The organism is Pseudomonas sp. 32_A (assembly GCF_017490905.1).
GTDB classification, from domain to species: domain Bacteria; phylum Pseudomonadota; class Gammaproteobacteria; order Pseudomonadales; family Pseudomonadaceae; genus Aquipseudomonas; species Aquipseudomonas inefficax.
The window spans coordinates 113,423-222,991 of sequence record NZ_JAFGYI010000003.1 but is presented as its reverse complement, the minus strand read 5'-3'; the positions used below and the strand labels follow the sequence as shown (position 1 = coordinate 222,991).

The window sequence follows — 109,569 nt, the reverse complement described above, 5'->3', positions numbered from 1 at the left end:
ACGGCCTTGATCTCGCCGAAGGTGCGGGAAACCTGGGTGAACTGGACGGCTAGGGGCATGCATAGGCTCCGGACAACACGGTTTCTCCTGTACCGGCCTCTTCGCGGGTAAACCCGCTCCCACAGGTTCATCACCGCCTGCAAGGGTGGCGCTTTACCTGTGGGAGCGGGTTTACCCGCGAAGAGGCCGGCACAGGCATTCAGGCAACCTCAGCGCCCACCCATGATCGCAATGTAATCCTGGGTCCAGCGGCTATATGGCACGAACTTGCCGCCCTGGGCCTGCGGGGTTTTCCAGAAGGCGATCTTGTCGAAGTTGTCGAAACCGTTGGTCTTGCAGCCCTCGGCCCCCAGCAGCTCGCTGCCGGTGCAGGCCGCCGGCACCGCCGGCAACGAACCGAACCAGGCCGCCACATCACCCTGTACCTTCGGCTGCAGCGACCAGTCCATCCATTTGTAGGCACAGTTGGGGTGCTTGGCTTCGCTGTGCAGCATGGTGGTGTCGGCCCAGCCGGTCGCGCCTTCCTTGGGGATGGTCGAGGCCACGGGCTGCTTCTCTGCCTTCAGGCCATTGACCATGTAGCCCCAGGAGCTGGAGGCGACCACGCCTTCGTTCTTCACATCGCTCATCTGCACCGTGGCGTCATGCCAGTAGCGGTGAATCAGCGGTTGCTGCTGGCGCAGCAGTTCCAGCACGGCCTTGTACTGCGCTTCGTTAAGCTCGTACGGGTCCTGGATGCCCAGCTCCGGCTTGGCCGTCTTCAGGTACAACGCCGCATCGGCGATGTAGATCGGCCCATCGTAGGCCTGCACGCGGCCCTTGTTCGGCTTGCCGTCGGGAAGGTTCTGCGGCTCGAACAGTACGCCCCAGCTGGTGGGCGCCTGCTTGAATACGTCGGTGTTGTACAGCAGTACGTTCGGCCCCCACTGGTACGGGGTGCCGTATACCTGCTTGTCGACTACGTACCAGCCACCGTTCTGCAGCCGTGGGTCGATGTTTTTCCAGTTGGGGATCAAGGTAGTGTTGATCGGCTGTACCCGCTTGCCCGCGATCAGTCGCAGCGACGCATCGCCCGAGGCGGTGACCAGGTCGTAGCCGCCCTTGGTCATCAGGCTGACCATCTCGTCCGAGGTGGCAGCGGTCTTTACGCTGACCTTGCAGCCGGTTTCCTTCTCGAAGCCGGTTACCCAGTCGTAGGCCTTGTCGCTTTCACCGCGCTCGATGTAGCCGGGCCAGGCGACGATGTCCAGGCGGCCCTCGCCGGGCCCCAGGGCCTTGGGCGGCTCGGCAGCCTGCAGGCTGGCGCTGGCCAGCACGGCGCAGGCGGTTGCGCCGAGCAATGCGGTCTTGTGCACTGACATGGTGTTCCCTCTTCTTGGAGATTTTGGTCGGGGCAGTCATCAAGCAAGCCGTGAAGCGATCGTTATAAACGTAGTGCGGTTACGCGCGGTATTGGCGATATCGAGTCTAGTTGGCTTTTTGCCAGCCAATGCAACATCCGGAAGCAAATCCCCCCATGGTGATAGCGCGGGCAGGGCTTAACCTGATGGTTCCCTTGGCCAATGTGGAGACCGTTTGATGAATACCCGGGGATTGCTCGACCAGTTGCTCAAGTCCGGCCAGGACCTGCTCGCCAGCCAGGCCGGCAAGGCCAGCTCTGGCAAGCCAGGTGCCAGTGCCGGCGGCCTTGGCAGCCTGCTTTCCGGTGCCGGTGGCGGCGCCCTGGCGGCGGGCGCCATGGGCTTGCTGCTGGGCAACAAGAAAGCCCGCAAATATGGTGGCAAGGCCCTGACCTATGGCGGCCTGGCCGCGCTCGGTGTGCTGGCTTACAAGGCCTACGGCAACTGGCAGGCGCGCCAGCAAGTGGCCGCCACCGAGCCACAGACGGTCGACCGCCTGCCGCCGGCCCAGGCCGAGCTGCACAGCCAGGCGGTACTGCGGGCGCTGGTGGCGGCGGCCAAGTCCGATGGCCATATCGACGAACGCGAGCGTGCGCTGATCGAGGGCGAATTCACCCGCCTGGATGACGACCGCGAGTTGCAGCACTGGCTGCATGCCGAGCTCAACAAGCCGCTGGACCCGGCCGAAGTGGCCCGAGCCGCGCAAACGCCGGAAATGGCCGCCGAGATGTACCTGGCCAGCGTGATGATGGTTGATCAGGAAAACTTCATGGAGCGCGCCTACCTGGACGAACTGGCCCGCCAGTTGCGCCTGGACCCTGCCTTGCGTCAGGAACTGGAAAGTCAGGCAAGGCTTGCCGCCGCCCAATAGACGGGGCCTTTGTGGGAGCGGCCTTGTGTCGCGAATGGGCCGCAGAGCGGCCCCCGTATATCAGCAGCAGGGAAACGATTGCCGGGGCCGCTTTGCGGCCCTTTCGCGACACAAGGCCGCTCCCACAAGAAAAGCGCCTTTCCAGAGAGAGAAAATGACCTGCCCATCAGGCAGGTTACCTGGTCACCCCACATTTCAGCCGCATGAGCGCTGGGCGCCTGGGCTATACTTCGGCGATTTTCCCGCTCGTTGTGAATTCCTGAGGGCTGAATGTGAAGAACTGGACCTTGCGCCAACGGATCCTGGCAAGTTTTGCCGTGATCATCGCCATCATGCTGCTGATGATCGTGGCAGCCTACTCGCGGTTGGTGACCATCGCCTCCGCCGAGCAGGCAGTGGGGACCGACAGCATTCCCGGCCTCTACTACAGCTCGATGATCCGCAGCGCCTGGGTCGACAGCTACGTCACCAGCCAGCAGCTGGTGGGGCTGTCCAACCACCGCGAATTCACCTCGGCCGACGCGGAGCTGTTCAAGAGCTTCGAGGACCGCCTGAAGGAGCACATGACCAGCTACCAGGGGACCATTCAGGATGATGACGACCAGGCGCGCTTCGACGCCTTCACCCAGATGGAAGCCGCCTACCTCAAGATCGTCGACCAGGTGCTGGAAGCCTATCGACAACGCAACTACGCCGAAGCCCAGCGGTTGATCACCGATGTGCTGACCCCGGCCTGGCTCGAGGGCCGCAAGCACCTCAACGAAGTGATCGAGCACAACCGCGCCGCCGCCGATACCGACACCAACGAGATTGTCGGTGCAGTGAGCACGGCCAAGGGCAGCATGATCATTTCGCTCCTGCTGGCGATCATCGCCGCAGGCGTGTGCGGCCTGTTGCTGATGCGCGCTATCACCGCGCCCATGCAGCGTATTGTCCACGCCCTCGACAAACTGCGCTCGGGCGACCTGAGCATGCGCCTGAGCCTGGACCGCAAGGACGAGTTCGGTGCCATCGAAAGCGGCTTCAACGAAATGGCCGAGGCCCTGGCCAACCTGGTGGCCCAGGCCCAGCGTTCGTCGGTGCAGGTGACCACCTCGGTGACCGAAATCGCCGCCACCTCCAAGCAACAGCAGGCCACCGCTACCGAAACGGCCGCCACCACCACCGAAATCGGCGCCACCTCGCGGGAAATCGCCGCCACCTCGCGTGACCTGGTGCGTACCATGACCGAAGTCACCTCGGCCGCCGATCAGGCCTCCAGCCTGGCCGGCTCCGGCCAGCAGGGCCTGGCGCGCATGGAGGAAACCATGCACCAGGTGATGGGCGCCGCCGACCTGGTCAATGCCAAGCTCGGCATCCTTAATGAAAAAGCCAGCAACATCACCCAGATGGTGGTGACCATCGTCAAGGTCGCCGACCAGACCAACTTGCTGTCGCTAAACGCAGCCATCGAAGCGGAAAAGGCCGGCGAGTACGGCCGCGGCTTTGCCGTGGTGGCCACCGAAGTGCGCCGCCTGGCCGACCAGACCGCCGTGGCCACCTACGATATCGAGCAGATGGTGCGCGAGATCCAGTCGGCGGTATCGGCCGGGGTCATGGGCATGGACAAGTTCTCCGAAGAAGTGCGCCGCGGCATGTTCGAGGTGCAGCAGGTGGGCGAGCAGCTCAGCCAGATCATCCACCAGGTGCAGGCCCTGGCGCCACGCGTGCTGATGGTCAACGAAGGCATGCAGGCCCAGGCCACCGGTGCCGAGCAGATCAACCAGGCACTGGCCCAGCTCAGCGATGCCAGTACCCAGACTGTCGAGTCGCTGCGCCAGGCCAGTTTCGCCATCGATGAGCTGAGCCAGGTGGCGGCAGGCCTGCGTGGCGGCGTGTCGCGCTTCAAAGTCTGACTGCGATGAACGACTTGCAGCCGCGCGCCGCGCGGGCGGGCAACGCCAAGGGGGCGTTGTACCTGCAGTTTCGCATCCGCGACCAACGCTTTGCCCTGAGCGTGCACGAGGTGATCGAGGTGCTGCCGCGCCAGCAGCTCAAGCCGATCGCCAAGGCGCCTGCCTGGGTCGCAGGCATTCTTGCGCACCGGGGCCTGCTGGTGCCGGTGGTCGACCTGGCGGCATTGAGCTTCGGCCAGCCGGCAGCGCAGCGTACCAGTACCCGCCTGGTGCTGGTGCACTATCGGGGCGGCCTGCAGCTTGGCCTGATCCTGGAGCAGGCCACCGAAACCCTGCGATGCCACCCCGACGAGTTCCAGCCGTATGGCGTGGATAGCGGTGAGGCCCCGTACCTGGGCCCGGTGCGTCAGGATGAACAGGGTTTGCTGCAGCGCATCGAAGTCAACGACCTGTTGCCCGATGCCGTGCACGCGTTGCTGTACGCGGATGATCCGACAGGGATGCCGACATGAACGAACAGCATTTTTTCCGCTTCCTGCGCGAACGCATCGGCCTGGATGTGGAGTCAGTAGGCGCTACCATGGTCGAGCGTGCGCTGCGCCAGCGTTGCGTGGCCGTGAACGCCGCAGACCTGGATGATTACTGGTTGCACCTGCAGCAGTCGATGGATGAACAGCAGGCACTGATCGAAGCGGTCATCGTCCCGGAAACCTGGTTCTTCCGTTACCCCGAATCCTTCACAGCCTTGGCCAGCCTGGCGCACAAGCGCCTGGCCGAGCTGGCCGGGGCGCGCCCGCTGCGCTTGCTCAGCCTGCCTTGCTCGACCGGCGAGGAGCCCTATTCGCTGGCCATGGCCTTGCTCGATGCGGGTATCGCGCCGGGGGCCTTCATGATCGACGGCATGGACATCAGCCCCAGTTCCGTGGCCAAGGCCGGGCAGGCCGTTTACGGGCGCAATGCCTTCCGTGGCAGCGACCTGGGCTTTCGCGAGCGTTACTTCGATGCCTTGGAGGAAGGCCACCAGTTGCATGAACGGGTGCGCGAGCAAGTCAGCCTGCAGGTGGGCAACGTGCTCGACCCGGCGCTGGCCAGCCGCGATGGCCTGTACGACTTCGTGTTCTGCCGTAACTTGCTGATCTATTTTGACGTGCCGACCCAGCAACGGGTGTTCGAAATGCTCAAGCGCTTGCTGCACCCCCAGGGCGTGCTGTTCATCGGCCCGGCAGAAGGCAGCTTGCTGGCGCGATTGGGCATGCGCCCGCTGGGGATTGCCCAGTCGTTCGCCTACGTGCGTCAGCAGGGCGATAGCGCAGCGCTGGCTACGCCCCCGGCCCAGCCCTTGCGGCGCATGTCGCCAGCACCTGCCAGGCCGGGCTATCCGTTACCGAGCGCAGCGTTGCCACGCCCGCTGCGGGTGCTGCCCGTGGCCGCCAAGCCAGCGCCGGCGCGCGAGCACAAGCGCGAGGAGCCAAGCGAGTTGCTGGCCAGCATTGCCCGGCTGGCCAATGCCGGCGCCAGTGAGCAGGCCCGTGCCGAATGCCAGCGCTATCTGGGGCAATTCGCGCCCTCGGCGCAGGTTTACTACTGGCTGGGGCTGCTCAGCGATACCGAAGGCGATGCGCAGCAGGCACTGACCCACTATCGCAAAGCCCTGTACCTGGAGCCGCAGCACCCCGAGGCGCTGGTGCACCTGGCGGCCTTGTTGGCGGCCCAGGGCGACCTGGCCGGTGCCCGGCGCCTGCAGGAGCGCGCCGCGCGGGTCGGCCGGGAGTCTGAACGATGAAGGAATCCGCGATGCAATTGCTCGCCGAGGAAGACGCGCACATCGACGACTGCTGGAACCGCATTGGCGTGCACGGCGACAAGCAGTGCCCGCTGTTGGAACGTCACGTTCACTGCCGCAACTGCGAGGTATATGCCGCTGCGGCCACACGCCTGCTCGACCGCTACGCGCTGATGCAGGACCACCAGGCTGCCGTGGCGCCGCCGGCCGAGGAAAACACCGGCCGCTCCATGCTGCTGTTCCGCCTTGGCGAAGAATGGCTGGCGCTGGCCACCGCCTGCCTGGCCGAAATTGCCCCGCTGCAGGCGGTGCATTCGCTGCCGCACCAGCGCTCGCGGGTGCTGCAGGGGGTGGCCAACGTGCGTGGTGCGCTGGTGCCGTGCCTGTCACTGGCCGACCTGCTGGGTGTGCGGGCCAGCGCTGCCGAGCAACGTACCGGCCGGGCGATGCCACGCATGCTGATATTGGCCGCGGAGGGTGGGCCGGTGGTGATGGCGGTCGAGGAAATCGACGGCATTCACCGGCTCGACCCGCTGCTGCTGGGCAGCGGCCAGGACGCCTCCCGCTTCACCGCAGCGGTCCTGCAATGGCGTGGCCGCAGCGTGCGGGTACTGGACGATCAACACCTACTGTCTGCCGTACAGCGGAGCCTGTCATGACCCCAGAGCAAATGCGCGACGCATCGTTGCTCGAGCTGTTCAGCCTGGAGGCCGAAGCGCAGACCCAGGTGCTCAGCGCCGGCCTGATGGCCCTGGAGCGTAATCCCACGCAGGCCGACCAGCTCGAGGCTTGCATGCGCGCGGCCCACTCGCTGAAGGGCGCCGCGCGGATCGTCGGGGTGGACGCTGGCGTCAGCGTCGCCCATGTCATGGAAGACTGCCTGGTGGCCGCCCAGGAGGGCCGCCTGCGGCTGAGCGCCGAGCATATCGACGCCCTGCTGCAGGGCACCGACCTGCTGATGCGCATCGCCACGCCTGGCGATGCTGGTGCCCAGGCGACGCTGCCGGTGTTCCTTGCGCAAATGGCCAGCCTGCTCGAGCCGGGGCCGGCAGCCATGCCCTCGGCGCCGCCAGCCGTGCCAGCGCTGCCGGAAACACCGGTGCCAATCGCACAGGACGAACCTGTGCCGCTGCCTGCCGAACCCTTGGAATCCGAGCTCGACCTGGCTCCCCGTCGCAAGGCCGGCAAGCGCACCGGCGAAGGCACTGAGCGGGTGCTGCGGGTTACCGCCGACCGCCTCAACAGCCTGCTCGACCTGTCCAGCAAGTCGCTGGTGGAAACCCAGCGGCTCAAGCCGTACCTGGCCACCCTGCAGCGCCTCAAGCGCATGCATGGCCAGGGTATGCAGGCGCTTGACGGCCTGCGCATGCAACTTGAGGACAGTGGCCAGAGCAGCGAGGTGCTCGAAGCCTTGGCTCAGACCCAGCGCCTGCTGGCGGAAACCCAGCAGATCCTGCAGCAGCAGGCTGCCGACCTGGACGAGTTCGGCTGGCAGGCCAGCCAGCGCGCACAACTGCTGTACGACACCGCGCTGGCTTGCCGGATGCGGCCGTTTGCCGATGTGCTGACCGGTCAGAGCCGCATGGTGCGCGACCTTGGCCGTTCGCTGGGCAAGCCGGTGCGGCTGCTGGTGGAAGGGGACAAGACCCAGGTCGACCGTGATGTGCTGGAAAAACTCGAAGCACCGCTGACCCACCTGTTGCGCAACGCAGTCGACCACGGCATCGAACTGCCCGAGCGGCGCCTGCTGGCGGGCAAGGCGGAGGAGGGCGTGATCCGCCTGCGGGCCTCGCACCAGGCCGGTATGCTCAGCCTGGAACTGATCGACGACGGTGCCGGCATCGACCTCGAGCGCCTGCGCAGCAGCATTGTCGAGCGTGCCCTGTCGCCCGCCGACACGGTGGCGCGGATGAGCGAGGAAGAGTTGCTGACATTCCTGTTCCTGCCCGGGTTCAGCCTGCGCGACAAGGTCACCGAGGTGTCCGGGCGCGGCGTGGGCCTGGATGCGGTGCAGCACATGATCCGTGAGCTGCGCGGTTCGATCGAGCTGACCCAGCTGGCCGGGCAGGGCTGCCGTTTCCACCTGCAGGTGCCGCTGACCCTGTCGGTGGTGCGCAGCCTGGTGGTCGAGGTGGGCGGCGAGGCCTATGCCTTCCCGCTCGCCCATATCGAACGCACGCTCGAAGTGGGCGCCGACGAGATCGTGCAGATCGAGGGGCGCCAGCACTTCTGGCACGAAGGCCGGCACATAGGCCTGGTCGCGGCCAGCCAGCTGCTCAACCGCCCGGCCGGGCAGACGCAGGAGAGCAGCCTGCGGGTGGTGGTGATCCGCGAGCGCGAGCAACTGTATGGCGTGGCCGTGGAGCGGCTGGTGGGTGAGCGGGTGCTGGTGGTGATGCCGCTCGACCCACGGCTGGGCAAGGTGCAGGACATTTCTTCCGGCGCCTTGCTCGACGATGGCTCGGTGGTGCTGATCGTCGATGTCGAGGACCTGCTGCGCTCGGTGGAAAAATTGCTCAGTACCGGCAGCCTGGAACGCATCGAACGCGGCAGCAGCGGCGCCCGCGGCGCGGCGCGCCAGCGCATCCTGGTGGTCGACGATTCGCTTACCGTGCGGGAACTGCAGCGCAAGCTGCTCGGCAACCGTGGCTACGATGTGGCCGTGGCTGTGGACGGTATGGACGGCTGGAACGCCTTGCGTGGCGAGGACTTCGACCTGCTGATCACCGACATCGACATGCCGCGCATGGACGGCATCGAGCTGGTCACCCTGGTACGCCGCGACCAGCGTCTGCAGTCATTGCCGGTAATGGTGGTGTCCTACAAGGACCGTGAGGAAGACCGACGGCGTGGCCTGGACGCTGGCGCCGACTACTATTTGGCAAAGGCCAGTTTCCATGACGATGCGTTGCTGGATGCTGTGGTTGAGCTGATCGGAGGTGCTCAGGGATGAAGATCGCCATCGTCAACGACATGCCCATGGCCGTCGAGGCGCTGCGCCGGGCGGTCGCCCTGGAGCCGGAGCACCAGGTGGTGTGGGTGGCCAGCAATGGTGCCGAGGCGGTGCAGCGCTGCACCGAGCTGCAGCCAGACCTGATCCTCATGGACCTGATCATGCCGGTCATGGATGGTGTCGAGGCCACCCGGCGGATCATGGCCGAAACCCCATGCGCCATCGTCATCGTCACGGTCGACCGCAAGCAGAACGTGCACCGGGTGTTCGAGGCCATGGGCCATGGTGCCCTCGATGTGGTCGACACGCCGGCACTGGGGGCGGGCGACCCGCGAGAGGCGGCAGCGCCCTTGTTGCGCAAGATTCTGAACATCAGCTGGCTGATCGGCCAGCAGCGAGCTCCGGCGGCACGCCCGGTCGCTGCGCCAGTACGGGTTGCAGCCCAGCGCCGCGGCCTGGTGGCGATCGGCTCGTCGGCCGGCGGCCCGGCGGCGCTGGAAGTATTGCTCCAGGGCCTGCCGGCGGCCTTTCCGGCAGCCATCGTGCTGGTCCAGCATGTGGACCAGGTGTTTGCCGCGGGCATGGCCGAATGGCTCAGCAGCGCAGCCGGGCTGCCGGTGCGTCTGGCCCGTGAAGGCGAGCCGCCGCAGCCGGGGCAGGTGTTGCTGGCCGGCACCAATCACCACATCCGCCTGCTACAGAATGGCCAACTGGCCTACACTGCCGAACCTGTCAATGAAATCTATCGGCCCTCGATCGATGTGTTCTTCGAGAGTGTGGCGCGCTATTGGAACGGCGATGCGGTGGGCGTGTTGCTTACCGGCATGGGCCGCGATGGTGCCCAGGGCCTGAAGCTGATGCGCCAGCAGGGCTTCCTGACCATTGCCCAGGACCAGGCCAGCAGTGCGGTGTACGGAATGCCCAAGGCCGCTGCGGCCATCGATGCCGCAGTGGAAATCCGCCCGCTGGAACGCATAGCCGGGCGCTTGATGGAATTTTTCGCAAAATGACGAAGTGTATTGAATCACGCCGCCAGGCCGGCAGTGATCGGGTGAACAGGTATGAATGATTTACCGATCGAAGGTTTCACGACCCCCAACGAGAACTCGGCGATGGTGTTGCTGGTCGATGACCAGGCCATGATCGGCGAGGCGGTGCGGCGTGGCCTGGCCAACGAAGAGAACATCGACTTCCACTTCTGTGCCGACCCGCACCAGGCGGTGGCCCAGGCCATGCGCATCAAGCCTACGGTGATTCTTCAGGACCTGATCATGCCTGGCCTGGACGGGCTGACTTTGGTGCGTGAATACCGCAACAACCCGGCGACCCAGGACATTCCGATCATCGTTCTGTCGACCAAGGAAGACCCGCTGGTCAAGAGCGCAGCCTTTGCCGCCGGGGCCAACGATTACCTGGTCAAGCTGCCGGATACCATCGAGCTGGTAGCGCGGATCCGCTATCACTCGCGTTCCTACCTGACCTTGCTGCAGCGCGACGAGGCCTACCGTGCCCTGCGCGTCAGCCAGCAGCAACTGCTCGATACCAACCTGATGCTGCAGCGGCTGATGAATTCCGATGGCCTGACCGGGTTGTCCAACCGCCGCCACTTCGACGAGTACCTGGAGCTGGAGTGGCGCCGGGCCATGCGTGAGCAGCAGCAGTTGTCGCTGCTGATGATCGACGTGGACTACTTCAAGGCCTACAACGACAGCTTTGGCCACCTGGCCGGTGACGAGGCCTTGCGCCAGGTAGCCGAGGCGCTCCGCGGCGCGTGCTCGCGGCCGACCGACCTGCCGGCGCGCTATGGCGGCGAGGAATTCGTCCTGGTATTGCCCAACACCTCGCCGGGTGGGGCACGCCTGGTGGCCGAAAAGCTGCGCCAGACCGTGCTCGGCCTGGGCATCCCGCACACCGCGCCGGTGCCCGACTCGAATCTGACCGTGAGCATCGGCCTGGCCACCCAGACTCCGGCCATCGGCAGCCATAGCCGGCAGCTGATTTCGGCGGCGGACAAAGGCCTGTACCAAGCCAAGAATGGCGGGCGCAACCAGGTTGGCATCGCCTGACAGGGCCTGCACCGTACCCTTGTAGGAGCGGCCTTGTGTCGCGATGGGGCGCGCAGCGGCCCCTTGCAGTATCTGCTGCGAAGCTGAATTCCGGGGCCGCTGCGCGCCCCATCGCGACACAAGGCCGCTCCTACACGGGTAATTGCGGCCATTCGGGCGCCCGGCGGGTCTGCCGCCCTGCGGCGGACTCGGTTATACTCGCAGGCTTTTCACCGAATTCGTACGAGAGCCGTCCGCCCATGGAAATCCAACCGATCCTGAACACCATCAAGGACCTTACCGAGCGTTCCCAGTCCATTCGGGGGTATCTTTGACTACGATCACAAGCATGACCGCCTGATCGAAGTCAACCGCGAGCTGGAAGACCCCAACGTCTGGAACAAGCCCGAGTACGCACAGGCCCTGGGCCGCGAGCGTGCCATGCTGGCACAGGTCGTCGAGACCCTGGACAAGCTGTCCGGCGGCCTGGCGGACTGCCAGGACCTGCTCGACATGGCCGTCGAGGAAAATGACGAAGGTGCCGTCGGCGACGTCGTGACCGAGCTGGAAGGCCTGGAAGAAAAACTGGCCCAGCTCGAGTTCCGTCGCATGTTCAGCGGCGAGATGGACATGAACAACGCCTACCTGGACATCCAGGCCGGCTCCGGTGGTACCGAGGCGCAGGACTGGGCCAACATCCTGCTGCGCATGTACCTGCGCTGGGCCGACAAGCGTGGTTTCGACGCCACCATCATCGAGCTTTCCGAAGGTGAAGTCGCCGGTATCAAGGGCGCCACCGTGCATATCAAGGGCGAGTACGCCTTCGGCTGGCTGCGCACCGAAATCGGCGTGCACCGCCTGGTGCGCAAGAGCCCGTTCGACTCCGGTGCCCGTCGCCACACCTCGTTCTCCGCGGTGTTCGTGTCGCCTGAGATCGACGACAAGGTCGAGATCGAGATCAACCCGGCCGACCTGCGTATCGACACCTACCGTTCCTCCGGTGCCGGTGGTCAGCACGTGAACACCACCGACTCGGCGGTGCGTATTACCCACGTACCGACCAACACCGTGGTGGCCTGCCAGAACGAACGCTCTCAGCACGCCAACAAGGACACCGCCATGAAAATGCTGCGGGCCAAGTTGTACGAGCTGGAAATGCAGAAGCGCAACGCCGCCTCGCAGGCGCTGGAGGACAGCAAGTCGGACATCGGCTGGGGCCACCAGATCCGCTCCTACGTGCTGGATGACTCGCGTATCAAGGACCTGCGTACCGGTGTCGAGCGCAGCGACTGCCAGAAGGTCCTGGACGGCGACCTCGACCAGTACCTGGAAGCGAGCCTCAAGCAGGGGCTGTAAAACGCACACAAACGCCGCGGTACCAGGCCTGGGCCGGTACCGCGTGCCCTGCCCGAAAGGGGCACCGAACACCTGATGGAAAGAATGACGAAATGAGCGACCTCAAGACCGAAGCGCAAGACCTGCAACAGGAAGAAAACGCCCTGATCGCCCTGCGCAAGGAAAAGCTTGCCGCCGAGCGCGCCAAGGGCAATGCCTTCCCCAATGACTTCCGTCGCGACAGCTACTGCAACGACCTGCAGAAGCAGTATGCGGACAAGACCAAGGAAGAACTGGAAGCTGCAGCGATTCCGGTCAAGGTTGCCGGCCGCATCATGCTCAACCGCGGCTCGTTCATGGTCATTCAGGACATGACCGGCCGTATTCAGGTCTACGTCAACCGCAAGACCCTGCCCGAAGAAACCCTGGCTGCGGTCAAGACCTGGGACCTGGGCGACATCATCAGCGCCGAAGGTACCCTGGCCCGTTCCGGCAAGGGCGACCTGTACGTCGAAATGACCAACGTGCGCCTGCTGACCAAGTCGCTGCGCCCGCTACCCGACAAGCACCACGGCCTGACCGACACCGAGCAGCGCTACCGCCAGCGTTACGTCGACCTGATGGTCAATGAAGAAACCCGCCACACCTTCCGTGTGCGTTCGCAGGTGATTTCGCACATCCGCAAGTTCCTCATCGAGCGCGACTTCCTCGAAGTCGAGACGCCGATGCTGCAAACCATCCCGGGTGGTGCCGCGGCCAAGCCGTTCGAAACCCACCACAACGCCCTGGACATGGCCATGTTCCTGCGTATTGCGCCGGAGCTGTACCTCAAGCGCCTGGTGGTTGGTGGCTTCGAGAAGGTGTTCGAGATCAACCGCAACTTCCGTAACGAAGGCGTTTCGACTCGTCACAACCCTGAATTCACCATGCTCGAGTTTTACCAGGCCTACGCTGACTACCGCGACAACATGGACCTCACCGAGGAACTGTTCCGCGAGCTGGCGCAGTTGGTGCTGGGCACTACCGACGTGCCGTACGGCGACAAGGTGTTCCACTTTGGCGAGCCGTTCGCCCGCCTGTCGGTATTCGACTCGATCCTCAAGTACAACCCCGAGCTGACCGCCGCCGACCTGCAGGACGTCGACCGCGCCCGCGAGATCGCCAAAAAGGCCGGCGCCAAGGTGCTGGGCCACGAAGGCCTGGGCAAGCTGCAGGTGATGATTTTCGAAGAGCTGGTCGAGCACAAGCTGGAGCAGCCGCACTTCATCACCGAGTACCCGTTCGAAGTGTCGCCGCTGGCCCGTCGCAACGACGACAACCCGGCTGTTACCGACCGTTTCGAGCTGTTCATCGGTGGCCGCGAGATTGCCAACGCCTACTCCGAGCTCAACGATGCCGAAGACCAGGCCGAGCGCTTCCTGGCCCAGGTGGCCGAGAAGGACGCCGGTGACGACGAAGCCATGCATTATGACGCCGACTTCGTTCGCGCCCTGGAGTACGGCATGCCGCCGACTGCTGGTGAAGGCATCGGCATCGACCGCCTGGTGATGCTGCTGACCAACTCGCCGTCGATCCGCGACGTGATCCTGTTCCCGCACATGCGTCCGCAGGCCTGAGTGAATTGAACGAGCCGCCTTTCGAGGCGGCTTTTTCTTGCCTGAAGCTTTATGTTGTCAGTACCGGCCTCTTCGCGGCTAAAGCCGCTCCCACAGGGGCCCCACTACCCTCAGGCTGGTGCGGTCCCCGTGGGAGCGGCTTTAGCCGCGAAGAGGCCGGTACTGACGAAACACTGTCCATGAGGTACCCCCCGTGACACCTGCAATGCCTCACCAGGGCGCCGCCGGCATCGCCACCGCCGTCGCCGAAAGCGTGCAATACCAAGGCCGCAAGACTGCCCGCCAGGGCAGCGAACAGCGTCGCCAACTGATCCTCGACGCCGCCATGCGCATTGTCGTGCGCGATGGCGTACGCGGCGTGCGCCACCGCGCCGTCGCTGCCGAGGCCGGTGTGCCACTGTCGGCCACCACCTATTACTTCAAGGACATCGAGGACCTGCTCACCGATACCTTCGCCCAGTACGTCGAACGCAGCGCCGCCTACATGGCCAAGCTGTGGGCCAATACCGAGGTGGTGTTGCGCCAGTTGCTGGCGCAGGGTGACGGCAGCCCGCAGGCACGGGCACGGTTGGCTGACGAAGTCGCACGCATGACTGCCGACTACGTGCAGCGGCAACTGCTGAACCGCCGCGACTTCCTGATGGCCGAGCAGGCCTTCCGCCAGGAGGCGCTGCTATGCCCGCGTCTGGCTCAACTGGTGTGCGCTCATGAGCAGATCCTGCTGCATGGCACCCGCCAATTGCTGCAGGTGGTGGGCTCGCAGCAACCGGAACAGGACGCCCAGATGTTGACGGCGATTATCGAGCAGATGGAATATCAGGGCCTGCTCAAGGATGCGAACGCGCAAGCCGATGGGCAGATGCTCGCTATGCTTAGCCGATACCTGCAGCTGGTGCTGGCATCGGCCTGAGCCGAGACCGACTTTTCAAGGAGAACCTGATGAAAGCCTGGCGTGTGGTGTTGTTGACTCTGTCATTCCTGCTGCTGGGCGGTTGTCTGGTGACCTTCCACGAGCCCTTGCCGAGCAACCAGGCGGCGCCCAAGGCCCTGCTCGGCAAGTGGAGCAGCAAGGACGCCTGGGGCGAACCGCTGAAGCTGGTGATCAGCCGTAGCGGCGGTGATGCCTACAAGGCGGTGGCTACGGCCAAGGGCAAGGCCCCGGAGGAATACGTGTTCACTGTGTCGCGCCACGGCAACCGCTGGTACCTGTCGGCTGGGGTGCCGAAGCGCCTGGGTGGCAACTTCCTGATCGGCGGTTTCGATATCGTCGATGGCAAGGAGCTGGTGGTCTACAACCTGGATGTCGAACAGGTGCAGCAGGCAGTGGACAAGAAGGAACTGACAGGGCGCAGCACCGAGGTGCCGGAGGACAACGGCGACGGCGTATTGATCGACAGCCCTTCGGCGCGGGTGCTGGCCTACCTGGACGACCCGGCCAACTCCGACCTGTTCGTTGAAGTGGCGCGGTTCCAGCGCTCCGGCAAATGACCGTGCTGGCTTCTTCGCGGCTGAAGCCGCTCCCACAGGGACCGCACCGGTTTTGAGCCTGATGCAGTACCTGTGGGAGCGGCTTTAGCCGCGAAGAGGCCGGTACAGGTTTCCTGTACTAGAAAGGAGTCCCCGGTGGACGAATACCAGCAAACCATCCGCGCCCTGTCCGACCGCATCGTTGCGGCACAGACCCCGATCCGGGTTCTGGACGCGGTGAAGTGGGACGACAACATCCGCCAGGGCTTCCTCAAGGCCAAGGGCAAGGAGCCGCCGGCCGTCGACCGTGCCTACTACCAGTCGCGCCCGCTGGCGTTCGATTCCAGCGCGGTCAAGGCCGAGTTCCAGGGCATCGAACGCGACATCATTCGCCAGCTCGGCCAGTTCAACCCGGTCGGGCAGATCATGAAGCGCATGTGCCGCGAATACCGCATGGTGGTGCGCATGCTCGAAGCGCGTGGCACCGAGGATTTCGGCCTGATCTCCCAGGAGCTGTACGGCGCTGCTTCCGATGCCTTCCACGCTGGTGACCCGACCCTGGCCGACCTCGGCCTGATGCTGTCGGACTACCTGAACAACATCGATGGCCGTGGCGACCTCAAGGACGAGCCGAAGAACCTTACCGCCAAGGAGGCCGTGGAAATCCTCCAGCACCGGCTGAACAAGGTGTTCGGCGAGGCCGAGGAAACCATCCGTGTATTCGAATCCGACGGCATCGTCGCCGATGCCGCGGCCGGGGCCGACTACATCAAGGTGCGTGCCGACGCCATGTTCAACTCCCGTGACGTGCGCGCGCTGGAGGTGCACGAAGGGCTGGTGCATGTCGGCACCACGCTCAACGGCCTGAACCAGCCGATCTGTACCTTCCTGGCCAAGGGCCCGCCCTCGTCGACGGTGACCCAGGAAGGCCTGGCCATCCTCATGGAGGTGATCGCCTTCGCCTCCTACCCCAGCCGCCTGCGCAAGCTCACCAACCGCACCCGCGCCATCCACATGGTCGAGGAGGGAGCCGATTTCATGCAGGTCTACAACTTCTTCCGCGAACAGGGGTTCGAGATGGCGCAGAGCTACAGCAACGCCAGCCGCGTGTTCCGCGGGTCGGTGCCCAATGGGCTGCCATTTACCAAGGACTTGTCCTACCTCAAAGGCTTCATCATGGTTTACAACTACATTCAGTTGGCCGTGAAGAAGGGCAAGCTCGAACAGATCCCGTTGCTGTTCTGTGGCAAGACCACTCTGGAAGACATGCGTACCCTGCGACAGTTGGTCGAGGAAGGCCTGGTCGAGCCGCCCAAGTACCTGCCCGAGCAGTTCCGCGACCTCAACGCGCTGTCGGCCTGGATGTGCTTCTCCAACTTCCTCAACCACCTGAGCCTGGATCGCATTGAAGCCGATTACGCGAACATTCTCTGAGTGCTGCCGCCTGCTGGCCCTGGGTTTGATCCTGCTGGGCCTGGGCGGTTGCAGCAGCCTGCTCTTCTACCCCGAGCGTGGCCAGGCGTTCACGCCCGAGCGGGCCAGGCTCGAGTACCGCGATGTCACCCTGACCACTGCTGATGGCATCCGCCTGCATGGCTGGTGGTTGCCGGCCAAGGCCGGGGTCGAGGTCAAGGGTACGGTGCTGCACCTGCACGGCAATGGCGGCAACCTGCCCGGGCACCTGGGCGGCAGCTACTGGCTGCCGGAGCAGGGCTACCAGGTGTTGATGATCGATTACCGCGGCTATGGCCTGTCGCAGGGCGAGCCGAGCCTGCCGGAGGTGTACCAGGACATCGCCGCGGCCATGGCCTGGCTGGACCAGGCGCCGGAGGTCAAGGGCAAGCCGCTGGTACTGCTGGGGCAGAGCCTTGGCGGGGCCATGGCCATTCACTACCTGGCGGCCCACCCGGAGCAGCGCCAGCGTTTCAGTGCCCTGGTGTTCGATGGGGTGCCGGCCAGTTACCGTGCGGTCGGGCGCTTTGCCCTCAGCACCTCGTGGATGACTTGGCCGCTGCAGGTGCCGCTGTCGTGGCTGGTGCCGGACGGCGATAGCGCGATCCGCTCGATCGAGCAACTGAGCAGCCCGCCCAAGCTGTTCTTCCACAGCATCGACGACACCCTGGTGCCGATGGACAACGGCATCCGCCTGTACCAGCACGCGCCAGCGCCGAGGGTGCTGCAACTTACCCGTGGCGGCCACGTGCAGACCTTCGCCGACCCGACCTGGCGCCAGGTGATGCTGCGCTTCCTCGACGACCCCAGCCATTTCAACGGCCTGCGGCGGCTGGCCGAAGTGCCCAATTACCCTGACGAGAAGAACAAGCAATGAGTGAAGAACGCAACGCCATCCCGCTGATCCTGACTGGTGTCGGTAGCATCATCGTGACGGTTGGGGCCTTGTGGTACTACGGTTACCTACATTTCGCCAAGCCCGAAGATGCCCTGTTGCTGCAGGACTTCACCATGCTCAAGACCCTCCCCGGCGAGGACTACAAGGTCTCGCTGGACCCGGCACCCCAAGTGGCCCAGTGCGTGGATGGTGTGCTGGTGCTGTTCGATACTCAGCAGAAAGGCCTGACAGGGGTGCTGGTGGACAACCGCAAGCGCGCGGTGCGTTGCATGGGTGAGGAAACCCCGCAGCAGGTGCAGTGAGCCTCGATCTTTGTTGCCTGTGCTGGCCCTTTCGCGGCTGAAGCCGCTCCCACAGGGTCGGGGCTGTACGCGGTCCCTGTGGGAGCGGCTTCAGCCGCGAAAGGGCCAGTACAGGCAAAAGAAAGCCCCGCTTCGATCGCGGGGCTTGTCAGTTCAGCTAGCCAGTCTTACTGCTGTACCTGGCTCACCGAGCGCGGCGCTACCGGCTGGTTGTCGTTGGAGATGGTCACCTCCACCCGACGGTTCTGCGCACGCCCCGAATTGCTCGAGTTGTCCGCTACCGGGTACTCCTTGCCATAGCCCTGGGCGACGATGCGTGCCGGGTCGACGCCGGCACGTACCAGTGCCATGCGCACGCTGTTGGCGCGACGTTCGGAGAGGGTCTGGTTGTAGTTGGCCGAGCCTACGCTGTCGGTATAACCCTCGACGATCACCTTGCGCTCCGGGTTTTCCTGGAGGAACTGCGCCAGCTTGGTGACGTTCGGGTAGGCGTTGCTCTTGAGTTCGGCCTTGTTGAAGTCGAACAGCACATCACCAAAGGTGACCAGCGTGCCGCGGTCGGTCTGCTTGGCGTTGAGGCTGTCCTGCAGCTTGGCGATCTGTGCGTCGCGGGCGTCCAGCTTGGCCTGGGCGCGCTGGGCCGACGCGTTTTTCAGTTCACCTTCGGCGGTGCGCAGGGCGATGGTCTGCTTGGCCACCTCGACGCGCTGGTTGGTCAGGTAGGCCAGCTGGTCGACCTTCTGCTCGTCTTCACGGTCCATGTAGGCCTTGTCGGCCTTGTTCAGCCAGTCCTGGGCGTCCTTGGTCTCCAGCGCCGCAACCTTGCTCGATTGCGGGTCGCTCTGCAGCGAGGAGAAATTGGTGCGGGCCGATTCGAGGTTGGCATTAGGGTCGTGCGAGCAGGCAGCAAGGCCGACGCTCAGGGCCAGCAGGGCGGGAATCATGACGTAGTTGCGCATAGTGTTCATCCTTTGATCGTTTGCGAAGGCCGAGGTGGGCGGGGCAGGGCTCACTGAGCGCTGCGCAGGCCTTCCTCACGTACGTCCTGAACGCCCTCGCGGGCATCCTGCACGGCCTTCTGGGCCTTGGCCGCCTGGGCCTTGCGTTCGGCGAGGCGGGCGTCCCATTCGGCCTGCTCGGCCAGGCGCTTGGCTTCGTCATACTTCTTGTCATGCATGGCGATCTCGGCCTGCTTGAACTTGTCCTGGGCCGCTTTCATTTCCACGGCGGCGAACTCGGTGCCGCCAGCGCTGACGGCGGAGTTCACGGCGGACTGGGTCACTGCATACTGCTCGGTGGGCGGGTTGCCGGCACAGCCGGCCAGGACCAAACTGCTGCCCAGGGCCAGTGCTGCCAGCTTGAACCCGCGCACATGAGTGGATGAGGGTTTGTAGATGCGGGTGTTCTTGGTGGTCAGTTCCATTGGTTCACTCCTGTTTACGACATTGTCCGTAGCAGTCCATCGCTCGTTCCCTGACACGTGCGCGCGCTTCAGCTCAACGGTGCACAACGGCAGGTGTGCAGGGTTTTAGCGTGATGGCTATTGGCTGTGACTGACGCGTTTTTCGGATAGTTCAGAAAAAATCATCCCGAGCGGACAACTATTTCTGACTGATCGGTCAGTGCGATTGGCCTGGAACTTTTGTGGGATGCAGCGGTATTCCGGGCCTTATCAGGCCCGGAACGCTGGGGTGGCGGGTTACTTCTCGCTGTCGGCTGCAGGGTTGCTCAGAGTTTGCAGATGCTGTCGCGACAGTGACAAAAAGCGCGGGGTAGGGCCGATGTCCTCGTACAGCGGGTCGCCTTCCTCGTCGGTGGCGATGACCTGGCGGCCCTGCACATAGGGGAAGCTGGCTTCCAGTTCCTCGAGGGCTGCCGCGACCAGTTCACCGAGCAGTTCCTCGGCGGTGCGCTTGGGGTACATGTCGATCAGCGCGGCCAGGCGCGCTTCGGACTCAAGGTCCAGGTGCAGGACATGGCCCGTGGGGCTGAGGGTACCGGCGGCATTCTGTTCCCAGTGCTGGGCGAGTTCACGGATTTTCATGATGACCTCTGTTGACGCCTTGAAGGGCTGCATTGCATGGGAGTGTCGTGCTTTCACTTTAGTTTGCTTTGGCCGATCACGGCTTGCCATCGGCGCCTGGCTGTGGGCACTCTTGGAGCGAATACCGCACTCCCCTGTGGGAGCGGGTTCACCCGCGAACACTGGCGCAGCCGGTGCCAGGCGCCGCGCTGGATGCTTCGCGGGTGAACCCGCTCTCACAGGGGATCGCGTAAAGGCTGTAAAGGGATGCAATGCGCCAGAGCCGCGCCGGAGAGAGGGCCAATGACCGATATCGATGTGCGTTTGCGTGAAGATGTCCATGTGTTGGGTGAGCTGCTCGGCGATACCATTCGCCAGCAGCATGGCGAGGCGTTCCTGCAGAAGATCGAGGACATCCGCCACAGTGCCAAGGCCGACCGCCGCGGTGCCGGCGAGCAACTGAGCTCGACCCTGGCGGACCTGGCCGATGAAGACTTGCTGCCCGTGGCCAGGGCCTTCAACCAGTTCCTCAACCTGGCCAACATGGCCGAGCAGTACCAGTTGATCCGCCGCCGCGACGCCGACCAGCCCGAGCCGTTCGAGGCCCGGGTGCTGCCCGAGCTGCTGGCGCGCCTGAAACAGGCCGGGCACAGTAATGATGCCCTGGCCCGGCAATTGGCCAAGCTCGACATCCAGCTGGTGCTCACTGCGCACCCCACCGAGGTGGCCCGCCGCACCCTGATCCAGAAGTACGACGCCATCGCCGGCCAACTGGCAGCCCAGGACCACCGCGACCTGACCGTGGCCGAACGCGAGCAGGTGCGCGAGCGCCTGCGCCGGCTGATCGCCGAGGCCTGGCACACCGAAGAAATCCGCCGCACCCGACCCACGCCGGTGGACGAAGCCAAGTGGGGCTTCGCGGTGATCGAGCATTCGCTGTGGCACGCCATCCCCAACCACTTGCGCAAGGTCGACAAGGCCCTGCTGGAGGCTACCGGCCTGCGCCTGCCATTGGAGGCGGCGCCGATCCGCTTCGCCTCGTGGATGGGCGGTGATCGTGATGGCAACCCCAACGTGACCGCAGCGGTCACCCGCGAAGTGCTGCTGCTGGCACGTTGGATGGCTGCCGACCTGTTCCTGCGCGACATCGATGCGCTGGCTTCCGAGTTGTCCATGCAGCAGGCCGACGAAGCCCTGCGCGAGCGGGTCGGCGACAGTGCCGAACCCTACCGTTCCCTGCTCAAGCAACTGCGCGATCGCCTGCGCGCAACGCGCGCCTGGGCGCATTCGGCATTGACCAGCAGCCAGCCGGCCAGCGCCGAGGTGCTGGTGGACAACCGCGACCTGATCGCGCCGCTGGAGCTGTGCTACCAGTCCCTGCACGCCTGCGGCATGGGTGTGATCGCCGAAGGCCCGTTGCTTGACTGCCTGCGCCGCGCCGTGACCTTCGGCCTGTTCCTCGGCCGCCTGGACGTACGCCAGGACGCCGCCCGCCACTGTGATGCATTGAGCGAGATTACCGACTACCTGGGCCTGGGGCGTTATGCCGACTGGGATGAAGAGCAGCGCATCGAGTTCCTCCAGGCCGAGCTGAAAAACCGCCGGCCACTGCTGCCCGCGCACTTCAAGCCGCAGGCTGATACCGCCGAGGTGCTGGCCACCTGCCGGGAAATTGCCGCCGCACCAGCCGCATCGCTGGGCTCTTACGTCATCTCCATGGCCGGTGCTGCCTCGGATGTGCTGGCGGTGCAGCTGCTGCTGAAGGAGGCCGGCCTGACTCGGCCCATGCGCGTGGTGCCGCTGTTCGAGACCCTGGCCGACCTCGACAATGCCGGCCCGGTAATGCAACGCCTGCTCGGCCTGCCAGGCTACCGCGCCAACCTGCGCGGCCCGCAGGAAGTGATGATCGGCTACTCCGATTCGGCCAAGGATGCCGGTACCACGGCTGCGGCCTGGGCGCAGTACCGGGCCCAGGAAAACCTGGTGCGTATCTGCTCCGAGCACCAGGTCGAGTTGCTGCTGTTCCACGGCCGTGGCGGCACGGTAGGCCGTGGCGGTGGCCCGGCCCACGCAGCGATCCTGTCGCAGCCGCCGGGTTCGGTTGCGGGGCGTTTCCGCACCACCGAGCAGGGCGAGATGATTCGCTTCAAGTTCGGTTTGCCGGGCATCGCTGAGCAGAACCTCAACCTGTACCTGGCCGCCGTGCTCGAAGCCACCTTGTTGCCACCGCCACCACCGCAGCCGGCCTGGCGCGAGGTGATGGACCAGCTTGCCGCCGATGGCGTCAAGGCCTACCGCGGCGTGGTGCGGGAGAACCCCGATTTTGTCGAGTACTTCCGCCAGTCGACCCCGGAGCAGGAACTGGGGCGCCTGCCGCTGGGCAGCCGCCCGGCCAAGCGCCGCGCCGGTGGCATCGAAAGCCTGCGGGCCATCCCGTGGATCTTCGGCTGGACCCAGACCCGCCTGATGCTGCCAGCCTGGCTTGGCTGGGAAACGGCATTGAACAATGCCCTGGCCCGTGGCCAGGGTGAACTGCTGGCGCAGATGCGCGAGCAATGGCCGTTCTTCCGCACCCGCATCGACATGCTCGAGATGGTACTGGCCAAGGCCGATGCGCAGATCGCCGAGGCCTACGACGAACGTCTGGTGCAACCGCACCTGCTGCCTTTGGGGGCGCACCTGCGCGACCTATTGTCGCAGTCGTGCCAGGTGGTGCTGGGCCTTACCGGGCAGCCGGTGCTACTGGCGCACAGCCCCGAGACGCTGGAATTCATCAGCCTGCGCAACACCTACCTGGACCCGTTGCACCGCCTGCAGGCCGAGTTGCTGGCCCGTTCGCGCAGCCGCGAAGCCGCTCTGGACAGCCCGTTGGAGCAGGCCTTGCTGGTCACTGTGGCGGGTATTGCCGCCGGCCTGCGCAACACTGGGTGAGGGTAGGCCCGAAGCGTCCCGGGCGAGTGCTGTGCCGGGCATGCAGGTGGACGAAGAGGGTGGTTGCGCCTGGCGCAACCACCTGCCAGGCCAGCCTTAGGTGGCGCATTCCTGCAACTTTGGGACGCTTGTCTGGCTGCCGGGCGCTGTGTATCTTGAGCAGCCTTCTGACCGATTTATGGTCATACCCGATTTTTCCGGACTTGGCCCTGGTTGCCGAATCCATTGAATTTCATAAAAAAATTTGAGGAGCACGAGATGCGCGTAATTCTGCTGGGAGCTCCCGGGGCCGGTAAAGGTACTCAGGCAAAGTTCATCACCGAAAAGTTCGGTATCCCCCAGATTTCCACCGGTGACATGCTGCGTGCCGCCGTCAAGGCCGGTACCCCGCTGGGCCTGGAACTGAAAAAAGTCATGGATGCCGGCCAGCTGGTCTCCGACGAGTTGATCATCAGCCTGGTCAAGGAGCGCATCGCCCAGCCTGATTGCGCCAAGGGCTGCCTGTTCGACGGCTTCCCACGCACCATCCCGCAAGCCGAAGCCATGGTCGCGGCCGGTGTCGACATCGACGCCGTCGTGGAAATCGCCGTGGACGACGAGGAAATCGTCGGTCGCATGGCTGGCCGCCGCGTGCACCTGGCCTCGGGCCGCACCTACCACGTTCAGTACAACCCGCCGAAAGTGGAAGGCAAGGACGACGAGACAGGTGAAGACCTGATCCAGCGTGATGACGACAAGGAAGAAACCGTTCGCCATCGCCTGTCGGTCTACCACAGCCAGACCAAGCCGCTGGTGGACTTCTACCAGAAGCTGTCGGCTGCCAATGGCGGCAAGCCGAAGTACAGCCACATCGAAGGCGTCGGCTCGGTCGAAGCCATCACCGCCAAGGTCCTGGCAGCCCTGAGCTGATCCAGCGCCTGACGCACCTCGACAACGGCCCGCTTGCGGGCCGTTGTCGTTTGTGGGGCGCGGTCCCTGTGGGAGCGGCCTTGCGTCGCGAAAGGGCTGCGGAGCAGCCCCGGCAATCTTCGCGGCGAAGCTGAAAATGTGGGGCCGCTGCGCGCCCCATCGCGACACAAGGCCGCTCCCACAGAGACCGCGTCAAGGGGCCGTACAGCTGCCCCTTAGGGACACAACGCCGCAGCTGCTCTATACTGTCGCTCTTTTCCCCCTAGTACCTGGATACCCGTTAGATGACCACCCTCCTGGCCCTGGATACCGCCACCGAAGCCTGTTCCGTCGCACTGCTGCATGACGGCAAGGTAACCAGCCATTACGAGGTGATCCCGCGCATGCATGCCCAGAAGCTGCTGCCGATGATCAAGCAGCTGCTGGCCGAGTCCGGCGTGGCGCTGAATGCGCTGGATGCCATCGCCTTTGGCCGTGGCCCGGGCGCGTTCACCGGCGTGCGCATTGCCATCGGTGTGGTCCAGGGCCTGGCCTTCGCCCTGGAGCGCCCGGTTTTGCCGGTGTCCAACCTGGCCGCACTGGCACAGGGCGCGCTGCGCGAACAGGGTGTGCAGCAAGTGGCGGCTGCCATTGATGCGCGCATGGATGAAGTCTATTGGGGCTGCTACCAGGCCACCGAAGGTGAAATGCGCCTGGTCGGCCAGGAGGCAGTGCTGCCGCCCGAGCAGGTGGCGCTGCCGGCGGGTAGCACTGGCGAGTGGTTCGGTGCCGGTACCGGTTGGGGCTATGCCGAGCGCTTGGCGGTGCAGGTGGCCGCCAGTAATGCCAGTGCCTTGCCCAACGCTCTGGACATTCTCGCCCTGGCCAGCTTTGCCTGGGCACGCGGCGAGGCAATCGTTGCCGAACAGGCGCAACCGGTGTACCTGCGCGATAATGTAGCCACACCCAAGAAGCGCTGAGTGCTGCTTGTCGGTTATCGCCGATGACACTAAAACCTTTTGCGCGATCTGTGGTCCAGTTATCACTCGAGCATTAGCGATGGACTCCTGATGCTGCTAAATTGCCATCATTGGTCCTGAGTGCTCATTCCATGCGTATCGACGGTTTCTCATCGCAGTCCTATCCGATCAAGCGCACGCCGCGCAAGGCAGCGGTGCGTGACGAGGCCATCGATGATGCCGAGGTGATCGAGGAGGTCGAGAGCGCCCCTCAGGAAGCCACCGCCCGCCGTCGCAGCGGTGGCTTGCCAGCCCGCCAGCAGGACATGATCTTCCCCCGCGCCCGTGACCGCCGCACCGCTACCGCATTAGCCAGCTACCTGAGCACCGCCGGTTTTACCGACTGGGACATGGAAGTACTGGGGCTCGACCTGTACATTTAGTGGATGAGTCCATCACCACTGCCTTATTTTCTCGGTTGTCCGTCATGGAGCGAAAACGCCTGGCGCGGCTACCTGTATCCCGCCGACGCCAACAGCAGTGAAATGCTCGGCTACTACAGCCAGGTGTTCAACGCTGTCGAGGGCAATACCACTTTCTATGCACGTCCCGCACCCGGTACCATTGCGCGCTGGGCGCATACCATGCCCGAACACTTTCGCTTCACTGCCAAGTTCCCGCGAGACATCAGCCATGAAGGCGACCTGCGCGATCAGCTGGAGCCGGCCTTTGAATTCATCCGCCTGATGGCCCCGCTGGGCCAGCGCGTAGCGCCGTACTGGCTGCAGTTGCCGGCCCAGTTCAGCCCCGCACGGCTGGGCGAGCTTTGCCACTTCCTTGACGAAGTCGGAGTGCCGGTAGCTGTGGAGGTGCGTAACCAGGCCTTCTTCGCCAAGGGAGAAGAGGAGCGGTTGCTCAACCGCCTGCTGCATGAGCGCGGCGTGGAACGTATCTGCCTCGACCCGCGCGCCTTGTTCAGCTGTACCTCTCGTGACGCCGCCGTGCTGCATGCGCAAGCGAAGAAGCCCAAGGTACCGCCACGCCCGGCAGCCTTCAGCCAGCACCCGCAGGTGCGTTTCATCGGCCACCCGCAGCTGGAGGCCAACGAGGCCTTTCTTACCCCTTGGGTGGACAAGATCGCCGCCTGGATCGAGGAAGGCCGCAACCCCTACATCTTCCTGCACACCTCGGACAACCGTCTGGCCGCGGCGTTGGCCCAGCGCTTTCACCAACGCCTGATGCAGCGGCTGCCGGGCCTTGCCGCGTTGCCGGAATTGCCGCGCACCCCCGAGGTCGAACAACTGGGGCTACTCTGACCTTTCCCTGACTGCCGGAGGTTTAACCATGGATGTGCAAACCCTGCGAGCCGAAGCCTTCAAGGCCCTGCACGAGCGCGACAGCGCCTTCGTCATCCCCAACCCGTGGGATGCCGGCTCGGCCAAGTTGCTGGCCAGCCTGGGCTTCGAGGCGCTGGCTACCACCAGTGCAGGCCTGGCCTTCAGCCTGGGCCGGCCGGACGCCGAAGGCGCCTTGAGCCTGGAGGATACCCTTGATAATGCCGGCGAGATCGTCGATGCCACCCCGTTGCCGGTGGCCGCCGACCTGGAAAACGGCTTTGGCGACCTGCCCGAAGATTGCGGACAGACCATTCTGCGGGCCGCCGAAGCCGGCTTGGTGGGGGGCTCTATCGAGGATGCCAGTGGTCGCAGCGATACGCCGATCTATGATTTCGGGCTGGCAGTAGAGCGTGTGCGCGCAGCCGTGCAAGCGGCGCGCAGCCTGCCGTTCCCGTTCACCCTGTGCGCCCGGGCAGAGAACCTGTTGCATGGGCGCATGGACCTGGACGACACCATCCGGCGCCTGCAGGCCTATGCCGAAGCCGGTGCCGATGTGCTCTACGCGCCCGGGCTGCGTACTGTCGAGGAAATCCGCGCGGTGGTGCAGGCCGTCGCGCCACGGCCGGTGAATGTGCTGATGGGCATGGCGGGCGTGCCGTTGAGCGTCAACCAGTTGCAGGACCTGGGCGTGCGCCGCATCAGTGTCGGCTCATCGCTTGCCCGTGCCGCATTGGGGGCCTTCCACCGGGCTGCGCTGGAGATTCGCGATGAGGGCACCTTCGGCTACGGTGAGCAGGCGCTGCCGTTCGCCCAACTCAACGACCTGTACCGCCGCTGATGAGGGCCGTGCTGGCGTTGCTGGCCGGCCTGTCGTTGATTGCCGGGCTGGCCTGGCAGCTGGGTTGGCGTCTGCCCGCCGCGTGGAACCCATGGGCGCCGCTGGACGTGCGTCAGCCCCCCAATCTGTTGACCCCTTACAAGCTGTCCCGCCTTCGCGATGACCCGGCGCTGTGTCGCCTGGCACTTCAAACCAGTCAGTTGCGCTACCGGGCGCAAGCCGACAGTTCGGCTTCTGCCGACTGCCCATTGCGCAACGTATGGCGCATCGACGGTGGTCATGCTCGGCTTGGCAGCAGCTTCCTGGCCAGTTGTCCGTTGGCAGTGGCGTATGCACTGTTCGAAAACCATGGCCTGCAGCCTGTGGCGCAACGGGTGTTGGGGCAGCCGGTGACGCAGGTCGACCACCTGGGCAGTTTTGCCTGCCGCAATGTCTACCATCGCAAGCAGGGGCGCCTGAGCCAGCACGCCACGGCCGATGCCCTGGACATCAGCGGCTTTCGCCTGCAAGACGGCCAGCGTATCGTCCTTGCGCAGGACTGGCAGGCGGGTGGGCAGAAGGCGGAGTTCCTTCGTCAGGTGCAGCAGGCGGCCTGCGACAGTTTCAGCACGGTACTGGGGCCAGACTACAACGCTGCACATCACAACCACTTTCATGTGGACATGGGCCGCTGGCAGATCTGTCGCTGAGCGTGGGCGCGGTCAGGCGTGGGCGCGCACGTTGTTCAGCACCACCGGGCGTGCCCAGTGAATGTCGAACTCCAGCTCGTTCTGTTGCTTGGCCAAAGTAGGGGTGTCGAACGGCTCGGGGGCCGGCTCCAGCAGGTTGGTCTCGAACTCGGCGATCGGCAGGAACAGCGAGCGCGGGGTAGGGCCGGGGCCGGGTTCGGCAATGGGGTGACCCTGGCTCATCACCACCGGGCGAAGCCAGCTGTTGCTGATATCGAGTTGGCGCTGCTGCTCGATCAGCTCGATTGCGCTGAACGGCTCGGGGGCGGGCGGCAGCAGATTGGCTTCGAGTTCTGCCTTGGGCAGGAACAGGGGCTCGGGCGGTGCCACCTCGGTGTCGTGTACCGGGCAGGCACGCTGGGCGTCGATCAGGGCCAGCGCACGGGCGCCGCCGATCGGCTCGCCGCTGCTCTGGTCGTATTGCACGAACGACTGGCTGACGCTGTCTACCGGCTCTTCCTGCTGCTCGGCCATGGCCCGGGCAAAGAAATCCTGCCACAGGTGGCTGACGCCCCCGAGTGCCTGGGTGTTGTGCTGACTGTAGTTGCCGACAGGCGACAGGTAGGTCAAGCCGATGGGAAGAGTATCTGACATGGCAGTCGCGCGCGTTGTGCTCTGGCAGAATAGCGGGATATTGCCTGTATCGGCTGCGAGGGCCGATACATTAGTGGCTGGGTTCAATTTCTAGGTGTGAATGATGGAAGAGCAGGGCACAGGTATCCGGGTCGAGGCGCTGTCGGCTGAATTCGAGGCGCAAGCCGCTGCGTGGGCACAGCGCCTTGAGTTGCCGCTGCAGGACGACGCTGCCGGGTTTGCCGTGCAGGTGGGCGTTGATGGTTTGCAGATCCAGCAACTGGGCCCGCAGGCACCGGGGCCGGTGCGGGTGGACTTCGTCGAAGGCCAGGCCGCGCACCGGCGCCAGTTTGGCGGCGGCAACGGGCAGATGATTGCCAAGGCGGTGGGCATCGCTCAGGGGGTGCGACCGCAGGTGCTGGATGCCACGGCGGGGCTGGGCAAGGATGCGTTCGTGCTGGCCAGCCTGGGCTGCCAGATGACCCTCATCGAGCGCCAGCCGCTGATTGCCGCGTTGCTGGAAGATGGCCTGGCGCGGGCCCGCGTGGATGAAGAAGTGGGGCCGATTGTCGGGCGCATGCGCTTGCTGACCGGCAACGCCATCGAGCGTATGCGTGCCTGGGAAGGCGAAGCCCCGCAGGTCATTTACCTCGACCCGATGTTCCCGCACCGCGACAAGAGCGCGCTGGTGAAAAAGGAAATGCGTGTGTTCCGGCCCTTGGTCGGTGATGACCTGGACGCCCCGGCGTTGCTCGAAGCTGCGCTGGCGTTGGCCAGCCACCGGGTGGTGGTGAAGCGACCGCGCAAGGCGCCGATCATCGATGGGCCCAAGCCGAGTCACAGCCTGGAGGGCAAATCGAGCCGGTATGACATTTATCCGAAGAAGGCGCTCAAGGCCTGATTTGGCTATGCCTGTGCGGGCCTCTTCGCGGGTAAACCCGCTCCCACAGGATCGATGTGATCCTGAAGTTTGTGCAGCACTTGTGGGAGCGGGTTTACCCGCGAAGAGGCCCGCACAGGCATCCAGATATCAAGGCTGGAACGCCCGCATGAACACCCTGACCACCTCGCGCACATGGGCCTCGGCCTCATCCCCCTCCAGCGGCCCCGCACACCCCAGCAGCAAGCGGTAATCCGGCGCACCCTTGACCAGGCAGAAGAAGTGCTCCGCCGCACGCAGCGGGTTGTCGATGCGCAGTAACCCACGCTCATGCGCCCCACGCAGCAATGCTTCCATCCCCGCCAGCACGCGCTTGGGCCCGGCTTCGTAGAAGTACTCGCCAAAGCTCGGGTCCAGGCTGCCCTGGGCCATGATCAGGCGGCTGAGCTTGACCGCTTCGTCGCTGCTGACCAAAGCCTGGAAGCCACGGGCAATGGTCAGCAGCACCTCTTCCACCGGCGCCCCTTCGGGGTACTCGAACAGCAGGTCGGGCAGCTGGATCCGGCAGGTCGCCATGACCGCCGAGCCGAACAGTGTCTGCTTGTCGGTGAAGTGGCTGTATACGGTGAGCTTTGAAACACCTGCCGCCGCAGCGACCGCATCCATGCTGGTGTTGGCGTAGCCAAGGCTGAGGAACAGGGCCTTGGCCGCTTCGAGAATCGCCTCGCGCTTGGCCAGATCCTTGGGCCGGCCCGGGCCGATGGGTGCGTCGTTAGACATTGGAATCCGCATCTTTTCAAAAGGACGACCATCTTACCGGCTCGAACAGCTTCCGGCTGCAGATCGCGTCCTGCATTGATATTGATTTTCTTCCGGGCCTGGCTTCCCGGCTCCGGTTCGCTGATTTAATATACTAGCCAGTATAAATATTCAGTCGTGCCCTTCGCGAAAGGATTCATCATGTTGCGCCATGCCTTGTCCATCGTTCTGTCCGCCGCTGCCGTGCTGTTGCTGGCGGCGTGCGGCCAGGAAGCCGCCCCACCTGCTGCGCCGCGCCCGGCGCTGGTGGTGCAGCCGCAGCCGGCCGAAGCCGCTGCCGACAGTTACCCCGGCGAAGTGCGGGCGCGCTTCGAGCCGGAGCTGGCTTTCCGCATCGGCGGCAAGGTCAGCAAACGCCTGGTCGAGGAGGGGCAGCGGGTCAAGGCCGAGCAGCCGCTGGCCGAACTTGACCCGCAGGATGTGCGCCTGCAACTGGAAGCCAACCGTGCCCAGTTGGCGGCCGCCGAAGCCAACCTGTCGCTGGTGCGCGCCGAGCGTGATCGTTACCAGAAGCTGCTGGACCGGCAGATGGTCAGTCATTCCCAGTTCGATAACGCCGAAAACCTCTATCGCGCCGGCCTAGCCCGGCTGAAACAGGCCAAGGCCGAGTTCGACGTGGCCGGCAATCAGGCTGAATATGCCGTGCTGCGCGCACCCCAGGCCGGGGTGATCGCCAAGCGCCAGGTGGAAGTGGGCCAGGTGGTCGCCGCAGGGCAGACCGTGTTCACCCTGGCCGCCGATGGCGAGCGGGAAGTGGCCATCGGCCTGCCGGAGCAGCAGTTCGCCCGCTTCGCCGTGGGCCAGCCGGTGAGCGTGGAGCTGTGGTCGCACCCGCAAGAGCGCTTCCAGGGGCGCATCCGCGAGCTGTCACCGGCCGCCGACCCGCGTTCGCGCACCTTCGCTGCCCGCATCGCCTTTACCTCGGCCGCCACACCGGCGGAGCTGGGCCAGAGCGCCCGGGTATTCATCGCCCACGAAGGGCTGATCCCGCTGGCGGTGCCCCTGTCGGCAGTCACTGCGGAAAACGGCCAGGCCTACGTCTGGCGGGTCACCAAGGACAGCCGCCTGGAGCGGGCAGTGGTACGCCTGGGGGCTTATGGTGCCGACAGCGTACCCGTGCTCGAAGGCCTCGCCCCCGGCGACTGGGTAGTCGCCGCGGGTGGCCATGTATTGCGCGAGGGCCAGGAGATACGCCCCGTGGATCGTACCAATCGCGTAGTGAACCTGACGGCCAAGGAGTAAGTCCCGATGGGTTTCAACCTTTCTGCCTGGGCGCTGCGCAACCGCCAGATCGTCCTGTTCCTGATGGTCCTGCTGGCGGCCATTGGCGCCATGTCCTACACCAAGCTCGGCCAGAGCGAGGACCCACCGTTCACCTTCAAGGCCATGGTCATTCGTACCCTGTGGCCTGGTGCCACTGCCGAGGAAGTGTCGCGGCAGGTTACCGAGCGCATCGAGAAGAAGCTGATGGAAACCGGCGAGTACGAGCGGATCGTCTCGTTTTCCCGCCCCGGCGAATCGCAGGTCACCTTCATGGCCCGCGACTCGCTGCATTCCAAGGACATCCCCGAGCTGTGGTACCAGATCCGCAAGAAGGTCGCGGACATCCGCCACACTTTGCCGCCGGAAATCCAGGGCCCGTTTTTCAATGACGAGTTCGGCACCACCTTCGGCAACATCTATGCGCTGACCGGTGAGGGCTTCGACTACGCGGTGCTCAAGGACTATGCCGACCGTATCCAGATCCAGCTGCAGCGGGTCAAGGACGTGGGCAAGGTCGAGCTGATCGGCCTGCAGGACGAGAAAATCTGGATCGAGCTGTCCAACCTCAAGCTGGCCACCCTCGGCGTGCCACTGGAGGCCGTGCAGCAGGCCCTGCAGGAACAGAATGCGGTCAGCACCGCCGGCTTCTTCGAAATGCCCAGCGAGCGCCTGCAACTGAGGGTGAGCGGGCGCTTTGACAGCGTCGAGCAGATTCGCCAGTTCCCCATCCGCGTGGGCGATCGCACCTTCCGTATTGGCGATGTGGCCGAAGTGCACCGCGGCTTCAACGACCCGCCCGCACCGCGCATGCGCTTCATGGGCGAGGATGCCATTGGCCTGGCGGTGTCGATGAAGGACGGCGGCGACATCCTGGTGCTGGGCAAGGCATTGGAAAGCGAGTTCGAGCGCCTGGCCCGCAGCCTCCCGGCCGGCATGGAGCTGCGCAAGGTTTCGGACCAGCCGGCGGCGGTCAAGGCCGGCGTGGGCGAGTTTGTCCAGGTGCTGGTCGAGGCGCTGGTCATCGTGCTGCTGGTGAGCTTCTTCTCGCTGGGCCTGCGCACGGGGCTGGTGGTGGCGCTGGCTATCCCGCTGGTGTTGGCCATGACCTTCGCCGCCATGCACTACTTCGGCATCGGCCTGCACAAGATCTCCCTTGGCGCGCTGGTGCTGGCCCTGGGCTTGTTGGTCGATGATGCGATCATTGCCGTGGAGATGATGGCGATCAAGATGGAGCAGGGCTACGACCGCCTCAAGGCGGCCAGCTACGCCTGGAGCAGCACCGCCTTCCCGATGCTCACCGGCACCCTGATAACGGCGGCGGGCTTCCTGCCCATTGCCACGGCAGCCTCCAGTACGGGCGAATACACCCGTTCGATCTTCCAGGTGGTGACCATCGCCTTGCTGACCTCCTGGGTGGCCGCCGTGGTATTCGTGCCTTACCTGGGCGAGCGCCTGCTGCCAGATCTGGCCAAGCTGCATGCCGCGCGCCATGGCAAGGACGGCCACGCGCCAGACCCTTACGCCACACCGTTCTACCAGCGTGTACGGCGTGTGGTGGAGTGGTGCGTGCGGCGGCGCAAGACGGTGATCCTGCTGACCATTGCCGCCTTTGTCGGCAGTATCCTGCTGTTCCGCTTCGTGCCCCAGCAGTTCTTCCCGGCCTCCGGGCGCCCGGAGTTGATGGTCGACCTGAAACTGGCCGAGGGTGCCTCGCTGGCCAACACCGCCGAGCGGGTCAAGCAACTGGAGGCGTTGCTCAAGCAGCAGGAGGGTATCGACAACTACGTGGCCTATGTGGGCACCGGTTCGCCGCGTTTCTACCTGCCGCTGGACCAGCAGCTGCCGGCGGCCAGCTTCGCCCAGTTCGTGGTACTGGCCAAGTCGATGGAGGACCGCGAGCGCCTGCGCAGCTGGCTGATCACCACCGTGGACCAGCAGTTCCCCGACCTGCGTGCCCGGGTCACCCGCCTGGAAAACGGCCCGCCCGTGGGTTACCCGGTGCAGTTCCGGGTAACTGGCGAGCACATCGAGAAGGCCCGTGCGCTGGCCCGCGAAGTGGCCGACAAGGTGCGCCAGAACCCGCATGTGGTCAACGTTCATCTGGACTGGGAAGAGCCGAGCAAGGCGGTGTTCCTCGAGATCGACCAGGACCGCGCCCGCGCCCTGGGCGTGAGCACCGCGCACCTGTCGAGCTTCCTGCAAAGCTCGCTGACCGGCACCACGGTCAGCCAGTACCGCGAGGACAACGAGCTGATCGAGATCCTGCTGCGCGGCACCCGCCAGGAACGCAGCGAGCTGGGCAACCTCGGCAGCCTGGCATTGCCGACCGACAATGGCCAGAGCGTGGCGCTGTCGCAGGTCGCGACCCTGGAGTACGGCTTCGAGGAAGGCATCATCTGGCACCGTAACCGCCTGCCGACGGTGACCGTGCGCGCCGATATCTACGACAAGGAGCAGCCGGCGACGCTGGTGAAGCAGATAGAGCCGACCCTGCATGACATCCGCGCCAAGCTGCCGGATGGCTATTTGCTGGAAGTGGGCGGCACGGTCGAGGACTCCGAGCGCGGGCAAAAGTCCGTGAATGCCGGCATGCCGCTGTTCGTGGTGGTGGTGCTGAGCTTGCTGATGATCCAGCTGCGCAGCTTCTCGCGCACGGTGATGGTGTTCCTCACTGCGCCTCTGGGGCTGATTGGCGTGACCTTGTTCCTGCTGGTGTTCCGCCAGCCGTTCGGCTTTGTCGCCATGCTCGGCACCATTGCCCTGGCGGGGATGATCATGCGCAACTCGGTGATCCTGGTGGACCAGATCGAGCAGGACATTGCGGCGGGTATGGAGCGCTGGCAGGCGATCATCGAAGCCACGGTGCGGCGGTTCCGCCCGATCGTGCTGACTGCACTGGCGGCGGTGCTGGCGATGATTCCGTTGTCGCGTAGCGTGTTCTACGGGCCGATGGCGGTGGCGATCATGGGCGGGTTGATCGTGGCCACCGTGCTTACCCTGCTGTTCTTGCCGGCGTTGTATGCGGCTTGGTTCAGGGTGAAGAAGGGCTGAAGGCCGCTCCCACAAAGGTCCTGCATTCGCCGATCAATGTGGGAGCGGCCTTGTGTCGCGATGGGCTGCAAAGCAGCCCCCGGGGCCATCAGAGGGCGCCGAAGACCTTCTTGGCCAGGCTGGTAGCCGCTTCAGCCGGGTTCTGGCGGATGCTCTGCTCCTGCTTGGCAATCATCTCGAACAGGCCATCCAGTGCCTTTTCAGTCACGTAGTTCTCGATGCTGGCGCTTTTGGCGTCGACCACACCCAACGCCACGGCCTGCCCGGCAAAGTTGTTGTACTGCTGAGCCAGGCCAACCTTGTCGGTAGCCTGCTTGACGATCGGCAGGAACCTGGCGCGGATCTGTTCGCGGCTGCTCTTGTTCAGGTACTGGGTGGCCGAGTCGTCACCGCCGCTGAGGATGCCTTTGGCATCTGTCACGCTCATGTTCTTCACGGCATCCACCAGAATCGCCTGGGCCTGCGGCACGGCAGCCTCGGCGGCCTTGTTCATGCTGGTTTCCAGGGCTTCGACCTGTTCACCCTTGCCGAACATCTTCATCGCCTTGGCGGCCTTGCCCAGGTTGCCTGGCAGTTCGATGCGCACATCCGGGTTGTTGCTGAAGCCGCCCGGCGTGCTCAGCTGCTTGACGGCCAGTTGTGCGCCTTGAGTCAGGGCATCCTTCAGGCCGCCGGTGGCGTCTTTCTGGGTCAGGTCGCCGAGCGACAGGGCCAGGGCACTGGCCGACAGCAGCAGGCCGGCACACAGGGTGGTGAAGCGCAGGGAAGTGCGGATCATGAAGCTTTCCTTGTAAACAGATGAGTACGGGTATCAGCGAACCGGGTCGACCTTCACCCGCACGGGCTGTGGGTCACTGCCGTCGAGCATGACGCCGTGGTGTTCGGTGTTGATGAACAGCAGCTTGCCGTCCAGTTCGATGCGCGCGCTTACCGCATAGCGGTGGCCGGGCTTGACCTGGGCCGGGTCGTAGGTGAGGTGGAACGGCAGCGGTACGTTGCCTTTGACCGGGCCGGCCTGGCGGGCCAGGGTAACCGCCGGGGCATCCATCAGCGAGACATCCTGCAGTTCCACGCTGAGGGTGGCGGCAGATGGCAGGGCGCTGCGCTGCAGGTAGAAGACTTCGCCATCCAGGCTGGCCTGGTTGGACGGGGTGTGGCTGGAACAGGCTGCGAGCAAGGATGCGCAACACAGCATAAAAAGCTTTTTCATGGTATCTCCGAAGTCCTAGGCGTTGGCTTGTGGCCAACCCCAGGGACTTTAGCGGATTTCTTCTGACGGGTCCTTGATGTAGATGTGATTGAGGGAATTGAGCGGACGAAGAGGAACGCAGATATTCAGTTGCGGCGCGGCTACCGTAAGGTGATTGCGTCCGTTAGTCGCTGGTGCGGACGGGGTCAGAGGGAAAGCTGGCCTGGGCCGCTAGCAATCTGGTCGACCGTCACACGTTGGGTACCGGACACTGTGCCTGGCTCGATCGAGTGACGGCTGGTGTTGATGTAGTGCAGTCGATCATCTTTTTCGATGCGCACGGCGAGGGCATAACTACGGCGTGGATCGATCAGGCTGCTGTCAAAAGTCAACGGCAGATTGATCGGCATCAGGCCGCCACAGCGCAGGCGCAGCTCGGCAAGGCTGATGGCCGGTGCGTCCGCCATGGAGACATCGATCAGGCTCAACTTGACCAGCCCGGACGGTGGAAGGGTGTTATCGCCAGAAGAAACGATTTCAACGTTGAATGATTTCATTAGCGTCATTTCAGAACTCCTTGACAGGGGGGCAGATGCAGCACATCGATACTCCCCCCTCTCAAGGGGCGTGAGCAGACTGAAAGCCTACCCTTGCACCAGATCCACCGGCTCATCACGGTGCAACGCCACCTGGCGGATCGACAGGCGCAGTTCCGCCGACAGCACACGCTTGGCCACGCCTTCTGCCAATTCGCCGAGCTTGTCGTGATAACCCAGCTTGCCTTGCGCGTCAGCGTGCAGCACTCCTTGCTCGACCAAGGTCTGGATGAAGTGGCGGAACAGGGTCTTGTCGAAGAACTCCGGGGCGTTCAGGCCATGCAAGATCGACAGACGCTGGGCCATCATCACGCACAGGTCTTCCAGTTCTTCGGCGCTGAGGCTGTTCTGTCCGCTGTTGAGCAGCAGCGAAGTTGCCATGTAGAAGCGCTGCAGGGTCTGGGTGATGGTGCGGGCGAGCAGGGTGAGCAATACGAACTGCCGCGAGCTGGGTGCCGGGCGAATGTAAGTATCGTTGTCCTGGCGCAGCAGCCCTTGCTCGACCAGTGCGGCCAGCCACTGGTCGATCACCGCATCCAGTTGCTCCGGCGTCCAGCGCAGGAACAGTTCGGCCTGCAGGTAAGGGTACAGCGCATGCACATACTGGCCCAGCAGTTCGCGGCTCATGCGCGAGCTGCTGAGGAAGAAGCTGGCCAGCAGCGCCGGCAAGGCGAAAATGTGCAGCACGTTGTTGCGGTAATAGGTCATCAGCACCGCGTTGCCTTCATCCAGGTACAGGATGCGGCCAAGGGCGTCCTTCTGCTCGGCGACCAGGTTCATGCCGCGCACGTGTTCGATCAGCGCCAGGCCATCGCCCTCGGGCAGGGTGGTGTGCGGCGAATAGGGCACCTGGCGCAGCAAGGCCAGGTACAGGTCGAGCACGCGGGTCAGGGCGCGCTCGTCCAGGGCCAGGCGGCTGGTGGACAGCAGCGCCAGGGCCACCAGGTTGACCGGGTTGATCGCGGCCGCCTCGTTGAGGTGGCGGGCCACGGTTTCGCCCAGGCGGGTGGTGGCGGCGTTGAGCCAGGCAGGGCGGTATTGCGGGCCGTGGTCCTGTTCACGCCAGCCGGGCTGTTGCTGGTCGAGGAAGCCGGCCAGGCGGATCGGTTCGCCAAAGTTCACATACACCTGGCCAAAGCGCTGCTTTAGCGCACCGAATACCTTGAAGATGTCGAAGATCGACTCTTTCTTCTTGCTGGCACCGCGCAATTCGCCCAGGTAGGTGCGCCCTTCGAGCACGCGTTCGTAGCCGATGTACACCGGCACGAACACGATCGGTGTGCGCGACGAGCGCAGGAAGCTGCGCAAGGTAATGGCCAGCATCCCGGTGCGTGGCTGCAGCATGCGCCCGGTGCGCGAGCGGCCGCCTTCGACGAAGTATTCGACCGGGAACCCCTTGGTGTAGAGGGTGTGCAGGTATTCATTGAATACTGCGGTGTACAGCGGGTTGCCCTTGAACGTACGGCGCATGAAGAAGGCACCGCCACGGCGCAGCAGGTTGCCCACCAGCGGCATGTTGAGGTTGATGCCCGCAGCCACGTGCGGCGGTGTCAGGCCGTTGCGGAACAACAGGTACGACAGCAGCAGGTAATCGATGTGGCTGCGATGGCACGGTACGTAGATCACTTCGTGGCCAGGGGCGATGCCCTGCACCTGGTCGATGTGGTTGACCTTGATGCCGTCGTAAATCTTGTTCCAGAACCAGCTCAGCACCACTTCGAGAAAGCGGATGGCGGTGTAGGTGTAGTCCGAGGCGATCTCGTTGCCATAGCGCAGAGCCTGGGCTTCGGCCTTGGCCAGCGGCAGGTTCTCGCGCTGCGCCTCATCGACGATGGCCTGGCGCACCTGGGGGGCGTGGATCAGGCCCTTGACCAGGTTGCGCCGGTGCGAGATGTCCGGGCCGATGACGGCGGTCTTGAGGTTGCGAAAGTGCACGCGCATCAGGCGCTGGGCCATGCGCACGGTGCGCTCGTGGCCCTTGTTGTGCTGTACCAGTTCGCGCAGGTGGATGGGTGCGGAGAACTGCACCCGGGTCTTGCGCCCGAGGATCAGTACGGTCAGCAGCCGGCGCAGGCGCCCGGTAACTGCCCAGCTGTCGGCGAACAGCAACTTCCACGGGCTGGACTCACTCGCCGGGGTCTGGCCCCAGAACACACTGACCGGAATGATCTGCGCATCCTCTTCGGCATGCTGGCTGACGGCGGCGACCAGGCGCTCCAGGGTGGGCGGGGCGCCGCGCTTGTCATGGCGGCCGAGCCAGTCCGGGTCCGGGGTCAGGTAGAAGAATGCCGCCGGTTCCTGCAGCGGGCCAACCGCTACTGGCAGCACCGGGCGCGGCAGGCCTGCCTTGGTGCATTCATGGTCGAGCACGGCCAGGTCGGTGAGTGCGGGCGAGGGCAAGGCGTAGAACACCGGGCGGCTGCGGTCGAGCTTGAGGGTGAGGGAGGACTGGTTGATGGTCTCGGAGCGCACCCACAGGTACAACAGGCGACGCAGGGCGCCGAAGATCAGGCGGCGCAGGGGGGAACGGGTCATGGGGTGTGTGCCCTGGGTGTGATTTTCAGGTGGGTATCCAGCCATTTAGTCTGCCGTATCCGCGCAAGTTCAGCAAAAATCGCCGAACGGCGCGACGGTCATCAAATTTTTTTGTTCTGTGTCATATACTCGGCCTGCCACTTGCAAGATATTTGCGCAAGCGGCGTCGACACAGGGAGCAGACCCTGTGTCTGCAAGGCGATCTTCACAATAAAAATCCGGAGTAGTTCAGATGTCGTCTCGTGAGACTGGGAATGTAAAGTGGTTCAACGATGCCAAGGGTTATGGCTTCATTCAGCGCGAAGGTGGTGCGGATGTCTTCGTCCACTATCGGGCGATCCGCGGTGAGGGGCATCGTACCCTGGTCGAAGGGCAACGGGTGGAATACGCCTGCGTGCAGGGCCAGAAAGGCCTGCAAGCCGAAGACGTAGTGGGCCTCTGAGCCTCAAGCTGTAACGGTTTGTGTGGGAGCCGGCGAAGCCGGTGCCAGGCACCGTGTTGCCTGCATCGCCGGCAAGCCGGCTCCCACAAAAAATACCGCTCAAGCGGTGCGCCAGGTGATTTCCTCTTCACCGTCGGCGCTGATGCGGACCCAGCGGTCGGCATCTTCTTCCCCATCTTCTTCCACCCAGCCACCTGGCGCGCAACGCACTTCCACACCCAGTGCAGCAAATGCAGCGCGGGCGCAGGCGACGTCATCGGCCCACGGCGTCTGGTCGCTTTCCAGGTACAGGCTGTTCCATTTCCCTACAGCCTTGGGTAGCCAGGTGACCGGAATGTTACCGGCCAGGCATTTGAAGGTATGGCCTTTCTGCTTCCATTCGCTGCATGGGCCGATTGCCTGGGCGAGCCACTCGGCAATCTGCTTGTGGTCGACGTCGGCGTCCTTCAGGTAGATCTCGATATCAGGTTGGCGCATAAGGGCTCCGGGTGTGCTCAGTCTTGGCGCACGAAATAGTCATAACGCATGGAAACCGTGACTTCGAACGGCTCGGGCTGGTCGATGACCCGGGCACGCTTTTCGGCACTGGCGCGCCAGCCGTGCGGGGTCATGGCCAGCAGGTCGGCGCGGGCCTTGGGTGCGGCCAGGCTCAGGCGGAACTCCAGGGTTTCGCTGTGGGCATGGGCCATGCCTTCGGGGACCAGGGCCAGGTGTTTGTCGTCGGCATACGGGCGCACTTCATCGTAGAGCACTTCGCGCAGTTCCATCAGGTGGCCGCTGGTGGGGCCGACCCGCATCAGGCCGCCGCCGGGGCCGAGCAGGCGCTTGGCCTCGGCCCAGTCCAGCGGGCTGAACACGCTGGCGATGAACTGGCAGCTGGCGTCGGCAAGCGGCACGCGGGCCATGCTGGCGACCATCCAGGTAACCTCGGGCGCGCGGCGGCAGGCACGCTTGACTGCCTCGCGGGAAATGTCCAGTGCGTAGCCGTCGGCAGCCGGCAGAGCCTGGGCGATCTGCGCAGTGTAGTAACCCTCGCCACAGCCGATGTCCAGCCAGGCCCCGGGCTGGCGCTCGGCGGCCAGCTCGGCCAGGCGGCGCGCCACCGGCGCGTAGTGGCCGGCGTCGAGAAAATTGCGGCGGGCTTCGACCATGGCCTGGTTGTCACCGGGGTCGCGGCTGTTCTTGTGCTGCACCGGCAGCAGGTTCAGGTAACCCTGGCGGGCCCGGTCGAAGCGGTGGCCGGCCGGGCACACCACACCGTTGTCGAGCCGGCTCAGTGGCGCCTGGCAAAGAGGGCAGGCGAGCATCAGGCGAGCAACCGGACCAGGGTCTGGTAGTAGATTTCGGTCAGCAGGTCGAGGTCGCTGGCCAGAATCCGTTCATCCACCTGGTGGATGGTGGCGTTGACCGGGCCGAGTTCGACCACCTGGGTGCCCATGGTGGCGATGAAGCGGCCATCGGAGGTACCGCCGCTGGTCGACGGCTGGGTGTCGCGGCCGGTGACGCCCTTGATGCTGGCCGAAACGGCGTCCAGCAATTCGCCCGGTTCGGTAAGGAACGGCAGGCCCGACAGCGCCCAGTCGATCGACCAGTCCAGCTCATGCTTGTCGAGGATTGCCGACACCCGCGCCTGCAGGTCTTCGACAGTCGACTCGGTGGAGAAGCGGAAGTTGAACAGTGCGGTCAGGTCGCCCGGGACCACATTGGTGGCACCGGTGCCGGAGTTGAGGTTGGAGATCTGGAAGCTGGTCGGCGGGAAGAACGCATTGCCTTCGTCCCAGTGCTCCGCCGCCAGTTCTGCCAGGGCCGGTGCGGCCAGGTGGATCGGGTTGCGTGCCAGGTGCGGGTAGGCCACATGGCCCTGCTTGCCACGCACTGTGAGCTTGGCGCCCAACGAGCCTCGGCGGCCGTTCTTGACCACGTCACCCAGCAGGGTGGTGCTGGAGGGCTCGCCAACGATGCACCAGTCCAGGCGCTCGTTGCGTGCTTTCAGGCGCTCGACCACGGCCTTGGTGCCATGGTGGGCCGGGCCTTCCTCGTCGCTGGTGATCAGGAACGCCACCTTGCCGCGGTGGTTCGGGTAGTCCTGCACGAAGCGCTCGCTGGCAATCACCATGGAGGCCAGGCTGCCTTTCATGTCGGCGGCGCCACGGCCGCAGAGCATGCCATCGGCGTCGATCAGCGCTTCGAACGGCTCATGCTGCCATTGCTGTACCGGGCCGGTGGGTACCACATCGGTGTGGCCGGCGAAGCACAGCACCGGGCCGTCCTGGTTGCCGTGAGTGGCCCAGAAGTTGTCGACGTCCTCGATACGCATCGGTTCCAGCTGGAAGCCCACGGCGCCCAGGCGATTCATCATCTGCGCCTGGCAGTCAGCGTCGACGGGGGTGACCGAGGGGCGACGGATCAGGTCGCAGGCCAGTTGTAGGGTGGGCGAGAGCTCGGCAGGGGCCGTCATGGGGGACTCCGGGGCAAGGCGGGGAAATCTGAGGGGCGTTATCTTATATCAAACCGTCAGGCCAATGGGGCCGCTTTGCGGCCCATCGCGACACAAGGCCGCTCCTACAAGCGATCGCGCCGCATCTGACAGGATGCGATCCACTGTAGGAGCGGCCTTGTGTCGCGAAAGGGGCGCAAAGCGCCCCCGGCATTCTCAAGCCTGCTGCGGCTCAGCGGCCTTCTCCCCAGGCTTGGGCAGCGAAGACAGGAACGCCATCACCAACGCCGCCACATAAGGCAACGACTGCACCAGCAACATCGCCACCCAGAAGCGCATGTCCGAACTCGGCAGGCCCTGCACCAGGTAGATACCCAGCGCCGCGCCCCACAACAGCAACATGATGAACAGCTCTTCCCGCGCTTCGGAAATCGCCACCAGCAACCCATGGCTGTCGGCGTTTTTCGGCGTGCGGAAGAACGGCATGCTGCTGGTGAAGAACCCGTACAGCACCGCCTTGGCGATGGTATGCGACAGTGCCAGCCCCGCCAGCGCCGCTGCAAAGGCATCTTTCAGGTTCACCCCTACGGCGCGGCGGTAAAGGAAGATGATCTTGCCGACCTTGAAGAAGAACAGTGCCAGCGGTGGAATGGCAAAGATCATCAATGGTGGGTCGACCCGGTGCGGCACGATGATCATTGCCGCCGACCACAGCAGTGCACCGATGGTGAAGAAGATGTTCATGCCATCAGCGATCCACGGCAGCCAGCCGGCCAGGAAGTGGTAGCGCTGGCCGCGGGTCAGCTCGCTACCCTTGCCGCGCAACAGGGCGCTGGCATGGTGCTTGATGATCTGGATGGCACCATACGCCCAGCGGAAGCGTTGCTTCTTGAAGTCGATGAAGGTGTCTGGCATCAGGCCTTTGCCGTAGCTGTTGTGGGCATACGCTGCCGACAGGCCCTTCTCGAACACTCGCAAGCCCAGTTCGGCGTCCTCGCAGATGCACCACTCGGCCCAGCCCAGCTCTTCCAGCACGCTGCGCCGGGTCATGGTCATGGTGCCGTGCTGGATGATCGCGTCACGGTCGTTGCGGGTGACCATGCCGATGTGGAAAAAACCCTTGTACTCGCTGTAGCACAGCTTCTTGAAAGCGCTTTCGTGCTGGTCGCGGTAGTCCTGCGGCGACTGCACCACGGCAATCTTCGGGTCGGCGAAGTGCGGCACCATGTGCTTGAGCCAGTTGCGGTCGACGCAGTAGTCCGAGTCGATCACCGCGATCACTTCTGCGTCCTTGGCGGTATGCGGGATCAGGTAGTTCAGCGCGCCGCCCTTGAAGCCGGCCAGGGGCGCGACATGGAAGAACCTGAAGCGCTCGCCGAGCTTCTCGCAATGGGCCTTTAGCGGCTCCCACACGGCTGGGTCCTTGGTGTTGTTGTCGATCACCAGCACTTCGTAGTCGGGGTAGTCCAGCGCGGCCAGGGCATCGAGGGTCTGTTTGACCATCTCTGGCGGCTCGTTGTAGCACGGCACATGCACCGACACCTTGGGCCGGTAGGCGCTGTCGGCCTGCACCGGCAGGAACTCGCGCCGGCGCTTGTGTATCCACACCGCCTCGGCCAGTTCGTGGGCCTCGGTGAGCAAAACGATGAACACGCCCAGCGCGCCGAGGGCCAGCAACACGCCCACGGTAAGGCTGAACCAGGTGCTGTATTGCTGACTGTAGTCGTAGGCGATCCATACCAGCACCGACCCGCACAGGAAGGTGATGAAGGTCAGGAAGGTGCGGCCTCGCTGGCGCAGGGCCGAACCGTCGATGAACAGCACCATCAGGGCAATCATCGCCAGCACCACCGAGGCCACCGCCAGGGCACGCCATTGCGGGATCGCCACCACCGGGCCGTCGAAGTTGAATTTTTGCTGGCGTTCGGCGTTGTACACGCCCCAGTACGCACCCACCGAGCCTTCGTCGCTGGCCTTCCACGGCTGGTCATAGGCTTCGATGACGAAGTAGTTGTAGCCACGCCGGTTGAGGGTGTTGACCAGGGTGCGCAGGTAGATGGCCTGGTCGGCCTGGGTGGCATCGGCGCCGCCGCGCATGCGGCCGTTGCTCGGCCAGCCAACTTCCGACAACAGCAGGGGTTTGCGCGGGAACTGGTGCTTCAGCTCGCGGGCGCGGTCGAGCACGAACTCGACCGAATCCTTCATCGGCACGAACTCCCAGTACGGCAGGATGTGCGCGGCAATCAGGTCGACGTGCTTGGCCAGCTGCGGGTTTTCCTTCCAGATGTGCCATTGCTCACTGGTGGTCACCGGCACCTTGACGGCTGCGCGTACCCGATCGAGGTACTTGATCAGGTTTTCCGGGGTGACTTCTTCACGGAACAGCGCTTCGTTGCCGACCACTACCCGAACCACGCTGCGCGAGTTGTTGGCCAGCTGGATGGCCGTGGCGATTTCGCGTTCGTTGCGCTCCAGGTCCGGGCTGATCCAGATGCCCAGCGTCACCCGCAGGCCGAACTCCTCGGCCAGGCGCGGGATATCCGCCTGGGTGCCCTCCACGGTGTAGATCCGGATGCTGTCGGTCAGTTTGCTCAACTGCTCCAGGTCCTGGCGCATCTCGTTGTCACTGGGGTACTGGCCCTTCTGCGGGCTTTCGCCCAGACGGAACGGTGAATACGAGAAACCAGAGATCTGCTCTGGCCAGGCGGGGGCGGAGACCGGGCGGTTGATCAGTGCCCAGAACCCGGTGAACAACGCGGCGATGGCCAGGACCACGACCAGGTTCAGGCCGAATTTACGTGAAGACATTGTCGTCCATATGTGTCGAAGTGATAGGACATTAAAGCAGGGTTGGTAGTCTCTTTCCTAACGATGCAGGCCATGGGCCCGCTGGCATATAATGCGCGCCGGTTTTTTGGGGTATGAACATGAGCACAGAAGATCCACGCTTCGCCGGCGTTGCCCGGCTGTATGGCGACCAGGGGCTGCACCGTCTGAGCCAGGCCCATGTGGCCGTGGTCGGTATAGGCGGGGTAGGCTCGTGGGCGGCGGAAGCGCTGGCACGCAGTGGCGTGGGCGAGATCACCCTGTTCGACCTCGACGATGTGTGCGTCAGCAACACCAACCGCCAGGCCCATGCCCTGGAAGGGCAGGTGGGGCGGCCCAAGGTCGAGGTCATGGCCGAGCGCCTGCGGGCTATCAACCCGGCGTGCACGGTGCATGCAGTGGCCGACTTCGTCACCCGCGACACCATGGTCGAATACATCACCGAGAACCTCGACTGTGTGATCGACTGTATCGACAGCGTCATGGCCAAGGCGGCGCTGATCGCCTGGTGCCGGCGGCGCAAGATCGCCATCGTCACTACCGGTGGCGCCGGTGGGCAGATCGACCCGACCCAAATCCAGATCGCCGACCTGAACAAGACCTTCAACGACCCGCTGGCCTCGCGGGTGCGTTCCACCCTGCGCCGCGACTACAACTTCTCGCGCAATGTCAGCCGCAACTATGGCGTGCCATGTGTGTTCTCCAGCGAACAGCTGCGCTACCCCAAGGGCGATGGCAGCGTTTGCTTGCAGAAAAGCTTCGTGGGCGAGGGTGTGCGGCTGGACTGCTCGGGTGGCTTTGGCGCGGTGATGATGGTGACCGCGACCTTTGGCATGGTGGCGGCGAGCAAGGCGGTGGAAAAACTGGTGGCCGGGGCGCGACGGCCTTCGGAGCGGGTCAAGCCTGAATAGACCGCATGGGCTTCTTCGCGGGTAAACCCGCTCCCACAGGGGCCTCATCTTTCCTGAGAGAGATGCAATACTTGTGGGAGCGGGTTTACCCGCGAAGAAGCCAGCACCGATTCAACGGTTGGAAGCCAACTCCGCCATCCGCTGCAACACCGCATGCAGCCCATTGCTGCGCGACGGCGAAAGCTGACGCTCCAGGCCCAGCTGAGTGAACCACTCACGCAGATCGAGCCCGGCGAGCTCTTCGCTGGCCAACCCCTGCACCCGCACCAGCAACAACGCCAGCAGCCCGCGCAACAGGCGTGCATCGCTGCTGGCCTTGAACCGCCACAGGCCCTCGACCTGCTCGGCCACCAGCCATACCAGGCTTTCGCAGCCATGCACGCGGTTAGCCTCGGTCTTTTCGCTGTCAGCCAGCGGCTCCAGCCGGTCGCCCCACTGCATCAGCAGCCGCGCACGCTGTTCCCAACCCTTGCCCTGCTCGAAAGCTTCCAGCGCCTGGCGCGCCTGATCGGGCAGCGTCATCGCAACAGCTCCAGGCCTTGATCCAGCGCCGCGAAGAAACGCTGCAAGTCATCGCTGTCGTTATACAGCCCCAATGACACGCGGATCGCGCCCTCCAGGCCCAAACCCTTCAGCAGCGGCATGGCACAGTGGTGGCCGGCACGCACGGCAATGCCTTGCTCGGTCAGCAGGTGAGCGATGTCGGCGTTGTGTACGCCTTCAATGACGAAACTGGCAAGGGCCGCCTGTGGGTTGCCCAGGATACGCACCCCATCACGGTCCGCCAGGCCGCGCAGCAGATGCTGGTGCAGGCTGGTTTCATGGGCTTCGAGTGCCTGGGCATCGAGGCTTGCCAGGTAGTCCAGGGTCGCGCCCAGGCCGATCACTCCGGCGATCGGCGGCGTACCTGCCTCGAACCCCAGCGGTGCCGGGCGAAAGCTGGCGCTTTGGTACTCGGCCAGTTGCACCATTTCGCCACCGAACTGCCAGTGGTGCAGCAGGTCCAGCGCCTCGCTGCGGCCGTACAGCACGCCAACACCTTCCGGACCGTACAGCTTGTGGCTGGAGAATACATAGAAGTCGCAGCCAAGCTGCTGCACATCATGGCGGCCATGCACCACGCCCTGGGCACCGTCGACCACGGTCAACGCGCCTTGGGCGCGGGCATGAGCCAGCAGCGCCGGTAGCGGCTGCCATGTGCCCAGCACGTTGGACAGCTGGCTCACCGCCAGCACCCGGGTGCGCGGGCCGATCAGTTGCAGCGCCTGGTCCAGGTCGATGCGGCCATGGGCATCCAGCGGCAGCACCACCAGGCGCAAGTTGCGCCGGCGCGCCAACTGTTGCCAGGGCAGCAGGTTGGCATGGTGCTCCAGGGCGCTGACGGCAATTTCGTCACCGGCCTCGAAGCGGTGTTCCAGGCCGTAGGCCAGCAAGTTCAGCGCCGAGGTAGCACCGTGGGTGAAGATGATCTGCCGCGAGTCTGCAGCATTGAGCCAGGCGGCAACCTTGTCACGACTGGTTTCGAAGGCCTGGGTCGCCAGTGCGCCGGGCAAGTGCTGGGCACGGTGCACGTTGGCCGCGCCATGGCCGTAGTAATGGCTCAGGGCATCGAGCAAGGCTTGCGGCTTCTGGGTGGTGGCGGCGCTGTCCAGGTAGGTCTGGTGCTGCCGTTGCAGGGCGGCGATGGCGGGAAAATCGGCACGCCAGGGGGAGGGCTGGAACATGGTCGCGGGGCCTGGAATGAAAATCGGGTCTGGCACCTTGGCGCCAGACCCGATCTTAACACTTCAAACCGCCGAGGGTTCTCAGTTGTGCGCGTGCAGCGCCTCGTTCAGCTCGATGGCCGACTTGTGGGTCTTGCACTCCACCGCGCCATTCAGCGAGTTGCGGCGGAACAGCAGGTCGGTCTGGCCGGCCAGGTCGCGGGCCTTGACCACCTTGACCAGCTGGTTGTTCTCGTCCAGCAGGTTCACCTTGGTACCGGCGGTGATGTACAGGCCGGCTTCGACGGTGTTGCGGTCGCCCAGCGGAATGCCGATACCGGCGTTGGCGCCGATCAGGCAGCCTTCGCCAACCTTGATGACGATGTTGCCGCCACCGGACAGGGTGCCCATGGTCGAGCAGCCGCCGCCCAGGTCCGAGCCCTTGCCGACGAATACGCCCGCGGAAACGCGGCCTTCGATCATGCCCGGGCCTTCGGTGCCGGCGTTAAAGTTGACGAAGCCTTCGTGCATGATGGTGGTGCCTTCGCCGATGTAGGCGCCCAGGCGCACGCGGGCGGTGTCGGCGATACGTACGCCGGCCGGGACCACGTAGTCGGTCATCTTCGGGAACTTGTCCACCGAGAACACTTCCAGCAGCTCGCCCTTCAGGCGCGCTTCCAGTTGCAGTTCGGCGAGTTCGGCCAGGTCGACCGCGCCCTGGTTGGTCCAGGCCACGTTCGGCAGCAGCGGGAAGATGCCGGCCAGGCTCACGCCGTGCGGCTTGACCAGGCGGTGCGACAGCAGGTGCAGCTTGAGGTAGGCCTCTGGGGTCGAGGTCAGCGCGGCGTCTTCGGCCAGCAGGGTGGCGACCAGCGGCTTGTGGCTTTCAGCCAGGCGGGTCAGCAGGGCGGCCTGGGCGGCATCCACGCCTTTCACGGCTTCGGCCAGTTGCGCGGCCTGGGCGTTGCTGAAGGCGATGGCCTGGTTGCCACCTTGGTAACCGAGAACCGGGGCTACTGCAGCGACCAGTTCGGCGCTCGGGTTGAGCAGCGGTTGTGCGTAGAACACTTCCAGCCAGGCGCCCTGGCGGTTCTGGGAGCCGACACCGAAGGCCAGGCTGAACAGGGTATTGGACATGTGATTACCTCGTGCGAAATAGGGTAGCGGCTCAGGCCAGGGCAGCGGCATACAGGTCGGGCTTGAAGCCGACCAGGGTACGCGCGCCAAGGTCGAGCACCGGGCGCTTGATCATCGACGGCTGGGCCAGCATCAGCTCGACGGCCTTGGCCTGGTCGAGGTCGGCCTTGCTGGCGTCGTCCAGCTTGCGGAAGGTGGTGCCGGCACGGTTGAGGATGACTTCCCAGCCGTGTTCGTCGCACCAGCGATTCAGGCTGTCACGATCGATGCCTTGGGCCTTGTAGTCGTGGAATTCGTAGGCGATGGCCTGGTCTTCGAGCCAGGTACGCGCCTTTTTCATGGTGTCACAGGCTTTGATGCCGTAGAGCGTGTAGGTCATTGTGTGCATTGGGGTCACAGGCTGCCCCAATCTCTCCGTTTTCCAATTTCAGTCGCGGGATTATGCGGGAACGATCCTCGCGGCGCCACGCCCGTGGTGCCCACGTTTATTGATCAAGGTATGTCTCAAGCGACCAGGCGCTGTACCGAACCGATGATCTCATCACCGTGTTGCTGTTCGGCGGTGCGCAGATCGAAGGCGGTCTGCAGGTTGAGCCAGAACTCGGGGGTGGTGTCCAGGCAGATGGACAGGCGCAGCGCCATGTCGGCGGAAACACCGCCCCGTTCACGCAGGATGTTGTTGACGGTTGGCGTGGCAACGCCTAGCGCCCGGGCCAGTGCCGCGGCGCTGAAACCCATTTCTTTCTGAAAGTCCTCACGCAGGACTTCTCCGGGATGAATCGGACGCATACCGTTCTTGAGCATGATGCACCTCAGTGGTAATCGACAATTTCAACGTTAATCGGCCCGTTGTCGGTCCAGGTAAAGCACAGGCGCCATTGGTCATTGACACGGATACTGTGCTGGCCGGCACGGTTGCCGCTCAATGCCTCGAGACGGTTGCCAGGTGGCGACCGAAGGTCTCGCAGCTCTGTTGCGGCATCGAGCATGGCCAGTTTGCGTTCCGCAACTGACTTGATATCTGACCAACGCCGTGTCTTTCCATGAATAAAAAGTGCTTCCGTGTCGGCACAGCTAAAGCTTCGAATCATGAGGCTGAATGCTTAACGTTATTCGTTAAGCATGATTATACGACGGGTTTTCAGCAGTTCAAGCGCTGACTAGCGCACGATGCTCGCCAACCTCAGTCACGATTGCTGGGTATCATCATGTTACATATTCATCTGCCACCTGCGACTATCGTGCAGCGGCCCCGAATCGCCCATCGCCGCTAACATATTGTTTCAATGGCGATGTTTCGCCCTGTTGTCGTCTCTGGTTCACAAAGGAAGCTTTCCCGGATGCAGTCCGCCTATACCGTTCTCATCCTGCTGACGCTGGTCAGCGTGTCGAAGCTGGTCGGCCGCATGATTCCGCTGCCCTTGCCGCTGGTGCAGATCGCCGCCGGTGCCTTGCTCGCCTGGCCGACACTGGGCCTGCATGTGGCACTGGACCCCGAGCTGTTCCTGTTCCTGTTCCTGCCGCCGCTGTTGTTCGCCGACGGCTGGCGCATTCCCAAGCGCGAGTTGTGGCGCATTCGTGGGCCGGTGGTGGCGCTGGCCGTGGGCCTTGTGCTGTTTACCGTGGTCGGTGCCGGTTACTTCATTCACTGGTTGCTGCCAAGCATCCCGCTGCCCGTGGCCTTCGCCCTGGCCGCAGTGCTGTCGCCGACCGACGCCGTGGCGGTTTCGGCCATTACCCAGGACCGGCTGCCCACCCCGCTGATGCACATGCTCCAGGGCGAGGCCCTGATGAACGATGCCTCGGGCCTGGTGACCTTCAAGTTTGCCCTGGCGGCGGCGATCACCGGGGTGTTCTCGCTGACGGATGCAAGCTTCAGCTTCGTTCTGGTCGCCCTGGGCGGCCTGGCGGTGGGCGTGGCCCTGAGCTGGCTGATCGGCCGCCTGCGGGCATGGATGATCGCCCGCGGCTGGGACGACCCGGCCACCCACGTGGTGTTCATGTTGCTGCTGCCTTTCGCCGCCTACGTGCTGGCCGAGCGCCTGGGCGTGTCGGGCATCCTTTCGGCGGTGGCGGCCGGCATGATGCAGAGCTGGCTCGACCTGCTGCCAAGGCAGACCAGCACGCGCCTGCTCAACCGCAGCGTGTGGTCGCTGTTGGAGTTCGCTTTCAATGGCCTGATTTTCCTGCTGTTGGGCCTGCAGCTGCCAGACATCATCAAGGCGGTGGTCAGCCACGAAGCGACTGTATGGCCGACCCTGGCCTACCGCTGTCTGGACGTGGTGGCGATCTTTGCCGCGCTGATCTTGTTGCGGTTCATCTGGGTGCAGAGCATCTGGCGCTCGATCGGTGTGGTACGCCGCTGGCGCGGCAAGCCCGCGCTGGTGCTGATGCCCACGGCGCGTTCCTGCTGGTTGCTGACCCTGGGTGGTGTGCGCGGTGCGGTCACCCTGGCCGGCGTGATGTCGATCCCGCTGCTGATAGGGGCGGGCAAAGCCTTCCCGGAGCGTGACCTGCTGATTTTCATTGCGGCGGGGGTGATCCTGCTGTCATTGATCAGTGCCTGTATCGCGTTGCCGATTTTACTGCGCGGTATTACCAAAAGCCCGGACGAGCGGCTGCATCAGGAGGTGCAGGAAGCGTGGCGACGCACGGCCGAGGCGGCGATCCATGCGCTGGAGGCCGAGGAAGTGATCGACAGCAATGCGCCGCAGGATGCCGCGCAGGCGACTCTGGCGACCGAGTTGAAGGCGCGCTTGATGGCGGAATACCGTGATGAGCTGGACAGCTATAACGACAGCGCCGAGGCCAAGGCCCTGGCCGAGCAGATGGACCTGCTGGAGCGGCGTTTGCGCTTGCGGGCGCTGCGGGCGCAGCGGTTGGAACTGTACAACCTGCATCGCCAGCATCTGGTGGGGGATGAGGTGGTGCGGCAGGTGCTGGGGGAGCTGGATATGAGTGAGGCAAACCTGGGGGCAGTCAGGTAGATCGTGGGGCTTCCCTCTTAGGGCTCCTGTGGGAGCGGGTTCACCCGCGAACACCGGCAAAGCCGGTGCCATGCACCGCGTTGCATTCTTCGCGGGTAAACCCGCTCCCACAGGTCTTGCGAAATCAGCGGTTCTGCAGAAACGCGCGAATTCGCTCCGCCGCCTCGATGCACTCGGCCAGCGGTGCAACCAGTGCCATGCGCACACGCCCGGCACCCGGGTTCACGCCATCCACTTCACGCGACAGGTACGACCCCGGCACCACCGTCACATGCTGGGCCTCGAACAGGTCGCGGGTGAATTCGGCATCGCCGCCGGGTACCTTGGCCCACAAGTAAAAGCTGCCATCCGGGCGCTGCACATCCAGCACCGGCTGCAGGATATCCAGCACGGCATCGTACTTGGCGCGGTACTGGTCGCGATTCTCGCGCACATGCGCCTCGTCCTGCCAGGCAGCAATGCTGGCCAGCTGGGTTTGTACCGGCATGGCGCAGCCGTGGTAGGTACGGTACAGCAGGAACGGCTTGATGATCTCGGCGTCACCGGCGACGAAGCCGGAGCGCAGGCCCGGCAGGTTGGAGCGCTTGGACAGGCTGTGGAATACCACGCAGCGCTTGAAGTCGCTGCGGCCCAGTTCCGCACAGGCAGTCAGCAGGCCTGGTGGTGGGGCATCCTCGTCGAAGTACAGCTCGCTGTAGCACTCGTCGGCGGCAATCACGAAGTCGTGCTCGTCGGCCAGGGCAATCAGCTTCTTCAGGGTGGCCATCGGCACCAGTGCGCCGGTGGGGTTGCCCGGCGAGCACAGGAACAGGATCTGGCAACGCTTCCACACTTCAGCCGGCACGGCATCGAAGTCGGGGTTGAAACCGTTGCTTTCCAGGCAGGGCAGGTAGTGCGGGGTGGCACCGGCCAGCAGCGCTGCGCCTTCGTAGATCTGGTAGAACGGGTTGGGGCTGACCACCAGCCCGTCATCGGCGCGGTTGACCACGGCCTGGGTGAAGGCGAACAACGCTTCGCGGGTGCCGTTGACCGGCAGGATGTGGCGGTCAGCGTCCAGCCAGCCGGCCGGTACGCCGAAGCGCCGCTCGCACCACTGGCCGATGGCCTGGCGCAGGGCCGGCAGGCCGATGGTGCTTGGGTACACTGCCAGCTTGTCGAGGTTGTCGGCCATGGCCTGGGCAACGAACGCCGGCGATTCGTGCTTCGGCTCACCGATCGACAGGGCGATGGCGCGCTTGTCCGCCGCAGGTGCAACGCTACCCAGCAGGGCGCGAAGTTTCTCGAACGGGTAGGGCTGAAGCTGGGTCAAGGCATGGTTCATCGGCGCAAGGTCTCGTCAATCGTCTAGTCGTTAAAAGGTTACGCGGGTAGGGCTGGCATCGCTGGCCTGGCCGGCCTGCAGCTGCTGGACGATGGCCTCCTGCAGCCGGCTGCACAGCTGTGGGTCGGACAGCGGCTGGTTGTCGGCATCGGTGATGAAGAACACGTCTTCCACCCGCTCGCCAAGGGTGGCGATCTTGGCGTTCTGCAGCGACAGGTCGAACTCCAGGAAGATCCGCCCCAGCCGGGCCAGCAGGCCTGGGCGGTCGGGTGCGGTGATTTCGAGGATGGTCACCGGTCGCTGGGCATCGTTGAGAATGGTCACCTGTGGCGGGAAGTCGAAGTGCTTGAGCTGGCGCGGTACCCGGCGCTGGATGATGGTCGGGTAGTCCTCGGGGTTGCGCAGCGCTTCGGTCAGGCCATCGCGAATCTGCTTGACCCGCTGCGGGTTGTCGCCGATCGAGCCGCCGTCGTTGTCCAGCACGATATAGGTATCGAGAGTGAACTGGCTGCTCGAAGTGATGATCCGCGCGTCATGAATGTTCAGGTTCAGCTGCGACATGGCCGCCACCGTCACGGCGAAGAAGTCGTGCTGGTCGGGGGCATAGATGAAGATCTGCGTGCCACCCTCGAATTCGCGCTGGGTGGTTTCCTTGATCAGCACCAGCGGCCCGCCATCGGCCGGCTGCTGGAGAATCGCGTCACTGTGCCATGCCACGTCGGCGGCGGTGTGCTTGAGGAAGTAGTCATCGCCCAGCTGCGACCACAGTTGCTCGACGTCGTCCGGGTCGGTGCCTTCGCGCACCAGGATATCCAGCGCCGCCGATTGGGTCTGGCGAATCTGCTCTTCGCGGTCCAGCGGGTTTTCCAGGCCACGGCGCAGGGCGCGCTTGGTCTCGGTGTACAGCTGGCGCAGCAGGCTGGCCCGCCACGAATTCCACAGGCTGGGGTTGGTGGCGTTGATATCGGCCACGGTCAGCACGTACAGGTAGTCCAGGCGTGTCTCGTCGCCCACGTGCAGGGCAAAATCGTTGATCACCTGAGGGTCGGACAAGTCCTTGCGCTGGGCGGTGGTCGACATTACCAGGTGGTTCTGCACCAGCCAGACGATCAACCGGCTGTCCCAGGCCGGCAACTGGTGGCGTTCGCAGAACTTCTGCGCGTCCACCGCGCCCAGCTCCGAATGGTCGCCCTGGCGGCCCTTGCCGATGTCGTGGTACAGGCCGGCCAGGTAGATCAGCTCGGGCTTGGGCAGGCGCCCCATGAGCTTGCTGGCCAGCGGGAATTTCTCGGACACCGGCGTGTATTGCAGCTTGCGCAGGTGCTTGATGAGGTTGAGGGTGTGCGCATCGACCGTGTAGATGTGGAACAGGTCGTGCTGCATTTGCCCGACAATCAGGCCGAACTCGGGCAAATAGCGGCCGAGGATACCGTAGCGGTTCATCCGCCGCAGGTTGCGGTGGATGCCGATTTCGCACTTGAACAGCTCGATGAACAGGCTGGTGTTGCGGATATCGGTGCGGAAGGTGTCGTCGATCAGGTGCCGGTGCTCACGCAGCAGCCGCACCGTATCGGCACGTACGCCCTTGATCTCGGGGTGCTGGGCCATCAGCACGAAGATTTCCAGCATGGCGAACGGCGTGCGCCTGAACACGTTCGGCCTGGCCGCTTCTATATAGCCGTCATGCAGGCGGAAGCGCGCATTCAGGGGCTGGGTGGTGCCGCTGTCGTCATCGGCGAGGATGACTTCCTCGAAGTGCTGGATGATCAGGTCGCACAACTGGCTGATGCTCATCACCACCCGGTAGTACTGCTGCATGAACTGCTCGATCGCCCGCTTGGGGTTGTCGTCGCTGTAGCCCAGCAGCGCGGCGATGCTGCGCTGGTGGTCGAACAGCAGGCGGTCCTCGGCGCGCCCGGCCAGCATGTGCAGAGCGTAGCGCACCCTCCACAGGAAGTCCTGGGACGAGGCCAGCAGCTCGTTCTCGCTTTCCAGCAGGAAACCTTCGCCGGCCAGTGCGTGCAGGTTGAGGGTGCCGTACTGGCGGCGGGCCACCCACAGCACTGTCTGGATGTCGCGCAGGCCACCGGGTGAACCTTTCACATTGGGTTCGAGGTTGTACTCGGTGTCGTTGTACTTGTGGTGGCGGGCCTTGAGTTCAGCCCGCTTGGCCAGGAAGAAGTCCTTGCTCGGCCACATGTGCGCAGTGCTGGTCACTTCCAGCATGCGCTGGCGCAGCGCTTCGGGACCGGCAATGGTGCGGCTTTCCATCAGGTTGGTGATAACCGTCAGGTCGGCTCGGGCCTGCTCTGCGCATTCGTCGACGGTGCGCACGCTCTGGCCAACTTCCAGGCCGATGTCCCACAGCAGGGTGAGAAACCGTTCGATGGCATCGCGGTACTGCTCGTGTTCGGCGGCACCCAGCAGGATCAGCAGGTCGATGTCCGAATGCGGATGCAGCTCACCGCGTCCGTAACCGCCCACCGCGACCAGGGCGATGCCGCTCTGATCGCCCCAGTCGAACTGGTTCCAGGCCTGTTGCAGGATGTTGTCGACCAGCCAGGCGCGGGCCTCGATCAGCGGGCGAATTTCGTTGCCACTGCGGAAACGCTTGTCGAGCACCTCGCCGGCCTGGCGGATGGCTTTCTTGAAGGCGGCGATGGGGCTCGCCTTGAGGGCCAGTTCCGCCTGGAACTGGCCGCGGTCGAACAGCTCGGGGTCCACCTGGGGCATCGCGTCACGTTCCTGTCGTGGGGGTGGCCTGTGGGAGTGCGGTCAGGCCGAGGTGCGCGGGATGGTGTCGTCCTTGCGCAGGGTGAAGATCTCGTAGCCGGTCGCAGTCACCACCAGGGTGTGCTCCCACTGGGCCGAGAGCTTGCGGTCCTTGGTGATGGCGGTCCAGCCGTCGCCCAGCACCTTGGTGTCGGCCTTGCCCTGGTTGATCATCGGCTCGATGGTGAAGGTCATGCCTTCCTTCAGCTCCATGCCGGTGCCGGCGCGGCCGTAGTGCAGAATCTGCGGCTCTTCGTGGAACACCTTGCCGATGCCATGGCCGCAGAACTCGCGCACCACCGAGAAGCCGTTCTTTTCAGCGTGCTTCTGGATCACTTCGCCGATGTCGCCCAGGCGGCAGCCTGGCTTGACCAGTTCGATGGCCTTGTACATGCATTCCTGGGTGACCTTGGACAGGCGCTCGGCCCATACCGGCACGGTGCCGACATGGAACATGCGGCTGGTGTCGCCGTGGTAGCCGTCCTTGATCACGGTGACGTCGATGTTCAGCGTGTCACCATCCTTGAGCGGCTTGTCGTTGGGGATGCCGTGGCAGACCACATGGTTGATCGAGGTGCAGATCGACTTCGGGTAGCCCTTGTAGTTGAGCGGTGCCGGGATGGCCTGCTGGACGTTGACGATATAGTCGTGGCACAGGCGGTCCAGCTCTTCGGTGGTGACACCGGGCTTGACGTGTTCCTCGATCATTTCCAGCACCTCGGCGGCCAGGCGGCCGGCGATGCGCATCTTCTCGATGTCTTCTGCAGTCTTGATGGTGACGGTCATTACAGGCTCTCTACGGCGCCGTGCACGGCGCGAACAAACGGGAAAGGCCGGATTCTAGCAGAGCAGGGCGCCGATCGGTCGGCATGCGGATGGAGAATTGGGGCTGCTGCGCAGTCCATCGCCGGCAAGCCCGCGCCCACACGAATCGGTTACCCTTGTTGAAGCTGTCATCTATGGAAAGCATTCTCGCCTGTTTGGCGGGGTGCTGCAAAAGCCGCTGACGGACGCAATGGTATCCGGGTTCCGTTCGGCCGCGGTCTGTGGTATAAAATGCGCCGCTTTCGGGGATGACCCCGTCAGCATTAACCCACACACGTGTCGACACGATGACCTGGGTGCCCCGAGTTGCAGAATTCGCGGGTTGGTCATTGGGATACGTGGAGGCCCAACCCGACTTATCAAGGAACTATCATGTCCCAAGTCAACATGCGCGATATGCTGAAGGCCGGTGTGCACTTCGGCCACCAGACCCGTTACTGGAACCCGAAAATGGGCAAGTACATTTTCGGCGCGCGTAACAAGATCCATATCGTCAACCTGGAAAAAACCCTGCCAATGTTCAACGACGCTCTGTCGTTCGTAGAACGCCTGGCCCAGGGCAAGAACAAGATCCTGTTCGTCGGCACCAAGCGTTCCGCCGGCAAGATCGTCGCCGAGCAAGCTGCTCGTTGCGGTTCGCCGTACGTTGACCACCGTTGGTTGGGCGGCATGCTGACCAACTACAAGACCATCCGCGCTTCGATCAAGCGTCTGCGCGACCTGGAAACCCAGGCCGAAGACGGCACTTTCGCCAAGCTGACCAAGAAAGAAGCTCTGATGCGCTCCCGCGACCTGGAAAAACTGGATCGCAGCCTGGGCGGCATCAAGGACATGGGTGGTCTGCCAGACGCTCTGTTCGTTATCGACGTTGATCACGAGCGCATCGCGATCACCGAAGCCAACAAGCTGGGCATCCCGGTTATCGGCGTTGTCGATACCAACAGCAGCCCGGAAGGTGTTGACTACATCATCCCAGGTAACGATGACGCCATCCGCGCTATCGAGCTGTACATGACTTCGATGGCTGACGCAGTCATCCGCGGCCGCAACAACGTTGCCGGCGGCACCGAAGTTTACGCTGAAGAAGCGGCTGCACCTGCTGCCGAGTAATTAGACGCTAGCGTCGACTTGGCACGCAAAAAGGGGGCTCTGCCCCCTTTTTGCCACCTTGAAATCCTGCTGTCAGCATCGCCCCCGCATCATGGGCTAGCTGAGATAAACACAGCGGATTCGCAGAATTGAACGCCCGTGACGAACGGGTGGAATGGTTGAAAAACTTTCCAAGAGGATTTTGAAATGGCAGCAATTACTGCAGCGCTGGTCAAAGAACTGCGCGAGCGTACCGGCGAAGGCATGATGGATTGCAAGAAGGCTCTGGAAAAGGCCGACGGCGACATCGAAAAAGCCATTGACGACATGCGTGCCTCGGGCGCCATCAAGGCCGCCAAAAAGGCTGGCAACGTCGCTGCTGAAGGCGCTATCGCGGTCAAGACCGACGGTAAATCCGCCGTCCTGCTGGAAGTGAACTCGCAGACCGACTTCCTGGCCCTGCAAGATGACTTCAAGAGCTTCGTTGCCGAAAGCATCGAAGAAGCTTTCGCCCAGAAGCTGACCGACGCCGCTCCGCTGATCGCCTCGCGCGAAGCTGCTCGTGAAGCCCTGGTTGCCAAGTGCGGCGAGAACGTCAACATCCGTCGCCTGGTGCGCGTTGAAGGTGACGTTGTCGGTGCCTACCTGCACGGCAACAAGATCGGCGCTGCCGTTGTCCTGAAAGGTGGCGACGTCGATCTGGCCAAGAACATCGCCATGCACGTTGCAGCTTCGAACCCAGAGTTCCTGCTGCCGTCGGAAGTATCGGCCGAAGCCATCGAGCGCGAGAAGGGCGTCTTCCTGCAGCTGAACGCTGACAAGATCGCCGGCAAGCCGGAAAACATCGTCGAGAACATGATCAAAGGTCGTATCTCGAAGTTCCTGGCCGAAGCCTCGCTGGTCGAGCAAGCCTTCGTCATGAACCCGGAAGTCAAGGTTGGCGAGCTGGCCAAGAAAGCCGGTGCTGAAATCGTTTCCTTCACCTACTTCAAGGTAGGCGAAGGCATCGAGAAGCCAGTCGACGACTTCGCTGCTGAAGTTGCCGCTCAGGTCGCTGCTGCCAAGCAGTAAGACAGCCCCGTCTGTCGCCCCAAAGAGGCTGCCCGCTCACGCGCGCAGCCTCTTTGTCAAAACGGCGAAGGGTTTATAAGGCCCATCGCCGCTGGCACCGAAGCGGTGCCACGCTACAGTTAGCTGGCTGCAAACAGCCCGCACGAATTTTCTAAAAGTACGCCGCAGGAGAGACTCGCAATGGCTCAGCAGGTGAGTGGTCGCCAACCTCGCTATAAACGCATTTTGCTCAAACTTAGCGGCGAGGCCCTGATGGGCTCGGAAGACTTCGGGATCGACCCGAAAGTGCTGGATCGCATGGCCCTCGAAGTTGGCCAGCTGGTAGGGATCGGTGTCCAGGTCGGCCTGGTGATCGGCGGTGGTAACCTGTTCCGCGGCGCCGCGCTCAGCGCAGCCGGCATGGACCGTGTCACTGGTGACCACATGGGCATGCTGGCCACCGTGATGAACGCCCTGGCCATGCGCGACGCGCTCGAGCGCTCGAACATCCCGGCCCTGGTCATGTCGGCCATTTCCATGGTCGGTGTCACCGATCATTACGATCGTCGCAAAGCTATTCGTCACCTCAACTCCGGGGATGTGGTAATTTTCTCCGCCGGTACCGGCAACCCGTTCTTCACCACCGACTCCGCGGCCTGCCTGCGCGCCATCGAAATCGATGCCGACGTGGTGCTGAAAGCGACCAAGGTCGATGGTGTGTACACTGCCGATCCATTCAAGGACCCACATGCCGAGAAGTTCGATCACCTGACCTACGACGAGGTCCTGGATCGCAAGCTGGGCGTGATGGACCTGACCGCAATCTGCCTGTGCCGTGACCACAAGATGCCATTGCGGGTATTCAACATGAACAAGCCTGGCGCCCTGCTGAACATCGTGGTGGGTGGCGCTGAAGGCACTCTGATCGAGGAAGGCCAAGCATGATCAACGACATCAAGAAAGACGCGCAGGAGCGCATGACCAAGTCCCTCGAGGCCCTGGCTCGCAACCTGGCGGCAATCCGCACCGGTCGCGCCCACCCGAGCATCCTGGACAGCGTCAAGGTCACGGCCTGGGGCAGCGAGATGCCGCTTAACCAGGTGGCCGCGATCACCGTCGAAGATGCCCGCACCCTGAAGATCGTCGCTCACGACAAGAACCTCAGCGCCGCCATCGAGAAGGCCATTCTCACCTCCGACCTGGGCCTGAACCCGTCCAGCGCCGGTACCACCATCCGTGTGCCGATGCCGGCCCTGACCGAGGAAACCCGCAAGGGCTACACCAAACAGGCCAGCGGCGTTGCCGAGGATGCCAAGGTGGCCGTGCGCAACGTGCGCCGTGACGCCCTGGCCGACTTGAAGAAGCTGACCAAGGACAAGGAAATCAGCGAAGACGAAGAGCGTCGCGCCGCTGACGAAATCCAGAAGCTGACGGACAAGTATGTTGCCGAGGTCGATGCCGCCTTCAAAGCCAAGGAAAAGGACCTGATGGCCGTCTAAGGCCGGGGTTTTTTAATGGAAAAGACCAAGCCAGCGGCGCCGTCCTCGGTGCCGCGTCATGTCGCGATCATCATGGATGGCAACAACCGCTGGGCGAAAAAACGCCTGTTGCCCGGCGTTGCCGGGCACAAGGCGGGTGTCGACGCCGTTCGCGCGGTCATCGAAGTCTGTGCCGAGTCCGGGGTCGAGGTACTGACCCTGTTCGCTTTCTCCAGCGAGAACTGGCAGCGTCCCGCCGAAGAGGTCGGTGCGCTGATGGAGCTGTTCTTCTCGGCCCTGCGGCGCGAGGCCAAGCGCCTCAACGAGAACAACATCAGCCTGCGTATCATCGGTGACCGTTCGCGTTTCCATCCCGAGCTGCAGGCCGCCATGCGCGAAGCCGAGGCGCTGACCGCCGGCAACAACCGTTTCATCCTGCAGATCGCGGCCAACTACGGTGGCCAGTGGGACATCGCCCAAGCCGCCCAGCGGCTGGCGCGGGAAGTGCAAGCCGGGCACCTGCGCCCGGAAGATATCACTCCGGGCCTGCTGCAGACCTGCCTGGCAACCGGCGAGCTGCCGCTGCCGGACCTGTGTATCCGCACCGGTGGCGAGCACCGCATCAGCAACTTCCTGTTGTGGCAGCTGGCCTACGCCGAGCTGTATTTCTCCGACCTGTACTGGCCGGACTTCAAACACGAGGCCATGCGCAACGCCCTGGCCGATTTCGCTTCGCGCCAGCGCCGCTTCGGTAAGACCAGCGAGCAGGTCGAGGCTGGAGCTCGTGCTTAATGCTTAAACAACGCATCATTACCGCGCTGATCCTGCTGCCGATCGCGCTGGGTGGCTTCTTCCTGCTAAACGGTGGGGATTTCGCCCTGTTCATCGGCTTCGTGGTGACCCTCGGCGCCTGGGAGTGGGCGCGTCTGGCCGGGCTCATGGCCCAGCCGCTGCGCATCGCCTATGCCGTGGTCGTCGCCGGAGCGCTGATGCTGCTGTACATCCTTCCGGAGCTGGCGCCCTGGGTGCTGGGTGCTGCGGTGATCTGGTGGGGGTTGGCCACCTGGCTGGTGCTTACCTATCCGCGCAGCAGCGAGCTGTGGGCCAGTGCCGCCTGCCGGTTGCTGATCGGCCTGCTGGTCTTGCTGCCGGCCTGGCAGGGGCTGGTGCTGCTCAAGCACTGGCCGTTGGGTAACTGGCTGATCTTGTCAGTCATGGTGCTGGTGTGGGCTGCCGATATTGGCGCGTACTTCTCTGGCCGTGCCTTCGGCAAGCGCAAGCTGGCGCCTCAGGTCAGCCCGGGCAAGAGCTGGGAAGGCGTGTATGGCGGCCTGGCGGTCAGCCTGGTGATTACCCTGGTGGTCGGCATCAGTCGCGACTGGGGCTTCGGCCAGATCCTCCTGGGCCTGCTGAGTGCCGCGCTGGTGGTCATGTCTTCGGTGGTCGGTGACCTGACCGAAAGCATGTTCAAGCGCCGTTCCGGCATCAAGGACAGCAGCAACCTGTTGCCTGGCCATGGTGGGGTGCTCGACCGCATCGACAGCCTGACTGCGGCGATCCCGATTTTCGCCGTGCTGCTGTGGGCTGCCGAATGGGGTGTGATGTGAGTCGTGCGCAGCGTATTACCGTGCTCGGGGCCACCGGTTCCATTGGCCTGAGCACGCTGGACGTCATCGCCCGCCATCCTGACCGCTATCAGGTGTTCGCCCTGAGTGGCTATTCGCGTATCGACGAGTTGCAGGCCCTGTGCGTGCGCCATCGCCCGGCGTTCGCCGTGGTACCGAGCGCCGAGGCGGCCACCCGACTGCGCCAGAGCCTGGCTGCGGCGGGTTGCGCCACCGAGGTGCTGGAAGGCGAGGCCGGGTTGTGCCAGGTGGCTTCTGCGTCGGAAGTGGACGCGGTGATGGCGGCAATCGTCGGCGCCGCCGGCCTGCGCCCGACCCTGGCGGCGGTCGAGGCGGGCAAGAAGGTGTTGCTGGCCAACAAGGAGGCGCTGGTGATGTCCGGCGCGCTGTTCATGGAAGCGGTGCGGCGCAGTGGTGCCGTGCTGCTGCCGATCGACAGCGAGCACAATGCGATCTTCCAGTGCATGCCCGGCGACTATGCGCGCGGCCTGAGTGCCGTCGGCGTACGCCGGATCCTGCTCACCGCCTCTGGCGGCCCGTTCCGCGAGACCCCCGTCGAGGCGCTGCTGGACGTTACCCCGGAACAGGCCTGCGCGCACCCCAACTGGTCCATGGGGCGCAAGATTTCCGTGGATTCGGCCAGCATGATGAACAAGGGCCTGGAACTGATCGAGGCCTGCTGGCTGTTCGATGCCGCACCGGCCAAGGTCGAAGTGGTGGTGCACCCGCAGAGCGTGATCCACTCCCTGGTGGACTACGTGGACGGTTCGGTGCTGGCGCAGCTGGGTAACCCGGACATGCGCACGCCCATTGCCAGCGCCCTGGCCTGGCCCGAGCGGATCGATTCCGGGGTGGCTCCGCTGGACCTGTTCGCCATCGCCCGTCTGGATTTCCAGGCGCCCGACGAACAGCGCTTCCCTTGCCTGCGCCTGGCGCGGCAGGCTGCCGAGGCCGGCAACAGCGCACCGGCCGTGCTCAATGCGGCCAACGAGGTCGCGGTCGAGGCATTTCTCCAGCGGCGTATCCGCTTCCCGGAGATCGCGGGTATGATCGAACAGGTGCTCGATCAGGAGCCCGTCGTACCGCTGCCATCGCTGGACGCGGTGTTCGCCGCCGACCAGCGTGCCCGGGAGCTTTCCCGTGAGTGGCTGAGGCGTCACGGTCGTTGATGCTGGCCCACCACGGTTCGCGAGGGGGGCTGGGCATGATGCCAGCCCGCTGAACATCATTCGGAGATGGATATGACAGCGCTCTACATGATTATCGGCACCCTCGTAGCCTTGGGTGTACTGGTCACTTTCCATGAATTCGGCCACTTCTGGGTGGCGCGCCGCTGCGGTGTCAAGGTGCTGCGCTTCTCGGTGGGCTTTGGCACGCCACTGTTGCGCTGGCATGACCGCCACGGCACCGAGTTCGTGATCGCGGCGATCCCGTTGGGTGGCTACGTCAAGATGCTCGACGAGCGTGAAGGCGATGTGCCGCCTGCACTCGTCGAGCAATCGTTCAACCGCAAGTCCGTGCGCCAGCGCATCGCGATCGTCGCGGCGGGCCCGGTTGCCAATTTCCTGCTGGCCATCCTGTTCTTCTGGGTGCTGGCGATGCTGGGCACCCAGCAGATCCGCCCGGTGATCGGTGCGGTCGATGCTGGCAGCCTGGCAGCATCGGCAGGCCTGACCGCAGGTCAGGAAATCGTCTCCATCGACGGCAAGCCGACCAATGGTTGGTCTGCGGTCAACCTTCAGCTGGTTCGCCGCCTGGGTGAGAGCGGCACCCTGCAAGTTGGCGTGCGCGAAGAGGGTGCCAGCGCCGAGCGCCAATTGCAGGTGAAGCTGGACAGCTGGCTCAAGGGCGCCGACGAACCGGACCCGATCCAGTCCCTGGGGCTGCACCCTTGGCGCCCGGCAATCGTGCCGGTGTTGGCCGAGATCGATCCGAAGGGGCCGGCTGCCGCTGCGGGCCTGAAAACCGGTGACAAGCTGCTGGCCCTCGATGGCGTGGCAGTGAGCGAATGGCAGCAGGTGGTCGATGCCGTGCGGGCTCGTCCACAGGCCAAGGTCATGGTGCGTGTCGAACGCGATGGTGCTGCGCTGGAGGTCCCGGTCACCCTGGCTCGCAAGGGCGAGGGCAAGGCGGCCGGCGGCTATCTTGGCGCCGGGGTAAAAGGTGGCGAATGGCCCGCCAACATGCTCCGCGAAGTCAGCTACGGCCCGCTGGATGCGGTGGGCGAGGGCTTGTCACGCACCTGGAACATGAGTGTCCTGACCCTTGAATCGCTGAAGAAAATGCTGTTCGGAGAGCTCTCGGTAAAAAACTTGAGTGGACCGATAACCATTGCTAAAGTGGCGGGCGCTTCAGCCCAGTCCGGCGTGGGGGATTTCCTGAATTTCCTGGCCTATCTGAGCATAAGCCTGGGGGTTCTTAACCTGCTGCCCATCCCGGTTCTGGATGGGGGGCATTTGCTGTTTTACCTGGTCGAGTGGGCGCGCGGTCGTCCGCTGTCGGATCGGGTGCAAGGTTGGGGGGTCCAGATCGGTATCAGTTTGGTCATAGGGGTGATGTTGCTCGCCCTGATCAACGATCTGGGTCGACTATAAAGCTTCGCTCAATTGCGAAACCTGCCGTTTTGTCGCGGCGGGCTGTTTATTGCCAGTTGGAATAAAAGGACTTCATGAAACGTCTGCTGCTAACTGCGGTCATGTCCGCACTGATGATCGCTGAAGTTCACGCCGAGTCCTTCACCATCTCCGATATCCGCGTCAACGGCCTGCAGCGGGTTTCCGCCGGCAGTGTCTTCGGTGCCTTGCCGCTGAACGTCGGCGACCAGGCCGACGACCGCCGCCTGGTGGAGTCGACCCGTTCCCTGTTCAAGACCGGTTTCTTCCAGGACATTCAGCTGAACCGCGATGGCAATGTCCTGATCATCAACGTGGTCGAGCGCCCGTCGGTGTCGAGCATCGAGATCGAAGGCAACAAGGCGATCAGCACCGAAGACCTGATGAAGGGCCTGAAGCAATCCGGCCTGGCCGAAGGCGAGATCTTCCAGCGTGCCACCCTCGAAGGCGTGCGTAACGAGTTGCAGCGCCAGTACGTGGCCCAGGGCCGCTACTCGGCCGAGGTCGACGCCGAGGTGGTGCCGCAACCGCGCAACCGCGTGGCGTTGAAGATCAAGATCAACGAAGGCACCGTCGCCGCCATCCAGCACATCAACGTCGTTGGCAACAACGTGTTCGACGACGAGACCCTGGCGCAGCTGTTCGAGCTGAAGACCACCAACTGGTTGTCGTTCTTCAAGAACGACGACAAGTACGCCCGCGAAAAGCTTTCCGGTGACCTGGAGCGCCTGCGTTCCTACTACCTGGACCGCGGCTACATCAACATGGACATCGCCTCCACCCAGGTGTCCATCACGCCGGACAAGAAACACGTCTACATCACCGTCAACATCAACGAAGGCGAGAAGTACACCGTCCGTGACGTGAAGCTGTCCGGTGACCTGAAGGTGCCGGAAGACCAGGTCAAGTCGCTGCTGCTGGTGCAGCCTGGCCAGGTGTTCTCGCGCAAGGTGATGACCAGCACCTCCGAGCTGATCACCCGCCGCCTGGGTAACGAAGGCTACACTTTCGCCAACGTCAACGGCGTGCCGCAGCCGAACGATGAAGACCACACCGTCGACATCATGTTCGTGGTCGATCCGGGCAAGCGTGCCTACGTCAACCGCATCAACTACCGCGGCAACACCAAGACCGAAGACGAAGTGCTGCGTCGCGAAATGCGCCAGATGGAAGGCGGCTGGGCCTCGACCTACCTGATCGACCAGTCCAAGACCCGTCTGGAACGCCTGGGCTTCTTCAAGGAAGTGAACGTCGAGACCCCGCCGGTGCCGGGCACCGACGACCAGGTCGACGTCAACTACAGCGTCGAGGAGCAGGCCTCCGGCTCGATCACCGCCAGCGTCGGTTTCGCCCAGAGCGCCGGCCTGATCCTCGGTGGTTCGATCAGCCAGAGCAACTTCCTCGGTACTGGTAACAAGGTTTCCATCGGCCTGACCCGTTCGGAATACCAGACCCGCTACAACTTCGGCTTCGTTGACCCCTACTTCACTGCCGATGGCGTGAGCCTGGGCTACAACGCCTTCTACCGCAGCACCGACTACGACGACCTCGACGTCGATGTGGCCAGCTACGCGGTGGACAGCTACGGTGCGGGCGTCAGCCTGGGCTACCCGATCAGCGAGACCTCGCGCCTTACCTACGGCCTGAGCGTGCAGCAGGACAAGATCAAGACCGGCAAGTACACCGTTGACGAGATCTTCGATTTCCTCGAAGAGGAAGGCGACAACTTCCTGAACTTCAAGGCCTCGATCGGCTGGTCGGAATCGACCCTGAACAAGGGCGTGCTGGCAACCCGCGGTCACTCGCAGAGCCTGACCCTGGAATCCACCATCCCGGGCAGCGATCTGTCGTTCTTCAAGCTCGACTACCGCGGCCAGCTGTTCAAGCCGATCACCAACGACTACACCCTGCGCCTGCATACCGAGCTGGGTTATGGTGACGGTTATGGCAGCACCTCGGGCCTGCCGTTCTACGAGAACTACTTCGCGGGTGGCTTCAACTCCGTCCGTGGCTTCAAGGACAGCAGCCTGGGCCCACGCAGTACCCCAAGCCGCGGCGAGGCCAACGGTGGCAAGCCAGGCACCATCGCCGACCCGGACCAGGATCCGTTGCCGTTTGGTGGCAACGTGCTGGTACAAGGCGGTGTCGAGCTGCTGTTCCCGCTGCCGTTCGTCAAGGACCAGCGTTCGCTGCGCACCTCCGTGTTCTGGGACGTGGGTAACGTGTTCGACACCAATTGCGGCAACCAGCCTGATTGCGAGAAGGTCGGTTTCTCGGGCATGGCCAGTTCGGTCGGCCTGGGCGTGACCTGGATCACCGCACTGGGCCCGCTGAGCTTCAGCCTGGCAATGCCGGTCAAGAAGCCGGACGATGCCGACACCCAGGTGTTCCAATTCTCTCTGGGCCAGACCTTCTGAGGTCGGCCCTCGCTTAATGACAACGGTTTATCCAGGAGTGCATCGTGCGTAAGTTGACCCAACTGGCCGTAATGGCCGCGGCGCTGGTCGCCACCCCGGCTTTCGCCGAAATGAAGGTTGCCGTCCTGAACTATCAGATGGCCCTGCTGGAATCTGACGCGGCCAAGAAATACGCCGTGGATGCCGAGAAGAAGTTCGGCCCGCAACTGACCAAGCTGAAAAGCCTGGAAAGCAGCGCCAAGGGCATTCAGGACCGTCTGATCAAGGGCGGCGACAAGATGCAGCAGCAGGAGCGTGAGCGTCTTGAGCTCGAATTCAAGCAGAAAGCCCGTGACTTCCAGTTCCAGTCCAAGGAACTGAACGAAGCCAAGGCTGTTGCCGACCGCGACATGCTCAAGCAACTGAAGCCGAAGCTGGATGGCGCTGTCGAGGAAGTGATCAAGAAAGGCGGTTACGACCTGGTCCTCGAGCGTGGCGCGGTCATCGATGTCAAACCGCAGTACGACATCACCCGCCAAGTCATCGAGCGCATGAACCAAGCCCGTTGATATGACCGTGACCATGACGCTAGGCCAGCTGGCCGAGGCCCTCGGCGCCACCCTCAAGGGCCCCGAGGCGCTGCAGATTACCGGGCTGGCCACTTTGCAGGAGGCTGGCCCAGGTCAGTTGAGCTTCCTCGCCAATCCGCAGTACCGCAAATTCCTGGATAGCAGCCAGGCGGCTGCGGTGCTGCTGAAGGCGGCGGACGCCGAAGGCTTTGCCGGCAATGCGCTGATCGTCGCCGACCCGTACCTGGCCTACGCGCGCATTTCCCACCTGTTCGATCCCAAACCTAAGGCTGTGGCGGGTATTCATCCCAGCGCCGTGGTGGCGGAGGACGCGCAGGTGGACGCCAGTGCCAGCATCGGGCCGTTCGCGGTCATCGAAAGCGGTGCGCGCATCGCGGCCAATGTCAGTGTGGGTGCACACTGCGTGGTCGGTGCCCGTTGCGTGATCGGTGAGGGTGGCTGGCTGGCCCCACGGGTCACCCTGTACCATGATGTGACCATCGGCAAGCGTGTGGTCATCCAGTCGGGTGCGGTGATCGGCGGTGAAGGCTTCGGCTTTGCCAACGAGAAGGGCGTGTGGCGCAAGATCGCTCAGATCGGTGGCGTGACCATCGGCGACGACGTGGAAATCGGTGTCAACACTGCGGTCGATCGCGGTGCGCTGTCGGATACGCGGATCGCTGACGGGGTCAAGCTCGACAACCAGATCCAGATCGCCCACAACGTGCAGATCGGTGAGCACACGGCCATGGCCGCCTGCGTCGGAATTTCCGGCAGCACGCGCATCGGCAAGCATTGCACCATTGCCGGAGGTGTCGGCATGGTGGGTCATATCGATGTCTGTGATAACGTTTTCGTGTCCGGGATGACCATGGTGACCCGTTCGATCACCGAACCGGGTGCCTATTCTTCCGGCACTGCCATGCAGCCACTGGCTGAATGGCGCAAGAGCGCCGCGCGTATCCGGCACCTGGACGACATGGCCAAGCGTCTCCAGCAGCTGGAAAAACGCGTCGATACCGTGACCTCAGGTGGCCAGCCGACATCAGAAGGCTGATACCATTCCCTGAGCAAGAGTGAACAGTCGCTAGCTGGCTCCTCTTTGGACTGCAAAAGGAGCGTGTGGTCAGCACCTGCGCTCCCTATTCTTATTACAGGCTTCCCCCCCGAAATGATGGACATCAACGAGATTCGCGAATACCTGCCTCACCGTTACCCGTTCCTGTTGGTGGACCGCGTGACGGATCTGGACTACGAGGCCCAGAGCATTCGTGCCTACAAGAATGTCAGCATCAACGAGCCGTTCTTCAATGGCCACTTCCCGGCGCACCCGATCATGCCGGGCGTTCTGATCATCGAAGCCATGGCCCAGGCGGCCGGCATCCTTGGCTTCAAGATGCTTGATGCCAAGCCGGCCGATGGCACCCTGTACTACTTTGTCGGCTCCGACAAACTGCGCTTCCGTCAGCCGGTGCTGCCGGGTGATCAGCTGGTGCTGGAAGCCAAATTTCTCAGCCGCAAGAGCATGATCTGGAAGTTCGAATGCCGCGCCCTGGTCGACGGCAAGCCGGTTTGCTCGGCAGAAATCACCTGCGCGGAACGCTCCCTATGAATTCGATTGATCCTCGGGCCATTATCGATCCCTCGGCCAAACTGGCCGATGGCGTCGAGGTCGGCCCTTGGTCGATCGTTGGCCCTGATGTAGAGATCGGGGAGGGCACCGTTATCGGCCCGCATGTTGTGCTCAAAGGCCCTACCCGCATCGGCAAGCACAACCGTATCTTTCAGTTTTCCTCGATCGGCGAAGACACCCCGGACCTCAAGTACAAGGGTGAGCCAACGCGTCTGGTCATCGGTGACCACAATGTGTTCCGCGAAGGGGTGACCATTCACCGCGGTACCGTTCAGGACCGTGCGGAAACTACTGTGGGCGACCACAACCTGATCATGGCCTATGCCCACATCGGCCACGACAGCGTCATCGGCAACCACTGCATCCTGGTCAACAACACCGCTCTGGCCGGCCATGTGCATGTGGGTGACTGGGCGATCCTGTCCGGTTATACCCTGGTGCACCAGTACTGCCATATCGGTGCCCATGCGTTTTCCGGCATGGGCACGGCTATCGGCAAGGACGTCCCGGCCTTCGTCACCGTGTTCGGCAGCCCGGCCGAGGCCCGCAGCATGAACTTCGAAGGCATGCGCCGTCGGGGTTTCAGCGATGAGGTCATTCACGTGCTGCGCCGTTGCTACAAGATTGTCTATCGCCAGGGCCTGACCGTCGAAGACGCGCTCAAGGAACTGACCGAACTGGCCGCGCAACACCCTGAGGTCGAGCTGTTCCGTCAGTCGATCGTGAACTCCGCCCGCGGCATTACGCGCTGACATGGCCCAGCTTTGCGTAGCCTTGGTCGCAGGTGAGGCCAGCGGCGACATTCTGGGTTCAGGCTTGATGCGTGCCATCAAGGCGCGCCACCCGGACGTTCGGTTCATCGGCGTTGGCGGCCCCTTGATGGAAGCCGAAGGCCTGCAATCCTATTTCCCCATGGAACGCCTGGCCGTCATGGGCCTGGTTGAAGTGCTGGGGCGCCTGCGTGAGCTGCTCAAGCGCCGCAAGCTGCTGATCGAGACCCTGATCGGCGAAAAGCCCGACGTGTTCATCGGCATCGATGCCCCCGACTTCAACCTCAACATCGAACTGAAACTGCGTCAGGCCGGGATCAAGACCGTGCACTACGTCAGCCCGTCGGTCTGGGCCTGGCGGCAGAAGCGTGTGCTGAAGATTCGCGAAGGCTGCGACCTGATGCTGACGCTGTTGCCATTCGAGGCGCGGTTCTATGAAGAGCAGGGCGTGCCTGTACGTTTCGTCGGCCACCCGTTGGCCGACACCATCCCGCTCGAAGCCGACCGCCCGGCGGCGCGTGCCGCGCTTGGCCTGGGTGAAGGGCCGGTGGTGGCGCTGATGCCGGGTAGTCGTGGCGGCGAAGTCGGGCGCCTGGGGGCGCTGTTCCTGGATGCGGCCGAACGGCTGCGCCAGCAGGTGCCAGGCGTGCGTTTCGTGCTGCCTTGTGCCAACGCCGCACGGCGCGCCCAGGTCGAGCAGATGCTTGAAGGGCGCGAGCTGCCGCTGACCCTGCTCGATGGCCAGTCGCACCAGGCCCTGGCGGCCTGTGACGCGGTGTTGATCGCCTCGGGTACCGCCACCCTCGAAGCGCTGCTGTACAAGCGGCCGATGGTTGTGGCCTATCGCCTGGCGCCTCTTACCTACTGGATTCTCAAACGGCTGGTAAAGAGCCCCTACGTTTCGTTGCCGAACCTGCTGGCCCAGCGGGCGTTGGTACCCGAACTGCTGCAGGACGACGCCACCAGCGAAGCCCTGGCCAGCACCCTGGCGCCTCTGGTAGCCGATGGCAGCCAGCAGACCGAACGTTTCGACGAAATTCACCGCACCCTTCGCCGTGACGCCTCCAACCAGGCTGCCGAGGCGGTACTGGCGTTGCTCAAGGACCGCTGACATGCAAATTGGACTGGACTTCAACCTGGTCGAGGACCTGGTCGCCGGTGTCGACGAAGTGGGCCGTGGCCCGCTGTGCGGCGCGGTGGTGACTGCAGCGGTGATCCTCGACCCGGCGCGCCCGATCCTCGGCCTGAACGATTCGAAGAAACTCACCGAAGCCAGGCGCGAGGCGCTGTTCGATGAAATCTGCGAAAAGGCCCTGAGCTTCTGCATCGCCCGCGCCGAGGTCGAAGAAATCGACCGCCTGAACATCCTGCATGCCACCATGTTGGCGATGCAGCGAGCGGTGGAAGGCTTGCACATTACACCGAAGCTTGCCCTGATCGACGGTAACCGCTGCCCGAAACTGGCCGTACCGGCGTCGCCGGTAGTCAAGGGGGATAGCCAGGTGCCGGCCATTGCGGCGGCGTCGATCCTGGCCAAGGTGACCCGCGACCGAGAGATGAGCGCGTTCGAGCTGATCTACCCGGGTTATGGCATTGGCGGGCACAAGGGGTACCCGACCCCGGTGCACCTCGAGGCGCTGGCACGGCTTGGGCCGACGCCCATTCATCGGCGTTCCTTTGCTCCGGTGAGGGCAGCTTGGGAAGCGCTTGAAGGCGTCACCGACGCCCTGATCTGATTTTTGGGGGCCGCTTTGCGGCCCATCGCCGGCAAGCCAGCTCCCACATGGATCGTACAATCCCTGACAGCTACGCGGTCCCTGTGGGAGCTGGCTTGCCGGCGATGGGCTGCAAAGCAGCCCCAAAACCCCCTCGCATTTAAGCTACAATCCCGCCCTTGTCGTTCAGCACTGCTACAGGATCTTCCATGTCGGTTCCCTTCGTTCATCTGCGCGTCCACTCCGAATTCTCGCTGGTCGACGGCCTGGTGCGGATCAAGCCGCTGGCCAAGGCACTGGCCGGGATGAACATGCCGGCGGTGGCGATCACCGACCAGAGCAACATGTGCTCGCTGGTAAAGTTCTACAAGACCGCCATGGGCGCCGGCATCAAGCCGATCTGCGGCGCCGACCTGTGGCTGGCCGCTGCCGATCCGGAAGCACCGCTGTCGCGTATCTGCTTCCTGGCCATGAACCCCAAGGGCTACCGCAACCTCACCGAGCTGATCTCGCGCGGCTGGACCGACGGCCAGCGCAACGGCCTGGTCATCCTCCAGCGTGACTGGATCGCCCCCGCCAGCGAGGGCCTGATCGCCCTGTCCGCAGGCAAGGAAGGGGACATCGGCATGGCCTTGCTGGCCGGCAAGGGCGATGAGGCCGAGGCCCTGCTGCGAGACTGGATGGGCATGTTCCCCGAGCGCTTCTATGTCGAAGTGCAGCGCACCAACCGCGCCCGCGACGAGGAGTACGTGCACGCCGCCGTGGCGTTGGCCGACAAGCTCGGCGCTCCGCTGGTGGCAACCAACGATGTGCGCTTCATCAAGCAGTCGGACTTCGATGCTCACGAAACCCGCGTGTGCATCGGTGAGGGCTGGACCCTCGACGACCCGCGCCGGCCAAGGATGTACAGCGACCAGCAGTATCTGAAGTCGGCCGAGGAAATGACCGAGCTGTTCAGCGACCTGCCCGACGCCATCGCCAACACCGTCGAGATCGCCAAGCGCTGCAACATCCAGGTGCAGCTGGGCAAGTATTTCCTGCCCGACTTCCCCACGCCCAACGGCATGGGCATTGATGATTACCTGCGGCATGTGTCCCACGAAGGCCTGGAAGAGCGCCTGGCAGTGCTGTGGCCGAAAGAGACCACGCCCGATTACGAAGAGAAGCGCCAGGTCTATCTCGACCGCCTGAAGTTCGAGCTGGACATCATCATCCAGATGGGTTTCCCCGGTTACTTCCTGATCGTCATGGACTTCATCAAGTGGGCCAAGAACAACGGCGTGCCGGTCGGCCCGGGCCGAGGGTCGGGTGCCGGCTCGCTGGTGGCCTACGTGCTGAAGATTACCGACCTCGACCCGCTGGCCTACGACCTGCTGTTCGAGCGTTTCCTCAACCCTGAACGTATTTCCATGCCCGACTTCGACGTCGACTTCTGCATGGATGGCCGGGACCGGGTGATCGACTATGTGGCCGAAGCCTATGGCCGTAACGCGGTCAGCCAGATCATCACCTTCGGTACCATGGCGGCGAAGGCGGTGGTGCGAGACGTGGCGCGGGTGCAGGGCAAATCCTACGGCCTGGCCGACCGTCTGTCGAAGATGATCCCGTTCGAAGTGGGCATGACCCTGGAGAAGGCCTACGAGCAGGAAGAGATCCTGCGCGACTTCCTCAAGGGTGACGAAGACGCCCGCGAAATCTGGGACATGGCCCTGAAGCTCGAGGGCGTGACCCGCGGTACCGGCAAGCACGCCGGTGGCGTGGTCATCGCCCCGACCAAGCTCACCGACTTTTCGCCGATCGCCTGTGACGAAGAGGGCGGCGGCCTGGTAACCCAGTTCGACAAGGATGACGTCGAGGCTGCCGGCCTGGTGAAGTTCGACTTCCTCGGCCTGCGCACCCTGACCATCATCAAGTGGGCGATGGAGATCATCAACCGCGAGCAGGCCAAGAAGAACCTGCCCGATGTAAACATCGACTTCATCCCGCTGGACGACCGCAAGACCTACGAGCTGTTGCAGAAGGCCGAAACCACGGCGGTGTTCCAGCTTGAATCGCGGGGCATGAAAGAGCTGATCAAGAAGCTCAAGCCCGACTGCCTGGAAGACCTTATCGCACTGGTGGCGCTGTTCCGCCCAGGCCCGCTGCAGTCGGGCATGGTGGACGACTTCATCAACCGCAAGCACGGCCGCGCCGAGCTCGCCTACCCTCACCCTGACTACCAGTACGAAGGCCTGAAGCCGGTGCTGGCACCGACCTACGGCATCATCCTGTACCAGGAACAGGTGATGCAGATCGCCCAGGTAATGGCTGGCTACACCCTCGGTGGCGCTGACATGCTGCGCCGTGCGATGGGTAAGAAGAAGCCCGAGGAGATGGCCAAGCAGCGGGGTGGTTTCATCGAAGGTTGTGCCAACAACAATATCGATGCAGAGCTGGCCGGTAACATCTTCGACCTGGTAGAAAAGTTCGCCGGTTACGGCTTCAACAAATCCCACTCCGCCGCCTATGGCCTGGTGTCGTACCAGACTGCCTGGCTGAAAACCCACCACCCGGCGGCGTTCATGGCTGCTGTGTTGTCGGCGGATATGCACAACACCGACAAGGTGGTGGTGCTGGTCGAAGAAGTGCGCAACATGAAGCTGCGCCTCGACGCGCCGGACGTGAACTTCTCCGACTTCAAGTTCACCGTGAACAATGACGGGCGCATCGTCTATGGCCTGGGCGCCATCAAGGGCGTCGGCGAAGGCCCGGTGGAGGCCATCGTCGAGGCCCGCGCGCAGGGTGGCCCGTTCAAGGACCTGTTCGATTTCTGTGAGCGCATCGACCTCAAGCGGGTCAACAAGCGTACCCTCGACGCACTGATCCGCAGCGGCGCGCTGGATCGTCTGGGCCCGCACTTCCATGACGAGATCAAGGCCTACCAGGCCAACATCGACATCAACCGGGCAACCTTGCTCTCGGCGCTGGGCGAGGCCATCAAGTCTGCCGAGCAGGCTGCCCACACCGCTGACAGTGGCCACGTCGACCTGTTCGGCGGCATGTTCGAAGAGGCGGATGCCGACGTCTACGCCAACCACCGCAAGGTGCGCGAACTCACCCTCAAGGAACGCCTGAAGGGCGAGAAGGACACCCTTGGCCTGTACCTCACCGGCCACCCGATCGACGAGTACGAGACCGAGATTCGCCGCTTTGCCCGCCAGCGCATCATCGACCTCAAGCCGTCACGCGAGACCCAGACCATCGCCGGCATGATCATTGCCCTGCGGGTGATGAAGAACAAGAAGGGCGACAAGATGGGCTTCGTCACCCTGGACGACCGTTCCGGGCGCATCGAGGCGTCGCTGTTTGCCGATGCCTTCTTGGCGGCACAGTCCTTGCTGCAGACCGATGCCATGGTGGTTGTCGAAGGCGAGGTCAGCAACGATGATTTCTCCGGTGGCCTGCGCCTGCGGGTGAAGCAGGTGATGACCATGGAGGATGCGCGCACCAAGCTGGCCGAAAGCCTGCGCCTGAAGGTGGCACACGAAGCGCTCAAGGGCGACCGGCTGAAGTGGCTGGGCGAGCTGATTACCCGCCACCGCGGCGCCTGCCCGATCACCCTCGAGTACACCGGCAGCGACGCCAAGGCCATGTTGCAGTTCGGCGAGCAGTGGGCGATCGACCCGGCCGATGGGCTGATTCAGGCGCTGCGTGACCAGTTCGGGCGTGAGAACGTCTTCCTGCAATATCGTTGAACCGACAAAAAATTTAATCTCGACCTGAATGCGCCTGATCCCTTAAGGTAGGGCGCCAAACGGATCAACCGGCCGGCCGCCTGGCCGTAGACCCAAGACGGATGACTATGAACCCGAATTTTCTCGATTTCGAACAGCCGATTGCCGACCTGCAAGCCAAGATCGAAGGCCTGCGCCTGGTAGGTAACGACAACTCGCTGAACATCAGCGATGAAATTGCCCGTCTGCAAGACAAGAGCAACACCCTGACCGAAAGCATCTTCGGCAACCTGACCAGCTGGCAGATCGCCCGCCTGGCTCGTCACCCGCGTCGTCCTTACACCCTGGACTACCTGGAGCACATCTTCACCGAGTTCGAAGAGCTGCATGGTGACCGTCACTTCTCCGACGACGCTGCCATCGTCGGTGGTACCGCGCGCCTGGACGGCAAGCCGGTCATGGTCATCGGCCACCAGAAGGGCCGTGAAGTGCGCGAGAAGGTACGCCGCAACTTCGGCATGCCGCGCCCAGAGGGCTACCGCAAGGCCTGCCGCCTGATGGAAATGGCCGAGCGCTTCAAGATGCCGATCCTGACCTTCATCGACACCCCGGGCGCCTACCCGGGCATCGACGCCGAAGAACGCAACCAGAGCGAGGCCATCGCCTGGAACCTGCGCGTGATGGCGCGTCTGAAAACCCCGATCATCGCCACCGTCATCGGTGAGGGTGGTTCCGGCGGTGCGCTGGCCATCGGCGTGTGCGACCAGTTGAACATGCTGCAGTACTCCACCTACTCGGTGATCTCGCCGGAAGGCTGCGCCTCGATCCTGTGGAAGACTGCCGACAAGGCAGCCGACGCAGCCGAGGCCATGGGCATCACTGCCGAGCGCCTGAAGAGCCTGAACATTGTCGACAAGGTCATCCAGGAGCCGCTGGGCGGCGCCCACCGTGACCCGGCGAAGATGTCGGAAAGCATCCGTGCCGACCTGGTGCAGCAGCTGGACATGCTCGGCAAGCTCGACCATGACGCGCTGCTGGCCCGCCGTTACGATCGCCTGATGAGCTACGGCCTCTGATAGCGAGATGAATGGCACCGGCTTCGCCGGTGTTCGCGGGTGAACCCGCTCCCACAGGTACTGCGCAGCCCTCTGGAACGGCGCGATCCCTGTGGGAGCGGGTTCACCCGCGAACGCATTCTCGAATGGAGTGCGGGTTCGATGATCAACCTCACCCCCTGGCTCAACGCCCCAGCCTGGTACATCGCCTTTTCCGGCGGTCTCGACTCCACCGTCCTCCTGCACCTGCTGGCCGACCGCGCCCGCAATCACGCATCCCCTCCATTGCGCGCCATCCACATCCACCATGGCCTGCAATCCGCCGCTGACGCGTGGCCCGCCCACTGCCAGACCGTCTGCGACAATCTCGGCATCGAACTTCAGGTCATCCATGTCCAGGTCAGCACCGGCGCCAGCCTCGAGCAGGCCGCCCGCGACGCCCGCTATGCCGCCTTCCGCCAGCTGTTGGGCCCAGGCGACATCCTGTTCACCGGCCAGCACGGCGACGACCAGGCCGAAACCTTGCTGTTCCGCCTGCTGCGCGGTGCAGGCCTGCGTGGCCTGGCAGCGATGCCGGGGCAGCGGGCGCTAGGGCAGGGCAGCCTGGTCAGGCCGTTGCTGGGCTGCTCTCGCCAGCAACTGCAGGACCACGCCCAGGCCAACGGGCTGGCCTGGATCGAAGATCCGTCAAACGCTGACACACAATTTGCCCGCAACTACCTGCGCAGCGAGGTGTTTCCGCTACTTCGGCAACGTTGGCCGCAGGCCAGCCAGAACCTGGCCCGCGCCGCCGAGCATCTGGGCGAAGCCCAGGGCCTGCTGGACGAGCTGGCCGAGGATGACCTGGCGCTCGCGGAGGAGGGCGGGCCGGTTGCCTGGCCGGGGCTGGACTCCCTCGACCTGGCTACCCTGGTGGCGCTGTCGCCGGCCCGTCAGCGCAATGCCCTGCAATACTGGCTGAGCCGCCGGGCCCGCCTGCCCGATGCCCGGCACTGGGCCGGCTGGGCGGACCTGCGCGATGCTGCAGCCGATGCCCAGCCCGCCTGGCGCCTTGCCGATGGGCAACTGCTGCGCAGTCATGGGCGTATCTGGTGGTTGAGCGGAGACTGGCTGCAACTGCCCGTCGGCGAACTGGCCTGGGCCGATCCCGCCGAGCCTTTGTTGTTGCCGGGTAACGGCAGTGTGCGTCTTGTTGGCGCAGCGCCGCTGGACGGCTTGCGCATTGCCTACCGCCAGGGCGGCGAAGTGCTCGATGTCCCCGGCCGCGGCCGACGCGACCTCAAGCGCCTGCTCAACGAACAGCAGGTACCGCATTTCCTGCGCCCGCGCCTGCCATTGCTGTACCAGGGCGAGCGCCTGCTGGCGGTGGCCAACCTGCCCGGGCTGGTGCAGGCTGATTGCCAGCTGTGCTGGCAGTTGCCGACGAACGCGCAAGGTTTGAGCTGAAGTGTACATTCGGGTAGACTACCCTCCCTTCTTGATACAGCTTCTGTGGGTTCCGCGAAAACACAGGAGTTGCCGATTACCAAGCAGTTTTTTGCTGGGCTGATTCTGAAAATGACGAGCGAGCTCCATGCCGGGGATACCCCTGGTCTGTACAGACGCGGCAGTTTTTCGAGATGCACTGTGATTGACGCAGGTGATCGGGGGCTTCGGCCTTCCTTCGCTTTCTCCGGCGGCGCTGGCCGCCTTAACGCAGACTTCTAGGGTTTTTCATGACGCGCTACATATTCGTCACGGGCGGTGTTGTTTCTTCATTGGGGAAAGGCATTGCCTCGGCTTCCCTGGCGGCCATCCTGGAAGCGCGGGGCCTGAAGGTCACCATGCTCAAGCTGGATCCGTACATCAACGTCGATCCGGGCACCATGAGCCCGTTCCAGCACGGTGAAGTGTTCGTCACCCACGATGGCGCCGAGACCGACCTCGACCTGGGCCACTACGAGCGGTTCATCCGCACCACCATGACCCAGAACAACAACTTCACCACCGGCCGCATCTACGAGCACGTGCTGCGTAAAGAGCGCCGTGGTGATTACCTGGGTGCGACCATCCAGGTCATCCCGCACATCACCGACGAGATCAAGCGTCGCATCATCAAGGGCGCCGGCGATGCCGACGTGGCCCTGGTGGAAATCGGCGGTACCGTGGGTGACATCGAGTCGCAGCCGTTCCTCGAGGCCATCCGCCAGCTGCGCGTCGAAGTGGGCTCCAAGCGCGCCATGCTGATGCACCTGACCCTGGTCCCGTACATCGCCACCGCTGGCGAGACCAAGACCAAGCCGACCCAGCATTCGGTGAAGGAACTGCGTTCCATCGGTCTGCAGCCTGACGTGCTGATCTGCCGCTCCGACCACCCGGTCGATGCCTCGTCGCGTCGCAAGATCGCGCTGTTCACCAACGTTGAAGAGCGTGCGGTGATTTCGCTGGAAGACGTCGACACCATCTACAAGATCCCGGGCGTGCTGCACGCACAGGGCCTGGACGACTTCGTCGTCGAGCGTTTCGGCCTGCAGTGCAATGGCGCCGACCTGTCCGAGTGGGACAAGGTGGTCGATGCCAAGCTCAACCCCGAGCACGAAGTGACCATCGCCATGGTCGGCAAGTACATGGAGCTGCTGGATGCGTACAAGTCGCTGATCGAAGCGATGAGCCACGCCGGCATTACTAACCGCACCAAGGTCAACCTGCGCTACATCGACTCGGAAGACATCGAGAACCAGGGCACCAGCCTGCTCGAAGGCGCCGATGCCATCCTGGTGCCGGGCGGTTTCGGCCTGCGCGGCGTGGAAGGCAAGATCACCGCGGTGCAATACGCCCGTGAGAACAAGGTGCCATACCTGGGTATCTGCCTGGGCATGCAGGTGGCCGTGATCGAATTCGCCCGTAACGTGATGGGCTGGAAAGACGCCAACTCCACCGAGTTCGACCGCAACAGCGGCCACCCGGTAGTCGGCCTGATCACCGAGTGGGCCGATGCCACCGGTGCCGTCGAAACCCGCAACGAAGCCTCCGACCTGGGTGGCACCATGCGCCTGGGCGCCCAGGACTGCCAGCTGGCCGCCGGTTCCAAGGTGCACGACTGCTATGGCAAGGACGTGATCACCGAGCGTCACCGTCACCGCTACGAAGTGAACAACAACCTGCTGCCGCAACTGGTCGACGCCGGCCTGGTGGTTTCTGGCCGTTCCGAAGACGGTGCGCTGGTGGAAGTGGTCGAGTCCAAGGACCACCCATGGTTCGTCGCCTGCCAGTTCCACCCGGAATTCACCTCGACCCCGCGTGACGGCCACCCGCTGTTCAGCGGCTTCGTCAAGGCAGCCCTGGCTCAGAAGAACAAGGCCTGATCAATGACCCAGAAGATCATTCGCGTCGGTAACATCGAGATCGCCAACGACAAGCCGTTCGTCCTGTTCGGCGGCATGAACGTCCTGGAGTCCCGTGACCTGGCAATGAAGGTCTGCGAGGAGTACGTGCGGGTGACCGAGAAGCTCGGTATCCCGTACGTGTTCAAGGCCAGCTTCGACAAGGCCAACCGTTCGTCGGTAACCTCGTACCGTGGCCCGGGCATGGAAGAGGGGCTGAAGATCTTCGAAGAGATCAAGCGCACCTTCAACGTGCCGGTCATCACCGACGTGCACGAGCCCTACCAGGCCGAGCCTGTAGCCAAGGTGTGCGACATCATCCAGCTGCCGGCCTTCCTGTCGCGACAGACCGACCTGGTGGTGGCCATGGCCAAGACCGGCGCGGTGATCAACATCAAGAAGGCCCAGTTCCTCGCACCCCAGGAAATGAAGCACATCCTGACCAAGTGCGAGGAGGCCGGTAACGACCAGTTGATCCTCTGCGAGCGTGGTTCGAGCTTCGGCTACAACAACCTGGTGGTGGACATGCTCGGCTTCGGCATCATGAAGCAGTTCGAGTACCCGGTGTTCTTCGACGTGACCCACGCCCTGCAGATGCCGGGTGGTCGCGCCGATTCCGCCGGTGGCCGCCGCGCCCAGGTTACCGACCTGGCCAAGGCCGGCATGAGCCAGGGCCTGGCCGGGCTGTTCCTCGAAGCCCACCCCGATCCGGACAATGCCAAGTGCGATGGCCCATGTGCCTTGCGCCTGGACAAACTGGAGCCGTTCCTGGCCCAGCTCAAGCAACTGGACGACCTGGTGAAAAGTTTTCCGACGGTAGAAACCGCGTAAAGCTCGATTCTCGGGTAAAGTACCGTCCGATCCACCCCTGACCAGCCGGTCAGGGGTTCCCTTCACCCGGCCTGCCCACTGCATGTCCGCCCGGTGAACGGCAAGAATTTCCTAAGCTAAGTTGTTTTCGTCAATTCTGGAGTGCTTACAACAATGGCAAAAATCGTCGACATCAAAGGTCGTGAAGTTCTCGATTCGCGTGGCAACCCCACCGTGGAAGCCGATGTACTGCTCGACAACGGCATCATCGGCAGCGCTTGCGCGCCGTCCGGTGCTTCCACTGGCTCGCGCGAAGCGCTGGAGCTGCGTGATGGCGACAAGAGCCGTTACCTGGGCAAGGGCGTGCTGAAGGCCGTCGCCAACATCAACGGCCCGATCCGTGACCTGCTGCTGGGCAAGGACCCTGCCGACCAGAAGGGCCTGGACCGCGCCATGATCGAACTGGACGGTACCGAGAACAAGGCCAAGCTGGGCGCCAACGCCATCCTCGCCGTCTCCCTGGCTGCCGCCAAGGCCGCTGCTCAGGACCAGGACCTGCCGCTGTACGCGCACATCGCCAACCTGAACGGCACCCCGGGCCAGTACTCGATGCCGGTACCGATGATGAACATCATCAACGGTGGCGAGCACGCCGACAACAACGTCGACATCCAGGAGTTCATGGTTCAGCCAGTTGGCGCCAAGACCTTCTCCGACGGCCTGCGCATGGGTACTGAAATCTTCCACCACCTCAAAGCCGTGCTGAAGGCCCGTGGCCTGAACACCGCCGTTGGTGACGAAGGTGGTTTCGCCCCTAACCTGGCTTCCAACGAAGACGCCCTGGGCGCCATCGCCGAAGCCGTCGAGAAAGCCGGCTACAAGCTGGGCACCGACGTGACCCTGGCCCTGGACTGCGCGGCTTCCGAGTTCTACGAAGACGGCAAGTACAACCTGTCTGGCGAAGGCAAGTCGTTCGACGCCGAAGGCTTCGCCGAGTACCTGAAAGGCCTGACCGAGCGCTTCCCGATCATCTCGATCGAAGACGGCCTGGACGAGTCCGACTGGGCTGGCTGGAAGATCCTCACCGACAAGATCGGCACCAAGGTGCAGCTGGTTGGCGATGACCTGTTCGTGACCAACACCAAGATCCTCAAGGAAGGCATCGAGAAGGGCATCGGTAACTCGATCCTGATCAAGTTCAACCAGATCGGCTCGCTGACCGAAACCCTGGAGGCCATCCAGATGGCCAAGGCTGCTGGTTACACCGCGGTGATTTCGCACCGTTCCGGTGAAACCGAAGACTCGACCATTGCCGACCTGGCCGTGGGTACCGCTGCTGGCCAGATCAAGACTGGCTCGCTGTGCCGTTCCGACCGCGTTTCCAAGTACAACCAGCTGCTGCGCATCGAAGAGCAACTGGGTGCCAAAGCGGTTTACCGCGGTCGTGCCGAGTTTCGCGGCTAAGCAAGAGATGGTAAAAAGACAGCAGCCGGAGTTGTAGGAACGTTCGTACTGTTCTTTCCTACATTCCAACGGGTTTCTGTCGACGAAGCCTGGCCTCGGCCAGGCTTCGTGCTATTCGAGGCCCCGAAGTAAAAATACCCGGGCAGCCTTTTTAATCTGGATAACGTGATGCGCAGTCCCTATTGGTTGTTCCTCGTCCTGCTCCTGCTACTGGGTGGCCTGCAGTACCGCCTGTGGGTGGGTAACGGCAGCCTGGCGCAAGTGACCGAGCTGAAGCAGCAGATTGCCGAGCAGCATGCCGAAAACGAGCGCTTGCTCGAGCGCAATCGCGTGCTCGATGCCGAAGTGCTGGAACTGAAAAAAGGCATGGAGACCGTTGAAGAGCGGGCTCGCCACGAATTGGGAATGGTCAAAGAGGGCGAAACCCTCTTCCAGTTGCCACAGAAATGATCGAAACGTTACCCGCCTTCTGGGCCGTGATTCCTGCTGCGGGCGTAGGCGCCCGCATGGCTGCCGACCGCCCCAAGCAGTACCTGGAGCTGGCTGGGCAGACCATTCTCGAGCACAGCCTCGACTGTTTTCTCGGCCACCCGATGCTCAAGGGTGTGGTGGTCAGCATTGCCGAAGATGACCCGTACTGGCCTCGCCTGCGCTGCGCCAGCGACCCACGCATCCAGCGCGCAGCGGGTGGCCGCGAACGTGCCGACTCGGTGCTCAATGCCTTGCTGATGCTGCATGCCCAAGGGGCGGCGGACAGCGACTGGGTACTGGTGCATGATGCCGCGCGACCAAACCTGACGCGCAGCGACCTGGACAAGCTGTTGTCGGAGCTGGCGGACGACCCGGTGGGTGGCCTGCTGGCGGTGCCGGCGCGCGATACCCTCAAACGTGCCGATGCCGATGGCCGGGTGGGTGCCACCGTGGACCGCAGCACCATTTGGCAGGCCTATACGCCGCAGATGTTCCGCCTGGGGGCCTTGCATCGGGCGCTGGCCGAGTGCCTGGTGTCGGATGTGCTGGTGACCGACGAGTCCTCCGCCATCGAGTGGTCTGGCCAGGCGCCACGGCTGGTCGAAGGGCGCAGCGACAACATCAAGGTGACCCGGCCGGAAGACCTGGAGTGGTTGCGCCAGCGCTGGGCAGGGCGCCGCTGAATTTCTTGCTCCTGTGCCGGCCTTTTCGCGGGTAAACCCGCTCCCACAGGTATCGCACATCCCTTCAGGTTTGCGCTGTACCTGTGGGAGCGGGTTTACCCGCGAAGAGGTCAGACCAGGCAGCACGAGGTTTCAGTTCAAGCGATACTCCGGCAACCCCGCCAACCCTTCCTTCAGGTAATCCACCAGCCGCCGCACCTTCGGCGACAGGTGCCGCTGTTGTGGATACAGTGCCCACACCGCCGTATTCGGTGGCTGGTGCGCCTCCAGCAACGACACCAGCGCGCCACTGTTCAAGTGCTCCAGCACGTAATAATCCGGCAGCTGGCACAACCCCATGCCCTGCAGCGCCGCGTCCAGCACCGCCTGCCCGCTGTTGCAACGCCAGTTGCCCTGCACTCGCTGGCTGATCTCGCGGCCGTCTTGCTGCAGCGCCCACAAGTCCGAACTGCCCACCAGGCAATTGTGCCGCGCCAGCTCCGACAGGCTGTGCGGCCGGCCATAACGTTCCAGGTAAGCCGGCGAGGCGCACAGGTACATGCGCCGTGGCGCCAGGCGGGTTGCCACCAGTCGCGAGTCGGCCAAGCGGCCCAGGCGGATGGCCAGGTCCATGCCTTCGTGCACCAGGTCGAGGGTGTGGTTGCTCAGTTCCACATCCACCCGCAGCTGCGGGTACAGCGCCATGAACCGTGTCACCAGCGGCACGATGAAGCGCTCGCCATAGGCCACCGCGCAGGTCATGCGCAGCAACCCCTTGGGCTCGCTGGCCAGGTCGCCCATGGCGCGCAGGGCTTCCTCGCGGCCATCCTGCAGGCGCTGGCAGTGCTGCAGGAATGTCTGCCCGGCCTCGCTCAGGGTCACCCGCCGGGTGCTGCGATACAGCAGGCGCGTCTGCAACCGTTCCTCCAGGCGGGCAATCTGCCGGCTGATATGCGACGAGGAAACCCCCAGGCGCTCGGCGGCCGCGGTGAACTGGCCCGACTCGGCCACGGCGACGAATTCGTCGATGCCTTCCCAGCGGCTACTCATTGATTATCCCTGCATGGCAATAATGTTTTGTCTTTGCCATGATTATTCATCAAAAGACGGTGAATTACACTGCCAGACTGAATCGACCCTCTGTCTGGAGACCTTTGATGATCAAGTCCCGTGCTGCCGTAGCCTTCGAAGCCAAGAAACCCCTGGAAATCGTCGAAGTCGACGTGGCCATGCCCAAGGCCGGTGAAGTGCTGCTGCGCGTGGTCGCCAGCGGTGTCTGCCACACCGACGCCTATACCCTGTCGGGCGCCGACCCGGAGGGCATTTTCCCGTCGATCCTCGGCCACGAAGGTGGCGCGATCGTCGAGGCGATAGGCGAGGGCGTCACCTCGGTCGCCGTCGGTGACCACGTCATTCCGCTGTACACCCCGGAATGCGGTAAGTGCAAGTTCTGCCTCTCGGGCAAGACCAACCTGTGCCAGGCTATCCGCGCCACCCAGGGCAAGGGCCTGATGCCGGACGGCACCACGCGCTTCTCCTACAAGGGCCAGCAGCTGTTCCACTACATGGGTACCTCGACTTTCTCCGAGTACACCGTGCTGCCGGAAATCTCCGTGGCCAAGATCCAGAAAGAAGCGCCGCTGGAAAAGGTCTGCCTGCTGGGTTGTGGCGTCACCACTGGTATTGGCGCAGTGCTCAACACCGCCAAGGTCAAGCCGGGTGACACCGTGGCCATCTTCGGCCTGGGTGGCATCGGCCTGTCTGCGGTAATCGGTGCGGTCAAGGCCAAGGCGTCGCGCATCATTGCCATCGACATCAACCCGGCCAAGTTCGAAATCGCCCGTCAGCTGGGTGCCACCGACTGCATCAACCCGAAAGACTACGACCGCCCAATCCAGGAAGTGATCGTCGACCTCACCGACGGCGGTGTGGACTTCTCCTTCGAGTGCATCGGCAACGTGCAACTGATGCGTGCCGCGCTGGAGTGCTGCCACAAGGGCTGGGGTGAGTCGGTGATCATCGGCGTGGCCGGTGCCGGCCAGGAAATCGCCACTCGTCCGTTCCAGCTGGTCACCGGCCGCGTATGGCGTGGTTCGGCGTTTGGTGGCGTACGTGGCCGCAGCGAGCTGCCAAGCTACGTGGAAATGTCCGAGAAGGGCGAAATCCCGCTGGATACCTTCATCACCCACACCATGGGCCTGGAAGACATCAACAAGGCCTTCGACCTGATGCACGAAGGCAAGAGCATTCGCAGCGTGATCCACTTCTGAGGTTTGCCATGAGCCTGGATAACATCTCCTGCCAGAAGAGCTTCGGCGGCTGGCACAAGCGTTACCGGCATCACTCCAAGGTGCTGGGCTGCGACATGGTGTTCGCCGTCTACCTGCCGCCGCAGGCTGAACAGGGCGAGAAGCTGCCGGTGCTGTACTGGCTCAGCGGCCTCACCTGCACCGACGAGAACTTCATGCAGAAGGCCGGCGCCCAGCGCCTGGCCGCGGAGCTTGGGTTGATCATCGTCGCCCCCGACACCAGCCCGCGTGGCGAGCAGGTGCCGGGCGACCCGGACGGCGCCTGGGACTTCGGCCTGGGTGCCGGCTTCTATCTCAATGCCACTCAGCAGCCCTGGGCCCAGCACTACCGCATGCACGACTATGTGGTGGAGGAGTTGCCTGCGTTGATCGAAGCGCACTTCCCGGCTTCGGGCGAGCGCAGCATCAGCGGCCACTCCATGGGCGGGCATGGCGCGCTGGTGTGCGCCTTGCGCAATCCGGGGCGCTACCGTTCGGTGTCGGCGTTCTCGCCGATCAGCAACCCGATGGATTGCCCTTGGGGCGAGAAAGCCTTCAGCCGCTACCTGGGTGAAGACCGTGCGCGCTGGCGCGAGTGGGATGCCAGTGTGCTGCTGGCCGAGACCCCGGCCGGCGAATGTCCGCCGTTGCTGGTGGACCAGGGGGACCGCGACGACTTCCTCGAGAAGCAGCTCAAGCCTGAAGCCCTGGAGCAGGCGGCACGCAAAGGGGGGCATGAACTGACCCTGCGTCTGCAGCCTGGCTATGACCACAGCTACTACTTCATCGCCAGCTTTATCGAGGAACACCTGCGTCATCATGCGGTGGCGCTGGGGCGGGTGTAAGGCATAGCGTTTTCAGCGCCTGTGAGATTGAGCGCCGCCCGCGCGGCGCTTCGCGGGACAAGCCCGCTCCCACATTTGTTGCAACGTGGCCATGTCTGTGAGGCCATGGTTGTCAGCCTTGTTGGCATGACGGGATTTCGAGGTGGGCATTGTTGCCGCCCCACCTGTCTGAAGACATGCACCAAGGCGGGCAACGCCTCTCCAACAGACATGGCCACGTTGCAACAAATGTGGGAGCGGGCTTGCCCCGCGAAGCGCCGCGCGGGCGGCGCTCGGTTTCACAAGCGCAGAAAGTGTCAAGGCGAACACCCGCGAAGCGCCGCGCGGGCGGCGCTCGATCTCACAGGCGCAGACAATGCTGTGCCGATCACCCCAGCCCCAATGCCTCAAAAGCAGGTAGAATCACGCCCTGACTCATTCAGGGCGTTTTTCTATGCGTATTGGCCATGGCTACGATGTGCACCGTTTCTGCGACGGTGATTTCATTACCCTGGGCGGGGTGCGTATCCCCCACAAATACGGCCTGCTGGCCCACTCCGATGGCGACGTGTTGCTGCACGCCCTGAGCGATGCCTTGCTAGGCGCGGCAGCGCTGGGAGACATCGGCAAGCACTTTCCCGACACCGACCCGCAGTTCAAGGGCGCCGACAGCCGCGTGCTGTTGCGCCATGTGGTCGGCATCGTCCAGGCCAAGGGCTGGAAAGTCGGCAACATCGACGCCACCATCGTCGCCCAGGCGCCGAAGATGGCCCCGCACATCGAAACCATGCGCAAGCTGATCGCCGAAGACCTGCAGGTCGAGCTCGACCAGGTCAACGTCAAGGCCACCACTACCGAGAAGCTGGGCTTCACCGGCCGCGAGGAGGGCATCGCCGTGCATTCGGTAGCCCTGCTGCTGCCAGCATGACCGAACTGGAACTGCTGGGCCCGCGCGCATCGGGCGAACCGCTGGGTACCGCCGTCCTCAAGGCGGTGGCCGAAGATTTCCAGGTCGACGAAGTACTGGACATCCCGCTGTCGGGCCAGGGCGAGCACCTGTGGCTTTGGGTCGAGAAGCGTGACCTGAACACCGAGGAGGCGGCCCGCCGCCTGGCCCGTGCCGCTGGGGTGCCGGTGCGCACGATCAGCTACGCCGGCCTCAAGGACCGCCAGGCCCTGACCCGCCAGTGGTTCAGCCTGCACCTGCCAGGCAAGGCCGACCCGGACCTGTCACGTGCCGAGGATGCCAGCCTGCGTGTGCTCAAGCAGGTGCGCCACCAGCGCAAGCTGCAGCGTGGCGCGCATTCGGCCAACGGCTTCACCTTGCGCCTGACTGCCCTGGCTGCCGATCACCAGGCGGTGGATGCGCGCCTGGAACAGCTCAAGCAGCACGGCGTGCCGAATTATTTCGGCACTCAGCGCTTCGGTCACGGTGGCGGCAACGTTCACGACGCCCTCGATTGGGCCGCACGCAAGGCCTTGCCCGAACAGCGCAACGTGCGTTCGCGGTTGCTCTCGGCCGGGCGCAGCTACCTGTTCAACCAGGTGCTGGCCGCCCGTGTTGCCGACGGTAGCTGGGCGCGTGCCCAGGTGGGCGACCTGTTGGCGTTCACCACCAGTCGTAGCTTCTTTCCTGCTGGGGAGTCGGAATGTTCCGATCCTCGGCTGGCGATCCTTGACTTGCATCCGACAGGCCCGCTGTGGGGAGCAGGCGATTCGCCGGCTACGGGAAGTTCTGCGCAACAAGAGGATGCGATCGCCGCACGGCAGCCGGCACTTTGCCAGTGGCTGGCCTTGGCGGGCATGGATCACGAACGACGTATTCTGCGGCTCCCTATTGGCGGTCTTACGTGGCATTATCCCGAGCCTGATATCCTGCAACTGGAATTCGTCCTTCCGGCCGGATGCTTCGCCACCGTGGTGGTGCGCGAAGTCGTGGATCTGGTGTCGGCGGGGCAGACGGACAGCTCATGCGTATTCTGATTTCGAACGACGACGGTGTTACCGCACCCGGCATCGCCGCGCTGCACGCTGCGCTGGCGGATTACGCCGAGTGCGTGGTTATAGCCCCGGATCAAGACAAGAGCGGCGCCAGCAGTTCGCTGACGCTGGACCGGCCACTGCACCCGCAGACCTTGGCCAATGGCTTCATCAGCCTCAACGGCACGCCGACCGACTGCGTGCACCTGGGGCTCAATGGGCTGTTGCCACAGACGCCGGACATGGTCGTGTCGGGGATCAACCTCGGTGCCAACCTGGGCGACGACGTGCTCTATTCGGGCACGGTCGCGGCCGCGCTGGAAGGCCGTTTTCTCGGTGGTACCTCGCTGGCGTTTTCGTTGTTGTCGCGCCAGCCGGACAACCTGCCGACCGCGGCCCATATCGCCCGCCGCCTGGTCGAGGCGCAGTCGCGTCTGGCCTTGCCGCCGCGCACCGTGCTCAACGTCAACATCCCCAACCTGCCGCTGGAGCACATTCGTGGCATTCAGCTCACCCGCCTCGGTCACCGGGCGCGGGCGGCGGCGCCGACCAAGGTGGTCAACCCGCGCGGCAAGGAGGGCTACTGGATCGCCGTGGCCGGGGATGCCGAGGACGGTGGCCCGGGTACCGACTTCCATGCGGTGATGCAGGGCTATGTATCGATCACTCCGCTGCAGCTCGACCGCACCTTCAGTGATGCCTTCGAGCAGCTCGACGGTTGGCTGGAGGGCCTGCTCTGATGCGCGAGGACGATATGCTGCGGCGTGGCATCGGCATGACCTCCCAGCGTACCCGGGAGCGGCTGATCCAGCGCCTGTGCGAGGAGGGCGTATCGAACACCAAGGTGCTCGACGTGATCCGTCGTACCCCGCGCCATCTGTTCGTCGACGAGGCGCTGGCGCATCGCGCCTACGAAGACACTGCGCTGCCGATCGGCCACAACCAGACCATCTCGCAACCATTCATGGTTGCCCACATGAGCGAGCTGCTGCTCGAGGCCGGGCCGCTGGACAAGGTGCTGGAGATCGGCACCGGTTCGGGCTACCAGACGGCAATCCTGGCCCAGCTGGTCGAGCGGGTGTTCTCGGTGGAACGCATCAAGGTGCTGCAGGACCGGGCCAAGGAGCGCCTGGTGGAGCTGAACCTGCGTAACGTGGTGTTCCGCTGGGGCGACGGTTGTGAAGGCTGGCCGGCGCTGGCGCCGTACAATGGCATCATCGTCACCGCCGTGGCGCCGGAAGTGCCGCAGGCACTGCTTGACCAGCTGGCACCCGGTGGCCGTATGGTGATCCCGGTAGGGCCGGCCGGTGAAACCCAGCAGCTGATGCTGATCGTGCGCGAGGAGCATGGATTCTCTCGCCGGGTGCTGGGGGCCGTGCGCTTCGTACCGCTGCTCAACGGCCCGCTGGCCTGAACACGGCTGGTTCGAGCCGCGCGATATTTTTGCGCCAGCACCGAATTCTTGCGGCAACGCCCTGTCTATCTGGCGGGGTGAAGCGCCAGCGCACTGCGTGCACCAAGGCTTTGCAGCAGTCTTTCACCCACCCTGCCAATGCGGGCGGGCTTGGTTATAATTGCAACAATATTGCATTTCTTGTCTTCATATCGTTTTCGGCACCATGAGGGGAGCGCGGGTGGGTCACACAGTCATTCGGCAGCGCAAGGACGGGTCGGGTTTCACGCTTCTGGTGATTGCACTGGCCATGGGCACGCTACTGGTGGGTTGCTCTAGCACCAGCAGCAATAGCGCGCGGGTGGTCGACCGCAATAACACCGTGCCCAAGCGCCCGGCTGTAACCACCGGGCAATACATCGTCAAGCCTGGCGATACGCTGTTCTCCATCGCCTTCCGTTATGGCTGGGACTACAAGGAACTGGCTGCGCGCAACGGCATCGCGGCGCCTTACACCATTCGCCCGGGGCAAGCGATTCGTTTCAGCAGCGGCTCTACCGGCAGTACCACGGTGGTGTCCAGCCCGTCTTCGTCCAGCAAGACCACGGTCATCCGGCGGCCTGTGGGCAGTACCAGCACACCCCCTGCCAGCACCACCAGGCCGGCCACGCCGACAGCCTCCAGCAGCGCCCCGGTGGTTGCCACGGTGCCTGCCGCAGAGCGCGCAGTAGGTGGCTGGACCTGGCCTGCCAATGGCGTGCTGATTGGAAAATTCGCTTCAAACGGTAGTTTGAATAAAGGCATTGATATCGCCGGTGATTTGGGACAGCCTGTTTTTGCTGCGTCTGATGGTTCAGTGGTGTACGCCGGGAGTGGCTTGAGGGGCTACGGCGAACTGATCATCATCAAGCACAGCGATACCTACGTCAGTGCCTACGGCCATAACCGCAGGCTGTTGGTTCGGGAGGGGCAGCAGGTCAAGGCAGGGCAGTCGATTGCTGAAATGGGGTCCACGGGCACTGATCGGGTGAAGCTGCATTTCGAGATTCGCCGCCAGGGCAAACCCGTCGATCCGCTCCAGTTCCTGCCACGTCGTTGACCGTTGGGCCCGGCCTGTTCCTGTGATGTAGAGGGGACAGGCTCCAGCGCTGCCAGGGAGACAGGTGCCGCTCGAGTCTGAGTTCGAACTCAGCAAAGGACTATAACAATGGCTCTCAGTAAAGAAGTGCCGGAGTTTGACATCGACGATGACCTACTTCTGATGGAGACGGGTATCGTTTTGGAAACGGATGTGGTGTCAGACGAACCTGCTGTATCTTCGGTTCGGACGAGGGCCAAATCGGGCTCTTCGCTCAAGCAACACAAGTACATCGATTACAGCCGGGCGCTCGATGCCACCCAGCTGTATCTCAACGAGATCGGATTCTCGCCTCTGCTTTCGCCGGAAGAGGAAGTGCACTTTGCGCGCCTGTCGCAAAAGGGCGACCCCGCCGGCCGCAAGCGCATGATCGAAAGCAACCTGCGCCTGGTTGTAAAAATTGCCCGTCGTTACGTGAACCGCGGCCTGTCGCTGCTCGACCTGATCGAGGAGGGCAACCTGGGCCTGATCCGTGCAGTCGAGAAGTTCGACCCGGAGCGTGGTTTCCGGTTCTCGACCTATGCGACCTGGTGGATTCGCCAGACCATCGAGCGGGCGATCATGAACCAGACCCGCACCATTCGCCTGCCGATCCACGTGGTCAAGGAGCTGAACGTCTACCTGCGCGCCGCGCGCGAGCTGACCCAGAAACTGGACCACGAACCCTCGCCAGAAGAAATCGCCACGCTGCTGGAGAAGCCGGTCGCCGAGGTCAAGCGCATGCTGGGCCTGAACGAGCGGGTGTCTTCGGTGGATGTGTCGCTCGGCCCGGACTCGGACAAGACCCTGCTCGATACCTTGACCGACGACCGCCCGACCGACCCGTGCGAACTGCTGCAGGATGACGACCTGTCGCAGAGCATCGACCAATGGCTGGGTGAGTTGACCGACAAGCAGCGTGAGGTGGTGGTGCGCCGCTTTGGCCTGCGCGGGCATGAAAGCAGCACCCTGGAAGATGTCGGCCTGGAGATCGGCCTGACCCGTGAGCGGGTACGGCAGATACAGGTCGAGGGGCTCAAGCGTTTGCGTGAGATCCTCGAGAAGAACGGCCTTTCCAGTGAATCGTTGTTCCAGTAGCGAAGGTCTGTAACAGCAAACGCCCCGATGACCTCGGGGCGTTTTTGTATGTGGCGACCAGAGGTGTCCCATTCAAAATTGCCGGGGGCGCTTTGCGCCCCTTTCGCGACACAAGGCCGCTCCTACAGGGGGCGCGATCATGCAGGCGATCGCGGTCCTCTGTAGGAGCGGCCTTGTGTCGCGATGGGCTGCAAGGCAGCCCCAAAATCGCTCAGGCAAAACCAATATCAAATGTGTACCGCGCCACCCCAGTAACATCGCGTGTAAGCCTTTGCTTACTTGTTCTGTAAGCCTTCTATGTATGCTTCAGTAAATCATTGTCGTATCCAGCACCTGTATTTTCCCAACTCATTGAAAACCTTCGCTTATTCAGCTGTGAGGAAATGTGTCACCTGCAATACCCTGTGAGGTTTAGCGGTTGCCCGCCCAGCGCAAGTCGCTAGTATTCGAACTGTGCACAGGGACATGCACAGGCTTTCAGGAGGAAAGCCAGGGACATCGCAAGAAGCGATTTCATCAGGATGATGTTTGGGACAAGCAGGGACTACGGAAAAAAATGTGGGCGGGTCAAACCGCCCCTTTTTTTTGCCTGCAAAAAACAAAAAAGGCCGCAAGGGCCTTTTTCGTATGCGGCGCTATCAGCGCTCCAGGTGTTCGATCTTGCCGGTCTTGCCGTCCCACTCTTCAGCGTCTGGCAGGGCGTCCTTACGCTCGGTGATGTTCGGCCAGACTTCCGCCAGTTCGGCGTTCAGCTCGATGAAGTTTTCCATGCCCGCTGGCACTTCGTCTTCCGAGAAGATGGCTTGCGCTGGGCACTCCGGCTCGCACAGGGCGCAGTCGATGCACTCGTCCGGATGAATGACCAGGAAGTTCGGGCCTTCGTAGAAGCAGTCCACCGGGCAGACTTCCACGCAGTCGGTGTATTTGCATTTGATGCAGTTGTCGGTGACGACGAAGGTCATTTCTAATTCTCTCCTCAGGCGACGGCGGCGGCCCTTCCTCTCAGGGCCGCGCGGTTTACGGGCATGTGGCTGCAGGCCAGGCTAATAACCTGCAGCACCAGCAAACCGCGGCGGATTCTACCAGCTTGTAGTGGGCGCCGTTATAACAGGTTCTTTAGTTGATATAGCATTTCGATAGCTTGACGCGGGGTCATGTCGTCCAGCTGCAGCTTGCCCAGCTTCTCGATGGCCGGGTGTGGAAGGCTGGCGAACAGGTCGCTCTGGTGCGGGACCTGTGGCACGTCCTTGGCCTTTTGGGCCGGGGGCTGTTCATGCGCAAGGCTGGTGGTTTCCAGTCTCGCCAGATGTTCACGGGCACGCTGGATGACGGCCGTCGGCACGCCAGCCAGCTGCGCCACGGCCAGGCCGTAGCTCTGGCTGGCGGGGCCAGGCAGCACGTGGTGCAGGAACACGATGCGCTCGTTGTGCTCGGTGGCGTTCAGGTGAACGTTGGCCACCAGCGGCTCGCTTTCCGGCAGCACGGTGAGCTCGAAGTAGTGCGTGGCGAACAGTGTATAGGCACGCAGCTGGGCCAGGCGCTCGGCGGCGGCCCAGGCCAGCGACAGGCCGTCGAAGGTACTGGTGCCGCGGCCCACTTCGTCCATCAGCACCAGGCTGCGGTCGGTGGCGTTGTGCAGGATATTGGCGGTTTCGCTCATCTCGACCATGAAGGTCGAGCGGCCGCCGGCCAGGTCGTCACTGGAGCCGATGCGGGTAAAGATGCGGTCGACCAGCGACAGCTCGCAGCTGGCCGCCGGCACGAAGCTGCCGATGTGCGCAAGCAGCACGATCAGGGCGGTCTGGCGCATGTAGGTAGACTTACCGCCCATGTTCGGGCCGGTGATGATCAGCATGCGCGTGCTGTTGTCCAGGCCCAGGTCGTTGGCCACGAACGGTGTGGTCAATACCTGTTCCACCACCGGGTGACGGCCCTGCTCGATACGCAGGCACGGCTCGTCGACGAAGCGCGGGCAGTTCAGGTCCAGGTTCAGCGCACGTTCGGCCAGGTTGCTGAGCACGTCCAGTTCGGCCAGGGCGGCGGCGCTGTCCTGCAGCGGCGCCAGGTGGCTGATCAGGGTTTCCAGCAAGGCATCGTAGAGCATCTTCTCGCGAGCCAGGGCGCGGCTCTTGGCCGACAGCGCCTTGTCCTCGAACGCCTTCAGTTCCGGAGTAATGAAGCGCTCGGCGCCCTTGAGGGTCTGACGGCGGATGTAGTCGCCCGGGGCCTGCTCGGCCTGCTTGGTCGGCAGCTCGATGAAGTAGCCATGCACCCGGTTGTAGCCGACCTTGAGGTTGGCCAGGCCGGTGCGGGCCTTTTCCCGGACTTCCAGGTCGATCAGAAACTGGCCGGCGTTCTCGCTGATCGCCAGCAGCTCGTCCAGTTCGTTGTCATAGCCGGCCTTGAGCACGCCGCCATCGCGGATCACCGCCGGCGGGTTGTCGATGATCGCCCGCTCCAGCAGGCTGGCCAGTTCGGGGTAGGTGCCGGTAATGGCGGCCAGGCGGGCCAGGTGCGGCGCCTCCAGCTCGGCCATGGCGTTCTGCAGCTCGGGCAGCGCGCCCAAGGCGTCGCGCAGGCGTGCCAGGTCGCGTGGGCGGGCGTTGCGCAGGCCGATACGGGCGAGAATCCGCTCGATATCGCCGATTTCCTTGAGCTGCGGCTGCAGCTTCTCGAAGCGGTAGCCGTCGAGCAGGCAACGGATCGAGTCCTGGCGTGCCTGCAACACCTTGAGGTCGCGCAACGGGCGGTTCAACCAGCGGCTCAGCAAACGGCTGGCCATGGCGGTCTGGCAGCGGTCGATCACCGACTGCAGGGTGTTGTCGCGGCCGCCGGCCAGGTTGATGTCCAGCTCCAGGTTGCGGCGGCTGGCGCCGTCGAGGATGACCGTGTCGTCCAGGCGTTCGTGGCGCAGGCTGCGCAGGTGCGGCAGGGCAGTGCGCTGGGTTTCCTTGGCGTAGATCAGCAGGCAACCGGCGGCGCCGATGGCCAGGGTCAGCTTGTCGCAGCCAAAGCCCTTGAGGTCCTTGGTCGCGAACTGCTGGCACAGGGCCTTGCGCGCCGAATCACGGTCGAAGTCCCATGGCGCGCGGCGACGGGCGCCCGGGCGTTTTTCGGCAGGCAGGTCGCGCGGCCAGTCGTCGGGGATCAGCAGCTCGACCGGGTTCAGGCGCTCGAGCTCGGCCAGCAGGTTTTCCCAGCCCTTGATCTCCTGCACGCTGAAGTTGCCACTGGTGATGTCCAGTACGGCCAGGCCGAACAGGCGCTCGTCACCGAGCAGCGCGGCAATCAGGTTGTCGCGACGTTCGTCGAGCAGGGCCTCGTCGCTGACCGTACCGGGGGTGATGATGCGCACCACCTGGCGTTCCACCGGGCCCTTGCTGGTGGCGGGGTCGCCAATCTGTTCGCAGATCACCACCGATTCGCCGAGCTTGACCAGCTTGGCCAGGTAGCCTTCCAGCGAATGGAACGGAATCCCGCACATGGGGATGGACTGGCCGGCCGACTGACCGCGCGCGGTCAGCGTGATGTCCAGCAGTTTTGCGGCTTTTTTCGCATCTTCGTAGAAGATCTCGTAGAAGTCGCCCATGCGGTAGAACATCAGCTGGTCCGGGTGCTGGTTCTTCAGCTTCCAGTACTGCTGCATCATCGGGGTGTGTGCGGAGAAATCGGAGATTGCTTTATTCATCAAGGGCTTAAAAAGTAGGTCTCAATATTGTGGGGCAAATTGGGGCGTTCTGTGTTGCATGCGCGACGCCGAGACCCACCGGATTTTTCAAGCCGCATAGGTTAACACGGCTACCCGGCAGGCAGTACCTGCATGTCTGGCAAGCGCGCAGGGTTGCATTGAAGGCAGGTTGACATCACCGTATTGCCATGGAGAATTGCGCTCTTGCCCATCAGGGATGGCTTGCCTGACGCATTCGCGGGGGCCTGCGGCCCAATGGAAAGTTATTGCAACAGGTTGATTAGTGCAGTGAGCGCAGTTCGTTTTGATGTAGATGCGGTTTTTTGTATTTCCCTCGACACCCGCGCCGACCGGCGCACGCTGTTCAGCGAAACCATCGGGCGACAGCTCGCCAACGAAGTGCACTTTCATGTTGTCGAGAAAAACAGCGACCCCAAGCGCGGTTGCTACGAGTCCCATCAGCAACTGGCCCGTCATGCGCTGGACAACGGCCTCGATCGAGTCCTGATCTTCGAAGACGATGCCAAGGCCTATGAGTTCAAGCCTTCGCAAGTGCGCTGGGTCAATCGCTTCATGCAGAAACGGCCCTTCGAGGCCTTGCACCTGGGTTATTCCATGGGGCGAACCTGGCTGACCTGGTTCCCGTTCATCGCCCGCGGGCGGGTGGTGGCGCTGCATGCTTATGTGCTGTCGCGCGAGGGCTGCCGGATCCTGGCACAGACCCCCTACGATGGCACGCCGGTGGATGTGGTGGTCAAGCACCGGATCCGCCAGCATTGCGTATTCCCCATGATGTTCCGCCAGCACGCCGCCGCCGTGGCTGGTAGCGACCTGGAACAGGTGGTGCGCAATGAGGACGAATGGTGGGAGCGCAACTGGGCCAAGCATCGTCGTTCACCGATGAAGAACATCTGGCGGACCGTGCTGCGGCTGAATTTCTGATTGGTGTGGGCTTCAGGCGCCAAAAATCCAGAGGCGAACATCCTCATGTCCAGCACGCCGCCAGACGCCCATTCCCCAATCCTGAAATGCTAGGGTAGAAGGCAGTCTACAAGGAGCCCGACATGGACCCGATCACCACGCTTGCCATCCGCCTGGGTGAGCACCTGCGCCGCTTCAACGCGCAGGTGAGCACCGCCGAATCCTGCACCGGTGGCGGCATCGCCGAGGCCATCACCCGTGTGCCCGGCAGCTCGGCCTGGTTCGAGGCCGGTTACGTGACCTATTCCAACACCCAGAAAACCCGTCAGCTGGGAGTGCCCGCAGCGTTGTTCGGCCAGGTTGGCGCGGTAAGCCAGGAAGTGGTCGAAGCGATGGTCCGCGGCGCCCAGGCTGCCAGCGGCGCGCGCTTTGCCGTGGCGGTGAGCGGCGTGGCCGGGCCAGACGGTGGTTCGCCGGCCAAACCAGTGGGTACCGTGTGGCTGGCCTGGGGCGACGGTAACCATGTGTACAGCGAGCGGCGCCAGTTCGACGGCGACCGCGAGGCGGTGCGCCGACAGACGGTGATCGCCGCGTTAGACGGCTTGTTACAGCTTGGTGCCGAGTAAATCGACAACAGGGGTTTGCGCGGGCGCTTGCCTGTGGAATAATACTGGCTACTTATACAGGTATTCCGGCCGTCAGGGCCAAGTCGAACACGTGAGGATTTCAATGGACGACAACAAGAAGCGCGCCTTGGCTGCGGCCCTGGGTCAGATCGAACGCCAATTCGGCAAGGGCGCCGTCATGCGCATGGGCGACCACGAGCGCCAGGCTATCCCTGCCATCTCCACTGGCTCGCTGGGCCTGGACATCGCCCTGGGCATCGGCGGCCTGCCAAAAGGCCGTATCGTCGAGATCTACGGCCCGGAATCGTCGGGTAAGACCACGCTGACTCTGTCGGTCATCGCCGAAGCCCAGAAGAACGGCGCCACCTGCGCCTTCGTCGACGCCGAACACGCCCTCGACCCCGAGTACGCCGGCAAGCTGGGCGTCAACGTCGACGACCTGCTGGTTTCGCAGCCGGACACCGGCGAACAGGCCCTGGAAATCACCGACATGCTGGTGCGTTCCAACGCTGTCGACGTGATCATCGTCGACTCCGTGGCCGCCCTGGTACCGAAGGCCGAGATCGAAGGCGAGATGGGGGACATGCACGTGGGCCTGCAGGCGCGCCTGATGTCCCAGGCGCTGCGCAAGATCACCGGTAACATCAAGAACGCCAACTGCCTGGTCATCTTCATCAACCAGATCCGTATGAAGATCGGTGTGATGTTCGGCAGCCCGGAAACCACCACCGGTGGTAACGCCCTGAAGTTCTACGCCTCGGTGCGTCTGGATATCCGCCGCACCGGCGCGGTCAAGGAAGGCGACGAGGTGGTCGGTAGCGAAACCCGCGTCAAGATCGTCAAGAACAAGGTTTCTCCACCATTCCGTCAAGCCGAGTTCCAGATCCTCTACGGCAAGGGTATCTACCGTAACGGCGAGATCATTGACCTGGGTGTTTCCCAGGGTCTGGTCGAGAAGTCCGGTGCCTGGTACGCCTACCAAGGCAACAAGATCGGTCAAGGCAAAGCCAACGCTGCCAAGTACCTGGCTGAGAACCCGGCTATTGGTGCCGAGATCGAGAAGCAGATTCGTGAGAAGCTGCTGACCTCTGGGGCTGTTGCGGCTGCTGGTAAGGCTGCTGCTGCCGAAGCCGATGCCGATGACATGGCCGACGCTGACGCCGGTTATTGATTGCGCGGTAGATAGCCGAACATGTCCGCCGTACTCGACACCCCCGTCGCCATTCGGCGGACAGCCATGGACCTGCTCGCGCGACGTGAGCACGGTCGCGTCGAGCTGACGCGCAAGTTGCGTCAGCGCGGCGCTTCGGACGAGCTGATCGAGCCTGAACTCGACCGGCTCGCCGAAGAAGGGCTGCTTAGCGAAGCCCGCTACCTCGAAAGTTTCATCCGGTACCGTTCCAGCTCCGGCTATGGCCCTGCGCGTATTCGCGAAGAGCTAGGCCAGCGCGGTTTGGCGCGTGCTGATATCGAGCAGGCGCTGCGCGAGAGCGAGGTGGACTGGGGCGAGCGCATGCGTGATGTATGGCAGCGCAAGTTTGCTGGTCAACGCCCGCAAGATCCCCGAAGCCGTGCCCAGCAGACCCGTTTTCTGGCGTACCGGGGTTTCCCCATGGACATGATCGGCCGCCTGCTCAGTGGGCGTGATATCGACGATTACTGAAGACCGGGGCCGCTTTGCGGCCCTTCGCGGGCTTGCCCGTTCCCACAGGTTTGAGGCGATGCATCAGTAAGTGCGTGGCTCTTGTGGGAGCGGGTTTACCCGCGAACACCGGCGCAGCCGGTGTCATACACCGCGTTGGATTCTTCGCAGCGGTTCGACGCCTCGATGAACCCGCTCCCACAGGATGCGCGGGCTAGTGTCACGATCAACTGACCTTCAACGCCTCCCTGGCCCGCTGCGTGGTATGCATGGGCTGCGGCTTGGCCCAGTTCTCCGGCAGGTTGATGAAGTCCACCAGTTCACGCAGCCGGCCTTGATCCCGACCATTGAAGGCAAATGACAAGCGGGTCAGGTGGCTGAAATTGCCCACTTCGTGCTCGGCACTGCTGTCAGGTTGCTGGTGATACTTGCCACTCAGGCGCAAGTCGGCAAAGCCTTCCTGGATGTCATACAGCGCCGCCTCGCTGAGCGGGTGATGCATGCGGATCACGAACTGGCTCTTCAGCCAGCGGCTGGAGTGGTAGTTACTGTAGAACTGGTTGATTTCTTCCACTGCCTCGTCAGCGCTGTACACCAGGCGCAGCAGTTTCAGGTCGCTGGGCAGGATGTAGCGGTTCTCCTCCAGTTGGCGGCTGATGAAGTCCAGGCAGTCGCGCCAGAAGCTGCCACCTGGCGAATCCAGCAGCACTACCGGTACCAGCGGGCTCTTGCCGGTCTGGATCAGGGTCAGCACTTCCAGCGCTTCATCCAGAGTGCCGAAACCACCCGGGCACAGCACCAGGGCATCGGCCTCCTTGACGAAGAACAGCTTGCGGATGAAGAAAAAATGGAACGGCAGCAGCTTGTCGGTGCCATCCACCGTGGGGTTGGCGTGTTGCTCGAAGGGCAGGGTGATGTTGAACCCCAGGCTGTGGTCGCTGCCGGCGCCTTCGTGGGCAGCTGCCATGATGCCGCCGCCGGCACCGGTGATGACCATCAGGTCGGAGCGTGCCAGGGTTGCGCCCAGTTCGCGGGCCAGGGCGTACATCGGGTGTTCCAGCGGGGTGCGCGCCGAGCCGAACACGGTCACCTTGCGCCGGCCCTTGTAGCGCTCCAGGGTGCGGAACGAATGGTCCAGTTCGCGCAGCGCCTGCAGGGTGATCTTGGCGCTCCAGCGGTCGGTGTCGTCATGGGCCATGCGCAGGATGGTCAGCATCATGTCGCGGTACAGCGGCAGGTTGGGGCTGTTCGGGGCTACCAGTTGCAGCTGTTCGTCGATGTTGCTCAGGTCGATGTTGTTGTCGCGGAAGTGGCTGAACAGCAGTTCACTCGATTGGTAAGGCATGCAACGTCTCCTTCTGCACCAATACCTCTGACCTCAATCTAGACCCTTGCGCTCAATCGTGCCGGGGTGTTCGGCATCGCCGCCCGTCGGCATGCAGCCACTGGGGATGCGGGTTTGGTTAACTGGGTAGAGCGAAACGTGTCGATGCAGGAGGTGGCGGTATGCATCGCTTGATCATCGAAGTGGACCGGCAGCTTTACCAGCAGCTGGAGAATGCGGCCCAGGTGCATCACCTGAGCCTGGAAGCCGAGTGCCGGCGCAGGCTGTCGGGGCTGGAATGCCAGTCGCGCTACTTGCAGGCGCTGCTGGCAGAGATGCGCGCCGATGCCGCTGAAGGGCACTGGCGCGACCGTGAGGACGAGAAGGCGTAGCGATCGAAGTGGTTACTTCTTCTTGTTGCCTGCGACGCAGCTGGCGTTGTCGAACGCCTGATCCATGATCGGTTGGTTGGTCTTGTAGACCGTGAAGCGGTAGACCATCACCGCGCCCTTGGACATCAGATTGCGGAAACCGCTGTTGCGGCAGACGCTGTCACCCAGCTGGCTGCGTACCTGATCGGGGTTGGCCTGCATGCGCGCAGCATGCTCCTGGCGCACGCTCAGGTGGTTGACCAGTGCCTTGCCTTCCACCGTGTAACCCTGGTCGAGGATGTCCTCGTTGATGGCTCGCGGGGTGCCGACACTGCTCTCTTTGGCAACCTTCTGCAGCATGTTGTTCAGGTCGTATTCCTGCTTGGAAGCCGCCTGGGCTGCCAGGGGCAGGGCGAGCAACAGGCTCAGGGCGGGTACGATACGGCGCAGCATGAATCTCTCCTGGTTCGATGACTGGCGCTTTGACATGCGCGGGTCGACGGCGTTCCGTGACAACCGCACGTTGGCTGCAAATGGGGCTGCGCAGCAGCCCCAGAAGCGCGCAGGCGCGAGGCTGGGTAAAACAGCGATTATAGGGACCGCGCCGCCACCTGCACAGCAATTGGCCGCTGTTCTGATAGACTGGCGCCCTTAGTTTTCTCCGAGTCATCCTTGTGTCCATTCCCAACCTGTCCAGAGGCCTGCCGGCATGAGCCATGCGGTAGCGCGCCTGCGCGCCGAACGCCTGGCGCGCAGCAACAAGCCCTTCATCGCCCGTGGTTCGCGTGCCGAGCGCTGCCCCGACTGCCGGGTCATTGCCACTCATTGCCTGTGCGCCTGGAAGCCTCGGGTGCAGGCCGAGTCCGGCGTGTGCCTGCTGATGCATGACACCGAGCCGCTCAAGCCCACCAATACCGGCTGGCTGATCGCCGACCTGATCCAGGACACCTCGGCCTTCGGCTGGCTGCGCACTTCGGTCGACGAACGCTTGCTGGCGTTGCTGGACGATCCGCGTTGGCAACCCTACATCGTCTTTCCCGGCGAATTCGTTGCCCAGGAGCGAGTAGTCAGCGAAGTGGTGCGCGAGCCGGGCAAGCGCCCGCTGTTCATCCTGCTGGATGCCACCTGGACCGAAGCGCGCAAGATGTTCCGCAAAAGCCCATACCTTGACCGCTTCCCGGTGTTGAGCCTGCAGGCCGAGCAGATGTCCCGCTACCGGCTGCGCCGCTCCAAGCGCGATGATCACTTCTGCACTGCGGAAGTCGCCGCCATGTGCCTGGACCTGGCTGGCGATACCCAGGCCTCGCAAGCGCTGGACGCCTACCTGGATGTGTTCAGCCTGCATTACCTGAGCGGCAAGCGGCGCCTGCCGCTGGACGAGCAGGACGACACCCACCAGCGTTTGCATACCTTCCTATAGTCCAAGGGGCACAACCCCTGCTTTGGTTCATAATGACCCTTACCCGAGTGCCCGACACAGAACAGGATCCCCAGATCGATGGCCACTTACGAAATCCTGATTGCCGATGACCACCCGCTGTTCCGTGGCGCCTTGCGCCAGGCCGTTACCCTCGGCCTGGGCCCGGATGTACGCCTGGTTGAAGTCGCCAGTATCGCCGAACTGGAAACCCGCCTGAGCGAAAAAGCCGACTGGGACCTGGTGTTGCTGGACTTGAACATGCCGGGCGCCTATGGTTTTTCCGGGCTGGTGCTGCTGCGCGGGCAATACCCGCAGATACCCGTGGTGATGGTATCGGCGCAGGAAGAGGCCGCAGTGGTGGTCAAGTCCCGCGAGTTTGGCGCCAGTGGCTTCATTCCCAAGTCCAGCACCCTGGAAGTTATTCAGGATGCGGTGCGTAAAGTGCTCGATGGCGAGGTCTGGTGGCCGCCGCAGGCGTTCGAAAAAGTCGATGTCTCGGCCGAGGCCAAGGCCGCCAGCGAAGGGCTGGCCAGCCTCACGCCACAGCAGTTCCGCGTGCTGACCATGGTCTGCGAAGGCCTGCTGAACAAGCAGATCGCCTATGAGCTGAGCGTTTCGGAAGCGACCATCAAGGCCCACGTGACCGCGATCTTCCGCAAGCTGGGCGTGCGTACTCGCACCCAGGCGGCTTTGCTGCTGCAACAACTTGAATCGGTTGCCAGTAGCTGAGTGCGTGTGGCTTCACGCTTTTTTGACCCGTGCCGGTCTAGTCTGCTGGCCTTTCCGTTGTGAAGTGACATACATGACATCGCCATTCAAGGGCCAGACCGGCCTCAAACGTATCTTCAACGCTGCCGGCTATTCGCTGGACGGCCTGCGCGCCGCTTTCAAGGGCGAGGCCGCGTTCCGCCAGCTGGTGCTGCTCAATGTGCTGCTGGTCCCGATCGCTTTCTGGCTACCGGTCAGCCGTGCGGAGCGGGCGATCATGATCGCCGTGTGCCTGTTGGGCTTGATCGTCGAACTGTTCAACTCGGCGGTGGAGGCAGCCATCGACCGCATTTCGCTCGAGCGCCACCCACTTTCGAAAAACGCCAAGGACATGGGCAGCGCCGCGCAACTGGTGGCACTGACCATGGTGGCGCTGGTGTGGGGCGTGATCCTGCTTTAAGCGATCGGTGGCAACACGATCTCGTCACTGCGTGTGAAACCGGCAGTGAAGTTGCGGCACAGTTCGAGAAATTCGCGCATGGCCGAGGTCTGGTACTTCTGTTTGTGCCAGATGAAGTAGAACTGGCGCATCAGGTCCAACTCCGGGGTTTCCACCGGCACCAGGCTGCCGCGGCGGAAGGCGTCACGCAGGGCCAGGCGCGAGATGCAGCCAATGCCAAGGCCCGACTCCACCGCGCGCTTGATCGCTTCGGTGTGTTCCAGCTCCAGGCGGATGTTGAGGTTGGCGCGGTGGTGGCGCATGGCCTGGTCGAAGGTCAGGCGCGTGCCTGAGCCCTGCTCGCGCAGGATCCACGCTTCCTGGGACAAGGTCTGTACATCGGCGCGGCCCAGCTTGGCCAGCGGGTGCTGCGGCGCGCAGAACACCACCAGCTCGTCCTCGACCCAGGGCTGCACTTCCAGGTTCGGGTGGTTGCAATCGCCTTCGATCAGACCCAGATCAATTTCGTAATGCGCCACCTGTTGCACGATATGCGCAGTGTTCTGCACATGCAGCTTCACCTGGCTTTCCGGGTGCACCTGCATGAAACTGCCGATCAACAGGGTGGCCAGGTAGTTGCCGATGGTCAGCGTGGCACCGACCGCCAGCGAGCCGAAACCGGACTTGCCGTTGAGCAGGTCTTCGATTTCCTTGGCCTGGTCGAGCAGGGCCACGGCCTGCGGCAACAGTTGCTGGCCCAGGGCGTTGAGGCTCAGGCGCTTGCCGGCGCGGTCGAACAGCTGGCAGCTGGACTGGCGCTCAAGCTCGGTGATCGAGGTGCTGGCGGCCGACTGCGACAAGGCCAGCACACTGGCGGCGCGCGAAACGCTCTGGTGCTGGGCCACGGCAACGAAGACTTGCAGCTGACGAAGTGTAAATCGCATATCTATATAACCGATAACACATATCTTGATAATCCAGTTAACAGATATTGTCGCTGCCCCTAAACTATCGCGCAACTGCGCGTCTTGCGCGCGCCGCGTCTTTCTTCAGGAGCCCCATTAAATGAGCAACATGAACCACGAACGTGTCCTCAGTGTGCACCACTGGAACGACACCCTGTTCAGCTTCAAGTGCACCCGCGACCCGGGCCTGCGCTTCGAGAACGGTCAGTTCGTGATGATCGGCCTGCAACAGGACAACGGCCGTCCGCTCATGCGCGCCTATTCCATCGCTTCGCCGAACTGGGAAGAGCACCTGGAGTTCTTCAGCATCAAGGTGCCGGACGGTCCGCTGACCTCGCAGTTGCAGCACCTGAAGGAAGGCGACGAGATCATCATCAGCAAGAAGCCTACCGGTACCCTGGTTCTCGATGACCTGAAACCGGGTAAGCACCTGTACCTGCTGAGCACAGGCACTGGCCTGGCACCGTTCATGAGCGTCATCCAGGACCCGGAAACCTACGAGCGCTTCGAGAAAGTGATCCTGGTGCACGGCGTGCGCTACGTGAACGAAGTGGCCTACCGCGAGTTCATCACCGAGCACCTGCCGCAGAACGAATTCTTCGGCGAGTCGGTTCGCGACAAGCTGATCTACTACCCGACCGTGACCCGTGAACCGTTCGAAAACCAAGGCCGCCTGACCGACCTGATGCGCAGCGGCAAGCTGTTCAGCGACATCGGCCTGCCACCGATCAACCCGCAGGACGATCGCGCGATGATCTGCGGCAGCCCGAGCATGCTCGACGAGACCAGCGAAGTGCTGGACAGCTTCGGCCTGAAGGTCTCCCCGCGCATGCGCGAGCCGGGTGACTACCTGATCGAGCGTGCCTTCGTCGAGAAGTAAGGCACAGGCTGATGCAAAGAAGGCGACCTTAGGGTCGCCTTTCTTGTGCCTGTGATTCATGTGTCGCCAACACTGGCCTCTTCGCGGGTAAACCCGCTCCCACAGAGCTACCACAAGGCCTGACGTCAGTGGTATCCCTGTGGGAGCGGGTTTACCCGCGAAGGGGCCGGAACAGGCACAACACAACCTATTCCACGCGCGTCTCGCCGCTGTACACCAATATCTCCCGACACCGCTTGCACAGGTAGCGCCGCCCCTGGCGCACCAGCTTGTGCCGCTGTGCAGTAAACGGGAAGTCGCTCTGTGGGCACGGGCAGCGGTAGATGTAGCGGGTCACCACGCGCCGTTGCACTTCGTAGTTGTGGCAACGGTTGGGCGGCAGTTCATACACCCCGCGCATGATCAGCTGCCACTCCTCGCCATGGGCCTGGATACGGTCGCCGAACAGCTGGTGGGCCACCAGGTGCGCCACTTCATGGGCCACGGTCTGGCGCAGGAAGTCTTCCTGGTTTTCGCGGTAAAGCTGCAGGTTGAAGCGCAGCAGGTTCTGGTGCAGGTGGGCGACACCGGCTTTTTGCCCGCGCAGCTTGAAGCTGACCTCCGGGCGCGGGAAGGGGCGTTTGAAGAAGGTTTCAGCTTGCTGGTAACAGGTTTCGACGCGTTGTCTGAGCAGCTCGGGCATGGCGGGGTGGTTCTCCTGACCGGGCATTATGCCGCAACCCCGGGCAGGCTGCCGAGCCACCGGTCAGCGCACAGCCAGAGGCCGCCTTGCGGCGGCCCCAGGTTTGATGCCCCAGTGTTGGTCGGGTCTGTTCTAGTTGGTGTAGACGGGCCCCACGCCCAGTCCCCAGATGATCACCGTGGCGGCCATGATCGCCACCAGTACCACAAGGCCTACCGCCAGCACCGAGCTGGAGAACAGGAAGCCTTCGTCGGACGGTATGTTCATGAACGTCGGCAAGCCGACGTACAGCAGGTACACCGTGTAGCAGATGGCGGCGGTGCCGATCAGCATGCCCAGCCACAGGTGCGGGTACAGCGCCGCCAGGCCGCCGATGAACAACGGTGTGGCGGTGTAGGTGGCAAAGGCGATGCACTGTGCCATTGACGGGTTGGCGTCATAGGTGCGGGCCATCCAGTGGATGAACGCCCCCATTACCGCCACCCCGGCAAGCATGGCCAGGTACGACATGATGCTCATCCAGATGGCGCTTTCCATGGTCAGCATCACCGCTGGCCGGTCGCCGATCACCCAACCGACCTGGGTGGTACCGATGAAGGCCGACACGGCGGGGATCGCAGCCAGGATCAGGGTGTGCGTCAGGTACATGTGGCTGATGGTTTCTTCTTCGCCACGAATTTCCCGCCATTCCTGGTCGGGATGGGTAAACAGCCCCACAACGTGATGAATCATGCCGATCACTCCTCTCAATGTTGCCAAACGCCCCCCAGATGGAGCGCAAGCGGCGCCAGGCCGGAACACCGAAGCAAGCGGTAATGTGGCCTTATGTCGCAGTATAGGAAGCCGTTACCGGCATAAACCGTGCTTTTTAGAGCAAATTGCGCTGTAAGGCGCGCTGTTGATTACAATGAAGTCTTTATCGGAATGCCTACAGCGCCGCCGCGTTTGTGCGTAAAATAGCCGGCTTTTGTCACACCTCGCGGATCCAAGCGCTATGGGCACCCTCTCGGTCAACCAGAACAAACTGCAAAAACGCCTGCGTCGTCTCGCCGGCGAAGCCATCACCGACTACAACATGATCGAGGATGGCGACAAGGTCATGGTCTGCCTGTCCGGCGGCAAGGACAGCTACACCATGCTCGACGTTCTGTTGCACCTGCAGAAGGTGGCACCGATCAAGTTCGAGATCGTTGCGGTGAACATGGACCAGAAGCAGCCGGGGTTCCCCGAGCATGTGCTGCCGGCCTACCTCAAGGAACTGGGCGTCGAGTACCACATCGTCGAGAAGGACACCTATTCTGTGGTCAAGGAGCTGGTCCCCGAGGGCAAGACCACCTGCTCGCTGTGTTCGCGCCTGCGCCGTGGCACCCTGTACACCTTTGCCGACGAAATCGGCGCGACCAAGATGGCGCTGGGGCACCACCGCGACGATATCGTCGAAACCTTCTTCCTCAACATGTTCTTCAACGGCGCGCTCAAGGGCATGCCGCCGAAGCTGCGCGCCGACGATGGCCGCAACGTGGTGATCCGCCCGCTGGCCTACTGCAGCGAGAAGGACATCCAGGCCTACTCGGACATGAAGGAATTCCCGATCATCCCGTGCAACCTGTGCGGCTCGCAGGAAAACCTGCAGCGCCAGGTGGTCAAGGACATGCTGGTGGAATGGGAGCGCAAGCACCCGGGGCGTACGGAGAGCATCTTCCGCGCCCTGCAGAACGTTGCACCGTCGCAGTTGGCCGACCGCAACCTGTTCGATTTCACCAGCCTGAAGATCGACGAAAACGCCACCCCGCGTTTCCTTGACGTGCTGAACATCTGAGCCCATGCGCGATTACCAGTGGTTGCACGAATACTGCCTGAACCGCTTCGGCTCGGCCCAGGCGCTGGAGGCCTTCCTGCCGCAGCCGCGCACGCCGGCGCAGCTGCGTGATATCAGTGACGACCGCTACCTGTCGACCTTGGCCCTGCGCGTGTTCCGCGCCGGGCTCAAGCACAGCCTGGTGGATGCCAAGTGGCCGGCGTTCGAGCAGGTGTTCTTCGGCTTCGACCCGGAGAAGGTGGTGTTGATGGGCGCCGAACACCTCGAGCGGCTCATGCACGACGAGCGCATCATCCGCCACCTGGGCAAGCTCAAGAGCGTGCCGCGCAATGCGCAGATGGTGCTTGATATCGCGAAGGAGAAGGGCAGCTTTGGTGCGTTCATCGCCGACTGGCCGGTGACCGACATCGTCGGCTTGTGGAAGTACCTGGCCAAGCACGGTAACCAGCTGGGCGGGTTGTCGGCACCGCGCTTCTTGCGCATGGTCGGCAAGGATACGTTCATCCCTACCGATGACATGGCTGCGGCGTTGATTGCGCAGAAGTTGATCGACAAGCCGCCGACCAGCCAGCGGGACCTGGCTTTGGTTCAACAGGCGTTCAACCAGTGGCATGCCGAGAGTGGGCGGCCGCTGTGCCAGTTGTCGGTGATGCTCGCGCATACCGTCAACCATTGAGATTGCTGGGGCTGCTTTGCAGCCCTTTCGCGACACAAGGCCGCTCCTACAGGAATACGCGATACCCTGTAGGAGCGGCCTTGTGTCGCGAAAGGGCCGCAAAGCGGCCCCAGAATTTACGCCCCTTCGCCCGCCATGCGCCGCTCATGCTGGAACTTCCAGCGCACATACAGCAGCCCGGCAATGAACAGCCCCAGGCTCACCAGCACTTCTACCCAGCCAAATACCGCCCGCGCCGGGTCGAACGCCGCCAGCACGCCCTTGATGAAATAGATATTCACCACGAAGCAGGTCCAGGCATGTGCCCGGGCGCTGCCTGTCAGCATGCCCGGCAACAACAGCAACAACGGCACCAGTTCGATCGCCAGGATCACCTCGACCCGTGCCCCGTGCAGGTTGGCGAACCACAGGTTGTTCACTACCAGCAGGGCGATCAGGCCGAAGAAGAACGCCAGGCTCAGCGCCCGCGTCAGGCGCAGGCGCGGTGCCAACCATTCCAGCGCCGGCAATACCTTGGGCTTCTTAGCCACGTGCGGCCTCCAGGGCCTTGGCGGTGGTCGCCAGGCGTTGGCCAAGGGCGCGGCACAGGGCGATCTCGTGCTGGTCGAGCTCGCGCTTGCCATCGGCGCCAGCATGATGGCTGGCGCCATACGGGGTGCCGCCGCCACGGGTCTCGAGCAGTGCCGATTCGCTGTACGGCAGGCCCATCACCAGCATGCCGTGGTGCATCAGGGGCAGCATCATCGACAGCAGGGTGGTTTCCTGCCCGCCGTGCAGGCTGGCAGTGGAGGTGAAAACGCCTGCCGGCTTGCCGACCAGTTCACCGCCCAGCCACAGGCTGCTGGTGCCATCCAGGAAGTACTTGAGCGGCGCCGCCATGTTGCCGAAGCGGGTCGGGCTGCCCAGTACCAGGCCGGCGCAGTGGCGCAGGTCGTCCAGGGTGGCGTACAGCGCGCCACTGGCCGGGATGTCCGGGGCCACCGCTTCGCACTGGGTGGAAATTGCCGGCACCGTGCGCAGGCGGGCTTCCATGCCGGCCAGCTCGATGCCGCGGGCGATGTGCCGGGCCATCTCGCTGGTCGAACCATGGCGGCTGTAATACAGCACCAGGATGTAAGGCTGGCTCACGGCAGGATCTCCAGTACTTTCTCGGGCGGGCGGCCAACCACGGCCTTGTCACCGGCGACCAGGATCGGCCGCTCGATCAATTTGGGGTGCCGGGCCATGGCTTCGATCAGTTGTGCGTCGGTCAACGCCGGGTCGGCCAGGTTCAGCTCCTTGTACTCGTCCTCGCCGGTACGCAGCAGCTGGCGCGGGGCGATGCCCAGCTTGCCGAGCAGGGCCTTCAGGGTGGCAGCGTCGGGCGGGGTGTCGAGGTAGCGAACGACGGTCGGCGCCAGGCCGCGAGCTTCGAGCAGTTCCAGGGCGCCGCGGGATTTCGAGCAGCGCGGGTTATGATAGAGCGTGAGGTCGGTCATGTCGGGTCGCATCCAGCAGGGTGTGGCGGCTATTCTAACCGCAGCGACTGATCAATTTGCTTTAAAACTCGAGAAGGATTGACCCATGGCAAGGCGTCTGGCAGCAGTACTGGCCATCACCGCGAGCCTGTTGCTCGGTGGTTGCGGTGCCGATTATGGCGTGGACCAACACGGTAATACGATTAAGGCCGAACAACTCGATGGGCACTGGCTGGTGCTCAATTACTGGGCCGAATGGTGCGGGCCGTGCCGTACCGAAATCCCTGAACTGAACGCGGCAGCCAAGCAGTGGGCGGCCGACGGTATCAAGGTGGTGGGGGTGAACTTCGACGGCTTGCAGGGGCAGGAGCTCAAGCAGGCTGCCGAAACCCTGGGCATCGCCTTCACCGTATTGGCACAGGACCCGGCCGAACGCTATGACCTGCCACGTAGCGAGGCATTGCCGGTGACCTACATCATCGATGACAAGGGCAAGGTGCGGGAGCAGCTGATGGGCGAGCAGACCCTGGAAGGGCTGCAGGCCAGGATCAAGGCCCTGAAAGGCGCCTGATCCAGAAAGCTTCGCGGGTAAACCCGCTCCCACAGGTACAGCGCCGCTTTCAAAGCCTGCGCCGAACCTGTGGGAGCGGGTTTACCCGCGAAGAGGCCAGAGGATCGGTCAGCCTTCCTCAGGCCAGAAGCGCAGCGGCTTGCCTTCGGCCGGCCAGAAACGCACCTGCTCGATAGGCGACACATCCCAGCGCTGCACTGTTTCCAGCGCCTGCAGGA

Annotated in this window: 106 protein-coding genes (1 of these 106 running past the window's edge); 71 read left to right on the top strand and 35 right to left on the bottom strand. The window is 63.5% G+C overall.

Features of this window, described 5'->3' with window-relative positions; translation table 11 throughout:
* Positions 1-209: 209 nt before the first annotated feature.
* A complete protein-coding gene (gene ydcS / locus J5M58_RS03600) occupies positions 210-1,361 on the bottom strand; it encodes a putative ABC transporter substrate-binding protein YdcS (RefSeq protein ID WP_112250960.1) in 1,152 nt (383 codons plus the stop codon).
* A gap of 217 nt (positions 1,362-1,578) precedes the next feature.
* Between ydcS and J5M58_RS03595 the strand changes: the two genes are divergently transcribed.
* From J5M58_RS03595 to J5M58_RS03525, 15 genes are all read left to right on the top strand, one after another.
* On the top strand, positions 1,579-2,271 hold the full coding sequence (locus J5M58_RS03595) for a tellurite resistance TerB family protein (protein ID WP_207877168.1): 693 nt from the start codon (positions 1,579-1,581) through the stop codon (positions 2,269-2,271).
* A gap of 272 nt (positions 2,272-2,543) precedes the next feature.
* Positions 2,544-4,166 carry a methyl-accepting chemotaxis protein gene (locus J5M58_RS03590; protein WP_207877166.1) on the top strand — a complete coding sequence of 541 codons (1,623 nt, stop codon included), beginning with the start codon at positions 2,544-2,546 and terminating at the stop codon, positions 4,164-4,166.
* 5 nt (positions 4,167-4,171) lie between these two features.
* Entirely contained in the window at positions 4,172-4,678 is a 507-nt protein-coding gene (locus J5M58_RS03585; protein WP_207877164.1) for a chemotaxis protein CheW, read from the top strand.
* The gene (locus J5M58_RS03580) at positions 4,675-5,949 is read left to right on the top strand and encodes a CheR family methyltransferase (RefSeq protein WP_112250968.1); all 1,275 of its coding nucleotides are present in this window, start codon (positions 4,675-4,677) and stop codon (positions 5,947-5,949) included. The genes J5M58_RS03585 and J5M58_RS03580 overlap by 4 nt, the downstream gene beginning before the upstream one ends.
* A complete protein-coding gene (locus J5M58_RS03575; protein ID WP_112250970.1) occupies positions 5,946-6,608 on the top strand; it encodes a chemotaxis protein CheW in 663 nt (220 codons plus the stop codon). The genes J5M58_RS03580 and J5M58_RS03575 overlap by 4 nt, the downstream gene beginning before the upstream one ends.
* Positions 6,605-8,902, top strand: coding sequence for a hybrid sensor histidine kinase/response regulator (locus J5M58_RS03570; protein WP_207877162.1), 2,298 nt, complete (start codon positions 6,605-6,607; stop codon positions 8,900-8,902). Before J5M58_RS03575 ends, J5M58_RS03570 begins: the two co-directional genes overlap by 4 nt.
* Complete coding sequence (gene wspF / locus J5M58_RS03565) at positions 8,899-9,912, top strand: Wsp signal transduction system protein-glutamate methylesterase WspF (protein WP_207877160.1); 1,014 nt, start codon at positions 8,899-8,901, stop codon at positions 9,910-9,912. Before J5M58_RS03570 ends, wspF begins: the two co-directional genes overlap by 4 nt.
* Before the next feature lie 51 nt (positions 9,913-9,963).
* Positions 9,964-10,968, top strand: coding sequence for a Wsp signal transduction system regulator diguanylate cyclase WspR (gene wspR / locus J5M58_RS03560; RefSeq protein ID WP_112250976.1), 1,005 nt, complete (start codon positions 9,964-9,966; stop codon positions 10,966-10,968).
* 239 nt (positions 10,969-11,207) lie between these two features.
* A protein-coding gene (gene prfB / locus J5M58_RS03555; protein ID WP_108480361.1) for a peptide chain release factor 2 occupies positions 11,208-12,303 on the top strand; the annotation gives its coding sequence in 2 pieces (ribosomal slippage) (positions 11,208-11,279 and positions 11,281-12,303; 1,095 coding nt in all).
* 92 nt (positions 12,304-12,395) lie between these two features.
* The gene (gene lysS, locus J5M58_RS03550) at positions 12,396-13,898 is read left to right on the top strand and encodes a lysine--tRNA ligase (protein WP_114170942.1); all 1,503 of its coding nucleotides are present in this window, start codon (positions 12,396-12,398) and stop codon (positions 13,896-13,898) included.
* A 205-nt stretch (positions 13,899-14,103) separates the two neighbouring features.
* Complete coding sequence (locus J5M58_RS03545; protein WP_015269162.1) at positions 14,104-14,808, top strand: TetR/AcrR family transcriptional regulator; 705 nt, start codon at positions 14,104-14,106, stop codon at positions 14,806-14,808.
* Between the two features lie 29 nt (positions 14,809-14,837).
* Positions 14,838-15,386, top strand: coding sequence for a hypothetical protein (locus J5M58_RS03540; RefSeq protein WP_003258915.1), 549 nt, complete (start codon positions 14,838-14,840; stop codon positions 15,384-15,386).
* 135 nt (positions 15,387-15,521) lie between these two features.
* The gene (locus J5M58_RS03535) at positions 15,522-16,799 is read left to right on the top strand and encodes a flavohemoglobin expression-modulating QEGLA motif protein (protein WP_085601946.1); all 1,278 of its coding nucleotides are present in this window, start codon (positions 15,522-15,524) and stop codon (positions 16,797-16,799) included.
* Entirely contained in the window at positions 16,771-17,694 is a 924-nt protein-coding gene (locus tag J5M58_RS03530; RefSeq protein ID WP_112250982.1) for an alpha/beta hydrolase, read from the top strand. Before J5M58_RS03535 ends, J5M58_RS03530 begins: the two co-directional genes overlap by 29 nt.
* Positions 17,691-18,017 carry a hypothetical protein gene (locus tag J5M58_RS03525; protein ID WP_133970509.1) on the top strand — a complete coding sequence of 109 codons (327 nt, stop codon included), beginning with the start codon at positions 17,691-17,693 and terminating at the stop codon, positions 18,015-18,017. The genes J5M58_RS03530 and J5M58_RS03525 overlap by 4 nt, the downstream gene beginning before the upstream one ends.
* A 167-nt stretch (positions 18,018-18,184) precedes the next feature.
* Here J5M58_RS03525 and J5M58_RS03520 read toward each other — a convergent pair whose 3' ends face one another.
* From J5M58_RS03520 to J5M58_RS03510, 3 genes are all read right to left on the bottom strand, one after another.
* Positions 18,185-18,976, bottom strand: coding sequence for an OmpA family protein (locus J5M58_RS03520; RefSeq protein WP_207877158.1), 792 nt, complete (start codon positions 18,974-18,976; stop codon positions 18,185-18,187).
* Between the two features lie 50 nt (positions 18,977-19,026).
* Complete coding sequence (locus J5M58_RS03515) at positions 19,027-19,440, bottom strand: DUF4398 domain-containing protein (protein WP_207877156.1); 414 nt, start codon at positions 19,438-19,440, stop codon at positions 19,027-19,029.
* Positions 19,441-19,716: 276 nt separating this feature from the next.
* Positions 19,717-20,061 carry a pilin assembly protein gene (locus J5M58_RS03510; RefSeq protein WP_207877154.1) on the bottom strand — a complete coding sequence of 115 codons (345 nt, stop codon included), beginning with the start codon at positions 20,059-20,061 and terminating at the stop codon, positions 19,717-19,719.
* A 282-nt stretch (positions 20,062-20,343) separates the two neighbouring features.
* Here J5M58_RS03510 and ppc point away from each other — a divergent pair, with 282 nt between their 5' ends.
* From ppc to J5M58_RS03475, 7 genes are all read left to right on the top strand, one after another.
* The gene (gene ppc, locus J5M58_RS03505) at positions 20,344-22,971 is read left to right on the top strand and encodes a phosphoenolpyruvate carboxylase (RefSeq protein ID WP_207877152.1); all 2,628 of its coding nucleotides are present in this window, start codon (positions 20,344-20,346) and stop codon (positions 22,969-22,971) included.
* A gap of 258 nt (positions 22,972-23,229) precedes the next feature.
* A complete protein-coding gene (gene adk, locus J5M58_RS03500) occupies positions 23,230-23,880 on the top strand; it encodes an adenylate kinase (RefSeq protein WP_112250993.1) in 651 nt (216 codons plus the stop codon).
* A gap of 284 nt (positions 23,881-24,164) precedes the next feature.
* Positions 24,165-24,839 (top strand): tRNA (adenosine(37)-N6)-threonylcarbamoyltransferase complex dimerization subunit type 1 TsaB, encoded by a 675-nt coding sequence (gene tsaB, locus J5M58_RS03495; RefSeq protein ID WP_112250994.1) that lies wholly within the window; start codon positions 24,165-24,167, stop codon positions 24,837-24,839.
* Positions 24,840-24,970: 131 nt separating this feature from the next.
* A complete protein-coding gene (locus tag J5M58_RS03490) occupies positions 24,971-25,261 on the top strand; it encodes a hypothetical protein (RefSeq protein WP_112250996.1) in 291 nt (96 codons plus the stop codon).
* A 3-nt stretch (positions 25,262-25,264) separates the two neighbouring features.
* A complete protein-coding gene (locus J5M58_RS03485; RefSeq protein ID WP_207877150.1) occupies positions 25,265-26,134 on the top strand; it encodes a DUF72 domain-containing protein in 870 nt (289 codons plus the stop codon).
* A gap of 28 nt (positions 26,135-26,162) precedes the next feature.
* A complete protein-coding gene (locus tag J5M58_RS03480; RefSeq protein WP_112251000.1) occupies positions 26,163-26,993 on the top strand; it encodes an oxaloacetate decarboxylase in 831 nt (276 codons plus the stop codon).
* Positions 26,993-27,682, top strand: coding sequence for an extensin family protein (locus tag J5M58_RS03475; RefSeq protein ID WP_207877148.1), 690 nt, complete (start codon positions 26,993-26,995; stop codon positions 27,680-27,682). Before J5M58_RS03480 ends, J5M58_RS03475 begins: the two co-directional genes overlap by 1 nt.
* Positions 27,683-27,694: 12 nt before the next feature.
* Here J5M58_RS03475 and J5M58_RS03470 read toward each other — a convergent pair whose 3' ends face one another.
* A complete protein-coding gene (locus J5M58_RS03470; protein WP_112251004.1) occupies positions 27,695-28,315 on the bottom strand; it encodes an energy transducer TonB in 621 nt (206 codons plus the stop codon).
* A gap of 103 nt (positions 28,316-28,418) precedes the next feature.
* Between J5M58_RS03470 and J5M58_RS03465 the strand changes: the two genes are divergently transcribed.
* Positions 28,419-29,195: a class I SAM-dependent methyltransferase gene (locus J5M58_RS03465; protein ID WP_112251006.1), complete on the top strand. Its 777-nt coding sequence runs from the start codon at positions 28,419-28,421 to the stop codon at positions 29,193-29,195.
* Positions 29,196-29,324: 129 nt separating this feature from the next.
* Here the strand turns inward: J5M58_RS03465 and J5M58_RS03460 are convergent, their stop codons facing one another.
* Positions 29,325-29,966 (bottom strand): TetR/AcrR family transcriptional regulator, encoded by a 642-nt coding sequence (locus J5M58_RS03460; protein WP_112251008.1) that lies wholly within the window; start codon positions 29,964-29,966, stop codon positions 29,325-29,327.
* Positions 29,967-30,134: 168 nt separating this feature from the next.
* On the opposite strand from J5M58_RS03460, the gene J5M58_RS03455 reads away from it, so the two are divergent.
* Together J5M58_RS03455 and J5M58_RS03450 are read left to right on the top strand one after the other, a co-directional pair.
* The gene (locus tag J5M58_RS03455) at positions 30,135-31,235 is read left to right on the top strand and encodes an efflux RND transporter periplasmic adaptor subunit (protein ID WP_207877146.1); all 1,101 of its coding nucleotides are present in this window, start codon (positions 30,135-30,137) and stop codon (positions 31,233-31,235) included.
* 6 nt (positions 31,236-31,241) lie between these two features.
* Positions 31,242-34,307 (top strand): efflux RND transporter permease subunit, encoded by a 3,066-nt coding sequence (locus J5M58_RS03450; protein ID WP_112251012.1) that lies wholly within the window; start codon positions 31,242-31,244, stop codon positions 34,305-34,307.
* Between the two features lie 88 nt (positions 34,308-34,395).
* On the opposite strand, the gene J5M58_RS03445 is transcribed toward J5M58_RS03450, so the two are convergent.
* The 4 genes from J5M58_RS03445 to plsB form a co-directional block, all read right to left on the bottom strand.
* Positions 34,396-35,085, bottom strand: coding sequence for a DUF4197 domain-containing protein (locus tag J5M58_RS03445; RefSeq protein ID WP_112251014.1), 690 nt, complete (start codon positions 35,083-35,085; stop codon positions 34,396-34,398).
* Between the two features lie 33 nt (positions 35,086-35,118).
* On the bottom strand, positions 35,119-35,517 hold the full coding sequence (locus J5M58_RS03440; protein WP_112251016.1) for a YbaY family lipoprotein: 399 nt from the start codon (positions 35,515-35,517) through the stop codon (positions 35,119-35,121).
* Between the two features lie 185 nt (positions 35,518-35,702).
* Positions 35,703-36,062, bottom strand: a complete 360-nt coding sequence (locus J5M58_RS03435) for a YbaY family lipoprotein (protein ID WP_112251018.1) — start codon at positions 36,060-36,062, stop codon at positions 35,703-35,705.
* A 78-nt stretch (positions 36,063-36,140) separates the two neighbouring features.
* Positions 36,141-38,627: a glycerol-3-phosphate 1-O-acyltransferase PlsB gene (plsB, locus tag J5M58_RS03430; RefSeq protein WP_112251020.1), complete on the bottom strand. Its 2,487-nt coding sequence runs from the start codon at positions 38,625-38,627 to the stop codon at positions 36,141-36,143.
* A gap of 232 nt (positions 38,628-38,859) precedes the next feature.
* Here plsB and J5M58_RS03425 point away from each other — a divergent pair, with 232 nt between their 5' ends.
* Positions 38,860-39,069 (top strand): cold-shock protein, encoded by a 210-nt coding sequence (locus J5M58_RS03425; RefSeq protein WP_003252255.1) that lies wholly within the window; start codon positions 38,860-38,862, stop codon positions 39,067-39,069.
* 99 nt (positions 39,070-39,168) lie between these two features.
* On the opposite strand, the gene J5M58_RS03420 is transcribed toward J5M58_RS03425, so the two are convergent.
* The 4 genes from J5M58_RS03420 to J5M58_RS03405 form a co-directional block, all read right to left on the bottom strand.
* Entirely contained in the window at positions 39,169-39,546 is a 378-nt protein-coding gene (locus J5M58_RS03420) for a hypothetical protein (RefSeq protein WP_112251022.1), read from the bottom strand.
* 17 nt (positions 39,547-39,563) lie between these two features.
* Complete coding sequence (locus J5M58_RS03415; RefSeq protein WP_207877144.1) at positions 39,564-40,376, bottom strand: putative RNA methyltransferase; 813 nt, start codon at positions 40,374-40,376, stop codon at positions 39,564-39,566.
* Positions 40,376-41,527, bottom strand: a complete 1,152-nt coding sequence (gene dapE, locus J5M58_RS03410; protein WP_112251026.1) for a succinyl-diaminopimelate desuccinylase — start codon at positions 41,525-41,527, stop codon at positions 40,376-40,378. The genes J5M58_RS03415 and dapE overlap by 1 nt, the downstream gene beginning before the upstream one ends.
* A gap of 195 nt (positions 41,528-41,722) precedes the next feature.
* The gene (locus tag J5M58_RS03405) at positions 41,723-44,314 is read right to left on the bottom strand and encodes a glycosyltransferase (protein ID WP_207877142.1); all 2,592 of its coding nucleotides are present in this window, start codon (positions 44,312-44,314) and stop codon (positions 41,723-41,725) included.
* Positions 44,315-44,433: 119 nt separating this feature from the next.
* Here J5M58_RS03405 and tcdA point away from each other — a divergent pair, with 119 nt between their 5' ends.
* Positions 44,434-45,243, top strand: coding sequence for a tRNA cyclic N6-threonylcarbamoyladenosine(37) synthase TcdA (gene tcdA / locus J5M58_RS03400; protein WP_181457314.1), 810 nt, complete (start codon positions 44,434-44,436; stop codon positions 45,241-45,243).
* Between the two features lie 111 nt (positions 45,244-45,354).
* On the opposite strand, the gene J5M58_RS03395 is transcribed toward tcdA, so the two are convergent.
* From J5M58_RS03395 to J5M58_RS03370, 6 genes are all read right to left on the bottom strand, one after another.
* Entirely contained in the window at positions 45,355-45,765 is a 411-nt protein-coding gene (locus J5M58_RS03395) for a SufE family protein (protein WP_085618290.1), read from the bottom strand.
* A complete protein-coding gene (locus J5M58_RS03390) occupies positions 45,762-46,967 on the bottom strand; it encodes a cysteine desulfurase (RefSeq protein WP_207877140.1) in 1,206 nt (401 codons plus the stop codon). Before J5M58_RS03390 ends, J5M58_RS03395 begins: the two co-directional genes overlap by 4 nt.
* Positions 46,968-47,048: 81 nt before the next feature.
* A complete protein-coding gene (dapD, locus tag J5M58_RS03385; protein WP_025337969.1) occupies positions 47,049-48,083 on the bottom strand; it encodes a 2,3,4,5-tetrahydropyridine-2,6-dicarboxylate N-succinyltransferase in 1,035 nt (344 codons plus the stop codon).
* Positions 48,084-48,114: 31 nt separating this feature from the next.
* Positions 48,115-48,462: an ArsC family reductase gene (locus J5M58_RS03380; RefSeq protein ID WP_025337970.1), complete on the bottom strand. Its 348-nt coding sequence runs from the start codon at positions 48,460-48,462 to the stop codon at positions 48,115-48,117.
* Positions 48,463-48,587: 125 nt separating this feature from the next.
* Positions 48,588-48,887, bottom strand: a complete 300-nt coding sequence (gene graA / locus J5M58_RS03375) for a type II toxin-antitoxin system antitoxin GraA (protein ID WP_004375387.1) — start codon at positions 48,885-48,887, stop codon at positions 48,588-48,590.
* Positions 48,888-48,895: 8 nt separating this feature from the next.
* Positions 48,896-49,174 carry a type II toxin-antitoxin system RelE/ParE family toxin gene (locus J5M58_RS03370; protein ID WP_112251035.1) on the bottom strand — a complete coding sequence of 93 codons (279 nt, stop codon included), beginning with the start codon at positions 49,172-49,174 and terminating at the stop codon, positions 48,896-48,898.
* 249 nt (positions 49,175-49,423) lie between these two features.
* Between J5M58_RS03370 and J5M58_RS03365 the strand changes: the two genes are divergently transcribed.
* Positions 49,424-51,070 carry a Na+/H+ antiporter gene (locus J5M58_RS03365; RefSeq protein ID WP_112251037.1) on the top strand — a complete coding sequence of 549 codons (1,647 nt, stop codon included), beginning with the start codon at positions 49,424-49,426 and terminating at the stop codon, positions 51,068-51,070.
* 124 nt (positions 51,071-51,194) lie between these two features.
* On the opposite strand, the gene dapC is transcribed toward J5M58_RS03365, so the two are convergent.
* Genes dapC through map form a run of 3 tightly spaced genes read right to left on the bottom strand, consistent with a single transcriptional unit; the run spans position 51,195 to position 55,949 of the window.
* Positions 51,195-52,391 (bottom strand): succinyldiaminopimelate transaminase, encoded by a 1,197-nt coding sequence (gene dapC / locus J5M58_RS03360; protein WP_207877138.1) that lies wholly within the window; start codon positions 52,389-52,391, stop codon positions 51,195-51,197.
* Between the two features lie 30 nt (positions 52,392-52,421).
* A complete protein-coding gene (locus J5M58_RS03355) occupies positions 52,422-55,124 on the bottom strand; it encodes a [protein-PII] uridylyltransferase (RefSeq protein WP_207877136.1) in 2,703 nt (900 codons plus the stop codon).
* Between the two features lie 42 nt (positions 55,125-55,166).
* Positions 55,167-55,949, bottom strand: a complete 783-nt coding sequence (gene map / locus J5M58_RS03350; protein WP_004375406.1) for a type I methionyl aminopeptidase — start codon at positions 55,947-55,949, stop codon at positions 55,167-55,169.
* 411 nt (positions 55,950-56,360) lie between these two features.
* Between map and rpsB the strand changes: the two genes are divergently transcribed.
* The 23 genes from rpsB (at position 56,361) to ispD (ending at position 82,483) form a co-directional block, all read left to right on the top strand.
* The gene (rpsB, locus tag J5M58_RS03345) at positions 56,361-57,098 is read left to right on the top strand and encodes a 30S ribosomal protein S2 (RefSeq protein ID WP_003252287.1); all 738 of its coding nucleotides are present in this window, start codon (positions 56,361-56,363) and stop codon (positions 57,096-57,098) included.
* Positions 57,099-57,284: 186 nt separating this feature from the next.
* Positions 57,285-58,148, top strand: a complete 864-nt coding sequence (gene tsf / locus J5M58_RS03340; protein WP_207877134.1) for a translation elongation factor Ts — start codon at positions 57,285-57,287, stop codon at positions 58,146-58,148.
* A gap of 180 nt (positions 58,149-58,328) precedes the next feature.
* Positions 58,329-59,072, top strand: coding sequence for a UMP kinase (gene pyrH, locus J5M58_RS03335; protein ID WP_056796398.1), 744 nt, complete (start codon positions 58,329-58,331; stop codon positions 59,070-59,072).
* Positions 59,069-59,626, top strand: a complete 558-nt coding sequence (gene frr, locus J5M58_RS03330) for a ribosome recycling factor (protein ID WP_013971251.1) — start codon at positions 59,069-59,071, stop codon at positions 59,624-59,626. The genes pyrH and frr overlap by 4 nt, the downstream gene beginning before the upstream one ends.
* A gap of 15 nt (positions 59,627-59,641) precedes the next feature.
* Positions 59,642-60,397, top strand: a complete 756-nt coding sequence (gene uppS / locus J5M58_RS03325; RefSeq protein ID WP_015269194.1) for a polyprenyl diphosphate synthase — start codon at positions 59,642-59,644, stop codon at positions 60,395-60,397.
* The gene (locus tag J5M58_RS03320; protein ID WP_013971253.1) at positions 60,397-61,212 is read left to right on the top strand and encodes a phosphatidate cytidylyltransferase; all 816 of its coding nucleotides are present in this window, start codon (positions 60,397-60,399) and stop codon (positions 61,210-61,212) included. The genes uppS and J5M58_RS03320 overlap by 1 nt, the downstream gene beginning before the upstream one ends.
* A complete protein-coding gene (gene ispC / locus J5M58_RS03315; RefSeq protein ID WP_112251047.1) occupies positions 61,209-62,399 on the top strand; it encodes a 1-deoxy-D-xylulose-5-phosphate reductoisomerase in 1,191 nt (396 codons plus the stop codon). The genes J5M58_RS03320 and ispC overlap by 4 nt, the downstream gene beginning before the upstream one ends.
* 72 nt (positions 62,400-62,471) lie before the next feature.
* Positions 62,472-63,824 carry an RIP metalloprotease RseP gene (rseP, locus tag J5M58_RS03310; RefSeq protein WP_112251049.1) on the top strand — a complete coding sequence of 451 codons (1,353 nt, stop codon included), beginning with the start codon at positions 62,472-62,474 and terminating at the stop codon, positions 63,822-63,824.
* 74 nt (positions 63,825-63,898) lie between these two features.
* Positions 63,899-66,259, top strand: a complete 2,361-nt coding sequence (gene bamA / locus J5M58_RS03305) for an outer membrane protein assembly factor BamA (RefSeq protein ID WP_112251051.1) — start codon at positions 63,899-63,901, stop codon at positions 66,257-66,259.
* A gap of 44 nt (positions 66,260-66,303) precedes the next feature.
* Positions 66,304-66,807, top strand: coding sequence for an OmpH family outer membrane protein (locus tag J5M58_RS03300; RefSeq protein ID WP_112251053.1), 504 nt, complete (start codon positions 66,304-66,306; stop codon positions 66,805-66,807).
* A gap of 1 nt (position 66,808) precedes the next feature.
* Complete coding sequence (lpxD, locus tag J5M58_RS03295; RefSeq protein WP_013971258.1) at positions 66,809-67,864, top strand: UDP-3-O-(3-hydroxymyristoyl)glucosamine N-acyltransferase; 1,056 nt, start codon at positions 66,809-66,811, stop codon at positions 67,862-67,864.
* Positions 67,865-67,978: 114 nt separating this feature from the next.
* On the top strand, positions 67,979-68,419 hold the full coding sequence (gene fabZ / locus J5M58_RS03290) for a 3-hydroxyacyl-ACP dehydratase FabZ (protein ID WP_028634990.1): 441 nt from the start codon (positions 67,979-67,981) through the stop codon (positions 68,417-68,419).
* Positions 68,416-69,192: an acyl-ACP--UDP-N-acetylglucosamine O-acyltransferase gene (lpxA, locus tag J5M58_RS03285; RefSeq protein WP_112251055.1), complete on the top strand. Its 777-nt coding sequence runs from the start codon at positions 68,416-68,418 to the stop codon at positions 69,190-69,192. The genes fabZ and lpxA overlap by 4 nt, the downstream gene beginning before the upstream one ends.
* 1 nt (position 69,193) lies before the next feature.
* Positions 69,194-70,321 carry a lipid-A-disaccharide synthase gene (gene lpxB / locus J5M58_RS03280; RefSeq protein WP_207877132.1) on the top strand — a complete coding sequence of 376 codons (1,128 nt, stop codon included), beginning with the start codon at positions 69,194-69,196 and terminating at the stop codon, positions 70,319-70,321.
* Between the two features lies 1 nt (position 70,322).
* Positions 70,323-70,946: a ribonuclease HII gene (rnhB, locus tag J5M58_RS03275; RefSeq protein WP_112251059.1), complete on the top strand. Its 624-nt coding sequence runs from the start codon at positions 70,323-70,325 to the stop codon at positions 70,944-70,946.
* Between the two features lie 188 nt (positions 70,947-71,134).
* Complete coding sequence (dnaE, locus tag J5M58_RS03270; RefSeq protein WP_112251061.1) at positions 71,135-74,659, top strand: DNA polymerase III subunit alpha; 3,525 nt, start codon at positions 71,135-71,137, stop codon at positions 74,657-74,659.
* Positions 74,660-74,766: 107 nt separating this feature from the next.
* A complete protein-coding gene (accA, locus tag J5M58_RS03265) occupies positions 74,767-75,714 on the top strand; it encodes an acetyl-CoA carboxylase carboxyl transferase subunit alpha (protein ID WP_015269200.1) in 948 nt (315 codons plus the stop codon).
* Positions 75,715-75,855: 141 nt separating this feature from the next.
* On the top strand, positions 75,856-77,139 hold the full coding sequence (tilS, locus tag J5M58_RS03260; protein ID WP_207877130.1) for a tRNA lysidine(34) synthetase TilS: 1,284 nt from the start codon (positions 75,856-75,858) through the stop codon (positions 77,137-77,139).
* 269 nt (positions 77,140-77,408) lie between these two features.
* Positions 77,409-79,037: a CTP synthase gene (locus J5M58_RS03255; protein WP_112251065.1), complete on the top strand. Its 1,629-nt coding sequence runs from the start codon at positions 77,409-77,411 to the stop codon at positions 79,035-79,037.
* Positions 79,038-79,040: 3 nt separating this feature from the next.
* Positions 79,041-79,886 (top strand): 3-deoxy-8-phosphooctulonate synthase, encoded by an 846-nt coding sequence (kdsA, locus tag J5M58_RS03250; RefSeq protein ID WP_025337985.1) that lies wholly within the window; start codon positions 79,041-79,043, stop codon positions 79,884-79,886.
* A gap of 153 nt (positions 79,887-80,039) precedes the next feature.
* Positions 80,040-81,329: a phosphopyruvate hydratase gene (eno, locus tag J5M58_RS03245; protein WP_025337986.1), complete on the top strand. Its 1,290-nt coding sequence runs from the start codon at positions 80,040-80,042 to the stop codon at positions 81,327-81,329.
* 168 nt (positions 81,330-81,497) lie between these two features.
* The gene (gene ftsB, locus J5M58_RS03240; protein ID WP_004375443.1) at positions 81,498-81,779 is read left to right on the top strand and encodes a cell division protein FtsB; all 282 of its coding nucleotides are present in this window, start codon (positions 81,498-81,500) and stop codon (positions 81,777-81,779) included.
* Complete coding sequence (gene ispD, locus J5M58_RS03235) at positions 81,776-82,483, top strand: 2-C-methyl-D-erythritol 4-phosphate cytidylyltransferase (RefSeq protein ID WP_112251067.1); 708 nt, start codon at positions 81,776-81,778, stop codon at positions 82,481-82,483. Before ftsB ends, ispD begins: the two co-directional genes overlap by 4 nt.
* Positions 82,484-82,615: 132 nt before the next feature.
* On the opposite strand, the gene J5M58_RS03230 is transcribed toward ispD, so the two are convergent.
* Positions 82,616-83,512: a LysR substrate-binding domain-containing protein gene (locus J5M58_RS03230; protein ID WP_015269205.1), complete on the bottom strand. Its 897-nt coding sequence runs from the start codon at positions 83,510-83,512 to the stop codon at positions 82,616-82,618.
* A gap of 107 nt (positions 83,513-83,619) precedes the next feature.
* Here J5M58_RS03230 and J5M58_RS03225 point away from each other — a divergent pair, with 107 nt between their 5' ends.
* The 8 genes from J5M58_RS03225 (at position 83,620) to rpoS (ending at position 91,162) form a co-directional block, all read left to right on the top strand.
* On the top strand, positions 83,620-84,732 hold the full coding sequence (locus tag J5M58_RS03225; protein WP_039614790.1) for an S-(hydroxymethyl)glutathione dehydrogenase/class III alcohol dehydrogenase: 1,113 nt from the start codon (positions 83,620-83,622) through the stop codon (positions 84,730-84,732).
* Positions 84,733-84,740: 8 nt separating this feature from the next.
* On the top strand, positions 84,741-85,595 hold the full coding sequence (fghA, locus tag J5M58_RS03220; protein ID WP_025337989.1) for an S-formylglutathione hydrolase: 855 nt from the start codon (positions 84,741-84,743) through the stop codon (positions 85,593-85,595).
* Positions 85,596-86,028: 433 nt separating this feature from the next.
* Entirely contained in the window at positions 86,029-86,502 is a 474-nt protein-coding gene (gene ispF / locus J5M58_RS03215) for a 2-C-methyl-D-erythritol 2,4-cyclodiphosphate synthase (RefSeq protein WP_015269207.1), read from the top strand.
* The gene (truD, locus tag J5M58_RS03210) at positions 86,499-87,557 is read left to right on the top strand and encodes a tRNA pseudouridine(13) synthase TruD (RefSeq protein ID WP_112251069.1); all 1,059 of its coding nucleotides are present in this window, start codon (positions 86,499-86,501) and stop codon (positions 87,555-87,557) included. The genes ispF and truD overlap by 4 nt, the downstream gene beginning before the upstream one ends.
* Entirely contained in the window at positions 87,545-88,294 is a 750-nt protein-coding gene (gene surE / locus J5M58_RS03205; RefSeq protein WP_085626450.1) for a 5'/3'-nucleotidase SurE, read from the top strand. The genes truD and surE overlap by 13 nt, the downstream gene beginning before the upstream one ends.
* A gap of 35 nt (positions 88,295-88,329) precedes the next feature.
* Complete coding sequence (locus tag J5M58_RS03200; protein WP_015269209.1) at positions 88,330-88,968, top strand: protein-L-isoaspartate(D-aspartate) O-methyltransferase; 639 nt, start codon at positions 88,330-88,332, stop codon at positions 88,966-88,968.
* A gap of 220 nt (positions 88,969-89,188) precedes the next feature.
* Entirely contained in the window at positions 89,189-90,046 is an 858-nt protein-coding gene (locus J5M58_RS03195; protein WP_112251071.1) for a peptidoglycan DD-metalloendopeptidase family protein, read from the top strand.
* Between the two features lie 108 nt (positions 90,047-90,154).
* Positions 90,155-91,162 carry an RNA polymerase sigma factor RpoS gene (gene rpoS, locus J5M58_RS03190; protein ID WP_013971277.1) on the top strand — a complete coding sequence of 336 codons (1,008 nt, stop codon included), beginning with the start codon at positions 90,155-90,157 and terminating at the stop codon, positions 91,160-91,162.
* A 638-nt stretch (positions 91,163-91,800) separates the two neighbouring features.
* Here rpoS and fdxA read toward each other — a convergent pair.
* Both fdxA and mutS read right to left on the bottom strand, forming a co-directional pair.
* On the bottom strand, positions 91,801-92,124 hold the full coding sequence (gene fdxA / locus J5M58_RS03185; protein WP_112251073.1) for a ferredoxin FdxA: 324 nt from the start codon (positions 92,122-92,124) through the stop codon (positions 91,801-91,803).
* A 140-nt stretch (positions 92,125-92,264) separates the two neighbouring features.
* Positions 92,265-94,838 carry a DNA mismatch repair protein MutS gene (gene mutS / locus J5M58_RS03180; RefSeq protein ID WP_181457316.1) on the bottom strand — a complete coding sequence of 858 codons (2,574 nt, stop codon included), beginning with the start codon at positions 94,836-94,838 and terminating at the stop codon, positions 92,265-92,267.
* 300 nt (positions 94,839-95,138) lie between these two features.
* Between mutS and J5M58_RS03175 the strand changes: the two genes are divergently transcribed.
* The 4 genes from J5M58_RS03175 to recX all read left to right on the top strand — a co-directional run bounded on the left by J5M58_RS03175 (position 95,139) and on the right by recX (position 98,060).
* Positions 95,139-95,792: a hypothetical protein gene (locus J5M58_RS03175; protein ID WP_207877128.1), complete on the top strand. Its 654-nt coding sequence runs from the start codon at positions 95,139-95,141 to the stop codon at positions 95,790-95,792.
* Positions 95,793-95,914: 122 nt separating this feature from the next.
* A complete protein-coding gene (locus tag J5M58_RS03170) occupies positions 95,915-96,397 on the top strand; it encodes a CinA family protein (protein WP_112251079.1) in 483 nt (160 codons plus the stop codon).
* 103 nt (positions 96,398-96,500) lie between these two features.
* A complete protein-coding gene (gene recA, locus J5M58_RS03165) occupies positions 96,501-97,568 on the top strand; it encodes a recombinase RecA (RefSeq protein WP_015269214.1) in 1,068 nt (355 codons plus the stop codon).
* 21 nt (positions 97,569-97,589) lie between these two features.
* Positions 97,590-98,060, top strand: a complete 471-nt coding sequence (gene recX / locus J5M58_RS03160; protein ID WP_085619270.1) for a recombination regulator RecX — start codon at positions 97,590-97,592, stop codon at positions 98,058-98,060.
* A 205-nt stretch (positions 98,061-98,265) separates the two neighbouring features.
* Here the strand turns inward: recX and J5M58_RS03155 are convergent, their stop codons facing one another.
* Positions 98,266-99,384, bottom strand: coding sequence for an LOG family protein (locus J5M58_RS03155; RefSeq protein WP_112251081.1), 1,119 nt, complete (start codon positions 99,382-99,384; stop codon positions 98,266-98,268).
* 161 nt (positions 99,385-99,545) lie between these two features.
* On the opposite strand from J5M58_RS03155, the gene J5M58_RS03150 reads away from it, so the two are divergent.
* Positions 99,546-99,755 carry a hypothetical protein gene (locus tag J5M58_RS03150; protein ID WP_112251083.1) on the top strand — a complete coding sequence of 70 codons (210 nt, stop codon included), beginning with the start codon at positions 99,546-99,548 and terminating at the stop codon, positions 99,753-99,755.
* A 12-nt stretch (positions 99,756-99,767) separates the two neighbouring features.
* Here J5M58_RS03150 and J5M58_RS03145 read toward each other — a convergent pair whose 3' ends face one another.
* Positions 99,768-100,187: a quorum-sensing-regulated virulence factor family protein gene (locus tag J5M58_RS03145; RefSeq protein WP_112251085.1), complete on the bottom strand. Its 420-nt coding sequence runs from the start codon at positions 100,185-100,187 to the stop codon at positions 99,768-99,770.
* A 256-nt stretch (positions 100,188-100,443) separates the two neighbouring features.
* Between J5M58_RS03145 and J5M58_RS03140 the strand changes: the two genes are divergently transcribed.
* The 3 genes from J5M58_RS03140 (at position 100,444) to J5M58_RS03130 (ending at position 102,322) form a co-directional block, all read left to right on the top strand.
* Positions 100,444-101,154 (top strand): tRNA-uridine aminocarboxypropyltransferase, encoded by a 711-nt coding sequence (locus tag J5M58_RS03140; protein WP_112251087.1) that lies wholly within the window; start codon positions 100,444-100,446, stop codon positions 101,152-101,154.
* A gap of 78 nt (positions 101,155-101,232) precedes the next feature.
* Positions 101,233-101,883, top strand: a complete 651-nt coding sequence (gene erdR, locus J5M58_RS03135; RefSeq protein ID WP_112251088.1) for a response regulator transcription factor ErdR — start codon at positions 101,233-101,235, stop codon at positions 101,881-101,883.
* A gap of 73 nt (positions 101,884-101,956) precedes the next feature.
* A complete protein-coding gene (locus J5M58_RS03130) occupies positions 101,957-102,322 on the top strand; it encodes a diacylglycerol kinase (RefSeq protein ID WP_004375479.1) in 366 nt (121 codons plus the stop codon).
* On the opposite strand, the gene finR is transcribed toward J5M58_RS03130, so the two are convergent.
* Positions 102,319-103,245, bottom strand: a complete 927-nt coding sequence (gene finR / locus J5M58_RS03125; protein ID WP_112251089.1) for a LysR family transcriptional regulator FinR — start codon at positions 103,243-103,245, stop codon at positions 102,319-102,321. The genes J5M58_RS03130 and finR overlap by 4 nt on opposite strands.
* A gap of 121 nt (positions 103,246-103,366) precedes the next feature.
* Here finR and fpr point away from each other — a divergent pair, with 121 nt between their 5' ends.
* Positions 103,367-104,146 (top strand): ferredoxin-NADP reductase, encoded by a 780-nt coding sequence (gene fpr, locus J5M58_RS03120; protein WP_112251090.1) that lies wholly within the window; start codon positions 103,367-103,369, stop codon positions 104,144-104,146.
* 187 nt (positions 104,147-104,333) lie between these two features.
* On the opposite strand, the gene J5M58_RS03115 is transcribed toward fpr, so the two are convergent.
* Together J5M58_RS03115 and J5M58_RS03110 are read right to left on the bottom strand one after the other, a co-directional pair.
* Positions 104,334-104,828: a SprT family zinc-dependent metalloprotease gene (locus J5M58_RS03115; RefSeq protein ID WP_112251091.1), complete on the bottom strand. Its 495-nt coding sequence runs from the start codon at positions 104,826-104,828 to the stop codon at positions 104,334-104,336.
* 132 nt (positions 104,829-104,960) lie between these two features.
* A complete protein-coding gene (locus J5M58_RS03110; RefSeq protein ID WP_003252385.1) occupies positions 104,961-105,560 on the bottom strand; it encodes a Yip1 family protein in 600 nt (199 codons plus the stop codon).
* A 262-nt stretch (positions 105,561-105,822) separates the two neighbouring features.
* Here J5M58_RS03110 and ttcA point away from each other — a divergent pair, with 262 nt between their 5' ends.
* A complete protein-coding gene (ttcA, locus tag J5M58_RS03105) occupies positions 105,823-106,647 on the top strand; it encodes a tRNA 2-thiocytidine(32) synthetase TtcA (protein ID WP_012270926.1) in 825 nt (274 codons plus the stop codon).
* A gap of 4 nt (positions 106,648-106,651) precedes the next feature.
* A complete protein-coding gene (locus J5M58_RS03100) occupies positions 106,652-107,323 on the top strand; it encodes a DNA-3-methyladenine glycosylase I (RefSeq protein WP_112251092.1) in 672 nt (223 codons plus the stop codon).
* A gap of 116 nt (positions 107,324-107,439) precedes the next feature.
* Here J5M58_RS03100 and J5M58_RS03095 read toward each other — a convergent pair whose 3' ends face one another.
* From J5M58_RS03095 to arsC, 3 genes are read right to left on the bottom strand one after another with little or no spacing between them, the layout of a single operon-like run.
* Positions 107,440-107,853: a DUF2069 domain-containing protein gene (locus J5M58_RS03095; protein ID WP_133970559.1), complete on the bottom strand. Its 414-nt coding sequence runs from the start codon at positions 107,851-107,853 to the stop codon at positions 107,440-107,442.
* Complete coding sequence (wrbA, locus tag J5M58_RS03090; RefSeq protein ID WP_112251093.1) at positions 107,846-108,451, bottom strand: NAD(P)H:quinone oxidoreductase; 606 nt, start codon at positions 108,449-108,451, stop codon at positions 107,846-107,848. Before wrbA ends, J5M58_RS03095 begins: the two co-directional genes overlap by 8 nt.
* Positions 108,448-108,801: an arsenate reductase (glutaredoxin) gene (gene arsC / locus J5M58_RS03085; protein ID WP_207877126.1), complete on the bottom strand. Its 354-nt coding sequence runs from the start codon at positions 108,799-108,801 to the stop codon at positions 108,448-108,450. Before arsC ends, wrbA begins: the two co-directional genes overlap by 4 nt.
* Before the next feature lie 85 nt (positions 108,802-108,886).
* Here arsC and J5M58_RS03080 point away from each other — a divergent pair, with 85 nt between their 5' ends.
* Positions 108,887-109,351, top strand: a complete 465-nt coding sequence (locus tag J5M58_RS03080) for a TlpA disulfide reductase family protein (protein ID WP_112251097.1) — start codon at positions 108,887-108,889, stop codon at positions 109,349-109,351.
* Between the two features lie 108 nt (positions 109,352-109,459).
* Here J5M58_RS03080 and J5M58_RS03075 read toward each other — a convergent pair whose 3' ends face one another.
* Positions 109,460-109,569: the 3' end of an META domain-containing protein gene (locus tag J5M58_RS03075; protein ID WP_112251099.1), read on the bottom strand. The gene runs 295 nt beyond the window's last position; the window shows 110 of its 405 coding nt (coding positions 296-405); its start codon lies beyond the right edge, outside the window; its stop codon occupies positions 109,460-109,462.

What these genes read in the sequence shown, in the direction of transcription:
- ydcS (WP_112250960.1), bottom strand. Translation starts at nt 1,361, where the DNA reads ATGTCAGTGCACAAGACCGCATTGCTCGGCGCAACCGCCTGCGCCGTG.
- J5M58_RS03595 (WP_207877168.1), top strand. Translation starts at nt 1,579, where the DNA reads ATGAATACCCGGGGATTGCTCGACCAGTTGCTCAAGTCCGGCCAGGAC.
- J5M58_RS03585 (WP_207877164.1), top strand. Translation starts at nt 4,172, where the DNA reads ATGAACGACTTGCAGCCGCGCGCCGCGCGGGCGGGCAACGCCAAGGGG.
- J5M58_RS03580 (WP_112250968.1), top strand. Translation starts at nt 4,675, where the DNA reads ATGAACGAACAGCATTTTTTCCGCTTCCTGCGCGAACGCATCGGCCTG.
- J5M58_RS03575 (WP_112250970.1), top strand. Translation starts at nt 5,946, where the DNA reads ATGAAGGAATCCGCGATGCAATTGCTCGCCGAGGAAGACGCGCACATC.
- J5M58_RS03570 (WP_207877162.1), top strand. Translation starts at nt 6,605, where the DNA reads ATGACCCCAGAGCAAATGCGCGACGCATCGTTGCTCGAGCTGTTCAGC.
- wspF (WP_207877160.1), top strand. Translation starts at nt 8,899, where the DNA reads ATGAAGATCGCCATCGTCAACGACATGCCCATGGCCGTCGAGGCGCTG.
- wspR (WP_112250976.1), top strand. Translation starts at nt 9,964, where the DNA reads ATGAATGATTTACCGATCGAAGGTTTCACGACCCCCAACGAGAACTCG.
- lysS (WP_114170942.1), top strand. Translation starts at nt 12,396, where the DNA reads ATGAGCGACCTCAAGACCGAAGCGCAAGACCTGCAACAGGAAGAAAAC.
- J5M58_RS03545 (WP_015269162.1), top strand. Translation starts at nt 14,104, where the DNA reads ATGCCTCACCAGGGCGCCGCCGGCATCGCCACCGCCGTCGCCGAAAGC.
- J5M58_RS03540 (WP_003258915.1), top strand. Translation starts at nt 14,838, where the DNA reads ATGAAAGCCTGGCGTGTGGTGTTGTTGACTCTGTCATTCCTGCTGCTG.
- J5M58_RS03525 (WP_133970509.1), top strand. Translation starts at nt 17,691, where the DNA reads ATGAGTGAAGAACGCAACGCCATCCCGCTGATCCTGACTGGTGTCGGT.
- J5M58_RS03520 (WP_207877158.1), bottom strand. Translation starts at nt 18,976, where the DNA reads ATGCGCAACTACGTCATGATTCCCGCCCTGCTGGCCCTGAGCGTCGGC.
- J5M58_RS03515 (WP_207877156.1), bottom strand. Translation starts at nt 19,440, where the DNA reads ATGGAACTGACCACCAAGAACACCCGCATCTACAAACCCTCATCCACT.
- J5M58_RS03510 (WP_207877154.1), bottom strand. Translation starts at nt 20,061, where the DNA reads ATGAAAATCCGTGAACTCGCCCAGCACTGGGAACAGAATGCCGCCGGT.
- ppc (WP_207877152.1), top strand. Translation starts at nt 20,344, where the DNA reads ATGACCGATATCGATGTGCGTTTGCGTGAAGATGTCCATGTGTTGGGT.
- adk (WP_112250993.1), top strand. Translation starts at nt 23,230, where the DNA reads ATGCGCGTAATTCTGCTGGGAGCTCCCGGGGCCGGTAAAGGTACTCAG.
- tsaB (WP_112250994.1), top strand. Translation starts at nt 24,165, where the DNA reads ATGACCACCCTCCTGGCCCTGGATACCGCCACCGAAGCCTGTTCCGTC.
- J5M58_RS03490 (WP_112250996.1), top strand. Translation starts at nt 24,971, where the DNA reads ATGCGTATCGACGGTTTCTCATCGCAGTCCTATCCGATCAAGCGCACG.
- J5M58_RS03485 (WP_207877150.1), top strand. Translation starts at nt 25,265, where the DNA reads ATGAGTCCATCACCACTGCCTTATTTTCTCGGTTGTCCGTCATGGAGC.
- J5M58_RS03480 (WP_112251000.1), top strand. Translation starts at nt 26,163, where the DNA reads ATGGATGTGCAAACCCTGCGAGCCGAAGCCTTCAAGGCCCTGCACGAG.
- J5M58_RS03475 (WP_207877148.1), top strand. Translation starts at nt 26,993, where the DNA reads ATGAGGGCCGTGCTGGCGTTGCTGGCCGGCCTGTCGTTGATTGCCGGG.
- J5M58_RS03470 (WP_112251004.1), bottom strand. Translation starts at nt 28,315, where the DNA reads ATGTCAGATACTCTTCCCATCGGCTTGACCTACCTGTCGCCTGTCGGC.
- J5M58_RS03465 (WP_112251006.1), top strand. Translation starts at nt 28,419, where the DNA reads ATGGAAGAGCAGGGCACAGGTATCCGGGTCGAGGCGCTGTCGGCTGAA.
- J5M58_RS03460 (WP_112251008.1), bottom strand. Translation starts at nt 29,966, where the DNA reads ATGCGGATTCCAATGTCTAACGACGCACCCATCGGCCCGGGCCGGCCC.
- J5M58_RS03455 (WP_207877146.1), top strand. Translation starts at nt 30,135, where the DNA reads ATGTTGCGCCATGCCTTGTCCATCGTTCTGTCCGCCGCTGCCGTGCTG.
- J5M58_RS03450 (WP_112251012.1), top strand. Translation starts at nt 31,242, where the DNA reads ATGGGTTTCAACCTTTCTGCCTGGGCGCTGCGCAACCGCCAGATCGTC.
- J5M58_RS03445 (WP_112251014.1), bottom strand. Translation starts at nt 35,085, where the DNA reads ATGATCCGCACTTCCCTGCGCTTCACCACCCTGTGTGCCGGCCTGCTG.
- J5M58_RS03440 (WP_112251016.1), bottom strand. Translation starts at nt 35,517, where the DNA reads ATGAAAAAGCTTTTTATGCTGTGTTGCGCATCCTTGCTCGCAGCCTGT.
- J5M58_RS03435 (WP_112251018.1), bottom strand. Translation starts at nt 36,062, where the DNA reads ATGACGCTAATGAAATCATTCAACGTTGAAATCGTTTCTTCTGGCGAT.
- plsB (WP_112251020.1), bottom strand. Translation starts at nt 38,627, where the DNA reads ATGACCCGTTCCCCCCTGCGCCGCCTGATCTTCGGCGCCCTGCGTCGC.
- J5M58_RS03425 (WP_003252255.1), top strand. Translation starts at nt 38,860, where the DNA reads ATGTCGTCTCGTGAGACTGGGAATGTAAAGTGGTTCAACGATGCCAAG.
- J5M58_RS03420 (WP_112251022.1), bottom strand. Translation starts at nt 39,546, where the DNA reads ATGCGCCAACCTGATATCGAGATCTACCTGAAGGACGCCGACGTCGAC.
- J5M58_RS03415 (WP_207877144.1), bottom strand. Translation starts at nt 40,376, where the DNA reads ATGCTCGCCTGCCCTCTTTGCCAGGCGCCACTGAGCCGGCTCGACAAC.
- dapE (WP_112251026.1), bottom strand. Translation starts at nt 41,527, where the DNA reads ATGACGGCCCCTGCCGAGCTCTCGCCCACCCTACAACTGGCCTGCGAC.
- J5M58_RS03405 (WP_207877142.1), bottom strand. Translation starts at nt 44,314, where the DNA reads ATGTCTTCACGTAAATTCGGCCTGAACCTGGTCGTGGTCCTGGCCATC.
- tcdA (WP_181457314.1), top strand. Translation starts at nt 44,434, where the DNA reads ATGAGCACAGAAGATCCACGCTTCGCCGGCGTTGCCCGGCTGTATGGC.
- J5M58_RS03395 (WP_085618290.1), bottom strand. Translation starts at nt 45,765, where the DNA reads ATGACGCTGCCCGATCAGGCGCGCCAGGCGCTGGAAGCTTTCGAGCAG.
- J5M58_RS03390 (WP_207877140.1), bottom strand. Translation starts at nt 46,967, where the DNA reads ATGTTCCAGCCCTCCCCCTGGCGTGCCGATTTTCCCGCCATCGCCGCC.
- dapD (WP_025337969.1), bottom strand. Translation starts at nt 48,083, where the DNA reads ATGTCCAATACCCTGTTCAGCCTGGCCTTCGGTGTCGGCTCCCAGAAC.
- J5M58_RS03380 (WP_025337970.1), bottom strand. Translation starts at nt 48,462, where the DNA reads ATGACCTACACGCTCTACGGCATCAAAGCCTGTGACACCATGAAAAAG.
- graA (WP_004375387.1), bottom strand. Translation starts at nt 48,887, where the DNA reads ATGCTCAAGAACGGTATGCGTCCGATTCATCCCGGAGAAGTCCTGCGT.
- J5M58_RS03370 (WP_112251035.1), bottom strand. Translation starts at nt 49,174, where the DNA reads ATGATTCGAAGCTTTAGCTGTGCCGACACGGAAGCACTTTTTATTCAT.
- J5M58_RS03365 (WP_112251037.1), top strand. Translation starts at nt 49,424, where the DNA reads ATGCAGTCCGCCTATACCGTTCTCATCCTGCTGACGCTGGTCAGCGTG.
- dapC (WP_207877138.1), bottom strand. Translation starts at nt 52,391, where the DNA reads ATGAACCATGCCTTGACCCAGCTTCAGCCCTACCCGTTCGAGAAACTT.
- J5M58_RS03355 (WP_207877136.1), bottom strand. Translation starts at nt 55,124, where the DNA reads ATGCCCCAGGTGGACCCCGAGCTGTTCGACCGCGGCCAGTTCCAGGCG.
- map (WP_004375406.1), bottom strand. Translation starts at nt 55,949, where the DNA reads ATGACCGTCACCATCAAGACTGCAGAAGACATCGAGAAGATGCGCATC.
- rpsB (WP_003252287.1), top strand. Translation starts at nt 56,361, where the DNA reads ATGTCCCAAGTCAACATGCGCGATATGCTGAAGGCCGGTGTGCACTTC.
- tsf (WP_207877134.1), top strand. Translation starts at nt 57,285, where the DNA reads ATGGCAGCAATTACTGCAGCGCTGGTCAAAGAACTGCGCGAGCGTACC.
- pyrH (WP_056796398.1), top strand. Translation starts at nt 58,329, where the DNA reads ATGGCTCAGCAGGTGAGTGGTCGCCAACCTCGCTATAAACGCATTTTG.
- frr (WP_013971251.1), top strand. Translation starts at nt 59,069, where the DNA reads ATGATCAACGACATCAAGAAAGACGCGCAGGAGCGCATGACCAAGTCC.
- uppS (WP_015269194.1), top strand. Translation starts at nt 59,642, where the DNA reads ATGGAAAAGACCAAGCCAGCGGCGCCGTCCTCGGTGCCGCGTCATGTC.
- J5M58_RS03320 (WP_013971253.1), top strand. Translation starts at nt 60,397, where the DNA reads ATGCTTAAACAACGCATCATTACCGCGCTGATCCTGCTGCCGATCGCG.
- rseP (WP_112251049.1), top strand. Translation starts at nt 62,472, where the DNA reads ATGACAGCGCTCTACATGATTATCGGCACCCTCGTAGCCTTGGGTGTA.
- bamA (WP_112251051.1), top strand. Translation starts at nt 63,899, where the DNA reads ATGAAACGTCTGCTGCTAACTGCGGTCATGTCCGCACTGATGATCGCT.
- lpxD (WP_013971258.1), top strand. Translation starts at nt 66,809, where the DNA reads ATGACCGTGACCATGACGCTAGGCCAGCTGGCCGAGGCCCTCGGCGCC.
- fabZ (WP_028634990.1), top strand. Translation starts at nt 67,979, where the DNA reads ATGATGGACATCAACGAGATTCGCGAATACCTGCCTCACCGTTACCCG.
- lpxA (WP_112251055.1), top strand. Translation starts at nt 68,416, where the DNA reads ATGAATTCGATTGATCCTCGGGCCATTATCGATCCCTCGGCCAAACTG.
- lpxB (WP_207877132.1), top strand. Translation starts at nt 69,194, where the DNA reads ATGGCCCAGCTTTGCGTAGCCTTGGTCGCAGGTGAGGCCAGCGGCGAC.
- rnhB (WP_112251059.1), top strand. Translation starts at nt 70,323, where the DNA reads ATGCAAATTGGACTGGACTTCAACCTGGTCGAGGACCTGGTCGCCGGT.
- dnaE (WP_112251061.1), top strand. Translation starts at nt 71,135, where the DNA reads ATGTCGGTTCCCTTCGTTCATCTGCGCGTCCACTCCGAATTCTCGCTG.
- accA (WP_015269200.1), top strand. Translation starts at nt 74,767, where the DNA reads ATGAACCCGAATTTTCTCGATTTCGAACAGCCGATTGCCGACCTGCAA.
- tilS (WP_207877130.1), top strand. Translation starts at nt 75,856, where the DNA reads ATGATCAACCTCACCCCCTGGCTCAACGCCCCAGCCTGGTACATCGCC.
- J5M58_RS03255 (WP_112251065.1), top strand. Translation starts at nt 77,409, where the DNA reads ATGACGCGCTACATATTCGTCACGGGCGGTGTTGTTTCTTCATTGGGG.
- kdsA (WP_025337985.1), top strand. Translation starts at nt 79,041, where the DNA reads ATGACCCAGAAGATCATTCGCGTCGGTAACATCGAGATCGCCAACGAC.
- eno (WP_025337986.1), top strand. Translation starts at nt 80,040, where the DNA reads ATGGCAAAAATCGTCGACATCAAAGGTCGTGAAGTTCTCGATTCGCGT.
- ftsB (WP_004375443.1), top strand. Translation starts at nt 81,498, where the DNA reads ATGCGCAGTCCCTATTGGTTGTTCCTCGTCCTGCTCCTGCTACTGGGT.
- ispD (WP_112251067.1), top strand. Translation starts at nt 81,776, where the DNA reads ATGATCGAAACGTTACCCGCCTTCTGGGCCGTGATTCCTGCTGCGGGC.
- J5M58_RS03230 (WP_015269205.1), bottom strand. Translation starts at nt 83,512, where the DNA reads ATGAGTAGCCGCTGGGAAGGCATCGACGAATTCGTCGCCGTGGCCGAG.
- J5M58_RS03225 (WP_039614790.1), top strand. Translation starts at nt 83,620, where the DNA reads ATGATCAAGTCCCGTGCTGCCGTAGCCTTCGAAGCCAAGAAACCCCTG.
- fghA (WP_025337989.1), top strand. Translation starts at nt 84,741, where the DNA reads ATGAGCCTGGATAACATCTCCTGCCAGAAGAGCTTCGGCGGCTGGCAC.
- ispF (WP_015269207.1), top strand. Translation starts at nt 86,029, where the DNA reads ATGCGTATTGGCCATGGCTACGATGTGCACCGTTTCTGCGACGGTGAT.
- truD (WP_112251069.1), top strand. Translation starts at nt 86,499, where the DNA reads ATGACCGAACTGGAACTGCTGGGCCCGCGCGCATCGGGCGAACCGCTG.
- surE (WP_085626450.1), top strand. Translation starts at nt 87,545, where the DNA reads ATGCGTATTCTGATTTCGAACGACGACGGTGTTACCGCACCCGGCATC.
- J5M58_RS03200 (WP_015269209.1), top strand. Translation starts at nt 88,330, where the DNA reads ATGACCTCCCAGCGTACCCGGGAGCGGCTGATCCAGCGCCTGTGCGAG.
- rpoS (WP_013971277.1), top strand. Translation starts at nt 90,155, where the DNA reads ATGGCTCTCAGTAAAGAAGTGCCGGAGTTTGACATCGACGATGACCTA.
- fdxA (WP_112251073.1), bottom strand. Translation starts at nt 92,124, where the DNA reads ATGACCTTCGTCGTCACCGACAACTGCATCAAATGCAAATACACCGAC.
- J5M58_RS03170 (WP_112251079.1), top strand. Translation starts at nt 95,915, where the DNA reads ATGGACCCGATCACCACGCTTGCCATCCGCCTGGGTGAGCACCTGCGC.
- recA (WP_015269214.1), top strand. Translation starts at nt 96,501, where the DNA reads ATGGACGACAACAAGAAGCGCGCCTTGGCTGCGGCCCTGGGTCAGATC.
- recX (WP_085619270.1), top strand. Translation starts at nt 97,590, where the DNA reads ATGTCCGCCGTACTCGACACCCCCGTCGCCATTCGGCGGACAGCCATG.
- J5M58_RS03155 (WP_112251081.1), bottom strand. Translation starts at nt 99,384, where the DNA reads ATGCCTTACCAATCGAGTGAACTGCTGTTCAGCCACTTCCGCGACAAC.
- J5M58_RS03150 (WP_112251083.1), top strand. Translation starts at nt 99,546, where the DNA reads ATGCATCGCTTGATCATCGAAGTGGACCGGCAGCTTTACCAGCAGCTG.
- J5M58_RS03145 (WP_112251085.1), bottom strand. Translation starts at nt 100,187, where the DNA reads ATGCTGCGCCGTATCGTACCCGCCCTGAGCCTGTTGCTCGCCCTGCCC.
- J5M58_RS03140 (WP_112251087.1), top strand. Translation starts at nt 100,444, where the DNA reads ATGAGCCATGCGGTAGCGCGCCTGCGCGCCGAACGCCTGGCGCGCAGC.
- erdR (WP_112251088.1), top strand. Translation starts at nt 101,233, where the DNA reads ATGGCCACTTACGAAATCCTGATTGCCGATGACCACCCGCTGTTCCGT.
- J5M58_RS03130 (WP_004375479.1), top strand. Translation starts at nt 101,957, where the DNA reads ATGACATCGCCATTCAAGGGCCAGACCGGCCTCAAACGTATCTTCAAC.
- finR (WP_112251089.1), bottom strand. Translation starts at nt 103,245, where the DNA reads ATGCGATTTACACTTCGTCAGCTGCAAGTCTTCGTTGCCGTGGCCCAG.
- fpr (WP_112251090.1), top strand. Translation starts at nt 103,367, where the DNA reads ATGAGCAACATGAACCACGAACGTGTCCTCAGTGTGCACCACTGGAAC.
- J5M58_RS03115 (WP_112251091.1), bottom strand. Translation starts at nt 104,828, where the DNA reads ATGCCCGAGCTGCTCAGACAACGCGTCGAAACCTGTTACCAGCAAGCT.
- J5M58_RS03110 (WP_003252385.1), bottom strand. Translation starts at nt 105,560, where the DNA reads ATGATTCATCACGTTGTGGGGCTGTTTACCCATCCCGACCAGGAATGG.
- ttcA (WP_012270926.1), top strand. Translation starts at nt 105,823, where the DNA reads ATGGGCACCCTCTCGGTCAACCAGAACAAACTGCAAAAACGCCTGCGT.
- J5M58_RS03100 (WP_112251092.1), top strand. Translation starts at nt 106,652, where the DNA reads ATGCGCGATTACCAGTGGTTGCACGAATACTGCCTGAACCGCTTCGGC.
- arsC (WP_207877126.1), bottom strand. Translation starts at nt 108,801, where the DNA reads ATGACCGACCTCACGCTCTATCATAACCCGCGCTGCTCGAAATCCCGC.
- J5M58_RS03080 (WP_112251097.1), top strand. Translation starts at nt 108,887, where the DNA reads ATGGCAAGGCGTCTGGCAGCAGTACTGGCCATCACCGCGAGCCTGTTG.